Here is a 110,317-nt window from a genome sequence, read left to right on the forward strand (position 1 = left end):
TGGTGGCAATTCACCGCCGTCTCCGTCGTCACAAGGTCCGGGAACGCGTCCCGCAGCACGCCAAGAACCTGGTCCATCATCACTTCACGATTGGCGAGCGCGTACTTCTGCGCCCAGCTGACCGCGCAGATGTAGGAGACAAAGCCCTCCGACCCCTCGGGGAAGTAGGCCAGGTCCTTGTCCGGCAGGTTGATGAACCAGCGGGCCATATCCTTCTTCGCCTTTTCGATGAAATAGGACCCGAAACGGTTGCCGACCCCCCGCGAGCCTGAGTGGAGCATCACCCAGACGTCGCCGGCTTCATCGAGGCAGAGCTCGATGAAGTGGTTGCCGGTCCCGAGCGTTCCCAGATGGCCAAGGCCACGCGGATGCGCCGTCTTTGGATCGCGCTCGACGATGGCGTCGTAGCCATCCTTGAGCGCAGCCCACTTTTCGGAAGCCATCGCCGGCGGATCAGCCTGGTGGGCGCCGACATCGTTGCGACCGCCGTTGTCGGTCCGTCCGTGAGGAACAACCGCTTCGATGGCGCTACGGATGACGGCCAGATTGTCCGGCAGGTGTTCGGCGCGGATCGAGGTCTTCACCGCCATCATGCCACACCCGATGTCGACCCCAACCGCCGCAGGAATGATCGCGCCCACGGTCGGGATCACCGAGCCGACGGTCGCGCCCATGCCCCAGTGGACATCCGGCATGACGGCCACGTGGCTATGGATGAACGGCAAGCCGGCGACGTTTCGCAGCTGTTCGCGCGCGCTGTCCTCAAGCTGGACGCCCCGGGTCCAGCCCTTGATCATCCCCTTGTCGCTCGCAATGACGTCATATCCGCTCATTGGCTTATCCTTTCATGGCCAATTCCCTCCCGGGCCTCCGCAGCGGTGAAACGTCCTTCCGAAACGAAGAACCCCTCCGCGGCCGGGCCGGGAGGGGTTCTTTCGAGACATCTCAAGATAGATTGAGACTAGTTCGAACCACACTCCCATGCACGCGACAGCTCGCCCCCGACCTGGAGGCCGGTGGTGCTGGGGCGCGGATAGTTGGCGAATGGCTTCGACATTGATCTCATCCTTGAGGCGCAACCGGGTAGCACGGCCAGGCGACGCGTCCACAGAGTTGTTTCATCTGCAACGATCCAAATTCCCTGACTGTGGCCTGGCGGTCACGGCCACGCCCCCTCACCCCCCATAGAAGAACCGCTCCTCGGCGATCAGGCCGTTCTTCAGGGTATAAAGCCCCACCTCGTCCATGGTGATACGCTCGGCGCCCTTGGGGGTCAGGTCCATCTTGAAACGCACGATGAACTGATCGCCATTGACGTACGGCCCCTCGACCAAGACCCCATGAATCTCGTGGTTCGCCGCCCACCATTCCCCCTTGCCGCGTACGCTGTCCTTGCCGACAGTCCGGGCCATGTCGTCTTCGCCGGGTTCAAGGCTGACGACATCGTCGGCCCAGTACTTCTCACCGGACTCCTCGAATTTCCCCTCGCGGCAGAGGGCGACCAGATCTTCTGCGATTTCCTGGGTAGTGGGCATGGTGAGCTCCTTTGGCTGATGCGACACGATAGGCCCGCCTCGTGACAGCGTCCTGTCAGCATGACGAAAGGCTCAACACCTTGCGGGCGGCGCTGGCCTGTGACACCTCACAGCAACATCCCAGGAACCCGAACCAATGCCTGATCCCGCCCAGCCCGCCTCTGTCTATGATCTCGCCCACGCCGAGCAGGAGGAGAGCCGCGCCACCTTCGCCGTGCTGGTGGACAATGAGCCGGGCGTGCTTCACCGCGTGGTCGGCCTGTTTGCGGCGCGGGGCTACAATATCGACAGCCTGACGGTGGCCGAAACCGACGACAACGCCCACACCAGCCGCATCACCATCGTCACCCGCGGCACCCCCCAGGTTCTCTCACAGATCGAGGCCCAGCTGCAGAAGATGGTCTCGACCCGCCATGTGCAGGACGTGACGAAGGATCCGAACGGCCTGGAGCGCGAGCTGGCGCTGATCAAGGTGCGAGGCTCGGGCACGGAGCGGGTCGAGGCGCTCCGCGTCGCCGATATCTTCCGGGCCAAGGTGGTGGACACTACGCACGAGAGCTTTGTCTTCGAACTCACCGGGGCGCCCACAAAGATCGACAAGTTCGTGGACCTGATGCGCGGCCTCGGCCTGGTGGAGGTGTCACGCACCGGGGTGCTGTCTCTTCAGCGGGGCGTCGAGAGACTCTGACTTCAGGCCAGAACCGGCGCGTCGGCGCGGGGGTTTGTCCGCACCGCAAACCACCGGACGCCGTAAGTTCTTCATTTTTCAACCCGGACACCCTATATGTGAGGTGTCGGGTTCGCCCGACTATGGAGATAAACGCGCACGTAATAAGCGGACTGGACCCGGGTGCGATTCCCGGCGGCTCCACCAATCTTTCCCCCGGGTATCGCCGGGACAGTGCGGGGCCGATCAGCATCGACAGACGTCTAAAGGTGTTGCTTTCTCTCGGCGTGACTCACCGTCCCGGGTCTTTAAACTAAATGCGAACGATAACTTCGCTGAGGAAGTCCGCCTCGCCGCGTAATGCGGTTCGGTGACATCCGACCTAAGTCCTAGGGGTTCAGATCCTTAGGCGGGGCCCGGAGGGAGCCTGCCAACAGAATCCCTCCACCTTTTCTCTGAGCGGCCCTCAATAGAGATGATGGGATTGCGCTGGCAACAGCCCTGCAACGCCTTGATTGCAAGCCCGTGCAGGCTCGATACCGGCGGGGATTGCCGGCGTCCGGCGCTTCAAACCCTTGCGCCAAGAGCGCCAGGCGCTAGGGTCTGGATACGTTGTCGTCTGGAGTACGCATGGCCCAGGATCCGCCGGTTCAGGATCTGATGAACTACGAAGCCCTGGCGCAGGATGCGTTGCGGGGCGTGGCGAAGGCTGCGCTGAAGCGGGCGGCTTCACCCGAAGGGCTGCCGGGCGCGCATCATCTTTATGTGACCTTCAAGACCGATGCGGTCGGGGTGTCGGGGCCGAACGACCTGCTGTCACGCTATCCGGATGAGATGACCATAGTGCTGCAGCACCAGTACTGGGACCTTGCGCCGGGCGAGACCTTCTTCTCCGTCACCCTGCAGTTCGGGGGCCAGCCCAAGCGCCTGTCTGTGCCCTATGCGGCGATCACCCGTTTCTATGATCCGTCGGTGCAGTTCCTGTTGCAGTTCGAAGCGCCGCCGTCGGCGCCGCAGGAGGTCAATGCTACGGTCGCAGAGGCTGTCGAGGCCAAGCCTGAAGCGCCCGCGAAATCTGGAGACGCCACTGTCGTCTCGCTGGATCAGTTCCGGAAAAAGTAAATCCGTATGACCGACGTCGTGAGCGCCGAACCCAAACCTCTCACGGACGAGGAAATCCTGGCCCGCTTCCTGCGGACCAAGAACCAGCCCACCGGCTCACAGACGCTGGGCTTCCGGATGGTGGCGGTCCATCAGGCGACGAATTCGGTGGAGGTGGAGTTCGACGCCCGGGCCGAGCTGTTGCTCAATCCGATGAAGCAGATCCAGGGCGGATACCTCTGCGCCATGCTGGACGAGTGCATGAGCGTGGCCTGCATGGTGGCGTCCGGCATGACGGCGGTAGCGCCAACTCTGGAGATGAAGACCAGCTTCCTGCGTCCCGGTGCGCCGGGCAAGATCAAGGGGATCGGGCGCGTGCTGAAGTGGGGTCGTCAGGTGGCCTTCACCGAAGGCGAACTGTTCGATCCAGAAGGTCGGATACTCGCCAAGGCCACCGGGACGGCGATCCCGACGCCCTTCACCAAGTACAAGTCCTGAGGGTCCCGGGATGGCCCGGCTTCTGGTCGCCCTCGCCCTGCTGTTTCTCCTCGGCTCAGGCCCTGCGCGGGCCCAGGCGCTGGCGGACTGGTCGGCGGTGGTCGTGGCCGGGGACTGGCATGCGCACGACGGCGGACCCACTGAGGCCTTCGACAATGCGCGTCGCGATGTGACCCTGGCGCTGGGCCGCATCGGCTTCAAGCCGGACAACATTCGCCAGTTTTCGGTGCGCCCGGAACGCTACACGGACACCCGTCCGGAGAAGACAGACCCGCGCGGCATCTATGCGGCTCTGGTCGACCTCTCCGGCAAGGCGCCTGGCGGGTGTCTGTTCTACCTGACCTCGCATGGTATCCCGCAGGGCGCACAGGTGGACCAGGGCATCCTGCAACCCGGCGTTCTAGCCACCATGCTGGACCAGAGCTGCGGCGCGCGCCCCACCGTGGTGGTGATCTCGGCATGTTTCTCCGGCGTCTATGTGCGCACTCTGGCGAAGCCCAACCGGATGGTGCTGACGGCCGCCCGCCCCGACCGCACGTCGTTCGGCTGTGGGCAGGACAACAAGTACCCCTATTTCGACGACTGCTTCCTGTCGTCCATGGGCGGCGCGCGCGACTTTGGCGGACTGGCCGGAACTGTCCGCGAGTGCGTGCGCGTTCGGGAGATTGCGGAGAAGGCCAGCCCGCCGTCGGAGCCTCAGTTCTGGGTTGGCGGCGCGCTGCGTCCGATGTTGCCGCTCTATACATTCGATAATCCGGCCAGAACCGACTAAAGCCCCGGCGATCCTGCGGGAACCTCCGACTCATTCCGGGTGCTATCCTTTGGACTGCGAGGGACGATTGAACGATCTGAAGACACGTTGGCCGGGTCTGGCGATGGCCGCTGCAGTGGCGTTTTGCCTGTCCGTCGCCCCGGCGCTGGCCCAGACGGCAGCAGCGCCTGCGCCTGCGCCTTCTCCCGTTCAGCCCGGCATCGACCCTGTGCGTCTCGAATCCTTCGTCGATGGCTGGATGACCGACGCCATGGCGCGCGAGCATGTGCCCGGCGCTGCGGTTTCCATCGTCCAGAATGGTCAGGTGATTTTCAAGAAGGGCTACGGTTTCGCCGATCTGACGCCGCGTCGTCGGGTGGATCCGGATCGCACCCTCTTTCGCATCGGCTCGATCTCCAAGACCTTCACCTGGGTGCTGCTGATGAAGGAGGTGGAAGCGCGGCGGATCCGCCTGGATCGCCCTATCAACCTCTACCTGCCCGAAAAGGTCCGCCTGCCCGGCGAGTCGCGAGAGGTGATGGTCCGCCACCTGATGGACCACAGCGCGGGTTTTGAGGACCGCGCCCTCGGCCAACTTTTCGAGAACGAGGCCGGGCGGGTGCGCCCGCTGGACCTCTACCTTCGCCAGGAGCGCCCCGATCAGGTGCGGCCCGCCGGTCAGGTCGCCAGCTACTCCAACTATGGCGCGTCACTGGCCGGTGAGGCGGTGGCGTTTGTATCGGGCAAGACCTTCGAGCGCCGGGTCGACGACGAAATCACCGGGCCGCTGGGCATGACGCGCACAACCTTCCGCGAGCCCCGGGCAGAACGGCGCGGCCTGCCGGCGCCCATGCCCGGATATATGGTCGCGGACGCTGCGCGTGGCTACGGCTGGCGCAACAGCGGCTTTGCGCCCAACGCCTGGGAGTTCATCGGGCAGACGGCGCCCGCGGGCTCAGCCTCCTCAACGGCGGGCGACATGTCGCGCTACATGCTGATGTTGCTGGGCGACGGCGCCTGGAACGGCGTCTCGATCTTCGGCCCACAGGCCGCAAGGGCATTCCGTACGCCGCTTCGGCGTGAGCCACCTGGTGTCAATGGCTGGGCTCACGGCTTCATGATCTTTGATCTGCCTGGCGGGCTGAAGGGCTATGGCCACCTGGGCGACACCCTGGCGTTTCACTCGAACATGACGCTAGCGCCCGCCCTGGGTCTGGGCGTGTTTGTCACAACCAATGGCGAAAGCGGTGGGTCGCTGGCCGGAGCCCTGCCGTCGGCGGTGTTGCAGCACTTCCATGGCGCGGCTCAGGTATTTCCCCGCCCGGGCACAACCGATCTCGCGGGCGCGCGCGCCGTGTTCAGCGGGAACTACCTTACCACCCGCCGCGCGTTCAGCGGCCTTGAGGGGTTCGTCACGCGCCTGGGCGGCGGGGCGGATGTGGAGGTGACCGCCGACGGGCGTCTGTTGCTGAAACGCCTGGGCGGTGTCGAGGCCTATGTGCCGGATGGGCCTGCAAAGGCGGGTCGGTTCATTTCCGCCAATGGCGACGAGCGGCTGGTGTTCCGGATTCAGGACGGGCGGGCGACCGGGTTTCAAACCGCCTTCAATACCGAGACCCTGCAACGAACAGCCTTCTTGGACCGACCGTTTCTACTGATCGTGATGTCGGTCCTGACGGCGCTGGCCGCTTTAGCGACCTTTGCCGGGCTGGCATTGCGCAACACACGCGACCTTCGCCAGAACCAGGCCCAGGCCCGCGCCTCGATTGTGCAGGCGATGCAGGCGGGCCTGTGGGTCTCGGCGATGTTGCTCTTTGGGATCTGGGCCGCCGGTACATCTGACCAACAGGCTCTGGTGTATGACTGGCCCGGCGTATTGGTGGTGACCGCTTCGGCGTGCGCGCTGGTCGCCGCCGTGCTGACATTCATCACGCTGGCCGCCCTGCCCGCCATCTGGCAGGGCGGGCGGCGCGTGGAATCCTGGACAGGTCTGCGCAAGACCTTTTTCACGGTCACAGTGCTGGTTTACGCAGGGTTCTCGATCCTGCTTGCGATGGGCGGTGCCCTGGAGCCGTGGAGCCGATAGCCCGCACCCGAACCTCCCGCCCCTTAAACCTGCCTTAACCAACCACTGGGTAAATCCTGCCTACCACGGGGCGGAACGGCAATCGCGCGCCCCGGTTGATCGGACTGGAAGGGGCGCCCTGAAGTGAATCCGTTGATGGGCCTGCTTCAGCGGTTCGGCATCGGACGCGTGGCTGCCATGATCGGCATCGCCGCGGGCTTCACGGCGGTTATGGCCGCCATCTTCCTGAACCTTGGCCAGCCCAAGTCGCTGCTCTACTCCAATCTGGACCTGAAGGAAGCCGGCTCGATCACGGCGGCTCTCGATCAGGCCGGGGTCAAGTACGAGGTCAAGGGCGACGGGTCGACCATCATGGTCCCGCGCGATGTGGTGGCTTCCACCCGCCTGATGTTGTCCGGCAAGGGACTGCCCACCGCAGGGTCCGTGGGCTACGAAATTTTCGACGACGCCAGTGCCCTGGGTCAGACCGATTTTGTGCAACAATTGAACCGCCAGCGTGCGCTGGAAGGCGAGTTGGCCCGCACCATCGGGGCGCTGGACGGCATCACCTCGGCCCGGGTCCATCTGGTCCTGCCCAAGCGTCAGTTGTTCGAGGAAGAAGCCGAGCAACCCGCATCGTCAGTGAGCATCGGTGTGGGCGGCCGCGAACCGACCGCCGAGCAGGTCCGCGCCATCCAGAACCTTGTCGCCGGCGCAGTGCCCAACATGCGGCCGGATCGCGTGACCGTCGTCGACCAGCACGCCAAAACCCTCTCAGGCGGTGAGACCGGCATGGCTGCCGAGGCCGATGGCCGCAAGTCCGAGGTCGAACAGCGCATCGCCAAGCAGGTGAAGACGCTGGTCGAGGGCCTGGTGGGTGCCGGAAAGTCCCGGGTAAATGTCACTGCCGACCTCGATCTGGCCCGCGTTACGACGCAGGAGGAAAAGTACGACCCTGACGGTCAGGTGATCCGTTCTGAAACCACGACAGAAGAGAACAGCCGCGAAAACTCGGCGGACGCATCTGGCCAGGCCTCGGTCGCCGCCAACATTCCGGGCGGTGCGCAGGGAGAAGAGACCGCGACGAACACCAACACGGCTGGCCGTCAGGATTCCACGACCAACTATGAGATTTCCAAGACCATCCGCACCGAGGTGAAGGAGCCTGGCACGGTCAAGCGTCTTTCGGTGGCGGTCGCTGTTGACGGGATCACCGCTGTCGGTGCGGGGGGCAAGCCCGGCGCCTACACCCCAAGGTCCGCCGAGGAGATGCAGCGGATCGAGCAGTTGGTGCGGGCCTCCGTGGGCTTTGATCAGGAGCGCGGCGACCAGATCAGCGTGATCAATGTGAAGTTCCCTGTGGCCGCCGAGACGGGTGGCGTCGAAGCGGCTAACCCGCTCAAGGACTTCGACAAGAACGACATCATGCGCGCCGTGGAACTGGCAGTGCTGGCGATCGTCGGCATCCTGATGATCTTCTTCGTCGCCCGGCCGCTACTGGGCGCCGGCGGACGCAAAAAGGGCAAGGGCGCGGCCGCTGGTGGCGGCGCAGACGGCGGCCCGCCCCAAGCTACCCGCATCATGATAATGCCCGACGGTCAGCAGGTACAGGTGGCGGCCGACGGCAGCATGTCCCAGCTGGCCCTGCCCGGTCCCGGTGACGATGGGTCGCGGATGGGCCTAGTCAATGGCGATGGTGAGGCCCGGGCCAACAGGGTCAAGCAGGTTTCCGAATTCATGACCGCCCACCCCGATCAGTCGGTCTCGATTCTTCGCTCCTGGCTGCATGAAACGGCCTGATGGCAAAATCTCCCGGCAAGAATATCGTCGACATCACCCGCCTCTCGGGCGCGGAGAAGTGCGCCGTTATACTGCTGGCTCTGGGCGAAGAGCATGCGGCGGTATGGAAGGCGCTCGACGAAGAGGAGATCAAGGAGATCTCCCAGGCCATGGCCGGACTGGGCAATGTGACCGCCAGCGTGGTCGAGCAATTGCTGATAGAGTTCATCGCCGGGATAGCCGGCAGCGGCGCCATCATGGGGACATTCGACCAGACCCAAAGACTGCTCGCCAGCATCATGCCCGGCGACAAGGTCGAGTCCCTGATGGAGGAAATCCGGGGTCCGGCCGGGCGGACCATGTGGGACAAGCTGGGCAATGTGAATGAGGCTGTCCTCGCCAACTATCTGAAGAACGAATACCCTCAGACCGTCGCGGTCGTACTGTCGAAGGTCAAACCCGATCACGCCTCGCGGGTGCTTTCGTCCCTGCCCGAAGACTTCGCACTGGAATGCGTGATGCGCATGCTGCGCATGGAGCCGGTACAGCGTGAGATACTCGACAAGATCGAGCAGACGCTGCGTACCGAATTCATGTCGAACCTGGCGCGGACCACTAAGCGCGACAGCCACGAAATGATGGCCGACATCTTCAATGCCTTTGACCGCCAGACCGAGGCGCGCTTCATCACGGCTCTGGAAGAGCGCAATCGCGAGGCGGCCGAGCGCATCCGCGCCCTGATGTTCGTGTTCGAGGATCTGTCGAAACTCGATCCTGGCGGCGTTCAGACGCTGCTGCGGACCGTGGAGAAGGACCGGCTGGCGCTGAGTCTCAAGGGCGCCTCCGGCGCGCTCACGGAGATGTTCTTCTCCAACATGTCCGAACGCGCTTCGAAGATCATGCGCGAGGACATGGAGTCCATGGGCCCTGTGCGCCTCAAGGATGTGGATCAGGCCCAGATGGCCATCGTGCAGATCGCAAAGGACCTCGCCAACAAGGGCGAGATCATGCTGGCCGGCTCGGGCAGCGGCGATGATGAGTTGATCTACTGATGTCCGAAGCGCTCACCCGATTTCACTTTGATACCGAGTTTAGCGCTGCGGGTGACGCCACTGTGCTTTCGCCCCGGCCCAAGCGACTCTTCCCTGCCGATGAAGTCGAGCAGATCCGCGCGGCTGCCCATGCCGCCGGCGAGCGCGCCGCCATGGCCAGTGTGGCCGCGCAGCAAGCCCAGGCGCTTGGCGAGATCGCGGCAGCCTGCAACCAGGCCCTGCCACGCCTGGCCGAGGTGGCGCACGAACATCGGATCGCATCGGCGGGCCTGGCGCTGGCCTGCGCACGCGCGATCGCTTACGCCGCGCTGGAGCGGTTCCCCGTAGCTCCGACCCTGGCGGCGCTGGAGTCCCTGGCCCGCGAGATCGACGCCCAGCCCCGTCTGGTTCTCACCGCCGATCCGGCGCTGGCAGACGCCCTTCGAACCACGCTGGAGGACGCCGCGAGGAACCTCGGGTTTGAAGGTGCTGTCGTTGTGAAGCCGGACGGCGCTTTCGGTCCACATGCCTTCTCCCTCGACTTCGGAGACGGTCAGGCGACCTACGATCCTGCGGTCGCCGCCGAACGTGTCGCCGAAGCCCTTCATGCAGCTCTCGCGTCGGAAGGGCTGCATGCCGAACCCCTGATTCCCGGCAGTGAAAGCTGAAGCCATGGCCGATGACGACCTGAAACTTGACGAGTTCGGCGCCGATGAGGGCGGGCTGCCTGAAGACACGGGTGAGGACGGCAGAAGCGCGGCCGATCTGGTCACAGTCTTCGATGTACCGGTGGCCATTTCCGCCGTTCTGGGCAAGTCGACCATGACCGTGGCCCAGCTGCTGCAGCTCAGCCAGGGCAGTATCCTGGAGCTGGATCGCAAGGTCGGCGAAGCCATCGACATCTATGTGAACAACCGGCTGGTGGCGCGCGGCGAGGTCGTCATCGTCGACGAGCGGCTGGGTGTGACCATGACTGAAATCATCAAGGACGGCGACACGGCGGCCTGATGCCGGCCTCGCGTGTGAAGGAGTAGATTCAAATGCGGCTTCTGGTCGTCGGAAAACTGAGCGGGCAACTCGCCACTGCTGTGAAAATGGCGATGAGCGCGGGCGCCAAGGTGAGCCACGTGGAAACCATCGAGGCGGCCACCCATGCCCTGCGATCGGGTCAGGGCGCGGATCTGCTGATGGTCGACTACGATCTCGACATCGCAGGCCTGATCGCGGCGAACGAGGACGAGCGGATCCGGGTGCCGGTGGTGGCGTGCGGCATCGCGGCAGACCCGCAGCGGGCGGCAGCCGCGATCCGCGCGGGCGCCAAGGAATTCATCCCGCTGCCGCCGGAGGCCGAGCTGATCGCCGCCGTGCTGGCCGCCGTGTCCGACGACAATCGCCCGATGGTGGTGCGCGATCCCAACATGCAGGTGGTGATCTCGCTGGCCGATCAGGTTGCAGGCTCTGACGCGTCGATCCTGATCACCGGCGAAAGCGGCGTGGGCAAGGAAGTGGTCGCGCGCTATGTGCACCAGAAGTCTCGGCGCGCCAGCCGGCCGTTCATCTCGGTGAACTGTGCGGCGATCCCCGAGAATCTGTTGGAGAGCGAACTCTTCGGACACGAGAAGGGCGCCTTTACCGGCGCACTGGCTCGCCGGATCGGCAAGTTCGAGGAAGCGACCGGCGGCACCCTGCTGCTCGATGAAATCTCCGAGATGGACACACGGCTGCAGGCCAAGTTGCTGCGCGCCATCCAGGAGCGTGAAATCGACCGGGTTGGTGGGACCAAGCCCGTGAAAGTGGATATCCGCATTCTGGCCACCTCCAACCGCGACCTGGCGATGGCCGTGAAGGACGGCACGTTCCGCGAAGATCTGCTCTACCGCCTCAACGTCGTGAACCTGCGGCTACCGCCGCTTCGCGAGCGCCCGGGCGACGTGGTGGCGATGGCCGAATTCTTCGTCAAAAAATACGCCGCAGCCAATAGCCTCCCGGAGAAGCCCCTGTCCCAGGAAGCGCGGCGTCGGTTGGTCGGTCACCGCTGGCCGGGCAATGTGCGCGAACTGGAAAACGCCATGCACCGTGCGGTGCTGTTGGCCCCCGGCCCCGAGATCGACGAAATGGCCATTCGGCTGCCGGATGGTCAGCCCCTGGCGGCGCCAGACGCCCACACCCGCACCGCGCTGGCCGCCGTCACAGCTGCCGAAACCATCAGCCGCGCATTCGTCGGCCAGACCGTGGCCGAGATGGAGCAGCACCTGATCATCGAGACTCTGGAGCATTGTTTCGGCAACCGCACCCACGCGGCCAACATCCTGGGCATCTCGATCCGGACGCTGCGCAACAAGCTGAAGGAGTACGGCGAAGCCGGCGTCTCCGTGCCCGCCCCGCAAATGGGCCAGAGCGCGGCATAACGGACAACCTGAATGACTGAAGCCGCCTACCGTTACGATACTGCGCCCTCCGCCGGTCGGGTCTGGAGTTGGGTGGCGCGTGGCGAGGTGCTGCTCGCACTTGGCGTGGTGGGCGTCGTCGTTCTGCTCATTGTGCCGATCCCGGCATGGCTGCTGGATGGCTTGCTCTCACTCTCTATCGCATCGTCGATCCTGATCCTGATGACGTCGCTGCTGATCAAGAAGCCGCTGGAGTTCACGGCTTTTCCCACCGTGCTGCTGGGCGTGACCCTTTTCCGGCTGGCGCTCAACATTGCGACGACCCGACTGATCCTCAGCCACGGCCATGAGGGCGTCCATGGGGCCGGCCACGTCATCGAGACCTTCGGCAAGCTGATGATGGGCGGCAACTTCGCCATCGGCGTCATCGTCTTCATCATCCTGGTGGTGGTGAACTTCGTGGTGATCACCAAGGGCTCGGGGCGGATCGCAGAAGTGGCCGCAAGGTTCACCCTGGACTCCATGCCCGGCAAGCAGATGGCCATCGACGCCGACCTTTCGTCGGGCCTGATCGACACTGACGAGGCCAAGCTTCGGCGGAAGGAACTGGAGCAGGAATCCACCTTCTTCGGCGCCATGGACGGCGCGTCCAAGTTTGTCCGTGGCGACGCCGTGGCGGGTCTGGTGATCCTCGCGGTCAATGTGATCGGCGGGATCCTGATTGGCGTGTTGCAACACGATGTGCCGATCGGCGAGGCGTTTTCGACCTACACCATCATGAGCATCGGCGACGGTCTGGTCAGCCAGATCCCGGCCCTGATCGTGTCAATCGCTGCAGGTTTCCTGGTCTCGAAGGCCGGCGTCGAGGGCTCAGCTGACAAGGCGCTGGTCACCCAGCTGGCCACAAATCCCATAAGCCTGGGCATGGTCTCGGCGGCAGCCGGCGTTTTGGCCGTGATTCCGGGCATGCCGGTGATCCCTTTCGCGCTGGTGTCCATCGGCGCAGGCGTTCTGGCCTGGAACCGCTCCAAGGCGGCCTCGCAGCCAGAGCCTGTCAAGATCGTCGACGCGCCGTCCGAGGCCGAGGACGAGCCCATTGCCCAGACCCTGGCCATCGACGAGATCAAGATCGAGCTGGGCTACGGCCTGCTGCCGCTGATCAACGACCTGGAGGGTCGCCGGCTGACCGACCAGATCAAGGCGCTGCGCCGTACGCTGGCCGCCGACTTCGGCTTTGTCATGCCCAGCGTGCGCATCCTCGACAACATGCGCCTGCCCTCCATGGGCTACTGCCTGCGCATCAAGGAGATGGAGGCCGGGTCCGGCGAGGTAAGGATCGGCCAGCTGATGGCGATGGACCCGCGCGGCGGCCAGATCGAGCTGCCGGGCGAGCACATGAAGGAGCCTGCCTTCGGCCTGCCTGCCACCTGGATCGACGACAGCCTGCGCGAGGAAGCCACGTTCCGCGGCTACACCATCGTCGACCCGGCCACGGTGATGACCACCCACCTGACCGAGATCCTCAAGGAGAACATGCCGGATCTGCTCACCTATGCCGAAGTCCAGAAGCTGCTGAGGGACCTTCCGGCAGAGCAGAAGAAACTGTCCGAAGACCTGATCCCCACGGTGGTCACGGCGACAACCGTTCAGCGCGTGCTGCAGGCCCTGTTGCGCGAGCGGGTTTCGATACGCGATCTGGGCGCCATCCTTGAAGGCATCGGCGAGGCGGCGCCGCACACCACATCCATCACCCTGCTGGTCGAACAGGTTCGCGGCCGACTGGCGCGGCAGCTTTGCTACGCCCATCGCGGCGAAGACGGCGCCTTGCCCATCGTCACCCTTTCGGCCGAGTGGGAGAACGCCTTCGCCGACGCCCTGGTGGGAACCGGTGACGACAAGCAACTGGCCCTGGCTCCCTCGCGCCTTCAGGACTTCATCCGCGGCATCCGCGAGACCTTTGAACGCGCCGCCCTGGCAGGTGACAGCCCGGTGCTGCTGACCAGCCCGGGGGTTCGGCCCTACGTCCGCTCCATCATCGAACGCTTCCGCGGCCAGACCCCGGTGATGAGCCAGAACGAGATACATCCCCGGGCGCGACTGAAGACGGTGGGCGCGCTGTAGCTGTAGCGCCGCGAGTTGCAATCCGCAGGGGCATGGCCTATGGTTGACCCAGCGGGATAAAGCGGTGTCCCGGACAGGCTCAGGCCCAACTACCGCGCATCTCCATATGGAGAAAGCGCATGCGTCGTCCGACATTGTCTCACACCCTCCCTTCCCTCAGCCGGCGTGCCGTAGCTCTTGGCATGATAGCCGCGCCCACGGTGGCCTTGGCCAATCCCCCGGCTTGCGGTCCGGCGCCGCAGATCCTGTTCGTCTGTGAGGCCGGTACAGTGAACAGCGCCATCGCCCGGGAGCTGTTCAGGGCAAGAGCCGCGGACGCAGGGCTGGATGTTCGGATCGCATCGCGCGGGCTGCATCCGGAAGATCATCTGACTCCGGTGGTGGCCGAAAAGCTTCGCAACGACGGCGTTGACGCTGCACGCGAGCCAACCATCGCTCTGACGACAGCCGATATCGCCACGGCCAAGATCGTGATCGCCTTCAACGCGGCGGCAGAGAATCCGCTGTTACGCGCCGCCCGTCGGTGGAACGTCCCGTCCTGGGGTGCGGACTATACGGCCTCCAAAGCGATCATGGACACCCACATCGGCAAGCTCGTCGCCGAACTGGGCGCCCACCCGCAAGCCGGTTGCGCGACCCCGCCGAATTGACAGGGACAGTCTCGCTCGGCGAGGCGTTCAAGGTCTGGGCGCGGATTGCAGCGCTCAGCTTTGGCGGTCCCGCCGGCCAGATCGCGGTGATGCACCGCATTCTGGTGGAGGAGAAGCGCTGGCTGGGCGAGCGGCGGTTCCTGCACGCGCTCAACTACTGCATGCTGCTGCCGGGACCTGAGGCACAGCAGCTTGCCATCTATATCGGCTGGTTGATGCACCGCACTGCCGGTGGCCTGATGGCCGGGGTGCTGTTCGTGTTGCCGGGCTTCGTGGCGATTATGGCGCTCAGCATCCTCTACGCCCTTTTCGGTTCCGTGGGGCCCGTGGCCGCCGTGTTCTTCGGGCTGAAGGCCGCCGTTCTGGTGGTGGTGGTGGTGCAGGCGGTGATCCGCGTCGGCGCCCGGTCATTGAAGAACACCACCATGAAGGCCCTGGCAGCCACGGCGTTTGTCAGCATCTACGCCCTCCATGTTCCCTTCCCTCTGATCATCCTGGCCGCGGGCGTCATCGGGTTCATCGGCGGCCGCGCAGGCCTTCAGGCCTTCCTGGTCGGCGGCGGTCATGGTCCCAAGGGCGTCAACGAGGTCGCCGACGCCGACACCCTGCTGGGCGAAGGCACGCCCGATCATGCCCGGCCAAACCTGCGCTGGGCCCTGACCACCAGCGGCATCCTGCTGGGACTGTGGCTCATGCCGGTATTGGCGCTGGGCATGACCCTGGGTTGGGACAACACGTTCTCGCAGATCGCGGTGTTCTTCTCACGGATGGCTGTGGTGACCTTTGGCGGCGCCTATGCGGTCCTGGCCTATGTGACGCAGGAGGCCGTCCAGAACTATCAGTGGCTTCGGCCTGGCGAGATGCTGGACGGGCTGGCCATGGCCGAGACAACGCCCGGGCCGCTGATCATAGTCACCCAGTTTGTGGGCTTCATGGGCGCGTTCCGGAATGCCTCCGGGATGGATCCGCTGCTGGCCGGAGCGCTGGGCGGGATCGTGACCACCTGGGTGACGTTTACGCCGTGCTTCCTGTGGATCTTCCTGGGCGCGCCGTTCGTCGAGGCGCTGCGCGGCGCACGCGCGCTGAACGCGGCGCTGGCGGCGATCACGGCGGCGGTGGTAGGGGTAATTCTGAACCTTGCGCTCTGGTTCGGGCTGCATGTGGTGTTCGCTCGGGTGCTGACCGTTCAGGCTGGGCCGTTGCGCCTTGACCTGCCGGTGCTGGCGTCAGTGAATGTGGCCAGCCTGTTGCTGACCCTGGTCGCCATCGTTGCGGCTTTCCGGCTCAAGGTTGGCGTGATCCCTTTGCTGGTCGGCTGCGCCGCAGCGGGTCTCGGCGTCCATGTGGCCGGGTGGGTATAGGGTGTCAGGCCGCCCGACGCCCGCCGGGCGGGTGCAGTCCGACGGGGACGCCACGCTCTCCGCCGTTGCAGGCGCGCTCCCCTGCTGATAGCGGTGCGAACCACGGGGCCGCGTCCCCGATGCTTCGAGTCTCGGGATACGGATGCGTCGACCTCTCCAAAGACCGCACGGCCAGGGCGCAGGCTTCCTCTGGGACCTGCTGACCTTTGAAAAGATGCTGACCGGCAGCGTGGTCCACCTGGTCTACTGGGCGGGGCTCGGCATCATTGGCATCGTCGCTTTCGGCGTGCTGGGCGCCTCGGTGGGCGTGGCCGTGCGCGAGAGCAACATCCTCCTTGGCCTGCTGCTGGCGATGGGTATCCTGGGCGTGGGCATGCTGGGCGTAGGCGTGGGCGTGCTGCTCTGGCGCGCCTTCTGCGAATTCTACGTGACCATCTTCAAGATCAGCGAGGACCTGCACGTTCTGCGCGCCGACGTCGAGGCCGAGCGCGCACGTCAGGTTGGCGGCCCGCCAACAGCCTAACGGACGGAAAAAGCCCTGCGCAGCCCCAGCTCATCCAGCGCCGCCGCTTCACGCCGGCCCAGCTCCTTGCGCTCGCCTACCCTGATGTTGTCGGCGATCTGTTCGTACTTCTTCTGGGCCTCAAACGCCTCGGCCAGGGCGTCACGGGCGCCTTGCTCTTCCATGAAAATGAGGTCGATGGCTGTCTGGACCCGGGCCTTGCGCAGCTTAAGTCCATCCATGAACCCTGCCCGATAAAGGGCGGTCGCCGCCTCCTCCGCAGTGAAGGCAAGTTCCGCCTCGCCCTCGGCCTCCAGTATGGCCAGCTTCAACTCGGCGGCGACGCGGCGGTCGACAATCTCCGACAGGCGCTTCTGCAGCACCTCGGCCTCATAGCTCGACAGCTTGATCAGCGACTGTGCCCAACTCACGCGGCGGCTCCATTCAGGATCTGGTCAAGGCCGTCGAATGAGGCCTCAAGACTGGTGGCGTCGTCCTTGCCCTGCCCGAGGAACGCCTCGATCGCCGGGTTCAGGGCGATGGCGCGGTCGATCAGCGGGTCGGCGCCGGCGCGATAGGCGCCGATGCGGATCAACTCCTCCATATTGGCGTAGGCCGACATCGTCTGGCGGGCCTGACTGACGATCTCGCGTTCGTGCGGTTCAAGGCAGCCGGGCATTGTGCGACTGATCGACTTCAGCACATTGATCGCCGGGAAGCGTCCGCGCTCCGCAATGGTTCGCTCCATGACGATGTGCCCGTCCAGAATCCCGCGTACAGCGTCAGCGATGGGCTCATTGTGGTCGTCGCCGTCCACAAGCACAGTGAACAGACCGGTGATCGGGCCCGCCCTGGTGCCATCGGGTCGGATCGGGCCAGGACCGGCGCGCTCCAGCAGCTTGGGCAGTTCGGTAAAGACCGTCGGGGTATAACCTTTAGTGGTGGGCGGTTCGCCTGCGGCCAGGCCGATCTCGCGCTGGGCCATGGCGAAGCGTGTGACGCTGTCCATGAGGCACAGCACTTCCATGTCCTGATCCCGCAGGAATTCGGCGATGGCCATGGTCATGTAGGCAGCCTGGCGGCGCTTGAGCGCCGGTTCATCGGATGTTGCGACCACGACGATGGCGCGCTTCAGGCCATCTTCGCCCAAGGTCTCCTCGATGAACTCCCGAACCTCCCGGCCCCGCTCACCGATCAGGCCCACGACCACGGCGTCGCAGTCGGCGTTTTTGGCCAGCATAGACAGCAGCACAGATTTCCCGACGCCGGAGCCTGCAAACACACCGAGGCGCTGGCCACGGCAGCAGGTAGTGAAGACGTTCATCGCCCGGACGCCGAGGTCCAGCCGCGGCCCTACCCGGTCGCGGGCGTGGGCCGAAGGCGGCGCCGCGCGCAGTGGATAGGCGGCTAGCCCCTGTGGCAACGGCCCCTTGCCATCGATGGGCTGGCCGAAGCTGTCGACGATGCGGCCCAGCCAGGCCTTGGTGGGGCGTACGGCGGAGCCCAACGGCTGTATCTGGATTTCGGCGCCAGGCGCCACGCCCTCCACCGGTCCAAACGGCATCAGCAGCGCGCGGTTCTCGCGGAAGCCTACCACCTCGGCGGCGACGGACTTGTCATTGAAGCGCGCGATTTCGGCGCGAGCGCCAACGGCCAATCTGGACAGGCCGCCACGCGCCTCGATCAACAGGCCGTTTACCGCCGCAACGCGACCGGAAACCGTCAGGGGATCCAGCCGTTCGACAGCGGCCACCAGGTTCTTCACGCGCGCTCCCCAAGGTCCAGAGCAGACCTTCGTCGAGTCGCGCTTAAGGGGTGGTGAAGATCAGGACCTAGTAGACATTTGAAACCGAGCTACGGCCCGCATCTCCGCGGCGAAGGCGCGCGGCCCTGGCGCCTAGCGCCAGGGATGACGCTCGCGCCTCGTCCATCAAGGCATGCCCCTTGACCAGGGCTTCAGCGGCCAACGCCTGTCCCCTGACCTTTACGTCTTCAAGGATCGGGCTGGCAGCTTCTGTGATGCGCTCGCGGTTGCGCCAGGCCAGGATGCCAGCCACGCCCAGGAGGAGCGCACCGGCCAGCAGCAGCGGGTTTCGTGGCGCATAGCGCAGCGCCGGAGCGATCAGCGCACGCGCATGCTTCAGCTGGCCGCGTGCAAGCGGCAAGCGATAACGCTCGAGGGTGTGTGGGTTGTCGGTCATGGGTTAACTCCGGCCTGAAATGCCATTCCAGAACCCGTCGCAACGCAACAGGTTCCGCCCTCCCGTTCGACGCGCGTGTCCAATCACAAAAGATTCAACACCGGCAATCGCCAGCGTCCCGTTAATCCGCCTTGTTCCCGAATCCGAAATCAGATTAACGATTCGAGACGAGGGGCCTTCACCATTAACCAGTCTTAAAGAACGACCGGGGCAGGTTAACGGAATAGGCGTGGGCGGATTCAGCAGAATTCGTCAGGATTGCGGGACGCGGTAGGAGAGCCGGATGCGCGTATTGTTGATTGAGGATGACAGCGCCACAGCGCAGAGCATTGAGTTGATGCTGAAGTCTGAAGGTTTCAATGTCTATACGACGGACCTCGGTGAGGAAGGCGTCGATCTGGGCAAGATTTATGACTATGATCTGATCCTGCTGGACCTGAACCTGCCCGATATGAGCGGCATGGATGTTCTGCGCACGCTGCGCGTCGGCAAGATCAATACGCCGATCATGATCCTGTCGGGTACAGCCGAGATTGAGACCAAGGTAAAGACGTTCTCCGGCGGCGCAGACGACTACATGACCAAGCCGTTCCACAAGGACGAGCTGGTGGCCCGTATTCACGCGGTGGTGCGTCGCTCCAAGGGCCATGCCCAGTCGGTCATCAAGACCGGCGACATCCTGGTTAATCTCGACGCCAAAACGGTGGAAGTGAGCGGCCTGCGTGTCCACCTCACCGGCAAGGAATACCAGATGCTGGAGCTGCTTTCGCTCCGCAAGGGCACGACCTTGACCAAGGAAATGTTCCTGAACCACCTCTATGGCGGCATGGACGAGCCCGAACTGAAGATCATCGACGTGTTCATCTGCAAGCTTCGCAAGAAGCTGGCAGCCGCCGCCGAGGGCAAGCATCACATCGAGACGGTCTGGGGTCGCGGCTATGTACTGCGCGACCCGCAAGAGGCCATCGAGACCGTCGCCGCCTGATCCGCAGCGACCCTGCCTGGATTGAGACGCCCGCCCTACAGGCGGGCGTTTTCGTTTGGGACGGGGCAGTCTAGCCTGTCGTTCTGGAACGTTTGGGGGGCGCGAGACAATGAGAGCGATTCTGGCCCTGATGCTGGCGTTGATCGCCGGCGCTTGGATCACCTACTCCAGCCAGAAGTTACCGGACACGGTCCCGGCGAGCGCGGCGGCAACGGACTTCTCAGCGGACCGTGCCTTTGTGGATATTCAGCGGTTAGCCGAAGCGCCGCATCAGGTCGGCACAGCCGCGAACGCCCGGGTTCGCGACGAGCTCTTGCAGCGGATGGCGCAGATGGGTCTCTCGCCGCAGGTCCGCCCGGGCATTGGAGCCAGGAGCTTGCGCCAGGCGCCGCAACTGGTCGCCTCGGGGTACGTCGAGAACGTCGTGGGCGTGTTGCCGGGGCGAGACCGCACCGCGCCGGCGCTGGCGCTGATGGCGCACTACGACAGCGTTCCAGCCTCGCCGGGCGCGGCCGATGACATCATGGGCGTGGCGACCATCCTGGAGACAGTGCGCGCCATAAAGGCCAAGGGTGTTCCGGCCCGTGACGTTGTGGTGCTGATCACCGACGGCGAGGAAGCCGGACTGCTGGGCGCCAATCATTTCTTCCGACGAGATCCGCTCGCCCGGCGACTTGGGCTGGTCATCAATGTGGAAGCGCGCGGCAGCAGCGGCCGGGTCCAGATGTTCCAGACCAGTCCGGAAAACGGCGGCCTGATCGAGCTCTACCAGCGCACGGCTGTTCGCCCGGCGTCGTCCTCCCTGGCCGTGCTTGTCTATGAAAATCTGCCCAACGACACAGACCTGACAGAGACCCTCGGGGTAAACATCCCCGGTTTGAACTACGCAATCATCGGCAGCCAGTTCGATTACCACAGCCCCACCGCCACGCCGCGTAATCTGGACCGTGGATCCCTCCAGGATATGGGAACCCAGGTGCTGGTCGCTGCCGCAGAGGCGGCCTTCGCCAACCGTCTGCCGGACAAGGCTCCCTCGGTGATTTACGCCAATCTGTTTGGCGACATTGTCCTGGCCTATCCCATCTGGTTCGGCTGGATCCTGATCGGCGCCATCGTCGTCTTGATGGCGTTTGCCGTGCGGTGGGCGCGCCATGACGGAGCCTTTCCGGTCACCGATATTCTGCGAGGCGCAGGCGGATTGCTCTTTGCGACGCTGTCAACGGTGGCGGTGCTGCAGTTTGCGCGACGGCTGACCGGAGCCGGTTTTGGCTATCTGGAACAACGCGTGCTGCTGGCGCAGGAGGTGCGTTGGGAGTGGGCCGTCGCGCTTATCGTGCTGGGGACGGTATTGCTGGCGGTGGCCGCCATGAATTCGTCCCGTCGCTGGCTGGCGGTTCTGCCTTTGCTGGCCGGGGTGGGCGGCTCGGCCCTTGGTGGGTTCGACATCGTCGGTGCGGTCAGTGGCGGTCTCGCGGCCCTGATCGGCCTGATCAGCTATAGCCGACCTGTCTCGCGCAAGGGCGCATGGGCGGGCGCTTTGCTGGTCGGCCTGCTGCTGGCGGTGGCGGTCCAGGCCTTTGCGCCCGGAGCTTCCTTTCTGCTGGTGTGGCCGTTGCTGGTGGCCGCTTTCGCGGCCGCTGTCACGGCGCTGGGTTCAAGGCGCAGCAGCCTGGGGCTGGCGATATTGGCGGGCCTCGCTGCCGTAGGCCTCGGCTGGCTCGGCGGATTCGCCCACTTCATCTTTGTAGGCATGGACATGGTGGCCGTGTTCGCCCTGCCCGCCATGCTGCTCGCCATCCTGATCTGGCCAGTGGCCCAGCCTGAGGAAGGCGCACGTCTGGGCCTCTTGCCGGGCGCCGTTTTGCTGATCTCAGGACTGGCGGTCACGCTGTCTGTGCGGTCGAATGACCCCTGGACCCCGCGCTATCCCGATATCGCCTACGTCGGCTACCAGATGGATCAGGACACCGGCCGCGCCTGGCGGTTCAGCCCGGCGCGAGATCATGGGAGCTGGGTCCAGAGCGTCCTTGGCGCCGACGGCGGGACGGTCGCTCGCCTGGACCATTGGGCGTGGCCGCAGACGATGCTGGCGGCCCCGGCGCCGCCTGTGCCCGAGCCCCCGCCCCTGATCGCTCTGCAGCGTGGTCCAGGCGAGGTCCTGAACCTGGGCGCCATCGCACCCTCTGGCGCCCGGACGCTGGTGCTGCGGATACGCTCGACCGTCCCTGGCGCCATCGTGGCGATTGGTGACGTACCGGTCTCGATCCCCCTCACGCCCGGAAAATGGTCACGTGTTTCCTGGGCCACAGCCGCACGACCACTGGACCTGACGATCAAGGCCGCGGGTTCCGGGCGCATGGAGGTGCGCTATGCGGTGACCCTGCCGCGCTGGCCCGCCGGGGTTGCGCCGCTGCCTGCGCGCCCGACCGACCTCATGGTCTGGGACAACTCCGACTCGACCTTCCTGGCGGGAACCCGCGCCTTTACTTGGTGAAGTCCGTGCAAGCGGCTATTCAAAACGACATGAGCGACGTCACCATCTATCACAATCCGGGCTGCGGAACCTCGCGCAACACCCTGGCGCTGCTGCGCGAGCATGGCGTGGAGCCTGTCGTGGTTGAGTACCTGAAGACCGGTTGGACCAAGCCGCAGCTTCGGGACCTGCTGGCCCGCATGGGCGTCTCCGCACGGGATATCCTGCGCGTTCGGGGCACCGAGGCCGAAACCCTGGGCCTGACCCGACCTGGCGTGAGCGATGAGGTCCTGATCGCCGCCATGGTGGCCGACCCGAAGCTGGTCGAACGGCCGATCGTGGTATCGCCGAGGGGCGTCGCCCTCTGCCGGCCTGCGGATCGCGCCCTGGACCTGCTCCCGGCGGCGCAATGACGAGCCGGCCGTGAGCAACCCGCCCGGCGAGACGCCCCGCGAACGGGCCGCCCGGATGATCCGCGATCGCGTCGCCGGCTGGGACGGCGTGACGACCATTGAACAGCTGAACGGGATCCTGCGGCTTACCGCCATGTGGCGGTCCATTGCGCTGGCCCAGACCTTCATTGCCCACTCCGGCGGAACCACGGTGTCCGGCGGCCCATTCAAGGGGATGAAATATGTCGACACGGCCACCGAAGGGGCGCTGATCGCGCGCCTGCTGGGGATTTATGAATCAGAGCTGCATCCTCACTTCGAAGACTTCATCGCAGAGGGCCTCGACTGCGTGATCGATGTGGGGTGCGCCGAGGGCTACTACGCGGTGGGCCTGGCCCGGAGGATGCCCGAGACGATCATCTAGGCCTTCGACATTCTGGAAACGGCCCGCGCCGCGTGCGCGGGCATGGCCGCCAAAAATGGCGTCGCGGAACGTGTGGTCATTGGCGGCGAATTGCGGCCCGAGGACTTCCAGCAATTTGCCGGCCGGCGCGCGCTGGTGCTGGTGGATGCCGAGGGCGCCGAGGTTGACATACTCGACCCGGCGCGGGGACCCGCGCTGGCGGGCATGAACATCATCGTCGAAACCCACGACGTCTACCGGCCTGGTACGCTGGCAACCCTGACGACGCGGTTTTCGCCGACCCACGAGATCCTGCGCGTTGACCAGGACTTCAAGGCCTACGCGCCGCCGGAATGGGTCAAGGACCTGAACCACCTTGACCAGTTGCTGACCGTCTGGGAATGGCGGCAGCGGCCGACGCCGTGGCTGGTGATGCGGCCGAAATCCCGTTGAGCACCAACGGTTTGACCTAGCTCAAGGCGTCGAACCTTGCGCCAGGGTTCATTCAGGTCATGTCGTATTCGCCGAAACTCATGGGCCTGGTTCTGGGCGGCCTGCTTGGGGCCACGTCAGCATCTGTTTCGGCAGCGACACCGGATCGGGGGGAAACCCTGCTCCGTCGCCATTGCGGTGGCTGTCACGCGGTTTCGAACACGGGAGATAGCCATCTGCCGGCCGCGCCCAGATTTCGTGAGTTGCACAAGCGATATGACCCGGAAGTCCTGGCGGAAGCGCTGGCCGAGGGCATCCTGACCGGCCACCCGTTGATGCCTGAGTTTCGCTTCGAGCCTGCCGACGTGCAGGCGATCATTCTCTATCTCAAATCACTGCAGACGAAGCAGGCAGGGTAGGCGCCAAAAAGAAACGCCCGACCTGCGGCCGGGCGTTCCAGAAACTCGATCAGGCCGTCGGATCAGTCGAACACGATCACCGAGCGCGCTACCGCGCCGGTTTTCATTTCCTCGAAGGCCTCATTCACCTGGTCCAGTCGGATGCGCCGCGAGATCATGTCGTCCAGGTGCAGCTTGCCGGCCATGTAGGAATCCACCAGGCGCGGCATGTCGACCGGGAAGCGGTTTGAGCCCATCAGCGAGCCCTGGATGCGCTTTTCGCCCAGGAAGGCGGCGCCCATCAGGCTGATCATCTGGCCGACCGGGATCATGCCGATGATGTTGGCCGTGCCGCCGCGGCGCAGCATGTTGAAGGACTGCTCAGCGGTGACAGACAGACCAATGGCCTCGAAGGAGTGCTGCACGCCACCGCCGGTGAGGTCCATGACCTCCTTGACCGCGTCCGGACCTCCCATGACGAAATCGGTGGCGCCCATGGACTTGGCCAGATTTTCTTTACCCGGCGACATGTCGATGGCGATGATCCGGCCCGCGCCAGCGATCGCCGCACCATTGATGGCGGCAAGACCCACGCCGCCGCAACCGATAACCGCGACCGTGTCGCCGGGACGAACGTTGGAGGTGTGAATCACCGCGCCAACCCCGGTCATGACGCCGCAGCCAATCAGCGCGGCGCGGTCCAGCGGCATATCCTTGCGGATCGCGACGCAGGCGTGCTCGTGGATCAGCATCTGTTCGGCGAAGGACGACAGGTTCAGGTACTGGAGCATCGGGCCGGTCGGGGTGGACAGGCGCGGCTCGTCTTCCTTGCCGCGCTTGGTGTCGGACGACACACAAAGGCTCATGCGACCGGTCAGGCAGCTCTCGCAGTGGCCGCAGAAGGCCGAGAGGCAGGTGATCACATGGTCGCCCACCTTGACGGTGCGCACTTCCGACCCGATCGCCTCGACCACGCCCGCGCTCTCGTGACCCAGCACGGCGGGCAGCGGATGGGGATACTTGCCCTCGATGAAATGCAGGTCCGAGTGGCAGACGCCGGCAGCCTTTGTGCGGATCAGCACTTCGTGCGGGCCGGGCTTGTTGATCTGGACGTCTTCGATCTGGAGCGGCTTGCCGACTTCGCGCAGGACAGCAGCTTTCATGGCGTTTCCCCTTGGTCTTCGTGAGTTGTGCCGAATTCTTATCGCCGTTCAGATGGCGCTGGAAAGCCCTTATCCGAGAAACGGGTCGACATCGTCGCTGAGCACTTTCATCTAGGGGTCATGGAAGCCCCGCCCCCCACGAAGACCGCCACGGCCTTTGAGGTCTTTCTGGCGTTTCTGATCCAGGGTCTGACGGCATTTGGCGGCCCGTCAGCGTACCTGGCTTACTTTCACCGTGCGTTTGTCCAGAAGCGGGGATGGATCTCCGAAGCTGGATTCGCCGACCTCGTGGCGCTCTGCCATGTGTTGCCGGGTCCCGCGTCCAGCCAGGTCGGCATGGCGATCGGCCTTCGACAGGCTGGCGTCGCCGGAGCGCTGGCCGCGATGGCGGGCTTCACCCTGCCGGGGGCCAGCCTGATGATCGCGCTGGCGGTGTTTCTGCCTGACATTACCCGACATATTGGCGACGGCTGGATGTACGGGCTGATGGTAGCCGTGGCGGCCGTCGTGATTCAGGCCGTGGCGCAGATGGCCCGGACCCTGGCTGTGGGTCCGGTGCGTGCAGGCCTGGCCATCGGTGCGTGTCTGGGCCTGATCGTCGCCACCGGTCCCCTTGCCCAGATTTGCGTTCTGCTCGGGGGCGGGCTGGCGGGACTGTGGCTATTGAGAGAACCCACCGATGCCGGCGCCGGAGACTCCGATAAGCCCGGGTCCGAGGCCGGCGGCAGCGCTATCGCGCTGGGCCTTTTCGCCGTTTTGCTGATCGGATTGCCTGTCCTGGCCAGCGTCCTGGCCAATCCCGGACTTGGGCTGGCGAGCGTATTCTACCGGGTGGGCTCGCTGACGTTCGGCGGCGATCACCTCATACTGCCGCTGCTGGAGCGGGAGGCTGTGGGGCGTGGCTGGCTGAACCTGGACGCGTTCCTGTCCGGGTATGGCGTGATGCAGGCCTTGCCTGGGCCTCTCTTCAGCTTTGCGGGCTTTGTCGGCGCTGCCCAGGGCTACGGGCCGGGCGGCGCTGTGGGCGGCGTGATCGCCCTGTTCGCCACGTTCCTGCCTGGCCTGCTGCTGGTGGCGGGCGTACTCCCGTACTGGGAGCGGATTCGCACGGAGGCCTGGGCGCGGGCGCTGTCGGCAGGGGTGGGCGCTACAGTCGTCGGCGTGCTGGCCGCGACGCTCTGGGATCCGGTTCTGATGACGGCTGTCAGACGCCCCGCCGACTGGGCGCTGGTCGCTGCGGCCTATGTGTTTCTGGCCGTCGCGAAGCTGCCGCCCTGGCTGGTCGTGATCGGGTTCGCTGCGGCCACGGCGTTCTTCCTTCCGTAGTTCGGCCGAGATGCGCCAGCCATGATGACCGCCGGAAACAAAGCTCGTGCGGCGAACCAGGTGCTCGGGATAGTCCGCCGAGGTAGGGGCATGTTCGGCGCGACCGCGAGCGGCTGCATCGATGGCGGCACATCCCATCACCAGCAAACCCTTGGGTCGTCTCCCGGCCACCGAGATATCCTGTTGTGGGCAGTCCGAACTGCGGTCAGTAACGCACGGTTCTGGGCAAACGTTCGTTGGCGATTGGTCATGGTTTCGACAGATGGGCAGATTGTGTCGTCGCCGCCGCACCGGACCGTAACTGGGGATCAAAAGGCATGGAGCCGCTGAAGGGTTACGACGCCGCCTACGCCCTGCGCGGCTGGCGTGACAGGGGCAAACCTGATGCCCCGCGGGAGGTTACGGCCCATGACCCCGAGACGTTGCGAACGCAGGTCGAGGCCTTCATGACAGAAGGCGGCCATGGCTACGTCGAACTGGCGGCGTGGAGCTTCGAACTCAACGACTGGGTGCGGATGGAGGCGTTCGACAGGTCCTGAACCGGACAGTGTCCAGCCGGGTGAGAATCATGGACCGCAAAGGATTGTTCCTCGGTCTGAAGGATTTGGCTGGCGCGACGGACGCCAGCGCCGCCAAACGCAGGACGGCGCCTACATTTCCCCGAGAAACCCCCGCACCGCCGCCAGATAGTCCGAAAAATTCTCCCGCCGCGTGTTGTGGCCGGCGTTCGGGATCTGGACCGTACGGATGCTCGGGTTGAGCCCACGGGCCTCCTCCGCGAGTTCGGGCGTGACGAGGCCGCCCAGAGCCGGATCGGCGTGGATCAACAAGGTGGGCGCCGTGATCGCTGCAAATGTCTCTTGCCAGGGCGTGCGGTAGTCCGGCATGGCCTCGGGGTCGACCTGCTGCTTTGACAGCGTCCAGGCGGGGAACTCGTCGGCGTGCCAGCCGGGCGACTGGGCCTTGCCCATGGCCGTGATTTCATCAGGCGACATTGTGCGAAACTTCCCCACCTGCTCGCGAAAGCGCTTGCGGCGTCGTTCGGCGGCGGCAGGGTCGACAAGCGGCGCCAACGGCGGATCCTCGAGGATCACCCGGGCGGCCCGGCCAGGATAGGCGGCGGCGAACATGGCCGTGGCGCGGGCGCCGACAGAATGCCCCATGACAATGGGCGACCTCAGAGCCAGCAGGTCGATCGCTGCGGCTATGTCTTCGCCTGGCTCACCCGGATCGCCCGGAGGGATTCTCGAACTCTGCCCGTGCCCGCGGGCATCCAGCATGATCACGTCGAAATTCGGCGCCAGTGCGCGCGCCAACCGGGTCCAGCAAAGCCCGTTGTCAGTCAGGCCATGCGACAGCACCAGCGCAGGGCCGCCCCCGCCCGTTCGGTGATAGGTCAGGTAGCCGCCAGTGATCGACAGGGTCCCGGACGCCCAGGCGGTCATTCAAAGCCTCCATTGCAGGACGGCCAGATAACATCAGTTTGAGGCGCCGGGGTATCACGTCTAGGGTCCGCGGTGGAAACGCCTCCGGGTCAACCGGGCGCATCACTTCACCCGCCGCGCAGGGGAGCGCCTGACCATGATGAAGCTCTATTCCGGGGACCTGAGCCCCTATTCCGCCCGCGTGCGCCTGCAGATCTACGCCAAGGGCATTACCGACATCACACTGGAGCGGCCGGCGGATTTCGGGATGCCGAAATTTCGAGAGACCAACCCCATTGGTCGCATCCCGGTGCTGGATATAGACGGCGACCTGATGCCGGAGTCTGACGTCATCGCGGAGTATCTGGAGGAGATCTATCCCGAACCCTCGATGCTGGGCGCCACGCCGCGCGAGACGGCGCATATCCGCACCCTGGCCCGGATCGGCGACATCTATCTGATGAACAACATGTTCATGCTGTCCGCCCAGGGCCGGGCTGCCACCCGCAACCAGGGCATCGTCGACCTGCTGGGCGGCCAGGTGGTGCGCAACATCAAGGCCCTGGACCGGATGATCGGCAAGGATGGCTTCGCCTGCTCGGGCCGCCTGACCATGGCCGACTGCGCGATCGTGCCCGGCCTGTTCATGGTCGAGAACGTGCTGCAGACCACGGGCATGGACAATCCCATCCCGGCCAACGCCAACGTCGCCGCCTACTGGGCGGCGATCCAGACCAATGATCACGCCGCCAGGGTGCTGGTGGAACTGCACCGGGGTCTTGAAGAGCGCCGCGAGCTTATCCGCAGCGGCGCCTTCGAGAAGATGATGGCGGCCGCAGCCGCGGCGCATGCGGCCGCCGAGGCCAAGGCCTGAAGACCAGGCGGGCGGCTTTCGGGCCGCCCTACCCCGTCGGCAGTTGTCCCGCGATCGTCGCGTAGTCGAAATAGTCGCGCCAGTAGGTGATCACGCCGTTGTGGACCTCGTAAGCGCCGGTGACGGGCAACTCCACCCACTTGTCGCCGAACAGGTGCCGGTCAAGCCGCTCCAGAAGAACAACCGGGCCAGACGCGGCGGAGCGAAGGACGCGGAACTCGTTCTCGGTGGTCGGTCCAAAAAACGGCTCAAGCACGGCGCGAATGCCGGTCGGTCCGCGAACCGTGCCGATGGGCGGCGGATTGACGTACTCACAATCGGCCGAGACGAGTTTCAGGGCCTCGTCATAGTTCAGGGGCTCCATGAGTTTCATGAACTGGCGGACAATCTCGATGGGGGAAGAGTCAGCGGCCACAGGTTGTCTCCTTGGGTGTCTTGAGTTTGACAGTCAGGCCGATACGAGAGCCGTGCAATTACCTTGCAAGTCATCGGTGAGTTTCTGCCGATCAGCGCAGTCCGGGCTCAGGCCGACGCCGTTCGCCTGAGAGCGCCGCTTCCGATGAGGCCGACGAGGTACATGCCGGCCAGCAAGGTGTTGGGCGCCACATTCATGGCGAAACCGGTGGCGACCGAGAGGATGTTGTCGATGACAAACCACGCCGCCATCCCGGCTGAAACCGCATTCCAGAGCGGCCGGCCCGCCTCTCCTGCCGCAATCGCCGCGCGCACCACCAGGGTCAACATCACCGCCCAGCCGATCGAGACGCCGCCCATCACCCCGAGGCTGAACCGCATGGGCGCGTTCCAGACGATCTCGCTGGGCCCTTGGAGCAGAGAGAACAGGAGACTGACCGGCGCACCTGTGGCTTCGAAGGCCCCGCCGGCCAGTACGACACCGAAAATCCCGATGGAGAGGCACCAGCTCATGAACCAGGCGCGCCAGAAACCGGACATGTCGTTCTCCTTTGTTGGCGAGAAACCTAGTTCAGCTGGCAGAGGCGTGGCCATTACCCGCGAGGTCATGACTGCAAGGCAGCAGGACTCTCAATCCGGCACGTCGAGTAGAAACTGCGCCCGTTGCTCTGCCGTTGGCGTCATGCAGCTGTCCCGCTTGCCCATCAGGCGATAGCGGTTTCGGGCCAGCAGATGATAGGCGGCGTCCCGCCAGCGTCGGGGCAGGACGTGGCAAACGGTGACAAAGGACCAGGGGCGTCCAAGGCGACGCGCCAGTGCAATTAACGCATCAGACCCCTGAAGCGCCTGGCCGTTGTCGAAGAAGATGAAGCTGTCCGGGTTTTCGAGACTTAGCCCGTAGCGAACCGCCAGCATGTTCCCGAACGGCGACTGGAGGGGCGTAAACCTCAACGCCTGCTTCTTGTCCATCCGGATCGCCAGCGCGACGGATCCGGAACAAAGGTTGCAAACCCCGTCGAAGAGCATCAGCCCGTCGAGGTCGTCGCCGTTCACGACGCCATCCGCGCCTTGAACACGCCATCAGGCAGCCGCGCTGCGCGCGACGGGTGGATGAAGAAGTAGTCCTTCCATGGCAGGTCCGCGACCAGGGTGGTGCGCTCCTCGAGCCGGACGCCGTCAAGCGCGAACATGCGGTAGCCGCGCTTGAGGAACAGATCGACCACCGCTTCGCCGGATCCGCCGAACCGGGCCTGGAGCATCGGCGGATGGATTTCCAGCAGGACATGGGGGTGATCGCGATCGAGGATCATGGCGGCGCCTTCCAGCGCCCTTTGCTCGGCTCCCTCGATGTCCATGCGAATGAAATCGACGCGGTCAATGCCGTGGTCGGCGCAGAAAGCGTCCAGCGTGACCACCGGAGTCATCTGGGTTTCCATGCCGGTATCTTCGAGGTCGGGCCTGGCCGGGCCATTCGGCTTCGTCTCGGCGACATAGGCGTAGGCCCGACCCATGCGCCCCGACGACTTCTTGGGCGTGACCAGCATCAGTTCGCCCGGCTTGTCCGCCACAGCGGCGTGGACGGCGGTGACCTGTTTGCCCATGCGGTGCCAGGCGATGCCGAGCTTGAGCACCTCGAAAGCAAAGGCCGAGGGCTCGAAGGCATAGATGACAGCCTCGGGAGCCACCTGCGTCATCACATAGGAGTGGCGACCATCGCTGGCGCCCACGTGCAGGCAAGTCGGCGCGCCCGACAAGAGGTCAGCGAGAAAAGGGGTTTCAGGCTCATGCTTGGCCCAGGCGCGATTGCGCCGCCAGGCTCGGAAAGCGTGATTGAGCACGCGTAGAGATGGCATCGAAACTCCTCGTCGGACACAGACTTAGGCCGCGTCGCGCACCACCGTCATCATGTAGTTCACGCCGACATCACTGGATTCCGTCCATTTCCCGGTGAACGGGCTGAAGACCACACCGTACGGGCCGTCGACGGTCACCGGCTCCGTGGCCAGGAAACCACGCAGCTCGTCAGGCGTCAGAAACTTGTTCCAGTCATGGGTGCCGATGGGCAGCCAGCGCAGGATGTACTCCGCCCCCACCTTGGCCAGAGCCATCGCCTTGAGCGTACGGTTCAGTGTGGCCACAATCATCAGGCCGCCGGGCTTCAACAGACTGGCGCAGGACCGCAGGTATTCGCCCGGATCGGCCACATGCTCGATCACCTCCATATTGAGGATCACGTCGAAGAGCGGCTCACCGGCCGCAACCAAGGCCTCAGCTGTGGAGGCGCGGTAGTCGATGGATAGCCCCTGCTCCGCCGCATGAGCCGAGGCCGTACCAATATTGCGCTCGGAGGCGTCCACGCCCGTCACCTGAAAACCCAGGCGGGTCATCGGCTCCGACAACAGGCCACCGCCACAGCCGATGTCCAGCAGGCGCAGGCCCTCAAACGGTCGGCGTGCGTTGGCGTCGCGCCGGAAGCGATACAGCGCCTGATCACGGATGAAGGCCAGGCGAACCGGGTTGAACCTGTGCAGGGGCGCAAATTTACCGCGCGGGTCCCACCATTCGGCGGCGATGCGCGAGAAGCGCTCGACCTCGGCAGGATCGATGCTGGAACGGGCGGCGTCGGGCGAACTCATGCCCCCTTCTAGCAACCGCGCGGCGCATGTCCAAAGGCCGGAGACATTGCAGCGCGGCCTCACCGTCGCTAGAAGGCTCCGCCCTTCGGGGGCGACGCAATGAGGGTACGTAGCCAGAGCCCATGTCCAGGCTGGTCATGAAATTCGGCGGCACTTCGGTGGCCGACCTGGAACGCATCCGCCGCGTAGCGCGACTGGTGAACGCCGAAGTGCAGGCCGGCCACCAGGTCGCCGTCGTGGTTTCGGCCATGTCGGGCAAGACCAATGAGCTGGTGGCCTGGACCGATGGCGCCGGCGCCGCGGCCCCCGGCCTGCCGTCATCCGATGATGAATACGATGTGGTGGTGGCCTCCGGCGAGCAGGTGACCGCTGGCCTGCTGGCCATGACCCTGCGCAACATGGGCGTTCCCGCCCGCTCCTGGATGGGCTGGCAGATTCCGATCATCGCGGACGACGCCCATGGCCGCTCGCGCATCGACGACATTCCGCCCGAAAAGCTGGGCGCGGCTTTGGACGCCGGTCAGGTCGCGGTGATCGCGGGCTTCCAGGGCGTCACGCGCGACGGGCGCATCGCGACGCTGGGCCGGGGTGGCTCTGACACCAGCGCCGTGGCGATTGCGGCGGCGCTTGGCGCGCCCTGCGACATCTATACCGACGTGGACGGGGTCTACACGACCGACCCACGGATCGAATCCAAGGCCCGCCGGCTTGCGCGGATCTCGTACGAAGAGATGCTGGAGATGGCGTCGCTGGGCGCCAAGGTGCTGCAGACCCGCTCGGTCGAGCTGGCCATGGCCTACAAGGTGCCCGTGAGGGTGCTGTCGAGTTTTGTCGAGCCGGGCGAAGCGCCGGGCCAGGGCACCATCGTGTGCGACGAGGAGGACATCGTGGAGAAGCGGATCGTGAGCGGCGTGGCCTATAGCCGCGACGAGGCGAAGATCAGCCTCTTTGGCCTGCCGGATCATCCGGGCGTGTCGTCAACGATCTTCGGCGCCCTGGCCGACGCCAATGTGAACGTGGACATGATCGTCCAGTCCAAGGCCCGCACCGCCGACACGGCCAATATGGAGTTCACCGTCGGCAAGCGCGACGCCCAGCGCGCTGTCGAGATTGTCCGCGCCGCCCAGCCGCAGATCGGCTTTGAGGACGTGCAGGTGAACGATGACGTCGCCAAGGTCTCGGTGATCGGGGTCGGCATGCGCAGCCACACTGGCGTCGCCAAATCGATGTTCCAGGCCCTGGCCGAAAAAGGCGTCAACATCCAGGTGATCTCGACGTCGGAGATCAAGATCAGCGTCCTGATCGACGCAGCCTATACCGAGCTGGCGGTTCGCGCCCTGCACGCTGCTTACGGGCTGGATCAGCTCTAGCTGTGAGCTCTCAATAGGTTGTCCATCCGACCCAGACCGGGGAAACTGTGGTTGTGAAGCTACAGGGTCTCAGGAGAGGGTCGGATGAACGTGCACAAGAATGCCCGGCCAGGACCTGGGTCCCGACGTCGTAGCGGCTGACTGGCGCCTGCCCGAGGCGGAAGCACTTCGCCAAACCCTACCGCAGGTGCTGCACCAGCATGCTCTGGAGCTTGTTCATGTTGGGCAGGATGCCGTGGAGCGCGGCTACGGCATCGAGCAGCTTGTCCTTGAGTTCCAGCGGCCCGAAATCCTTGTTGGAGAGGATGACGGTGTCGGCTTCCTGCAGGAAGTTGGGGAGCGCGCCTTCATAGGGAACTGTGCCGTCGCCTGTGCGCCAGCCGCGGGTCGGTTTCTTGTCTATCATGCCCGGCGCGTCCAGGACGAACCTGGGCGCGCCCTTATCGAGCTTGATGTCCATGGCGACCTGGGTCTTGGCCCCGATGCCGATGATGCAGAGCCAGTCGTCTGTCGTGAGCCCGCAATTCGCCAGATTGAGCCCGTCGACCGAGGCGCGGTGAGCCTTGGCCTGGGCCAGCATGTCCCGGAGAATCTCCGCCGCGTCGGCTGGCGCGCCCGAGCCCCGCAGCCGCAGCGCCTCGCCGATGGTGTCCACCACGCTGGCCTGCCACAGGCGCTCATCAAACATGTCGGTCTGAGGCAGCGCCGCATCAATCGTGACGCCCCGGGTAAAGCTGGGCAGCAGGTGGTAGAGCGCGGGCGTCAGTCTGGAAGCCTCCCGCTCGCGACGGTTCATCGTACCCTTGACGATCTTCTCGACGGCCTGAAATGACCCCTTGAAGGGTGTTGCGATCGTGGCGACGCGCTCTACTCCCGATTGCCTGCCTGTCGAAGCCAGATAGCCGGCGATCACCAGACCGCCCATGGAATGTCCGACGAGGTTGACCTTGCTCTGCGGCGTGTAACCGTCCGCGAAATAGTGGCGGGTAAGGGCGGTCTTGTTGACGACTTCCTCGATAAAGGCCCGCAGCTGAACCTGGGAAGTCGCCAGCGGCTGACGCCAATCGTATCCGAAGATATAGACCGGCACGGGCTGATCGGCGTGTTCCGTCAGATCGTGGCGCAGATCCAGCACCATCTCCTTGTAAGCGATGTCAAAGACCTGATCGGGCCTCACCTGGGCCGGCAGTTCGCCCTCGTAGCGCCTGTCCTGTGGATGCAGGCCCGCGCGATTGTATTCATTGCGGGTAAGCGACCAGATCAACTGCGGCGGGAACTCATAGAGATCGCGCAGGTCGGTCGCGGTTATGCCGGGCACCAGGATCACGGGATTTGGCAGTGGCATTGCTCGGCCCTCCGGGAGATCGGCAGAAAGCCTGCCATGTCAGCTTCCTGAAGACAACTTTGCACGCGCTATTTCGACGTTCACACGCTGGCCGGTAACCGCGCCGGTCTCAGGGCGAGATGGGTGTGCGCAAGACCGTTCTGACGGGAGTAGTGGCCTGGTTTCTCCTGGATAGCGCGGGCTCCATTGCCTCCGGCACCGCATCGAATGCGCTGTTCAATGTCGCTGTCCTGCGGATCGCTATCGGACCGCTCTGGCGGCCAGCGAGGGATTAGTCCCGGGCCGTCACCGCCGTCATCCGGAACGCCGCCCAGGCGCCGATCAGGGCGATCGGGATCACCGAGGCGAAGACCCATAGCGAGGCCGATCGCGCACTGGCTTCTGTCAGTCCCTGCGAAAAGCCCGCCATGTTGGCGGCCACGCCCGAAATCGCAGCTCCCGCCGCCGCGCCGGTCTGTCGGACGGCGGAGACAGCAGACGAACCGATGGCCCGGTCCTCGTCTGACAGCGCCGCCATGATACGACGCGTCATGAAGGCGTAGGAAAACCCGAAGGCCACGCCCATCAACGATCCGCCCACCAGCACCCAGGCGAGCGGGCCATCGGCCATGCTCCAGGTCAGCACGGCGAGGCTGGCGATCAGGCAGGCTGCGCCGATACGGATCCAGCGGCCGTCCCAGACCCCGGTGACCCCGGCGACCGCGATCCCGGCGATGGTCCAGGCCATGGCCTCGGCCCCGATGGCGTAACCGGCCCAGAGCGGCGAGAATCCGCGAAGCTCCTGCAGGATCGGCGGGCCATAAATGCCGAAACCCATGGTGGCCGCGGTCATGGCGAACATGGCCAGATAGCCTGCGCCGACCACAGTCCGGACATCACCGGCGCCCTGCGGCAGAAGCCGAACCCTGGCCCGGCCGTCTAGCCAGATCACCAGCGCCAGAACTCCAAAACCCGCCAGCACCAGCCCAACGGCGGCGGCCGGTTCCGTCAGGATATTGGCCACGGCAATCGCGCCGACGCCCACGGCCAGGACATTCAGTTGCATCCAGGGGATCCCCGGCCCGCCCTGCCCTTTGGCGGATCCGGCCAGCAGGAACGGCGCCGCAACGGCGAAGACGGCCGCCTGAATTGCAAACAGCCAGAACACATCACGCCAGTCGCGAGTTTCCACCACCAGACCGCCGACCAGCGGCCCCAGCACTGTCGCCACACCCCAGACAAACGTCACCGCCGCGAACACCCGGGCCAGATGACGCTCCGGGAACAGCAGCGCGATGGCGACCATGGCGAACCCCGAGATCCAGCCACTGCCAAGCCCCTGGATCACACGTCCGGCCAGGAAGGTGGTGATGTCCGGCGCCAGAGCGCTCATGACGCAACCCACCGCCATGATGACGCCCGCCAGCGCGGTCGCCAGACGCAGGCCAAACAGTTCCGACAAGCGTCCGGCGCTGGCTCCGGCCATGATCGCGCCCACCAGAAACCCCGCCGTTGCCCAGGCGAAGTAGGCGTACCCCCCCAGGTCAGCGCCCACATTGGGCATGATGGTGGCTGTCACCAGGCTGTCAGCGGCGTTCAGCCAGACACCCAGACAGATCAGCAGGAACCGCGGCGCGCGCCCCTCGGCCAGCAGATCGGCCCAGCTGTTGGCGGGATCCTTCGGTTTGACAACATCACTCATGTCAAATTCGACTAGACCCGCCCGACTGGATTTGCAACAATCTCATTGTCAAATGAACACACCCACCGACCGAATCCTGTTCCAGCTCAAGACCCGCGGACCGGCGGAGACCCTGGCGCTGGCCGGCGCGCTGGCGATCAGCCGCCAGGCCACCCTGCAACATCTGGAACGCCTTGTCGCCGAAGGCCTGGTCGAACATGCCGATGAGCGGCGTGGCGTGGGCCGGCCCCGGCGGATCTGGTCGCTGACGGCCACGGCGCAGGCGCGTTTCCCCGACACTCACGCCCAGCTGACTCTCGAGATGCTGGACGCAGTGCGCGCCGAATTCGGCGAAGCCGGTATTGACCGGCTGATCACCCGGCGTGAGGCCGTGACCACGCAATCCTATATCCAGGCGCTGGCGCCACTGCGGAGCCTCGGCGCCCGCGTCGCCCGCCTGGCCGAGCTTCGGACGGCGGAAGGCTACATGGCCGACTGGTCGCCCGACCCTGGCGGCGGCTTCCACCTCGTGGAGAACCACTGCCCCATCTGCGCGGCGGCGGCCGCCTGCCAGGGATTTTGCCGCGCCGAGCTGGAGACATTCCGCAAGGCCCTGGGGCCGGATGTGAGCGTCGAACGCACGGATCACATCCTGGCCGGCGCCCGCAGGTGTGCCTACCGGATCACCGCCGCGCGCTAGCCCCCGGCAGCTGCGGCTCGAACCCCGGCTGCCAGTGGTTGGCGGTGCCGGACGTGACATACCAGCTGATCAGCAGCGCACAGATGAAAGCGCCCGGCACATAGGAGTTCGTTCGCCGGTACGTGAAGGCCGCGATCAGACCCACGATCGCCAGCAGCGGAATGAACTGGATCGCCACGATCACATTGAGCGGTTCCTTCGGCGTCGCCAGCAGGCCGGTGGAGAACAAGGTCGCGTACTGCCAGACCACCAGCGCCACAAACCCGCCGGCCATGGCGACCTTGGCCCAGCCCAGGGCGGCGACAACCCCCTCGCCCTTCACAGCCAGGTCGGTAGCCAGTGCGCGCAAGGACACCAGAAAGAACAGCGTCCACAGCACCAGGTAGGCCGGCAACTGGAAAGCCCGCGTCGCGTCCAGCGGCTTCAATGCCAGCACCCAGATCCGGTAGTCCACCTTGAACACCGCATCGACGATCACCAGCGACAGATAGGCGACCGCTACGGTGGCCAGCGCCGCCCCCGCCGACAACGCCCAACGGTTGGAAAAGGCAGGCTTGCCACGCTTCAGCAGCAAACCGACCAGCCAACCGATCAACGCGGTTCCCAGGGCCCAGACCAGCAGCTGGTTCTGGATCCATTGGGGGAACGGCGGCATCGGGAAGAACACCTGCCCCACCTTCATCAGCGGGAAATAGGTCAGCGCCGGCAGGGCGGCGGTAATCAACAGGTTCAACCACCAGCGTCCGTTGCGGCGTTCGGCGAGAGGTTGCGCCGCCTCGTTCAGCTTCGCGAAGGCCCCAAAGCCCAATAACAGGTCGAAGGTCGCCAGGATCAGCCAAACCATGCCGACGAAAGCGATCAGGGTGCCGATCTCCTTCCAGATCCAGACCTGGTTGTTGGACGCCATGGCCCGGGGCGCCGGGAGGGTTTTCTGGAACCACTCCACCGCCCCGCTGACCCCGGCCTCGGAAAAATGCTCGCCGGGATGGGTGATAGGCGGGTTGAGTAGCACCCGCGCCGTCCCGTCGGCCACCGAACCATAGATACGGCCCACCTCGATCGGTCCGGCGACACCGAACACCTTGGCCAGCTTGGGCGAGGCAGCCACCAGCGAGCCTTTGGGCACGCCCCACATCAGGCCCGCGAACTCATCGTACTGGCCGAACACCACCGCCAGGTTTCTCGGACTGGCCGGCGCCTTGGCGCCCAGCAGGCCCGGGGTCGACCCCTCCAGCACAATGGAACGGTAGCCATCGGGAACCTCGACCGCGGCCGCCATCACCGGCCCGCTGCCCATGGAGTGCCCCTCCATGCCGATGTTGGCCTTGTCGACAATGGGCAGGCTCCGCAGCCAGCGTAGCGCAGCCGGACCGCCGAAATCGGCCGTGCCCACAATGCCGCCCGAATAGCCATGACCGGTCATGTCCATGGCCAGCACCACAAAGCCGCGCCGCGCCAGCTCAATGGCGAACGGGCTCTGCATCTCGCGGGTGTTGATATAGCCGTGGGAGACCAGAACCGCCGGCGCCGGCGTCCGCGCTGTCGCGTTCGACGGCGTGTAGAGCAGACCCGAGACCGCCACGCCTTGCCCGGCGGGTATCCGCACCTCGGTGACCGTGGTTCCGCCTGCCGTCTGGACGGAGTGCGCGAGATACGCCCCTGCAAAAATGACAGCCCACGCCAGGCCAAACACCAGCCACTTCCGCATCACCCCGCCCCCCGGTGTTTCTTGTTGTTGGAGGGACGATGCGCCGGACGGGGGCGAAGCTCAACCCCGCCTGCGCGCCCTAACGCAGCCGCAAAGTCATCGGCATTCCACCCTGGGGCCGCATCGACACGCGCATCAGCGGCCGAACCCTGTGGCCGGGATCGGGTTCAAGCACCGCGCCGCGCATCAGGGTGGCCAGGATGGCGACGGTTTCGGTCTGGGCGAAGGCCTGGCCGATACAGACCCTGGGGCCGGCGCCGAAGGGCAGATAAGAGAAGCGGTGGCGCCCGGCGCTGCGTTCCGGACTGAAACGGTCAGGGTCGAAGACGTCCGGCTGATCCCACAAAAGGCGGTGGCGATGGATGGCGTAGATCGGAATGAACACGAACGTGCCCTTTGTCACCTTCAAGCCGCCCGCCTCTACATCCTGCGCGCACATCCGGCTCATCAGTGGCAGCGAAGGGTAGAGGCGCATGGCCTCCAGCACCACTTGGCGGGTGAAGGTCAGGCGCTCGACATGGGCGTCTGTGATGCGGTCCTCGCCGGCCACCTCGGCGATCTCGGCGCGAACCCGGGCCGCCGTGGGCGGGTGGGCGCCCAAGAGGTATAGCGACCAGGTCAGCGCCAGCGCCGTGGTCTCGTGGCCCGCGCCGATGAAGGTGAGCAGATTGTCGCGCAGCAGCACGTCGTCCATCTGGCGTCCCGTCTCCGGATCCTTCGCCTGCATCAGCATCTCGACCAGGTCATCGCGCGTTGCGCCTGCCCGACGGGCGGCCACCATGCGGTCGACCATGGCCTTCAGCGACACCATGGCCCGATAGCCGCGCGGGGCCAGGGCGACACGCGTCCAGGTGGGCCACTGCATCAGGTCGGCGGGCGTGATCTTGCCCAGGGTTTCAAGATAGTCGGTGATCATGCGTGCGGCGGCGGGGACGTCGATGCCGTCGCCGCCCGAAAGCATGGTGTCGAGGATCACTTGAAAGGTGATGCCGGTCATTTCGGTGGCGATGTCGAGGCGGGCGCCCTCGCACCGGTCGCGCCAGCGCTGCAGGGTGGCTTCCGCTGCAGCGACCATCACCGGCGTCATGGCCGCCACGGTGTCGGGCCGGAAGCCGGGCGCGGCAGCCCGCCGCTGCCAGCGCCAGTGTTCGCCTTGCGCGGTGAGCAGACCCTCACCCAGAGCTGGCTTGGTCACCCGGTCGAACATCCAGTCCTTGGGAAAGGCCTCGGCCTTGTCGAGCAGGATATCCTTCAGCATGGAAGGGTCAGCTGCATAGAGGAACATCTGCCGGTCATCGCCGCGCAGGAAATACGGCTCCTCGTAGACCGCCCGGGGCCAGGTCTCGATCGGGTTGTCCATCAACTTCCACAGGGCGTGGAAGAAGGGCAGCGGCTCTTCCGGCGGGATCACGCCGGGCGGGATAAAGGGCGGAACAGTTTCGGCTTCGTCTTTCACATACGCGATTTAGGCCGGACTGTTGGGCTCCGCCATGCCTGATCGACGTACAGGCTCGCCGCGAAGAGGCAAATCCTCGCAATCCATCTCTATTCTGAAAGATTGATCTGCTAAGGAAGGCCGGAAAGACGGGAGGACGTTTCGCCAAGTACGGCCACACAGGTCGCCCTAAGGGGGCAGCGGAGCCTGCTGAAGCAGATCCGGGAGGCGCTGGCCGGCGGCGGGCCTGCGCAGCAGCGCCTGGACATGGTCGTGCGCATCATCGCGCTGTCGATGGTGGCCGAGGTCTGCTCGATCTACCTGCGGCGCGCCAATGGCGAGATGGAGTTCTTCGCAACCGAAGGCCTCGACGACAAGGCGGTCCACGTCACCCGGATGAAGCCAGGCGAGGGCCTGGTCGGCGAGATCATGAAGCAGGGGCGGCCGCTCAACCTGGCCGATGCGCCCGCGCACCCGGCCTTCTCCTATCGCCCTGAGACCGGCGAAGATCCCTACCACGCGTTCCTGGGCGTGCCGTTGCTGCGCGGCGGACGCGCGATCGGCGTGCTGGTGGTCCAGAACCGCACGGAGCGCATTTATACCGAGGATGAGGTCGAGGACCTGCAGATCGTCGCCATGGTGCTGGCCGAGATGGTGGCGTCTGGCGAGCTGATCAGCGTCGAGGATCTCGACGGCGTGGAGCTGTCGCCCAAGCGGCCCGAGCGACTGATCGGATCAAAGTTCGCCGAGGGCCTGGCCTACGGCGTGGTCGTGCTGCACGAACCCCCGGTGGCTTCGTCACAATTGCTTTCGGACGATGTCGCCGCCGAAGAGCAGCGCCTGGCCAATGCACTGGCCGCACTGAAGGCGCAGATCGATCAGATGCTGGAGGGTCAGCACGGTCTCGTCGACGCCTCCTACGATGTTCTCGAATCCTACCGGATGTTCGCTCATTCAACAGGTTGGAACCGAAACCTGGAAGATGCGGTGAAGAATGGCCTGACCGCCGAGGCCGCGGTCGAACGGGTGAGATCCGAGCACCGGGCGCGTCTTGGTCAGGCGCGTGACCCCTACCTGCGTGAACGGTTGCACGATCTGGAAGACCTGAACGACCGGCTGCTGCGGCATCTGGCAGGAGCCGGCAGCGTGGCGCGGGAACTCCCGGCCAATGCCGTCCTGATCGCCCGGAACCTGGGGCCCGCCGACCTGCTGGAATACGATCGCACCAAACTGCGCGGGTTGTTGCTGGAAGAAGGGTCGTCCGCCAGCCACGCCGCCATTGTGGCCCGGGCGCTGGACATCCCTTGCGTTGGCCGCCTGCAAGGCCTGCGCGATCGCGTCAATGAGGGCGATCCCGTGATCGTCGACGCCGAGACAGGCGAAGCCTACCTTCGCCCCCGGCCCGACGTGGTGAAAGCCATCCAGGCGCGCATCGATGTGCGCCGCCAGCGGCAGGCCGAGTTCGCCAAGTTGAAGGACACACCGGCGTTCACCCGCGACGGGGTGAAGGTCACGCTGCTGATGAACGCGGGCCTCGACGTAGATCTCGAAAGCCTGGCCGACACCGGCGCGGAGGGTATTGGCCTGTTCCGCACCGAGTTTCAGTTCATGGTCTCCGAGGAGATGCCGCGGTTCAATGCCCAGACGGCCCTTTATGCCCGGGTGATGGATGCGGCGGCCGGTTTGCCGGTAACCTTCCGCACCCTGGACCTCGGCGGCGACAAGGTGCTGCCGTACATGGAGGCCGAACGCGAGGATAACCCGGCCCTGGGCTGGCGAGCCATTCGCATGGGCCTCGACCGTCCGGCCCTTTTGCGCCTGCAACTGCGGGCGTTGATTGCCGCGTCCCTCGGGCGCCCCTTGCGGATCATGTTCCCGCTGGTGGCCAATGTGGATGAGTTCCGCGCCGCGCGCGCCCTGGTCGAAACCGAAGTGGCCTGGGCCCAGCGACGCGGCCGCCCTGCCCCGTCACGGCTCGACGTCGGTGCCATGATCGAGGCGCCGTCGCTGATCTGGCACCTGGACGCCCTGTTGCCGATGACAGACTTCGTCAGCGTCGGGACGAATGACCTGATGCAATATCTGTTCGCCGCAGACCGGGGAAACCCCCGGGTGGCCGACCGGTACGATCCTTTGTCGCCCCCTGCGCTGCGGGCGCTGGAAGCGATCCAGCGGGCCTGCGCGGAAACCGGCACTCCGGTCAGCGTTTGCGGCGAGATGGCCGGACGACCATTGGAGGCCTTCGCGCTTGTGGCCCTTGGCTTTGAACGGCTGTCGATGCCTCCGGCCGGTATCGGGCCGGTCAAGCAGATGGTTCTGGGCTGTGACCGCGAGGCGGCCCGCCGTGGCGTATCGGCCCTCCTGAAATCCGGCGCCGGTTCCGTGCGCAATGAAATTGAAACCCTGGCGCGCCGACTCTACGTCGCGGTCTGACTCACGCCATACTCAGGGCGTTGGGTCGATCCCCGTCCATCTGGAGCTCTCAAGACCCGCGTGCCCGGCAAACGCACCTTCACACTGTCGCCCGGACGATCAGACCGGGAGCGGGCGCGCAGCTTGTTCAACCGTCCTGCGCCGGAGCCCGCCGACGCGCCGGCCGCCCATGAGGCGCCGGGCGCCGCAGGGCCGTCGGCGCCGATAGACCCCTTGCTGCAGCATGCCACGCTCGGGCAGGCGCTGAGGGCGGCGCGGGAGGAACGCGGCCTGACCCTGCAACAGATCGCCGACGATACGCGGGTGCGACGGGTCTATCTGGAAGCGATAGAGGAGATGCGCCTCGACGCCCTGCCATCCCGCCCCTTCGTCATCGGCTATATTCGCGCGTTTGCAACGAGCCTTGGCCTTGACCCGGAACTGGCTGTTGAACTTTTCAAGACTGATGACCCGGTCCTTGACCAGCCGCTCCAGGCGCCGGTGGGCGTGCTGGATGAACGTGACCCACGGGTGGCGGCCTTTCTGATCGGGGGTCTGGTGATCGTCGCCGCGATTGTGCTCTGGAACGTTGCCCAGCGCGCCATGGTCGCCAGCGCGCCGCCCTCGTCCCTGACTCCTGAAGCGGTTACCGCCAGGGCGCTGGGCTTGGTGAAGACCGGCGTTATCCAGTTGGGGGCGCCGCTGCCGGCGCCGGTGGAGTCGACCACACCGCCGGCCTATGAAACCCCCGGTCTGGCGGCCGCCATGGGCCTGAGGTCCGAGACCGCGGCGGCCGGCCCCGCGCCCGCGGCGAGCGAAACATCAGGGGTGGACCTGACGACACTGCCGCCGGTCTTCGCCCCACAGGGCAAGGTCTATGATTCCGGCGCGCCCGGACAGGCCTCGATCATCACGGTCCAGGCGCTCAAGCCCGCGTCTTTGATCCTGCGAGGGGCCGATGGATCGGTTTACTTCGCCCGCCAGCTTGCAAAGGGCGAGGCGTTCCGCGTCCCGCAGGTCGATGGCCTGACCCTGGATGTCTCGAAGGCCGACGACATCCAGGTCTTCGTCTATGGCCGGTCCACCGGCGTCCTTCCGGCCCAGCAGGTTCTGGCTTCCAAGCTGGCGACACCGCCGCCTGTTGTTGCGACGCCCCGGCCCGCTGTGGTGAAACCGCCGATCCCCTGACGCGCCGCTTGGGAAATCGGGTGAAATCCCCTATTTCCACCAGATCATGACCGCCGAAGCTCACACATCCGTCCGCCCCTGGCGCGCGATCCATCGCAGGCCCAGCCGCAAGATCCGCGTAGGCAATGTGGAGGTGGGCGGCGATGCGCCAATCACCGTGCAGTCGATGACCAACACCCTGACGGCAGACGCCCAGGCCACGATCAATCAGGTGCGCGAGCTGGCGGACGCCGGCTGCGACATCGTGCGCGTGTCCTGCCCGGACGAGGACTCCACGGCGGCCTTCAAGGCCATCGTCAAGGCGGCCACGGTGCCGCTCGTGGCGGACATCCATTTTCACTACAAGCGCGGCATCGAAGCGGCCCAGGCCGGAGCCGCCTGCCTGCGGATCAACCCGGGAAACATTGGATCATCGGCGCGCGTGAAGGATGTGATCCAGGCCGCGCGTGACCACGGGTGCTCCATACGGATCGGGGTCAATGCGGGGTCGCTGGAGCGCGATCTGCTGGAACAGTATGGCGAACCCTGCCCCGAGGCCATGGTCGAAAGCGCCCTGCGCCACGCCCGCATCCTGCAGGATCACGATTTTCACGAGTTCAAGATCAGCGTGAAGGCCTCCGATCCCTTCATGACCGTAGCGGCCTATCAGCAGCTGGCGGATGCCATCGACTGCCCACTGCACCTTGGGGTCACCGAGGCGGGTGCGTTGCGGACAGGCACAGTCAAATCCTCCATCGGCATAGGCTCGCTGCTTTGGGCCGGCATCGGTGACACCATCCGCGTCAGCCTCGCTGCCGATCCGGTCGAGGAGGTGAAGGTCGGCTTCGACATCCTGAAATCTCTCGGCCTGCGTCACCGGGGCGTCAACATCATCGCCTGCCCCTCGTGCGCCCGTCAGGGCTTCAACGTGATCAAGACGGTCGAGACTCTGGAGACGCGACTGGCCCACATTTCAACCTCGCTCAGCCTGTCGATCATCGGTTGCGTCGTGAACGGGCCCGGCGAGGCCCTGATGACGGACATCGGCTTCACCGGCGGCGGCAAGGGCGCGGGGATGGTCTATCTGGCCGGGAAGGCCGCCCACAAGATGGACAACGATCAGATGGTCGACCACATCGTGGAACTGGTCGAGGCCAGAGCGGCAGAGATCCGGGCCGCCGAGCTGAACGCGATCTCCTGAAGCAAGTCAAAATCACAAAAGTGACGCCAGCGTCACTCTTGCAAACCGGCCGCTTCCGGTCTTAGGTGGCGAACCATTCCCCCGGAGTTAGAAAATGTCTGCAGACGGCAACTGGAAGATCACAATCAACACGCCGATGGGCGCGCGCACGATGGATGTCACCATCGCCACCAGCGGCGCCACCTTCACGGGCAAGGTCGACAGCGACATGGGCTCGCAGGAAGTCACGGGCGCCGTCGACGGCGACACCCTGACCTGGAACACCGAAATCACCAGCCCGATGCCGATGAAGCTCGACTTCTCGGCCAAGGTCGAGGGTGACAACATGAGCGGCAACGTGAAGCTCGGCATGTTCGGCAACGCCGCCCTGACCGGCGTCCGCGCCTAGAGCCTGTCCGGTTCAGATGGAACCATCTGAACCGGATAAACAGGCTCGTTATCATATGTTTAGAGCACGACGGGCGCTTGAACCGGTATCCACTTCAAGCTGTCGCGCTCTAGGAAACAGTCGCGCTTAAGCGCGGTGAGGCCCCCTCCGGCGACGGAGGGGGCCTTTTCTATGGCCGACGGCGTGGCGGGGTCACGTCCGCGAAGTCCGGATAGGTTTTCCAACGCGGCTCGTCAGCCGTTACGCCTGCCTGAGGCGTATCCGACGACGCACGGCCTGTAGAGACATCGGGGATGTATCTCGGGCAGTTGGGAAAGATGTCGGTTGGCGTCACCCTGACCAGTAACTGCGCGCCCGGGATCTCCGCCATCAGGGGATCGTCCGAGACGACGTCAGCCCGGCCGTTCACCCTCAGCCGGGCCGGGCGCTCGGTCATGGAGATGAACAGCAGTCCTACATGCGGATTGGCCAGGATGTTGCCGTGGCTTTTGAACATGCCGTTGCCATCGTAGTCGGGAAACACCAGCAGGTCTGGGGCGACGACGCGTGCGAACCCCGGCGCGCCACCCTTGAAGGAGCAGTCCGGTCGCCCGTCGGCATCTGCTGTGGCCAGGAAGAAGAAGGGCTGCGCGGCGATGAATGTCGCATCAGCCTCGCTGAACACGTTGCGTCCGAGTTTTTCCGCCAACCGATCGGCCAGGGCCCGACTGCCGAACGCGTCCTGCAGTGCGCGGTTGCCTGGGTGATAGTCTGGCATGTCAGATCTCCCGGTCTGGTCGGATCATGATAACCTAAATTGTCGTGGCGGCATTGCTGAGCTAGAGACACGCCCCGCCCTCAGGACAACCCCCTTGCGACTTCCCCAGGCCCGACTCGATCAGGTGCTCGACCGTTTCCGCGAGATCGAGGCGCGCATGGGCGCGGCCAAGGACGGCGCCGAGATCGTCCGCCTGTCCAAGGAGCACGCCGAGCTGAAGCCGGTGGCCGACGCGGTGATGGCGCTGGAACGCGTGAAGGCCGAGGCCCCCGAACTTGAGGAGATGGCCGCCGCCGGCGATCCCGAGATGGCCCAGATGGCGCGCGACGAGCTGGAGGCGCTGAAGGAAAAGCTGCCCGCGCTGGAGCGCGAGGTCGCCCTTCTGCTAGCCCCGAAAGACCGGGACGAGAACGCCTCGGCTATTCTGGAAGTCAGGGCCGGCACGGGTGGCGACGAAGCGGCGCTGTTCGCCGGCGACCTGTTCCGGATGTACCAGCGCTATGCCCAGTCCCAGGGCTGGCGGGTGGAGATCGACAGCCTCTCCGAGGGCGAGATGGGCGGCTTCAAGGAAATCGTGGCCGCCGTCACCGGCGACGGCGTTTTCGGTCGGTTGAAGTTCGAAAGCGGTGTTCACAGGGTCCAGCGGGTGCCGGCCACCGAAGCCCAGGGCCGCATCCATACCTCTGCGGCCACGGTCGCCGTTCTGCCCGAGCCGGAGGAAGTGGAGATCGAGATCCGCGATCAGGACCTGCGCATCGACACCTATCGCTCGTCAGGAGCCGGCGGACAGCACGTCAACAAGACCGATTCCGCCGTTCGCATCACTCACCTGCCCAGTGGGATCGTGGTGACGTCGTCGGAAAAGTCGCAGCACCAGAACCGCGCCCGCGCCATGAAGGCGCTGAAGGTGAAGCTGTACGACCAGCAACGCGAAGCCCTGGATACCGCGCGCTCGGATGCCCGGAAGAGCCAGGTCGGGTCCGGCGACCGTTCGGAGCGCATCCGTACCTACAACTTCCCCCAGGGACGCGTCACCGACCACCGGATCAACCTGACGCTCTACAATCTTGCCAAGGTGATGGAAGGCGACGCTCTGGACGACGTGATCAAACCGCTGATCGCCGAGGATCAGGCCGCGCGACTGGCCGCGCTCGAGGACGAGTTTGGCTAGAGCCCGACAGCTTGAAGCAGATACCGGTTCAAGCGCCCGTCGCGCTCCAAATGTATGAAAGCGAGCCCGTCCCGGGCTTGCCCAAACGTCCGCAGTCCCCGATTGTGACTCTTGGTCAACCCTCGAACCGAGACTTGGAAATGCGCTTGGCAGTAACGCTCGCCATTGTTTCCCTGTTCGCCACGACAGCCTTGGCGGCTGATCCCCAGCAGACTGCGACGCCCAGAAGGCGACAGGGGTTTCAGGCGTCACGGTAACCGGCGCCCCCGCGGCTCCGAAGGCCGAAGACCCGCTGGTCTGCCGCTCATCGCCCACCAGCGGCTCACGGGTTCGGGCGACCAAGATCTGTAAGAAGCGCAGTGAGTGGACCGCCGACGCAAAGGCGCGGGGACGTGGAAATCAGGACATCAGGATCGAAGGGTGCGACAGCGGCGGAAGCAACTGCGGCATCAGCGACAGACCACCCGGCTGACCGCTCACCGGGCCAGCTTGCAGAGACCCCGGAATTCCGTCAGAAGCGCCGCCATGAACGGTCATGTTGCAGCGATCTTTCGCCACCCTATCAAGGGCTTCACACCCGAGGGCCTGAATCAGATCGCCCTGGCCCCCGATGAGGGGCTCGCGATGGACCGGGTGTGGGCGGTTGAGAACGGACCATCGGGGTATAACCCGGACGCGCCAAGCTTCACACCCAAGCAGAAGTTCACGGTGTTGGCGGCCATCCCCCGCGTTGCAGCCGTCCGGACCCGCCTGGATGACTTGACCGGCGCCCTGACCGCCCAGGCTCCTGGGACGGAAACCTTTTCGGGCCGTCTGGCCGAAGCCGCTGACCGGGAAGCTTTTGCGATCTGGCTGACCGGCGTCCTGGGCGACGAGGCGCGCGGACCTCTGAAAGTGGTGGATGCACGCGGGACCTTCCGGTTCACCGACCATCCGAAGGGCCAGGTCTCCATCGTCAATATGGCCAGCGTCCGCGATCTGTCGGCGAAGATGGGTGTGGAGCTGGACCCGATGCGCTTTCGCGCCAACCTCTACGTCGAAGGTTGGCCCGCCTGGGTGGAGAATGACTGGGAGGATCGCGACCTGATGCTGGGCTGGGCCCGGGCCCGGGTGTTCAAGCCGATCGTTCGCTGTGCGGCGACCCATGTGGACCCCACCACGGCGGTCGCCGATCTGGATGTCGTGAAGGCGTTGTTCGACAGTTACGGTCACATGTTTTGCGGAATCTACGTCCACGTCACGGCGGCGGGAACTGTGGGTCTGGGCGATGCCGTCACCGAACCCGAGGTCCGATCGTGAGCCTGACGCTGGTCAAGGCGTGGGGCCAGGCCAAGGCACGGCTTCAGGCCGCCGGCCTGAATGGACCCGTCATCGACGCCCGGCTTCTGGTCGAGGCCGCCGCCGACGCCACCAGGGTCGATATTGTCACCGATCCCCATCGGCTGCTGACCGCGGAGCAGGAAGCAACGCTAGACAGCTATCTGTCTCGCCGGGAACACCGCGAACCGGCCAGCCATATTCTAGGTCGCAAGGGCTTCTGGAAGATCATGCTCAACGTCACTTCCGACGTACTGACGCCGAGGCCCGACACCGAAACCGTCGTCGAGTTTTCGCTGCGCGAGTTTCCGGAGCATGCCGCCTGGTCGATTCTCGATCTGGGGATCGGATCTGGCGCCATCTTGCTTGCGCTGCTGGCAGAACGTCCGGCCGCACGCGGTTTGGGTATCGACATCTCCGAGGACGCTCTGGCCGTCGCCCGCGACAACGCTGCCGCCCTTGGCCTGGCAAGCCGCATCGCCCTTCTGCGCAGCGACTGGACGGCAGGTCTCGGTGAGAACCTGTTCGATCTGGTGGTGTCCAATCCGCCCTACATCGCCAATCACGTCATCGATACCCTGGAGCCGGAGGTACGCGATCACGAGCCCCGGATCGCCCTTGAAGGCGGCCCTGACGGGCTCGATCACTACCGCGTGCTTGCGCCGGAGATCCTGCGTGTACTCAAGCCCGGCGGTCGCTTCGCCGTGGAGATCGGCTACGACCAGAAGGCCGAGGTCGAAGCACTGTTCCGGGCCGCCGGCGCCGAAGGCGTCCAGACCATCCGTGATCTCGCGGACCGGGACAGGGTGGTGGCCGGAATGAAAAAGGCCTTGGAAACAGCCGTCTGACTCGCTACACGTCTCCTCGTCTCCACCCAAATTCGTCAGTGTTGCCGGTAGATGCGTCCCCATGAAGGACGCCCGCCCGACCCGACAGGCGCGACGCTTCCTCAAAAAGGCCTCTCGCTGACGAGCTCCAGGGCGGAAGACGGGGAACACAAACGTCTTCAACAATCTGATCGGGCAAGATGCTCGCCAAGCTGAAGGCAAGGCCGCCGAACTGGCGCTCAGGAAAGAGCCTAACGGTTTTCAAAATATGAGAGATTTCAAGGGTATGAAGCGCCAACGTGGGCGCAATCGGGGCGGCGGCGGCGGCGGGGGCAATATGAAGCCCACGCAGAACGCCAACCGGGCCTTCGATTCCAACGGCCCCGAGGGCGTGAAGGTGCGGGGCAACCCGCAGCACGTCTTCGAAAAATACCAGCAGCTGGCGCGGGACGCCAACGCCGCCGGCGACCGGGTTCTGGGGGAAAACTACCTCCAGCACGCCGAACACTATTTCCGCCTTCTGCGCGCAATCCAGCCCAACCGGCCGGCCAGTGAGATTCTGGGGCGCGACCACTTCTCGTCCGGCTACGATATCGATTTCGAAGACGAGACCGGTCAGGCCCAGGCTCTGGCCGCTGATGAGGCCGCCACAGCCGCCGGCGAACCCGTTGAAGATGGCGAGATCCGCGATCAGAACCGCCCTCGCGACCGCAGCGACTGGCAACCCCGTGAGGATCGCCCAAGGGATGATCGCCCCCGCGAGGACCGCAACCGCGATGACCGTCCGCGTGACGACCGACCGCGCAACGACGGGCCCGGCAACGGCAACCGTGAGCGCTTTGGCCGCGACAACAACCGTGATCGGGATCGCAACAGAAATCGTGATGATCGCCCCCGTGAGGATCGTCCCAGGGATGATCGGCCGCGCGATGACAGACCCCGCGCAGAAGGTGACGAGGTGCGTCGCGAGGAGCCCCGCCGCGAACGCTATGACCGCCAGGATCGTGGCGACCGTCCGGATCGTACCGAGCGCGAGCCGGCCCCGGTTGTCACAGCACAGGCCGTTGATGCGCCGGAGCCGCGCGGCGCCATGCTGCGGGATTCCGACGGCGGGGCCAGCCATGCGCCAGCCTTCCTGCAGGCTCGGCCAGCGCCAGCTCCAAGCATCGAGGCAGATGTCGAAAAGCCCGTGCGCGTTCGTCGGCGCAAGCCCAAGACCTTTGAGGGCGGCGAGAGCCCCGGTGCGCCTGAGACCAAAGACGCCTGAGCTTGGATGGCGCTAGGTATCCGGGTTGCGGATGACGGCTGAACTGAGGTAGCTGAGGGTCATGACGGACACCTGCGACCATCACGGCCAGCACGTGCATCACGGGCTCAAGGACGTCGCGCTCAGCCATGCCCTCGACGCCGCCAGCGACCGCTGCGCGGCGGCGCAGGAGCGCTTCACGCCGCCGCGTCGGCGCGCGCTCGAATTGTTGCTGCAGGCAGACGCCCCGCTCAAGGCCTACGACCTGATCGCCGCATTCGGCGCTGGGGGCCAGGCGGCAAAGCCGCCTACAGTCTATCGCGCACTTGAGTTCCTGGAACGACTGGGGTTCGTTCACCGGATCGAGAGCCTGAACGCCTATGTGCCCTGCCGCCTGGAGGGCGGGCACGCGGCAGCGTTCCTGATCTGCGACTGCTGCGGCGAGGCCGAGGAATTCGCCCCCGACTTCGCCGCCCAGCTTTCGGCCGCCGAGGCCGCCGGCTATGCTGTTCGTCGGGTGACGCTTGAAGCCAGAGGCCTTTGCGCCGCCTGCCAACAGAGCGTGACAGCCTGAAACGGACAGGCTTGAGGGCTGACTACCAGAAGATGTTACGAACCACCTGCACGACGCGACCGGTGTACTCATCCACCAGCAGGGCGTCGTAGCCTAGCCGCACCCACTCATAGCCTGGCGGCGACCAGGGAAGATCGTACCGCCAGGGATCCGAAAGCCAGGAGCCGGACCCGTACCAGTTCCGCGGCAGAAAATCGCCGAAGGACCAGTTGTGGGCGTAGTAGCCGCTGGGCGGCCGCCAGGCGTATCGATAGCGATAGGGACTGAAGTAGACCGACGGATACCGTCCCCGCTCCCAGCGCTGGCCGCGGTCGTAGCGATCACCGCGATGGCGGCCATTGTCGCTCCGGTCCCAGCTTCGGCGGTCATCCCCGCGACCGCTGTAGTCGCCGCTGCGGCCACGGTGATCGTCGCCGCGATCGGATCCGCGTCCGCGCCTGTCATCCTCGCGCGCCTCGTCCAGGCGGTCATTGCCCAGCGTCCAGGGGCCAGGACGTCCCACCGAGTCGCCGTAGATGCTTCCACCTTGCCGCCCGCCGTCACCTCGCGCACGGACCTGCGGCGCAGCTGGCGCCTGAGCGGGTTCCCCGGCCGTTGGCGGCGTGGGAGCTTCTCGCGCGCCACGGCCACGCCAATCGGATGAGGGGTTGTCGCCGCCCGGTCTGTCCGGACCGAAACGATCCCCGCGAGCGGGCATATCCTGATGATGCTCCCGGTCCTGGCGCTCATAGCTGCGCTCCGTGCGCGGGGCCTTCGCACGTTCGGGGCTGTCCGGCTCGTCGCGCTGTAGGGCCAGCACAGGCGAGGCCTGGGCCAGCAGCACGATCGCCAGAGCGGTCATCGCCGACTTCATGTCATTCAACATCCAACTTGGACCGCAACCTGCGGCCCGGTTGTCCCCTTGCGCACAGGATGCGCACCGTGCGGGTGAACCTTGCTTGAACGAACCCGCCCTTCAGTTCTAGTCAGGACCGACAAAACAAGGAGCCGGTCTTGGCCGCAACACCCAATGACGTGCTGGGATTCTGGCGCAATGCCGGGCCTCAGAAGTGGTTCGTCAAGAACGAGCGTTTCGACGGCGCCATCCGGCTGAAGTTCGAGCCGGTGCATTATCGCGCCGCCTGCGGCGAGTACGACAGCTGGATGCTGACGCCGGAGGGATCACTGGCCCTGCTCATCCTGCTCGACCAGTTCCCCCGCAACCTCTATCGCGGCTCGGCTCACAGCTACGCCACCGATCCGAAAGCGCTGACCATCGCGCGGACGGCCACCGACCGGGGCTGGCACAAGGTTGTGGAGGAGGATATGCGCCAGTTCTTCATCCTGCCCTTCGAACATTCCGAAACCCTCGCCGACCAGGATCGCGGTGTCCGACTTGCAGAGGAGCTGGGCGACTCGGAGCTCGTGAAGTGGGCGAAAATCCACCGCGACATTATCGCCCGCTTCGGCCGCTTTCCCCATCGCAATCCCTGCCTCGGGCGGACCAATACCGCAGAGGAGCAAGTATTCCTCGATGGTGGCGGGTTCCCGGGCTGAGCCGCTGACCTCTGTGGGTATCCCGGAAGCGGCTGTGGATGCGAGGCCCTCAGGCCATTTCGCCTGAACCCGAATCGGCGCTCAACTGATTCGGCATGAACGCGCCCGTCACTCCTGCCAGTCTGGGTCTTGCCCCTGCCGATCATCCCGAGCGGCAGTACCTCGACCTGCTGGCCGATATCCTTGCCAATGGTGTTAAGCGCGGCGACCGGACGGGCACCGGCACCTTGGGCGTCTTTGGCCGCCAGATGCGGTTTGACCTGGCCAAGGGCTTCCCACTCCTCACCACCAAGAAACTGCATCGCAAGTCGATCATCCTCGAACTGCTGTGGTTCCTGCGCGGCGACACCAATGTGCGTTGGCTGCAGGAACGCGGCGTGTCCATCTGGAATGAATGGGCCGACGCAGAGGGTGAACTCGGCCCTGTCTACGGCAAGCAGTGGCGCTCATGGGCGGCGCCCGACGGTCGGGTCATCGACCAGATCGCTGCGGTCGTTCAGAGCCTGAGGAGTAACCCCAACAGCCGCCGCCATATAGTCTCGGCCTGGAACCCCGCCGATGTGGACGACATGGCCCTTCCGCCCTGCCATTGCCTGTTCCAGTTCTTCGTGGCCGAAGGGAAACTCAGCTGCCAGCTCTACCAGCGCTCGGCCGACGTCTTTCTGGGCGTGCCGTTCAACATTGCCAGCTACGCCCTGCTGACGCTGATGATGGCGAAGGTGACCGGCTATGAACCAGGCGAGTTCGTCCATACGCTGGGCGATGCGCACCTCTATCTGAACCACCTGGATCAGGCGAAGCTACAACTCAGCCGCGAGCCCTTGCCGCTTCCGACCCTGCTTGTGGCCGACAAGGAAGACCTGCTGGCCTTCGACTACGAAGACTTCCGGCTGGAGGGCTACACGGCCCACCCGTCCATCGCCGCACCGATTGCGGTCTAGTGGTGACTGCGGCTCTGACCCTGACCGGCGTGTCGGACGCCGCCGAACAGATCTCCGACATCTATGCGGGAAAGTACGACATCAACCGCGATGACGACTGGTTCCTGCTCAAGCTGCAGGAAGAGCTGGGTGAACTGTCGCAGGCGCATCTGCGGCTCTCCGGTCGCGGTCGCGGGACCGCCACGGAACAGGATCGGGGCGATGAAGCCGCCGACGTCCTGTGCATGCTGCTGCTCTACTGCCGCCGCTTCGGCATCGACCCGGAGGAGGCCGTGCGTCGCAAGTGGTTGTCCTGGCTGGAGCCGACGGCCTAAGACGATCCCATGTCACCCGCCCTCCTCTCCGCCGGCCCCATCGCCCGCGCCCGCAACGGCGTCATCGGCAGGGGCGGCAAGCTGCCCTGGCGACTGAAGTCCGACATGGCGATCTTCCGGGCCACAACCATGGGCAAGCCGGTGATCATGGGCCGCAAGACCTGGACGAGCCTGCCCAAGAAGCCGCTGATCGGACGCACCAACATCGTGCTCAGCCGCGACGGGTCTTTTGAACCGGTGGGCGCTGTGGTTTGCGAAGATTTCTCGGATGCGCTGTCCATCGCCCGTGAGCAGGCCGAGGAAGACGGGGTCAATGAGGTCTGTGTGATCGGCGGCGCCTCGATCTTCGAGATCGCCCTGACCAAGGCCCGGCGACTGTACCTCACCGAGGTCGACGCCGACGTCGAGGGTGACGTCTTCCTCCCCCCCATCGACGAAAGCCGCTGGACCGAGGTTCGCTCTCAGCGCTACGAGGCCGGCGAAGACGACGAGTATGCGTTTACCTTCCGGGTGCTGGAACGCCGCTGATCTGGCGCTAAGGTCGCCCTCAAGTACAAATCGGAGGAGCGCCCCATGGATTTCGAACTGGTCTGCGAAGGTCTGGAGTTTCCAGAGGGGCCGATCGCCATGAACGATGGCTCGGTGATCCTCACCGAGATCAAGGGTCAGCGGTTGACGCGGGTGAGGCCAGACGGATCAAAAGAGCTGGTTGTCGAGACCGGCGGCGGCCCCAACGGCGCAGCCATCGGCCCGGATGGCGCCATCTACATCACCAACAACGGCGGCGCGTTCCAGTGGCTGGACAATGCCGGCATGACGATCCCGGGACCCACCCCGGCGTCGCACACCGGTGGATCGATCCAGCGCTACGACCTGGCGACCGGGGCGCTGACCACCGTCTACGACAGCTGCGACGGGCGCCGCCTGATCGGCCCCAACGACCTGGTTTTCGACAAGGCCGGCGGCATGTGGTTCTCCGACCACGGCTGTTCGACGCCCGAGGGGCGCAAGTTCGGCGGCATCTACCACGCCAGGGTCGACGGCAGCCACATCAGCCGCCAGCGCGACTACATCATCAGCCCGAACGGCATCGGCCTGTCACCGGACGAGAAGACCGTCTACCTCGCCGACACCCAGTTGGGCCGACTATGGTCGTTCGACGTCGCGGCGCCGGGGGAACTGGCGCCCGCCGCCGGGTTCGCAACCGGGAATGTCGTCTGCAACCTGCCGGGCTACCAACTGCTGGACAGCCTGGCGGTAGAGGCCGGCGGCAAGGTCTGTGTGGCCACCATCATCAACGGCGGGATCACAGCCTTTGACCCGTCCGGTACGACCGAGCACTACGCCTTCCCGGACCTGATCATCACCAACATCTGCTTCGGCGGGCCGGACATGATGACAGCCTGGATCACCGCCTCGGCGACTGGAAAGCTGTTCAGGGCGAAGTGGCCAAGGCCGGGGCTGAAGCTGAACTTCAACGGGTGAAGCCATGGATGGCGTCAGTCTTGTCGTCCTGGGTGTCGGTGCTGGCATCATCCTGGTGGTGATATTGCTGGCGAGCCGTGCCCGCCCTTTCCGTGGAACTCGCCGCAGTGGCGCGGATCATGAAGCCGGCGCCTGGACATGGATCGGCGCTGACCACCGGCACTCAGGCAAAACCGACCATGGCGGGAATGATAGTGGCAGTGATGGGGGCGGCAGCGGCAGCGACTGATCTACGCCGCGCCACGCCGCCAAGGCCTGGCGGCGTTTTCTGGATCGCGCTGAATACTCACTTGAACTGAAATCCTGAACTTGCTCAAACCCCCCCGACAGACGCGCCAAGCGTCGGGGGATATTGGGGGAATTCAAACATCATGGTCATGACGTCGCGCGGTCGAGCCGCATTGCTTGCCACGAGCGCCTTGTGCGCCTTCGCCAGTTCGTCGGCGCCTGCCCTGGCGCAGACCGGCTCCGAACAGAATACAGTCGACGAGATCGTCGTCGTTGGCTCGCAGATCCAGGGGTCTAAGGTCACCGCCGCGCTGCCGGTGACCCTGTTGACCGCCGAGCAGATCCAGGGCGCAGCCGCTGGTTCCGGCGACGAACTTTTCCGCACCATCCCGCAAGCGGGCAATGTGACCTTCAACTCCAGCTTCCTGCCAGGGTCCTCGAACTCTGCCCGGGGCGATGTCAACTCGATCAGCCTGCGAAATCTCGGCGCGGGCAACACCCTGGTGCTGATCAATGGGCGGCGGACGGTCTACCACCCGACGACCCAGGCTGAATCGCTGGTTCCGACCTTCACCTACAACACCAACGCCATTCCGGTTGCGGGCCTGAAGAGCATCGAAGTTCTGCGCGATGGCGCCGCGGCGATCTATGGCACCGATGCGGTAGCCGGGGTCATCAATACAGTCCTGCGGGATGATCTCGACGGCGGGCAAGTCGAGGCGCAGTACGGCACGGCCCCCGGCGCCAACCTGCGCGAAGGCCGCCTGACCGGCGTCTATGGCAAGAATTTCAGTGAAGGCCGCGGCAACATCACGGTCTTCGGGTCTCTGGAGAAACGCTCCGCCCTGCTGGCGTCTGACCAGGACTACACGGCCTCATCCAACCGCCAGTCGCTGTTCGCCGGCACCGAATTCGCCACCACGGTCGGCCTCGACAACCGCGCGGCGACCTCGGGCTTCGGCGCCTTCCAGGCCGTCGGCGTGACAAGCGCGATCCGCCAGGGCACGACAGCGATCACTGGTTCCACTGGCATCTTCCACACCTCGCCGCAGTCAGTGACCTGCACGGTGGCGATCGGCCCCGCACTCTGCGTTGTGCCGGGCGCATTCAACACCACGACCGACCGCGCCTTCCGCCCTGATACTATCGCCCAGACCAAGTCCTCGGTGATCCCCCAGGCCGACCGGGCCAACCTGTTTGTGACCGGCCACTACGACATCAACGACGACGTCACGGTCTTCGGCGAGGCCGGCTACTACCGTGCTCGCACCGAGGGGAATGTCTCCGGCTTCAACGCTGTCACGACATCGCCGGTAATCTCCATCGGGCCGAACGCCTTCTTCAACCCGTTCGGCGCCACGACGCTGGCCAATGGCCAGCCGAACCCGAACCGGCTCGCGAACCTGGTGGGCGTGCCGACCACAGGGTTGCGGTTGACCTTCAACTCCTACGGCCTTCTGGACCTGGGCGCTTCGCAGGTGGTCGTGACCAACGACCAGTATCGGGTCCTGGGCGGGCTGAAGGGCAAGAAGTTCGGCTTCAGATGGGAAAGCGCCGCCCTCTATTCCGAGGCGACGGTGGACGACCTGTCGTACGCCCTCAACGGCACGGCCTTCTCCGCGGCGGTCAATCGTACAACATCCGACGCCTACAATCCGTTCAACGGCATCGGCGCAGGGGCGGACCTTGTCACCGGCGGAGACCAGACGCCGTCCAGTGCTGCGGCCATCGCCGGTCTGGTCACCCCGATCACGCGCTCGAACAAGACCACGCTCGCCTTGTGGGACCTCAAGGTGAGCCGGCCGGACCTGTTGACCATATGGGCCGGTGATATCGGACTCGCTGCCGGCATCGAAGTGCGTCGCGAAACCTATAGCGACAACCGCGACGACAACGTCGACGGGACCATCCCGTACATCGATGCGATCACTGGCCCGATCGTCGGCGCTACGGTGGCGCTCAGCAACATTCCAGGCACCTCGGTATCGCCGGACGTGAGCGGCCGCCGGACCGTGAAGTCCGCCTACGCCGAACTGGCCATACCGCTGGTCTCTCCCGAGATGAACATCCCGCTGGTCAACCGCGTAGAGGTCCAGCTGGCCGGCCGCGCGGAAGACTACAGCGACGTGGGCAGCGTGGCGAAGCCGAAGGTGGCCGCCGCCTGGGACATCGTCCCGGGGTTCCGTCTGCGTGGTTCGTGGTCGCAGGGCTTCAAGGCGCCCAACCTGGAACAGATCAACGTCACCCAGGTCAGCCGCACCAACAACCGCCAGGACTTCTACTTCTGCGAGGCCGACCTGCGCGCCCGGCGGATCACCAGCTTTACCCAGTGCGCCCAGTCCCGGACCACCCGCGCCGTGCGGGCCGGTAACCCCGACCTGAAGCCGGAGACGTCTGAATCTCTGTCGTACGGCATTGTCTTCCAGCCGGAATTCCTGCCGCCGGAATTTGGTCGCCTGATCCTGACCGCTGACATCTGGAAGATCCGCCAGAAAGGCATCGTCGGCCTGTTCGGTGAAGGCAACGCGGTGATCCTCGACTACCTGCTGCGCCTGCAGGGTTCCTCGAACCCGGCAGTGCGTCGCCTGGCGCCGACGCCGGACAACATCGCCGTCTTCGCAGGAACCGGCCTGGCCCCCGTCGGCTTCGTGGACTTCGCCGACGACAAGTACATGAACCAGCTCCCGCAGGTCGCCCAGGGTATCGACCTCGGCGTCAACTATCGGGTCTCCACGGACAGCTTCGGCGATTTCACCCTCGACGTGAACGCCGCACGACTGGACAAGCTCTATCAGTCGCCGACAGACGGCCTTGCGACCCTGATCGCCGCGCGCGCGGCAGGCCAGATCAACGCGGGGACCATAATCACCGGCGGTCAGGACATCGTTGGCCAGAACGGGACGCCGGAATGGCGCGGCACAGGATCGTTCACCTGGCGCAAGGACAGCGTCACGGTGAACTGGTTCTCGACCTACACCGGCAAATACTATGATACCGGGCTGACGTATGCGGCGGGTGGCTTCTACCGGGTGCCCTCGACGTTGGTGCACAACGTGTCGCTGGCCTACGCCGTAGAGGACGGCAAGTACCTGCAGGGCACACGCTTGCTCGTCGGCGCACGCAATGTCTTCGACAAGAACCCGCCGCTCGTGCCCGGTGGCTTTTCGGCCACCGTCTACAATCCCTATGGCCGCTACCTCTACTTCAACGTGAAGAAGTCCTTCTAGCCGCCCTCAATGCGGCGTCTGGCCTCAGGGCTGGACGCCCTTCCGGGAGACATCCATGAGCCACCGCACGCCGGTCCGTTACGCAGGGATTCGTTCCGCCCTTGCGGGCGCTCTCGTACTTTCGCTGGCTGTCGGGCCTCCGGTTCTAGCGCAGGACGAGGCCGCGCCGTCGGCTATCTCAAGAACCGGCGGCGACCTGATTGGCTACCGTTCGATCCACCACCCGGTGATTGGTCGCGACGGCATGGTGGTGGCGCAGAGTCGCACCGCGGCGAGAATCGGCGTGGACATCCTGGCCAAGGGAGGCAATGCGGTCGATGCGGCTGTGGCCGTCGGTCTGGCCGAGACCATGACGCTTCCAAGGGCGGGCAACATCGGCGGGGGGGGCTATATGCTCGTCTACGACGCCGCCTCGAAGAAGACGGTCGCCATCGAATACTACGGCCAGGCGCCGCTGGGTGTGACCCCGGACTTCCTGCTGGGCGCCGACCAGAAGGTCTCCGAGGCCAAGGTCATGTCCTTCAAGGGCGTGACCGTGCCCGGCACTGTGGCCGGCCTCTACGAGGCGCACCGCCGCTTCGGCCGGCTACCATGGGCCCGTCTCGTCCAGCCGGCCATCGACCTGGCCGCGAAGGGCGTGGTCATGACCGACGACGAGGCCGCCGCGCTCGCTCAACGCAGGACAAAGATGGCCCAGGACGCGGCCGGCGCAGCGAAGATCTACCTGCGCAGGGATGGCTCGGCCTACGAGCCCGGCGATGTGATGCGGAATCCGGACCTGGCGTGGACCCTGAAGCAGGTCCAGACGCGCGGCGCCGATGGCTTCTACAAGGGCCCTGTTGCGGATCGGCTGGTCGCCGGGATCAAGGCCGGCGGCGGGATCATCACCCTGCAGGATCTGGCGGCCTACCGCGTCAATGTTCTTGAGCCTGTCTGGTCTGACTATCGGGGCCATCGCATCGCCTACATGCCGCCGACGTCTGCCGCATCCAGCGTGGCGGAGGCCATGAACATCCTGGAGCAATTCCCGGTGGCCGACATGGGACAGGGCAATGTCGCCACCATGCACCTCCTCGCCGAAACGCTGAAGATCGTGAACGTCGACCGCCGCTATTCCGGCGGCGGACCGCAGTGGACCACCCCGGCCCGGGGCATCGCCAGCAAAGCCTTCGCCGCCGAGCGGGCCAAACTGATATCGATGTACAAGTCGCTCGACAGCAAGTCGCTGCCCGGCCTTGACCCGGGGCCCTACGAGAGCCCTGACACCACCCACTTCTCGATAGCGGACCGGGACGGCAACGTTGTGGCCAACACCTACACGCTGACCGCCTCGTTTGGGGCGCACGTGGTCGCGCCCGGAACCGGCTTCCTGCTGAACAATTCACTTGGGAACTTCGACTGGAGCCTGAAGCCGACAAGCCTCGGCAATCGCATCGAGCCGGGCAAGCGAGCTATTTCCACGATCTCGCCGATCATCGTGTTCAAGGACGGCAAACCCTGGGTGGCCACCGGTACGCCCGGCGGCGGCACGATCATCGCCACGATGACCCAGATGCTGAGCAATCTCATCGACTTCAGACTGAACGTCGCAGAGGCCGCGCAGCGCCCGCGGATCTATCAGGCAGGCGTCGACGGACCACTACAGGTGGAGGAGTCCATTCCCCAGGATCTGGTCGCCGGCCTCCAGGCCAAGGGCCATCGGGTTGAACGCTCCCAGATCCTGGGCAGTACCCAGTCGATCATGATCGGGCCGGATGGCGTCATGTACGGCGCGGCCGACACGCGCCGTCCGGACGCCGGCGCAGTAGCGGTGAAGCAGTACTGACCAGGTCTGCCAGTCAGTACAGCGTGGCCATCGCCGACCGGTCGAACGCGGACAGTTCGGCATGGCGACCCTCGCGGATCTTCACCACCCACTCCGGGTCCTGCAGCAGGGCGCGGCCCACGGCGACCATGTCGAAATCGCCGCGGTCCAGCATCTCCTCCAGTCGGTCCAGCGAGGCGGGCTCGGACTTCTCACCCGCATAGCCGCCGATGAAGTCGCCGCTCAGACCCACCGAGCCCACGGTGATCGTGGGAACGCCGGTGATCTTCTTGGTCCAGCCGGCGAAATTCAGGTCCGAACCGTCGAACTCCGGCTCCCAGAAGCGGCGCTGCGAGCAATGGATGACGTCGGCGCCGGCGTCGACCAAGGGGCCGAGCCAGGCTTCCAGCGCCTTGGGATCGTGGGCCAGCTTGACCGTGAAGTCCTGCTGCTTCCACTGGCTGACGCGGATGATCACAGGATAATCCGGTCCTACGGCCTTGCGGACAGCGCGCAGGATGTCGGCGGCGAAGCGGGCGCGACCGGGCAGCTCTTTCGATCCATAGGCGTCTGCGCGGACATTGGTGCCGTCCCAGAAGAACTGATCGATCAGATAGCCGTGGGCGCCGTGGAGCTCGATAGCATCGAAGCCCAGCGCCTTGGCGTTGGCGGCGGCGTCAGCGAAGGCGCGGATCGCGTCGGCGACCTCCTCCTCGCTCATGGGTTCGCCAAACTGCTTGCCCGGGCTGGAATAGCCGGACGGACTGTCATAGGGGCCGGGAGGCTGCCAGGTCTCACTGCGGCTGCGCACCGCGCCGACGTGCCAGAGCTGGGGTGCGATCAGGCCGCCGCCTGCGTGGACTTCATCCACGACACGCTTCCAGGCCGCCAGCTCCGCCTCCCCATGGAACCGCGGGATGTTTGGGTCGTTGAGCGACGCCGGGCGATCCACGCCAGTGCCTTCGGTGATGATCAGACCAACCTGGTTTTCGGCGCGTCGACGATAGTAAGCCGCCACCTCTTCAGTCGCCACGCCGCCCGGAGAGAACGAGCGGGTCATCGGCGCCATGACGACGCGGTTCGGAAGCGTCAGTCCCTTGAATGTGAACGGGGTGAAGAGGACGTCGGAGGCCATGAAAAATTCCCGTGAGTGTGAAGAGCCCAATGTCGTTGGACTGACGTCGCTGCACCAGTGCAGAAATTCTGACGCCAAAGGTGACGCAGGCGTCACTTTTGATTGACATGGCCGGGCCCAGGGATCAACCTCACCGTAGAACAACTGCGGGCGCTTCCGACCCGCGACCTTGGAGGATGAGCCATGGACGACGGCGCCATCGACCTGAAGCGCGCGGCCCGCGAGGCCGCCTACAATATGCCCCTCGCGGACATTGATCCCAGCGATCCCGAGTTGTTCCGTAACGATACCATGTGGCCCTATTTCGAGCGCCTGCGGAAGGAAGACCCCGTCCACTGGTCGACCTCGCCGGAGGCGGAGATCGGCGGTTACTGGTCGATCACCAAGTACAACGACATCATGGCCGTGGATACGAACCACGAGGCCTTCTCGTCGGAACCGACGATCGTCCTGCCGGACCCCGATGCAGACTTCACACTGCCCATGTTCATCGCCATGGACCAGCCGAAGCACGATGAACAACGCAAGACGGTGAGCCCGGCGGTTTCACCGGTCCAGTTGATGAACCTGGAGCCCGTGATTCGCGAGCGCTCCGGGGCCATTCTCGACAGCCTGCCGATCGGCGAAGAGTTCAACTGGGTGGACAAGGTCTCCATCGAACTCACCACCATGACACTGGCCACCCTGTTCGATTTTCCGTGGGAAGATCGACGCAAACTGACCCGTTGGTCCGATGTCGCGACGGCGGCGCCGAACAGCGGCCTGTTCAGCTCGGACGATCCGGAGATCGCCAAGGCCGAAGGCCGTGCCGAACTCTTTGAATGCGTCGACTATTTCCTGCGGCTGTGGAACGAGCGGGTGAACGCTCCGCCGCAGCCCGACCTGATCTCGATGCTGGCTCACGGCGAGTCCACCCGCAATATGGATCGGATGGAGTACCTCGGAAACCTGATCCTGCTGATCGTCGGGGGCAACGACACGACCCGCAATTCGATCACCGGCTCGATCCTGGCGCTTAGCCAGAACCCGGAGCAGGAGCGCCTGCTTCGCGCCGATCACAGCCTGATCCCGGCCATGGTCTCCGAAACCATCCGGTGGCAGACGCCTCTGGCCTATATGCGCCGCACGGCGCTGAAGGACGTGGAACTGGGCGGCAAGACCATCAAGAAGGGCGACAAGGTCGCCATGTGGTACGTCTCGGGCAATCGGGACGAAGAGGTCATCGAACGGCCCAACGACTTCTGGATTCAGCGCCCGCGGGTGCGCCAGCACCTCTCGTTCGGGTTCGGTATTCACCGCTGCGTCGGCAATCGCCTGGCAGAGCTGCAACTCAAGATCATCTGGGAAGAGATCCTGAAGCGCTTCCCGAAGATCGAGGTGATGGGGCCGCCGCGCCGCGTGCCGTCGTCCTTCGTGAAGGGCTATGAGCACCTGCCGGTGGTAATCCCAAGCAAGACCTGATTTTCGAGGTTTGATTGACGCAAGGCCTCGCGACTGCGCTTCCGTACCCAGACCGGGCCGGAGGCTTGAAGGAGAGTGCCATGACGACGTTCATCACAAGGGCAGCCGCGCTTGCGTTCGCTGCAACAGCCGTGTTCACCGCGCCCGCTTTCGCCGAAGAAGTCGCGCTGTCCGCGCATCTGATGGGTTCAGCAGAGAAGCCCAGCGTCGGCGATGCCGATGGCATGGGCCACGCCACGCTGAAGGTCGACGTCGCCAAGTCTCAGGTTTGCTACACCCTGATGGTGGAGGGGATCGCATCGGCCACCATGGCACACATCCACAAGGGACCGGGCGGTTCGGCTGGGCCGGTGGCCGTACCGTTGACGGCGCCTGATGCCTCAGGAAAGAGCGCTGGCTGTGCGACCGCCGATCCTGCCGTGGTCACGGATCTGCTGGCCAATCCCACCGGCTACTACGTGAACGTCCACAACGCCGAGTTCCGCGCGGGCGCCATTCGCGGTCAGTTGTCAAAATAGTTGCTGCCTGACACCAGGGCGAGGCGGGAGGAATAGTCCCTAGCTCTCGAAAAGCAGCCTAGCGGGTCGCAGGTTTCAGGTTGCTGACCGTAGCCTTGGGCGGAATTGTCTTCTTCGCCGCCGCCCCGCCCGGTGGCGCAGCCTTGGCTCGTGCTGGCCGTCGCGTGTCGCCTCCAGCCGCAAGGGTCGGGGGTGGCGGGTCCCACGCCGCCATCAAGCTGATCACGACCTTGGCGACGCTTTCGGCCGAGACGACCGAGCTACCGCCGCCGCTTCTGCGACACACCAGCCTGAATGCATTGTAGATGTCGCTCGCATTGGTCGGCGGGTTCCATTCGGAATTGGGATTTCGCTGGCTGACCAGGGTCGCGCCGGTCCGGGAGAAGGCCGTAAACTCGGTCCACCGCACAAGGTTGGCGCCGCAGTCATATTCGGACAGGGTCCGAACGTAGCCCGGCACAGGGACCTCTCCCGTAATTATATTTCGCTGCACTCTCACTGCCCAGGCGCGGCGAACCGGACCTTCGTTGGACAGTGTCTCGACGCCTTGGGGATCGATGACAGTCCAGGCATCAGAGCCCGACTGAACGACGTAGTACGACCCTCCAAGGGCGGCGGTGCCAAGGGCGACCGTGGCCAGGCCGGCGAGTGCGGCGACAATCCGGGCGGCACGCGACATTCTGTGACTTTCGCTCAGAGCAAACCGTTGACCCGCCCAGAATCCCTCAGAGCCCCAGCACCATCTTGGCCATGATGTTGTGCTGGATCTCATTGGATCCCGCATAGATAGAGGTCTTGCGATAGTTGAAGTAGTGCGGCGCCACAGTCGCGGCGTAGTCAGGTCCGGCGCGGAAGGTATTGCCGCCGGGCTGAAGCATCTCCCAGGTATCGCGCACGAAGGGCTGAGCATAGAGGCCGGCTGCCTCGAGGGCCAGTTCGGTGACGGCCTGCTGCATCTGGCTGCCTTCCAGCTTAAACATGGACGAGACCGCCCCCATGGCCTCGCCGCTGGCGCGTCCGGCAAAGGCGCGCAGTTCGGTGGCGTTCAAGGCCTCGATCTTTATCTCGGCCTCGCACAGCTTCTTGCGGAAGTCCGGATCGTCCATCATCGTCCCGCCGCGATCCGACCGCTCAACGCTGGCGATCTTGCGCACCTTGCGCATCTGCATGGATAGTCCCGCGGCGTAGGGATTGCCGCGCTCAAATTGCAGGAGATACTTGGCGTAGGTCCAACCCTCGCCCTCCTTGCCGATCCGGTTGGCGACCGGCACTCGCACGTTGTCGAAGAAGGTTTCGTTGATCTCCTGCTCGCCCTCGGCCGGCCCATCAAGCGTCGGGATCGGCCGGATGGTGATGCCCGGGGTCTTCATGTCAATCAGCAGGAAGCTGATGCCCTTCTGGCGGATCTCTTCATTGGAGGTTCGCACCAGGCAGAACATCCAGTCCGCCCACTGGGCCAGCGTCGTCCAGGTTTTCGAACCATTGAGCACATAGTGGTCGCCATCGCGTACCGCCTTCATGGACAGCGAGGCGAGATCGGAGCCCGAGCCTGGCTCGGAGTAGCCCTGGCACCACCAAACGTCCGTAGACAGGATCTTCGGCAAGTGCTGAGCCTTCTGTTCCTCGGTCCCGAACGCCATGACGACCGGCGCGCACATCGTCGTTCCCATGTTCGAGGTCGAAGGCGCACCGGCCAGCGCCATCTCCATGTCGAAGATGTACTTCTTGCTGAGGTTCCAGCCCGTGCCGCCATGCTCAACCGGCCAGTCAGGCGCCATCCAGCCGCGGGCGCCCAGGCGCTTCAGCCAACGCACCTGGCTGGCCTTGTCCAGATGATGGTTCTTGGACTGCTCCAGCTTGGCGCGCATCTCGTCGTCAAACGCCTCGGCGATAAATGACCGAACCTCGTCGCCGAACGCCAGATCTTCAGGAGAGAAATTCAGGTCCATGTCAGCTCACCCCACGCCGTCCAGGTATTCGACCTCAGGCCGCCCCGCCAGCACGGCGGCGAATTTGGGCCCTGCAGCCTTGAAGTAGTCCGTGCCGCCGTGAAGCGTCAGCGCATCCTGGTCAACGTAGAGTTCCAGGAACTTGTAGGTATTGGGTTCGGTGCGGCTCTTGGTCAGCTCATAGGCCAGATTGCCCGGCTCGTTCGCCCGCACTTGCCGGGCCAGTTCAGACGCAAAGGCCTCGAACTCCGCCCCTTTTCCGTCCTGGATCCGGATTGTCGCAATCACGCCAATGGACATTTCTCACTCCAAACACCTGTTTGAAAGGACGGTAGTGCCGGGCGGCAGAGGCGGCAAGCGTCACCTGGCGGCAACGGGACCTTGCGGCAGTCTAGCGGCGCTCGTTCCAGCCATAGGCGACCCAGTGATGGCCGCCCTGATGACGGGCTTCGATGATGTCGCTGTCGGTGCGCCGCGCGCGCACTGTACGCCGGGCCCGCATCGCAAAACCGGCAAAGGCCAGAAGCGCGGACGCCATCACCGCGATCACGGCCACGGTGGCGGCGGCGAACACGGCCAGGATCGCACCGACGATGACCGCCGCGATGGTCGCAAGTCCCCCGGCGAGCGACGCTAGGCTACGGAAGGCAGATTCTTGTCTCGCGGCGAAATCCTGAACCATCGGTTCTCCTCAGCGGACGGCTGTGTCGATCACTGACACACCAATGTCATTACTCGATGGCCGAACGTCAAGTCGGCAACCATCGACGCGTGCACAGGCCAAACTCACGAAGCGCCGACAAGAGCATGGGCGCGACGGTCACGGACAATCTCGTCATAGGCGGCGTTGATGGCCGCAGACTTGGCCTCGGCGACTTCTACAAACTCATCGGGTAGCCCGCGCGATCGCGCCCGATCAGGATGCGATTCGGTCAGCATGGCCCGCCATGCCGCGCGAACGTCTGCATCCGGGGCGTCCGGGGCGACACCAATGACCAGATAGGGATCGTCCCGCTCGCCGCCCAGATGAGTAGCCTTGATCCGCCGGAAAGTGAGGGGCGAGAGCCCAAAGAGCAAACTGACACGCTCAAGATACTCAAGCTCATCCCCGGTCACGACACCGTCTGAACGCGCGATGTGGAAAAGACCGTCCAGTACATCTTCCAGTATTTGTGGACAGGAGCCGTAGCGCTTCTTCAGTCTCCGGGCATAGCTCTCGAAACCGCGGGTGGTCTGTCGGGCGAGCTGATAGAGCCGGCGGATGTTGCCTTCGCTGCCATCGTCAGAGCGGAATACAACTGAAAAGGTGTCGTACTCAGCCGATTGGGCGTTGCCGTCCGCCTTGGCCAGTTTCGCGCCAAGCGCAGTAACGGCCGTGGAGAACGCGGGGTCCTCCCCGGGCAGACCCGGTGGGCATTGGTCGCATTCCGCCTCATCGAGATTGCGGACTGCGAGACCAGCAATTTTGCGCCAGAAGCTCATTTCGCTATGGGCATGCCTTACGACTAGGGCGAGCCCGTGACAATCACACCGAGAGGTTAAGTTTTGGACAGGCGCTTCAGCTTCTGGATTGATCGCGGAGGGACATTCACCGATGTGATTGGTCGTGCAGACGACGGTGTCGAAACCTCGCTGAAGCTGCTTTCGACGTCGGCGGCCTATCCCGACGCAGCCGTTGAGGCGATGAGGCGTCTCATGGGTGTGGCGACGGGTGACCGTTTCCCGGCATCGCGGGTTGACGCCATAAAAATGGGGACCACGGTCGCAACCAACGCTTTGCTGGAGCGCCGCGGGGCCAGGACCCTGTTTGTGACCACGGCGGGCTTTGGCGACGCCCTCGTCATTGGAGATCAGTCGCGACCAGACCTGTTCGTTCTGAACACCCGAAAGCCAGAGCCGCTTTACGCCGGTGTGTTGGAAGTGATCGAGCGGCTGGCAGCGGACGGGTCCACGGTCCTGCCGCTAGCCGGGGATGATCTGCGCAATCAGCTCGAGGCCGCTGTGGGGGCGGGCTTCACCTCGGTAGCAATCGCCTTCCTGCATGCTGACCTGAACCCGGATCATGAGCGGTTGGCGGGCGATATCGCACGCGCAGCCGGATTTGAGTTTGTGGCCCTGAGCCATGAGGTCTCGCCGCTGCCGCGCTTTGTTCCACGCGCCGAGACCACCGTCGCCGACGCCTATCTGACACCCGTGCTGCAGGCCTATGTTCGACAGGTCGCCGACGCCGTCGCGGGCGCGCCGCTGTACTTCATGACCTCGGCCGGCGGTCTGGTTCGAGCAGAGGCGTTCAGGGGCCGTGACGCGGTCGTTTCCGGACCCGCCGGTGGCGTGGTCGGGGTCGCGAGGATCGCGGAAGCCGCCGGGTCCGCCGCTGTACTGGGCTTCGACATGGGCGGCACATCGACCGACGTCTGCCGCTACGCCGGCCGACTGGAACGGCGCGACACGGTGAAGGTGGCGGGGGTGAAGGTGCGGGCGCCGATGCTGGATGTCGAGACGGTAGCGGCCGGGGGTGGCTCGATCCTTACCTTCGACGGGATGCGCGCCAGGGCCGGCCCTGCCAGCGCCGGCGCCGACCCCGGTCCCGCCTGCTACGGTCGAGGCGGCCCGGCAACGGTCACCGACGCCAACCTTGTGCTGGGACGACTGGACCCGATGGCCTTTCCGGCAGTTTTCGGAGCCCACGGTGACGCGCCGCTCGATCTCCAGGCCAGTCGTACCGCTTTGGCCAAACTCGCTGCCGCCATGGGAACAACCGTGGAGGTCGCCGCCGAGGGGTTCATCTCTGTCGCCGTTGAACAGATGGCCCAGGCGGTACGTCGCATCTCTACGGAACGCGGCTTCGACCCGCGCGATCACGCCTTGGTGGCGTTTGGCGGCGCAGCCGGACAGGTTGCATGCCAGACGGCCGAAGCTCTGGGCGTGAGCGAGGTGCTTTGTCCGCGATACGGCAGCGTCCTTTCGGCCTGGGGCATTGGTCAGGCCCAGATGACCGCTCTACGGCAGGCGGGAATCGAAGCGCCGCTGGATGCTGACGGTTTGGCAGGGGCGGTGACCCTTGTGTCGCAGCTGGAAGCCTTGACCCGATCCGACCTGATTGCCCAGGACGCGCAGGTTGGCGACGTCCGCCGCACCTTGCGTCTGCGCTACGAAGGGGCCGACGCGGAGCTGCCTGTCGAGTTCTCTGCCCTATCGACGATAAGGGCGGCGTTCGAGGCCGGGCACACGCGCCTTTTCGGGTTTGTGGAACCCGACCGTCAGATCGTGATTGCGGCCGTAGAGGTAGAGTCCGTGGAGCTACCCTCCCGCTTGCGCGACAGGGGCGTGGGAACCGCGAGTCCGGCGCAATCAATCCCGGCCGTCCGCTGGCAAGGGGAAGAGGCCATCCAGATGTTCGCCCAGGCCGCCTGGCTCCCGGCAATCGCTGCATCGGGAGAGACCCTGACGCTGGTCGATGGCCCGGCGCTGATCCGGCGTCCTGACACACAGATCGCTGTACTGCCCGGCTGGAGCGCGAATACGGAGGCCGGAGGACAGATCCGATTGGTTCGCACGCGCGCGACTGCCCGTCAGGCCATCTCTCTCAGCGCACCCGACCCGGTCACCCTGGAACTCTTCAATCGCCGCTTCATGGGCGTTGCCGAGGCTATGGGCGCGGCGCTGGAGCGGACGGCACATTCCGTCAACATCAAGGAGCGTCTGGATTTCTCCTGCGCCCTGTTCGACGCCGACGGCGGGCTTGTGGCCAATGCGCCGCATATGCCCGTTCATCTGGGTAGTATGGGCGCAAGCGTGCTTGCGGTGCGCGACCGTCATCCCGACCTGAAATCTGGCCAGGCCTTCGCCCTGAACAACCCTTATGCGGGCGGCACGCACCTGCCCGACATCACCGTCGTAATGCCTGTGTTTATGAAAGACGCTGACCCGAAACCCGCCTTCTATGTCGCGGCGCGCGGCCACCACGCAGACGTAGGCGGCGTCCAGCCAGGCTCAATGCCGCCCTTCTCGACGCGCATCGACCAGGAGGGCGTACTGCTCGACGCTCTGCCGATCGTGGAAGACGGCCGTTTCCTGGATGGACCGGTCCGCGCAGCGCTGCTGGCCGGAGACTGGCCATCCAGGGCGCCTGATCGCAACATCGCCGACCTCAAGGCTCAGGTCGCGTCTTGCCAGGCCGGCGCCGTTGCCGTGGCGACCATGATCGAAACACACGGCGCTGATGTCGTGGCCCGCTACATGGGCTTTGTGCAGGACAATGCCGCCGAGGCAGTCCGACGGGCGATCGGCCGACTGTCAGATGGCGAAGCCAGGGTTCCGCTGGATGGTGGCGGCGAGATCGTTGTGCGCACTACCGTCGATACGGAAGCGCGTCGGGCTATCCTCGACTTCACCGGCTCCGCGGACCAGCTGAACACGAATTTCAACGCACCCTCCGCGATCGTCGACGCCGCCGCGCTGTACGTGTTCCGCACCCTGATCGATGATGACATCCCGCTGAATGCCGGCTGCCTGAAACCCCTGAAGATCCTGACGCGACCAGGCTCGATGCTGGCGCCGCACCCGCCGGCTGCCGTTGTGGCGGGCAATGTCGAGACCAGCCAGCATGTGGTCGACGCCCTTTATGCCGCGCTGGGGGTGATGGCCAACAGCCAGGGCACCATGAACAATTTCACCTTCGGCGACGAGACGCGTCAGTACTATGAGACCATTTGCGGCGGTGCGGGCGCCACTGCCAGCGCGCCGGGCGCCAGCGCGCTTCAGACCCACATGACCAACTCGCGCCTGACCGATCCCGAGATTCTTGAACGCCGCTTTCCTATCCGGGTGGAAAGTTTCAGCGTGCGCGGCGGCTCCGGCGGGACCGGCCTGCACGCCGGCGGCGATGGATCGCGACGCTGTATCCGTTTCCTGGCGCCGATGGAGGCTGCTCTGCTGGCATCGCGCCGCGACAACGCCCCACAGGGCCTGGCTGGCGGCGGAGCGGGCATGGCGGGCTGCCAGCGATTGATCGCGGCGTCCGGTGCGGCGACGGAACTTTCTGCGTGCTTCTCAGTAAGGGTTTCGGTCGGCGATGTGATCGAGATCGAAACGCCCGGCGGCGGCGGTTTCGGTCGGGCGTGATCCTGACAAGATTTCCCGGCATAAGGACCTGAATGACACCCCTTCTGATCGCCCTCGCCCTGCTTGCTCAGGCCCCTGAATCTCCGGCGCCGATCGAGGCCGCGCCCCCGCCGGTTGCAGAAGACCGGATCCCTAACGGCGCACCGCGGGAGGACTACCCGTTTGTCGCCTGGTGTTACGGCGCGCTTCGGGGCTATCTCGACATGAAGGCCGAGGTGATGCCGGAGGTCACCCGTATCGAGAACCAGTTCCGCAGGCCCGGAAGTAGCCTGGCGGACGATCTGAAGGTCTATGCCGATATGGAGCGTGATGGCCGCGCGCAGCTCATAGTGTTCCAGGAAGCTCTGACTTCAGCCGAAAAAGCCTCCGTGCGTCCTATCAACGCCCAGGGCGCCATGGCCGTCCGTCAGGGTCGCCAGACGTGGAGCGCCGGTCCGGAGGTCACCAAGGCCCGCAAGGCCCAAGAGTGGATGAGCTGGACGCTGCCCGCCCGTTGCGAGACGGTAGCGGCCTCGCTGGAGGCGCGATCACAACTGATGGGCGCGACCCTGAGGTCGAATACACAGCCCGAGCAGCCTGCGTCGCCGGAATAGACGCCCAGCGACCGTGAGCACCTTGCTGGCGTTCTATCTTCTGGCCATCAACGCCGTGACCTTTGGCGCCTTCGCCCTGGACAAGCAGGCTGCCCGACGAGAAGCCCGGCGGATCCCGGAGCGCCACCTCCTGACCCTGGCCATGATCGGCGGATCGGGAGGCGCCATCGCCGCCCAGCAGTTGTTGCGCCACAAGTCCCGCAAGGAACCGTTCCGTACCGCGCTCTGGAGCATTGCGGCGCTGCACCTGATCCTGATTGCAGTGATCGTCTATCGGGCGAGGTAGGTCGCAAGGCGTTCCAGGCCGGCAGCGTTCTTCTCCGGGCGCGCCGCGAAGCACCAGCGAAACCAGCCCTCCCCCTCCGGTCCGAAGGCCGAACCTGGCGCAAGACCAAGCCCGACCTCCTGGATCAGCGACTTGCAGGTCGCCATGGAGTCTCCGTGGCCAGCCATCCGGAAGAAGGCATAGAAGCCACCATCCGGCGTCGGCGCCTCGACGCCGGGCATGCCGCTGAGGGCTCCGATCACCTGATCTCTTGCGGCTGTAAGGTCGCGGCGGACGTCCGCCGTGATCGCGTCGCCATGGTCCAGCGCGGCTTTTGCGCCTTCCTGCACGAAATCCGGCGCACACGACGTGTTGTACTCGATGAGCACCCCCAGCCCTTCAAGCAGGGCCCGCGGGACCACCATCCAGCCAAGACGCCAACCGGTCATCCGCCACGCCTTTGAGAAGCTGTTGGTGGAAATCACCCGGTCGTCATCGGTGGCCATTGGTAGAAACGACGGCGCGGTCTGCCGCTCGAAGGTCAGGCGTTCATAGACATCGTCGCCAATCAGCCAGATCCCGTACCGACGACACCGCTCCAGGATCGCGGCGCGATCTTCCTCAGGCAGCATCCAGCCGCTTGGATTGTTCGGCGAATTCAGGATCAGGGCGCGGGTATCCGGCGTCAGAGCCCGCATCAGACGATCAATGTCCAGGCGCCAGCGACCTTGCGCTGCCTCGAGAGGCACGACCTCGACATGGCTCGACAGGATCCGCGGAATCTCGACCACGTTGGGCCAGATCGGCCCGACAACCACCGTCCGGTCACCGGGAGACAGCACAAGCTGGGCGGCCAGCATGATCGCGTTCACCCCGGCGCTGGTGATCGCCAGACGTTCGGTTCCGACCGGGACGCCATGGAGACGCGTCAGATAATCCGATAGCGACTGCCGCAGGTCGGCGCGGCCCAGGTTATGCGTATAAAAGGTTCGACCATCCAGCAGCGCCTTCGAGGCAGCTTCGCGAATGAACGCCGGCGTCGCCTGATCACCCTCACCGAACCAGAACGGCAGAATATCGCGGCGCCCCAGTCCGGCGTTGGCGATCTCACGTATCCTGGACAGTCGGAGATCCTGGACCTCCTGGCGCGGCGTTGGGGCGAACATCCGCCCGACCTATAACTTCCGCTTTTGGGCCAGCGCCGTGCAACTGGCCGAGCCGATGAAGCCCTGCTCATCATGCAAAAGACAGTCCCCCACCGCCACGCCGTCGGTCGCGCCATGGGTCAGCGTCTCGAAACCAATCCACTCCCCCACCGGCTCACGGTGCAGATAGACGCTGACGTCGGTGTTGATGTAGCCCAGTCCCTGATCACCGGCATGGGCGAAGGGGCTGGCGAAATCGGCCGCCACGGCCACGCGCACGAACGGGGTCAGGGGGTCACCGTCCACCACCTCGCGAACCTCGGCCATCCAGGTGCGGCGAGGTTCCAGACCGCGCATCGTGCCCGAGATCGGCCGCATCTTCCACATGCCGCCCATGGGACTTTGCGGCGCCTGTTCGCACTCCGCCGGCGGCGGCGCCCCCCAGGGTTCGCGCTTCCAGACGGCGCCGGGGGCATTTTCGGTCTTGCGCAGCAACTGGCAGGTGGCCCGACCGGCGCTGACGCCGCCCGAGATGAACTCGGCATCGATCACCTTGATCCGATATCCATCCTTCACGATCCGGGTCACCACCTCCACCGGGGACAGGTCGGGCAGTTTGTACATATCGACCGTCAAACGCGCAGGCATGTACTCGGGGCTGCCGTGACGGCGCTCGATCTCGGCGCCCAGCAGGCCGATGATGACCCGCCCATGCAGGGAGTTCGCATTCCAGGGCCCGACACCGGCGCGCGTGGGGATGAAGGTCTCGCCGTCTTTTCGAAAGAAAGGTTCGTTGCTCATGACGCGGCGGACCCTGCCGGAGTCGCTTACGCTTGGCTAGTCGGATGGTCGTCGGGCTCGTCCCGGGCCACGATGGCGGTGACCGCCATGTCGCCGGTGACATTGCCAAGGGTGCGGAAGATGTCGGGAACGACCTCGACGGCCAGCAGGATCGGCAGGAGATCCAGCGGCAGGCCCAGGGCGACGCAGATGGGCGCGACGCTGACGATGAAGGATACCTGTCCTGGCAGGCTGACGGAGCCCACGCTGACAGCCAGCGCCACGAACACAGCGCCTGTGTACTGCAGCGCTGAAGGCTCCAGCCCATAGACCTTGGCCACGAAGATACAGACCGCGAGGTTGACCGCAGGACTGGTCATCCGGAACACCGCCACCGCCAGCGGCAACACCAGATTGGTCACCCGGGCAGGCACGCCCAGATCGTCGCGCGCGCGTTCGATCATGGCCGGCAGGCAGGCCAGCGACGACTGGGTGGCGAAGGCCGCCGCCAGAACCGGAGCAGTCGCCTGGGCCCAGCGCCTCACCGGAACACGGCCCACGGTCACCGCCAGCACGTAGCCGATGATCCCCACCGCCAGACCGGCGAGGGAGGCCGTCACCACATAGTGGCCCAGAATGCCCGCCGCCCCGACGCCGGCCCGCAGACCGACGCCCAGAGCCAGGGCGAATACGCCGAGCGGCGCCGCCATCAGCACCCAGCGAACGATGACGATCATGGCTTCGCCCAAGGCGTTGAACACCTCCAGCAGAGTGCGGCCGCGTCCCTCAGGCAGGCGGGTCAGCGCAAAGCCCGTGAAGATCGCGAAGACGACGACCGGCAGGATGGCGTCCTCAGCCGCGGCCTTGATCGGATTTGAGGGCGCCAGGCTCTTCACCCAGGCTGCGAAGTCCGGCGCAATGGGCGTACCCGCCGGAGGCGCCTGGGCGCCGGCCCTGAGCGCAGCGGAGGTCGCCTCGCCCACCGGCCATGCCGCCAATATGCCGTTCACCAGCAGCACCGCGGTAACCGCCGACACCAGCAACAGCGCCAGAAACCAGACCACAGCCTTCATGGCCAGCCGCCCGGTGGCCGCCGCGTCTGCGACCTGGGCGATGCCGGTCACCAGTACCGCGAAGATGAGCGGCACCACCGTCATCCGGAGCGCGTTGAGCCAGAGCCCGCCCAGGGCCTCGACGCCTTCGATCATCGGCGTCGCCGCCGCCCCGCCGTAGGCCGCCGCGAGCGCACCAAGGCCAAGCCCGGCCAGAAGGGCGACAAGCACCTGTACGCTCAGGGACTTCAGAAAGGTCAAGGACGGCAAACTCCGGACGAGAGGCCACTGATCAGGCCCCGCAGGGCCCACGAGCGCAAGGTAGAACCGCTAGAGATCACAGATTGAGAACGCAGCGCCCATCGCCTGCTTCATGACCGCCGCCCGCGCCTGAAAAGCAGGCCCGCGGGGATCAGGAACCTTGAGGTCAGGCCGCTCCGCGGCGGGAATGTCGTTGGCGACGCGCACTCTCAGCATCAGGTCCGGCGTCTTCGGCGGCTCGCCCACGGCCACTGAACGGATCACATCCAGGCCCGCCACGGCGCGGCCAACAACGGTGTACTCGTGGTCCAGCCGGCGCGCCGCCTCGCGCATGAAGAAGATCTCACTGTTGGCGCTGCCGGGGTCGGCCTGACGCCCCATACCCATCACGCCTGGGCAGTAGGCGCCCCAGGCGCGCATCGGCCGGTCCGGCGCCAGGGCCTGCTCCCGGGATGATACGGCCGCGAAGGGAACGGAACCGACAAGCCCCTCGCGAGCGTCACTGCGTTCGACCACCACGGTTGCAGCTTCGGCGGCAAGGCGGAAGCTGAACTCCGGCACAAGATCCGGGTGCGCCGAGACGCCGCCATCACGGTTGTTGGGGTTTCCGGTCTGGGCCACGAAGCCGTCTATCACGCGGTGAAACTGCAGCCCGTCATAGACCCGTTCCCGCGCCAGCAGCTTGATGCGCGCCACGCCCAGCGGCGCGATATCGGGGCGCAACTCCACCACGATGCGGCCCCGGGTGGAATCTATGACCAGGGTGTTCTCGGGATCCAGCATCCGCCAATCCGCAGGCGCCGCGCCGACCAGAACGCCAGCCGCTAGAACTACCGCCAGAACCTTCAACATCCACCCGCCCCCATCATCCGCAGATGAGGGCAGGCGGCGACGGCGGGGTCAATACTTGCGGCACAGCAGATCGCGCAGCACCGTGGAGCGACCAACGTACTGTCCCTCCGGGCCAATCGCCTGGGCCGCACGCTCGCTGGAGTCGAACCAGGCGGCCCGCCCCAGACCCTGACTGCGGCAGAAGACATCCGCGCCGCGGTCGCCGGCGGCCACATCCACGCCGTCCACCGTCGGCCGGGGGAAGAACACGGTTCGCGCGCCCACGATCCCGCGTTCGTCGCGTCCTGGACGGCCCTGGCCAGCGCCGGGCGGGCGCCCGACCGGCTGCAATGAGGAAATCTGCGCCATCAAACCGTAGGTGTGCAGGTTGGGAACATCCCCCCTCACCTCCTGGCAGCGACCGCGATAGTCGCCGTGTTCGCAGATCAGCCATCGGCCTTCAAACCGCGCGCTCTGGGCCCGGTCATTGAAGCGCCACTTGCCGAGGTCCGCCACGGGCTGGGTGATTGTCACCGAGTCCCCCTGGAAATTCGGCTGGTCGTAGAGGATGACAGATCCGGCCCGATAGGGCTGCGCCTGGGCGGCGGCGGCGGCCAGACCCAGGGCCATAACGGTCGCTGCCACTGAAAACCATCTTCTGATCATTTCAAGTCGCCCTGTGCAAATCACGGAAGAAGATTGGGGCGCCCATCGTGAACCGGACCTGAAAGCCCCGGCCTGCTGATTGACAGCTTCCGATCATTGTTTCCGATGTGGACATAAGCTGATCCCATTGTCGCTGTTTATCCCCGGAATTGAGCCGCCATCTTGGTTGCAAGCCCGCGCGACGATCCGCGCCAAGGAGACATGAACCATGATCGAGCATCGTCCTTTCGAGCGCCTCGGCGGCGCCAACCACGGCTGGCTCAACGCAAAGCATCACTTCTCGTTCGGCAGTTACTACGACCCAAGCAACATGGGCTGGGGCCCGATCCGCGTTTGGAACGATGACGAGATCGCGCCCAACACCGGTTTCCCGACGCACGCGCATGCGGACATGGAGATCATCACCTATGTCCGCACCGGCGCGATCACCCACAAGGACAGCCTGGGCAACCAGGGGCGCACCGAGGCCGGTGATGTTCAGGTGATGAGTGCGGGCGTCGGCATACGTCATTCTGAGTACAACCTGGAACCGGAGACCACCACGATCTTCCAGATCTGGATCGAGCCCAGGACCCGCGGCGGCGCGCCGGCCTGGGGCGCGCGGCCGTTTCCGAAGGAAGACCGGGCGGGACGCTTCATTACGCTGGCCAGCGGTCTTGAAGCAGATATCGATGCGCTGCCGATCCGCACGGACGCCCGTGTTGCGGGCGCGACGATCAAGGCGGGCGAGCGTGTGGACTATGCGCTGGGGGCCGGGCGATACGCCTATCTCGTGGCGGCGGCCGGCACGGTCGAGGTAAATGGCGTTCGGCTGGATGCGCGCGACGGGGCGGCGATCCGGGATGTCGAGGTTCTGAGCATCAAGGCTCGGGAGGATGCCGAGGTCATTCTGGTGGATGCGGCCTGACGCCGTGGCGGCCAGATGTGCGATTGGGCCCGCGGTGGAGAGACCACGGGCCCGTTCGCACGTCCGCTCTGGGGCCTGGGCGTTAGCGGGCGGCGAGCGTGGTCGGCAGGCGCTCAGCCTGGGCGGTGCGCATGGCGACCATCTTTTCATTCAGTTCGACCTGAACGCCCTTGTGGCAGTTCGCGCGGGCGGAGAGCGACAGTTCGGCGCTGCAGAACCGACGGGCGGCGAAGTCGGCGCGCTGCTGAAAGGTGGCGATACCCTCGACCGTCGACAGGTTCAGGTCGGCGACCTTGACAGTGGCGGGCGCGGCGAAGGCCGTCGTCGACAGCGCGGCGATCGGCAGAACGGCCAGTGCAAGCATGGCGGCGCTGGAAATGGTGTTGGTCAGGTTGTTCATGATCTTGTCCCTCTAGGCGGTTGTGCTGCGCCGGCGCTGTACGTCGACAAGGGATTGAATACTGGATCGAGAATCTGAACACTCGTGAATATGACGTCATGAAGCAAATGTAAGAACATTACGCGAGATTAATACTTAAAATAACTGCAATGATTGCAAGAGTTCGCGTCCACAGGGCGACTCAAACAGGCGAGCCAGGCGCGCCGATGTCGCGATATGATTGCAGCAAAGCGCAACCCGTGATCAGGTCGCCGATGGTGCAGCCTGACGTTATGGATCCGACCAACTTCTCCCCGGCAGACGGAACTACGGCATGACAAAAGTCCTGCGACTGAAGGACCTGCGCGTTCTCATCGTCGAAGACGACGTCGTGATCTCGATGCTGGTTCGCGACATGCTGGGCGACTTCGGCTGCGTGGTGGCGGGTGCGGCCCTCGATCTGGACGAAGCCCTGGACATGATCGACCGGCTCAGCTTCGACTGCGCCATCCTCGACATTGACCTGGGCGGCGCGCCCAGCTTCCCGGCGGCGGACCGGCTCCGGGATCGGGATATTCCCTTTGCCTACGCCACAGGCCACGGCCGCGGTGTTCTGAGGCCGATGGACCGCGCGACTCTGGTCCTGCACAAGCCCTTCCGCGAGCAGGACGTTATCGACGTGCTGGACCAGCTCGGCGCCCGGGTCTCCGGCTGATCTGTCACATGCCTCGCGCGATCATGCCCGCAAGCAGCTTGTCGGGCGTGATCGGATAGTCGCGAACGCGCACGCCGCAGGCGTTGTAGATCGCATTGGCCACCGCCGCGCCCGCGCCGGAGTTGCCGAGTTCGCCGACACCCTTGATCCCCATGGGGTTGGCTTTGTCATCCACCTCGTCCAGCATGATGGCTTCCAGGTCGCCGATATCGGCCTGCACCGGCGCCAGGTACTGGGCCAGATCCTGGTTCAGCAGGGATCCGTAGCGCACATCCACCGGATTGCCCTCCGTCAGGGCCGAGCCGATGCCCCAGATCATGCCGCCGGTCAGCTGGCTGCGCGCCGTCTTGGCGTTGAGAATCCGCCCCGCCGCGAACACGCCCAGCATCCGGCGGACCCGCACCTCGCCGGTGACAGGATCGACGCCCACCTCGCAATAGTGGCCGCCATAGGTCTGCTGGCTCCACTCGCGGGCGTCCTGAGCGGGTTTGATCTCGCCCTCGACGGTCAGGCCCTCGGGCGCGGCGCGACGGATCAGACTGCCCAGAGTTTCCGACCGGTTGGCGATCGCCACCACCCCATCCTGGAAGGTCACATCCGCCGGTCGCCCACCGAACAGCGGCGAGGCCTCATCGCCTGTGGCCAGTTCCGCGATCGCCGTCCGAAGATTCTGGCCGGCAGCCAGCGCCGCCGAGCCGGCCGTCGCCGCGCCGAACTGGCCGCCCGAGCCCGGCGCGGGGGGCAGTTCGGAATCGCCAATCTCCACCTTCACCTGGCCCAGCGGTACGCCCATGGTCTCGGCGGCGATCTGGGCCAGCACGGTGTAGGTGCCGGTGCCAATGTCGGTCATGCCCTGCCTGACCGTGATCACGCCGTCGGCGTCGACGGAAAAGCTGCATTTCGCCGGCAGCAGGAAGTTGCCGCGTATGGCAGCGGCCATGCCCATGCCCACCAGCCAGCGGCCATCGCGCACCAGCCCCGGGGTGGGCAGGCGGCGATCCCAGCCAAACTGCTGCGCGCCCTCTCGCAGACAGCGCACCAGCTGGCGCATCGAGAACGGCCGGCCATTCTCGGGATCGGTCGGCGGCTCGTTGCGGATGCGAAGTTCGACCGGGTCGATCCCCAGCTGCTCGGCCAACTCATCCATGGCGCACTCCAGCGCCAGCGTGCCCGACGCCTCCCCTGGCGCCCGCATGGGCCCCGCGCCCGGCAGGTCCAGCTTGACCAGCCGGTGCCCGGTCAGGCGGTTCGGCGCCGCATAGAGGGCGCGGCCGAAGTTGGAGGCGTGCTCCGTGAAATTGCCCTCCCGATGGCAGTGGGTCCAGGTCATCATCGAGAACGCGTTGAGGCGACCGTCCTTTTCCGCCCCCAGCTGCACCTGCATCACCGTGGCGGGGCGATGGATGGTGCCGTGCATCATCTGCTGGCGCGTGTAGGCCACCTTGACGGGGCGCCCCAGCGCCCTGGCGGCCAGCGCGGCCAGGATCAGGTCGTCATAGGTCTGGCCCTTGCCGCCAAAACCGCCGCCGATGTAGCGGGTCAACAGATGCACGTCGTCGCGCGGGATACCCAGGGTCTCGGCCAACCCATGCTGGGCCGGCTTGACCATCTGGATCGAGGTGTGGGCGATGCACTTCTCGCCCTCAAACCAGACCGTCGAGGCGCAAGGCTCCATCTGGCAATGGTTCTGGATCGGCGTCGACCAGGTGGCGTCGATCTGGACCGGCGAGGCGGCGAAGCCGCGTGGAAAATCGCCGACTTCCATGTCTTCCTCGCCAACGGGCGAAACAGCCCGATCCAGGCTGGCCGGGAAGTCCACGTCCGGCGCATCCTCGGCATAGGTCAGCTTGACGCGATGGGCGCCAGCCGTCGCAGCCTCCAGGGTTTCGCCCACGACCAGGGCCACGGGCTGGCCGAAGAACAGCACCCGATCGTTCTCAAGAGCGGGTTTTGATCCGGCGCTGCTGCGCGGATGAGCCTTGGTCCCCTTCGGCGCCTGGAACGGCGCGTTCAGGTGCGTCCAGACCACCAGCACGCCAGGCGTCGCCTGGGCCTCGGCGATGTCAACGCCGCTGATGCGGCCGGTGGCGATGGCTGCGCCAACCATTACGCCATAGGCGGGCGGCGACGGTGGCTGAACCTCGTAGGCGTAGGGCGCAGTCCCCGTGACCTTCAGTGGCCCCTCGTAACGATCGACCGGCTTGCCGATCAGGCCCGAGCGGTTTTCCTTGACGGGGTTGTTGGGCGTCCAGTCGTGAACCGAGGTCATGCGCCCCTCCCGTTGGCTTCGTGAATGGCGGCGGCCGACAGGCGCGCCACCAGCGGCAGCTTGAAGTCATTGCGACCCAGAGGGCTCGCGCCCTCCAGTTCACGGGCGATGGCCTCGGCGGGCGAGGCGCCAGCCGTCAGGGCCGCCTCCGCCGTATGGGCGCGCCAGGGCTTGAGCGCCACCATCCCCAGCGCGACCTGACCGCCGGCTACCGCCACGCTGGCGAGGCCGCCGGCATAGGACGCCCGATCACGGGCCTTGCGATAGATCTGCCCGCCCGCGGGCGGTGGCGGCAGGACGACGGCGGTGATCAGATCACCCGCCGCAAGCGACGTCTCGATCTGGGGCGTGTCGCCTGGCAGCTGGTACAGATCGAGGACCGCGGTGGTCCGCGTCTCACCAGAAGCCGCAAGGGTTTCCACCTGCGCCCCAAGCGCCGCCAACGCCACGGCCATGTCGGAGGTGTGGGTGGCGATGCAGGCCGTACTCGCCCCGAAGATCGCAGCGTTACGGTTCAACCCCTCCAGCGCACTGCAGCCGGAGCCGGGCGCGCGTTTGTTGCAGGGTTTGGTGGTATCGTAGAAATAGGCGCAACGGGTCCGCTGCAGCAGGTTGCCGCCGACGCTGGCCTTGTTGCGAAGTTGCGGGGAACCGCCGGCGACAATCGCCTGGGACAGCACCGGATACCGGGCCAGAACCTGCGGATCGGCCGCGACCGTGCTGTTCGAGGTTGAAGCCCCGATCCGCAAGCCGCCGTCAGGCGTCGGGGCGATCCCGGCCAGATCCAGCCTGCCCACGTCGATCAGGTGTTGCGGCTGCTCGATTTCCAGCTTCATCAGGTCCAGCAGGTTCGTGCCGCCGGCGATGAACCTCGCGCCGGGCGTCGCAGCGGCGGATTTCACGGCCCCCAGGGCATCGACGGCCCGCTCATAGGTGAATGGCCTCATGCCGCCACCCCGGCGACGTCCTTGATGGCGGCCACAATCTGCGGATAGGCCGAACAGCGACAGATGTTGCCGCTCATGCGCTCGCGGATCTCATCGTCGCTCAGCACCGGTCTGGCGCCGGCCGGCGTTTCCTGGCTGGGAACGCCCGCTTCCATTTCCTTCAGCATGCCCAGGGTCGAGCAGATCTGGCCGGGCGTGCAGTAGCCGCACTGATAGGCGTCGTAGGTCAGGAAGGCCTTCTGGACCGGATGAAGATTGTCCGGCGTGCCGACCCCCTCGATGGTGGTCACCGCATCGCCGTCATGCATGACGGCCAGCGACAGACAGCTGTTGATCCGCACCCCGTTGACCAGGACTGTGCACGCCCCGCACTGACCGTGGTCACAACCCTTCTTCGAACCCGTCAGCTTAAGATGCTCTCGCAATGCGTCCAGCAGGGTGGTGCGGGTGTCGACGTCGAGGGCGCGCGGCTCTCCATTGACGGTGATGGTGGTCTTCAAGCGGACGTCCCCCATAGTCGGCCGCTCACGGCGGCCCGTTGTTCAAATTCCAGTCGGCCCTCAGTCTTCGCCCGGGGCCCGGGCCTTCACCGACAGGGCATGGACCGGCCCGGCCAGCTCTTCCGCCAGCGCATGATAGACCATTCGTTGCCGGGCGACCCTGGCGATCCCGGAGAATGCCTGGGCCTCGATCGTCACGTTGAAGTGGCTCTCGCCGCCCGCCCGTGCGCCCGAGTGACCGGCATGTCGATTCGAGTCGTCGTCGACCACCAGCACGCTGGGCTGGAAGGCCGCCTCAAGCTTGACCCGGATACTTTCAGATATGGCGCCCATTGGATTCATCTTCAATTCTTGCAGGGAAGTTTCTCGGCCTCATACTCGGGCCATGGCCGCGTCGTTTCAATACAAGCCGAAATTCGTTGACATCCGTGTGCGCCCGCCTTCCGAGCAGGACGCCTCAGAACACGACGTCAACGCCCTGAAGCCGGGCGAGCGGCCCTGCGATCATCCCGAGTGCGGCAAGGCCGCCACCGCGCGCGCACCCAAAGCTCGCGACATGTTGAACGAGCATTACTGGTTCTGCCAGCCCCATGCGGCCGAGTACAATCGCAACTGGAATTTCTTCTCCGGTCTCTCGGATGCGGAGATCCGCCGTCGCCAGACCGAGGAACTGATGACCGGGGGTCGGCCGACCTGGGACATGAAGGCCAGCCGCACCTCCCGCGAGGCCGCCGCCTTCGCCGCCAAGTTCGGCAAGGGCCAGGGCTACCGCGATCCGTTCGGGGTATTCCACGGCGCTGGCCAGAACGCGCCCGCGCCCGAGGCCCGCAAGCTGGGCAAGATCGAACGCAACGCCCTCGCCGACCTCGACCTCGACGAAACCGCCGACGGCCCGAAGATCCGCGCCCGCTACACCGAACTGGTCCGCCGCCTGCACCCTGACGCCAACAAGGGCGACCGTTCCGGCGAACACCGCCTGCAAAGGGTGATCAGGGCCTATCAGGTGCTCAGGAAGATGGGGATGGTCGGAGGCTAGCGCGCCTAGCAGATCGCTGGCCGCGCCTCATCCAGGCGCCCTAGCTGTGAATACGCCGTCACCGCTGACACGATGATGAGCATGCCCACCCCGGGAATCAGGATCGCCGCATGCGGGCCGATGGCGTGGGCCAGCACGCCGTACAGCACGGCTCCGGCGGGTGCGCCGCCCATTGTTCCGAGGGTGAAGATCGAGAGAACGCGGGCAACCTTGTCCGCCGGCGCATACTGCTGAACCAGGCTGCGCCCCAGGGTCATGGCCACACCGCCGCCGAGGCCCCAGACAAAGTTCAGTCCGCAGAGGAGCCAGAACGGCATCGGGATACTGCAAAAGACCAGCACCGTGGCTCCGGTAAACAGGGACGCCAGATAGACCCGGCCCTTGCGGCGGATGTGTCCGAAGCGGATCATGGCGGTCGCCGACAGCATCGAGCCCACCCAGAACGTCAGGCTGAACACACCCAGCGCTGTGGCGATCTGGGCCCGCGCCGGCCCGACCAGGTCCGGGGGAAAATAGCTCTGGACGATCAGCGGCAGCAGCACCGCGAAAGCGCCCATGAAGCACATGCCCATACCGGTGGCGCAGATGACAACGGGGGCGATGACGGGCGAGGCCATGGCCGCGCGGAAGCCCCCGCCGATTTCGCTGGCCATGAATCCCAGCACACTGCCATCCCGGATTCGCGGCGGACCCGCGGGACGGGGTTTGATCCGGGTGGCCGCGCCGGCCGCGGCGGCCATCAGCGCCGCCTGTCCGAACAAGAGGGCCGGCAGACCCAGGATCGGCGCGGCCGTCGCTACCGCCATGCCCAGGATCTGACCGCCAAACTGGGCCAGCGAAGCGAACCCCACAGCCTGGTGCACACCTCCCGGCGCCACGCGGCTGAGCAGGGCGTCGCGCGCCGGCGTGGCAAACGCACCGATCGTTCCGATCACCAGGGCGTATATGATCAGGGTGGCGTAGGTCAGGTGGCCGCCGGCGACAAAGACGCCCAGGCCAAGGAAGCTCAGAGCGCAGAGCCCGCAGCCGATCAAAACCGTGCGCCGCGTGTCGGTGCGATCGGCGACAAAACCCCCCAGCAGGATCAGCAACACCGTCGGCAACTGCATCGACATCTGCGCCAGCCCGAAGCGGATCTCGTCTTCCTGCAGCAGCACCCGAACAAGATAGGGAAACAGCACCATCTGCAGGCCGAAGGCCAGGAACCAGGCGCCTTGCGTGAAGAGATAGGCCGCGAAGCCTGTCGGCGGGACGGACAGTTCGTCGGTCGATCCCGGGTCGTTGGCCTCTACGACCGACATGGCGTTGCGTCTCCCCGCGACGACAGCGCCCAGCCAAGGCGAGCGCCGGATCGTCTGACGTCATTGTAACCCGATCCTGTCACATCGCAGGAGTCTCTTCCGCGGTCACGCCTCAGGTCATCGCGCGCCAGGCGACGTAGGCGGCCGTCGCGATCACCATCAGCGCGAATACCCGCCGGGCCAGATCTGCGTGTCCCGCCAGGGCCCGCGCCAGGGGCGCGCCGGCCAGGGCGCCGCCCGCGCCGCCGACCACGAGCGCGGCAAACAGGCCCCAGTCGATCAGGCCCGAGATAGCGTAGCTCGCGCTGGTCGCGGCGCCGAACAGCGCCACCGAGACGAGTGAGGAGGCAGCCGCATGGGCCAGGGTCATGCCGGTCGCCGCCATCAGGCCCGGAACAATCAGGAATCCGCCTCCGATCCCGAAGAAGCCTGCGGCGAGGCCGGTGGCCAGACCCAGCGGGGCCAGTTTGAGGGTAAGGGCCGGCGTGAGGTGTACGGACGGATCGCCAGCATCCTTCTTGGGAAGCAGCATCGAGGCGCCGATCAGCGCCATGACGACGGCAAACCACAGGATCAGCACCGCCCCGTCCACCTTCTGGGCCAGGTGGGCCCCGACCAGCGAGCCAGCCAGACCAGCCCCACCGAACACCAGGGCGCAAGGCCACTTGACCCGTCCCGCCCGGGCCTGGGCGCCCAGGCCCATGGCGGCGTTCACGGCGACGGCGGCGGCCGAGGTGCCGATCGCCACATGCGGGTCCTGTACGCCGACAAAGTACAGCAACAGCGGGGTTGCCAACACCGAGCCGCCGCCGCCGAACACCGTCAGCAGCAGTCCGATCAACGCGCCGCTGAGACCGGCGGCCGCATAGGCCAGGACAGGATCCATGGCATCACCCAACCACTCGACGGTTCCAGGGCGCCAGCATCAATAGCCGGGCCATGCCGCAAGAGCCGGTCGCGCCGGCGAAGGTCAGCCCGGCGCCGACGAACCCGGAGATCGCGAAGAAGCCAGGATGAAACCCGAAGCCCAGGCCAACGCCCGCCAGCACCAGCAGGCCGGCTGCGATCTGGACCTGGCGCATCATTTCCAGCGGCGCCTTGCGGTCCTCTTCGACCGGCAATCCGGCTGCTTCCCAGCCATCAACACCACCCTCGAGCACAAATGCCGGGCCCTCCACGGCCTTGGCGAGCCGGTCGCAGTTCGCACCGGTCCGCATGCCAGTACGGCAGGTGAAGATCACATCGCGCCCGGGCTCGATCTTCAGGTGCGCCTGTTCGAAGGCCGATAGCGGACGCGACAGGGCGCCGCGGACGTGGCGGCGTGCGAACTCGTCCGGCTCGCGGATATCCACGAGCACGGCGCGGTGCTGCATCAGGCGGTTCCTGGCGTCAGCCGGCGTCAGAGATGTGAGAACGGTTGTCATTGGGGGACCTCATGTCAGGGGGACAAAAGATCTCTGCGAGCGTCGCCACTACCTTCAGTGCTGCGGGGTCGGCGATCCGGTAGCGCACGCTCTGGGCTTCGCGGCGGGTGGCCACGACGGCCTCTTCCCTCAGCACCGCAAGGTGCTGCGACAAGGCGGACTGCGAAAGGCCGACGAGGGGAACCAGTTCGCCCACCGATCGTTCGCCCTCCACGAGCTGGCACAGGATCATCAACCGCCGCTCATTGGCGAGCGCGCGCAGAAGCCTTGCGGCCTCCCCGGCGCTGGCCTCAAACTGGGCGATGTCGAAGTTCGCGAGATCGAACATGAGTTCCATATATGCGCTATTGCTAATTTAGCAAGATCTAATATCTTCGTGGTCACACCCAGGAGGCTCCGAACATGCAACCGCATATTCAAGCGTTTTTCGACCCTGCCACATCTACTGCCAGCTACCTGGTCTCCGATCCGGCCACAGGCGCGGCGGCGATCATCGACCCGGTCCTCGACTTCGAGCCCAGAAGCGCACGGCTATCGACCGATTCGGCGGAGGCGATCCTGCAAGCCGTACGCGAGCAGGACCTGCATCTCGCCTATGTACTGGAGACTCACGCACACGCCGACCATCTGTCGGCCGCCGATCACATACGCCGCGCCACCGGGGCCGAGGTGGTCATCGGGGCGCGGATCACCGAAGTACAGGCGCAGTTCGCACCGCTGTTCGAGGTCGAAAATGTTCAGCCCGATGGCGGCGACTTTGATCGACTGGTTCGGGAAGGTGACACCCTTCCGCTCGGCGACCTGTCCATCGGCGTGCTGCATACGCCTGGTCATACGCCAGCCTGTGTCACCTACACCCTGGGCGACACGGCCTTTGTCGGCGACACACTGTTCATGCCGGACTACGGCACCGCCCGCGCCGACTTCCCGGGCGGCGACGCGACGGCTCTCTACCGATCCATCCGGAAGGTCTTGGCCTTGCCGCCGGAAACCCGCCTCTTCGTCGGCCACGACTACCTGCCCGCAGGCCGCACCGAGGCCCGCTGGGAAACCACCGTGGCCGAAGAGCGGGCCCACAACATTCACGTCCACGAGGGCGTCGCCGAGGCCGCCTTCGTCACCATGCGCCAAACACGCGACGCGACCCTGGCGCCGCCGACGCTGATCCTGCCGTCTCTGCAGGTTAACATCCGGGCCGGCGCCCTGCCCCCCGCCAGCCCCGGCGGTCATGTCTATCTGAGGTTGCCCGTCACACTGGCCTGACCTAACGGCGCCCTCTCGCATGAAAGTCCTGCACAGGTCGGCAAGTCGGGTATGGTTGGAAAACAACGGGTGAGGAAATGTGGTCATGGCAATGGGCGCAGCAGACGATTCATTCGATGCGGTGATCGTGGGCGCCGGGTTCTCCGGCCTCTACATGCTGCACAAGCTGCGGGGCATGGGGCTCAGTGCGCGGATTTATGAGGCCGGTACCGGCGTGGGCGGTACCTGGTACTGGAACCGCTATCCCGGCGCCCGGGTCGATATTGAAAGCCAGGAATATTCCTATTCCTTCTCGCCGGAGCTCGATGACGAGTGGGTCTGGAGCGAGCGGTACGCCACCCAGCCGGAACTGCTGCGCTACCTCAATCATGTCGCCGACCGGTTCGACCTGCGACCGGACATCCAGCTCGAGACCCGGGTCACCACCGCCCACTTTGACGAAGGTTCCAACCGCTGGACGGTGACAACCGACCGGGGGGAGCGCATCAGCGCACGCTACTGTGTCATGGCCACCGGTTGCCTCTCTGTGCCCAACGACGCGACGTTCCCCGGTATGGAAACTTTCCAGGGCAAGAGCTGGCACACGAACAACTGGCCCCGTGACGGCGTGGATTTCAAAGGCCAGCGCGTAGCGGTCATCGGCACAGGATCGTCTGCCATCCAGTCGATCCCGATCATCGCCGCCGAGGCGGACCATGTGACGGTGTTCCAGCGCACGCCCAATTTCAGCGTGCCTGCGCACAATGGCCCTGTGGACCCGGTGATCGCCGCCGACTGGAAGGCCAACCGCGCGCAGCGCCGCAAGGAAGCCCGCGAAACCGGCTTCGGCATCCTGATGGTGGGGAACAACGCGACCCTGGCGCTGGAGGACAGCTCGGAAGCCAGGCAGGCCAACTATCAGGCCCGCTGGGAGATTGGCGGCTTCGCACTGCTGGGCGGGTATGGCGACCTGGTCGTCGACACCCAGGCCAACGATACGGCCGCCGAGTTCGTCCGGGGCAAGATCCGCGAGATCGTCAAGGACCCTGCCGTAGCCGAAAAGCTGGCGCCCAAGTCCTTCCCGATCGGCTCCAAGCGCCTTTGCGTGGACACCGGCTACTACGACACGTTCAACCGCGACAACGTCACCTTGGTTGACCTTCGCGAAGAGGCGCTGGAGGCGATCACACCCAGCGGCGTGCGCACCACGGGCGGAAGCTATGACGTGGACACCATCGTCTACGCCATCGGCTTCGACGCCATGACGGGCGCGCTGGGCAAGGTGGACATCCGCGGCCGCGGCGGCGAGACCCTGAAGGACGAGTGGGCGGACGGCCCGCGCACCTACCTGGGCCTGATGGTGGCGGGATTCCCCAATCTGTTCATTGTGACCGGGCCCGGCAGCCCCTCTGTGCTCTGCAACATGGCCGTGGCCATAGAGCAGCATGTGGAGTGGATTTCCGACTGCATCGGCTGGATGGGCGAACGGCAGATGGGCGCCATCGAGGCGACGACAGCCGCCCAGGACGCCTGGGTCGAACACGTCAACGAGGTGGCCGCGCCCACCATATTCCCGCTGGCGAACTCTTGGTACATGGGCGCCAACGTGCCGGGAAAACCCCAGGTGTTCATGCCCTACATCGGCGGTTTCCCAGTCTATCGTGACAAGTGCAACGAGGTGGCCGCCAACGGCTACGAGGGCTTCACGGTCTCGTCTGACGCGCGGTGACCTGGGCTGCACTGCCGCTGCCGGACCTCAGATCGCGGATTACGGCCAACCTATCGGGGTTCCCGCGTCGCGAGATTGCGGCGGATGGATTGCGGCTGGCGGCCGTGGCGGTGGTGGTCTCGCCACATAAGGGCAGGCCTACCTTCCTGCTCACCCGTCGCGCACTGACCATGCGGCGCAACGCCGGTAACTACGCTCTTCCCGGCGGCAATATCGAACCCGGTGAGGATGTGATCGACGCCGCCCGGCGCGAGACCTCTGAGGAACTTGGCGTGTCGCTGGATCGGGACGCCGCGCTGGGCCGACTGGATGACTTCAAGACCCTGGGCGGGCATCGGGTGACGCCTGTGGTCTTCTGGTCCGATACCGAACTCACCGTGATCCCTGACCCCGTCGAAGTCCATGTCGCCTGGCGGATCCCGCTCGCCGAGCTGGACCATCCAAAGTCCCCACGCCGTCAGGCTCACCCTCATGGCGACGACCTGATCCTGCAGATGCGGCTCCGCGGCCAATGGGTCAACGCCCCGACCGCGGCCTGGCTATACCAGTTCCGCGAGGTGGCCCTGCACGGCCGCCCCACTCGCCTGGACGATGTGGGTCAGCCGGAGTGGACGCGGGGGTGACAGCAGCCGCGAGGCGGCGCCTGAATCGCCGAACCCAATGCCTTGTGACAGGGAGAACCCTCAGCCTTCCGTGGGCATCAGCTCGGTATCCACCGAGGCCTGCATGGCGGGCGCGTAGCGTGATCCCGTGACGGTCTCGCCGTTCACAATCTGATCAACCCGGGCCATCACGGCCTCTGACAGCGTCACACCGGCGGCGGCGGCATCCTCGCGCATGTGATCGGGGCTGGTGGTGCCAGGGATCGGAATGATGATCTCATCTTTCTGCAGAAGCCAGGCGAGGCAGAGCTGGGCCGTCGTGCAGCCGGCTTCGCTCGCCAGCGCCTCGAACCGGCGATAGAGCGCCATGTTGGCCTCGAACGCGGCGCCCTGAAATCTGGGCATGCTGCGCCGGAAGTCGCCTTCCTCCAGCTTCGCCGGGTCGGTGACGCCACCCGCCAGAAACCCGCGTCCGACCGGCGAGAAGGCCACGAAGGCCACGCCCAGTTCGCGGCAGGCGTCCAGCACGGCGATCTCGGGGTTCCGGGTCCAGGGCGAGTACTCGGTCTGCAGCGCCGCAATGGGGTGGACGGCGTGGGCCTTGCGCAGGGTCGGTGCGGAAACCTCCGACAGGCCGATGGAACGGATTTTTCCTGCCGCCACCAGGTCGGCCAGGGCGCCGACGCTGTCCTCGATCGGCACCTGACGGTCCATCCGGTGCAGGTAGTAGAGGTCGATAACGTCGGTCTTCAGGCGTTTCAGGCTGACCTCGCAAAGTGCCTTGATCGTCTCGGGCCGGCCGTCGATCCCGCGTTGCGTGCCGGTGGCGTCGGTAATCCCGCATTTGGACGCGAGCACGAACCTGTCGCGATGCGGGCTCAACACCTCGCCCACCAGGGTCTCATTGTGCCCCAGGCCATAGACCGCCGCCGTGTCGAAGAAGGTGTAGCCGGCGTCCAGCGCGCCCAGCAGCACCTGTTCGGCCTGCTCACGGGGCGGAGGGGCGCCATAGGCGTGGCTCAGGCTCATGCAGCCCAGACCAATGGCCGAAACCTCGAGCGAACCGATGCGGCGTGTCTGCATGTGCCTGTCTCCCTTTTGCGAGGTGAAAGGCGGCCTCACGACCCGTGTGTCAAGTGCGCCCGACGTGCAGCTCGAGGGTTTCACCGTCCTGGATCAACACGTCGCCATCGCGCAAAGTCCGGTGGGGAATCCGATTTTCAGCCATCCAGCTGGCGGTTCGCTCCGCCGCCCCGGCTTCGGCATGTTCGGAGCGGAAATGGGGTACGATCGCCGCGTCGATCAATCCAAGCCCCTCCCAGACCGGATCAGGTTGATAGCCTTCGGCCAGGACCGCCGGATCATCCATGAGCTCCAGACCCCGCAACGACGGCGCAGCGACACAGGCCCCGGCGCTCCAGCCGCCATAGATCAGCTGTTCTGCCCAGACGAGGCCCGGCGCTATGGCGTCGAACCCGCTCTGCCGCATGGCTCTTCGCAGCAGAAACGCATTGCCGCCGACCGCCCAGACCATCGTCGTGCGCGAGAGTTCGGCCAGCAAAGCCTCGGGTCGTCGAAAGTAGGCCCGGAGATCAAGATCATAGGCGTCCAGGCCCTGGTCCCGGAATTCGGCGATCGGATCGTAGACATGGCGCGCATAGGCCTGTCGCGACGCCATCGGAAGGTCGTCCACCGCGTTGGCGATCACGCCGACGCGGGCGCCCGGCCCTGCCATCCGGAGCAGGTGAGCATGGCTGTCACGGGTTCGATTTGAAGCAGGATGCAGGCGCATGGATTGCTCTACTGTCCCGGGACCAGCCCGTCACCCGCCGGAAGATCAACATTGCCGAGGCGCATCTAGCGAATGCCAGATTGGCATTGGATCAGCCGACCGCAATGCGTCATCAACCGGGCGAACGCCACTCTTCCAAGGATCCCTTACCATGATGAACCTGCGTATCAGCCTGATCGCGCTGGCCGGCCTTGCCCTGGCCTCCTGCGACAACGCGGGGTCGGCGCTGAAGACCAGCGCCGGCGACTTCGCCAAGGAAGCGACCCGTACGGCCTCCGGCATGGTGAGTCTCAAGACCGCCTGCACCGTCGCCGGTCAGAGCGAGGCCTTTTGCGGGTGCGTCGAGGAACGTCTCGGCGCCAGGCTTGATCCCGCCCAACTCAAGGGCGTCACCGACGTGATCATCGAGGCCGTCAAGACAGGGACTCTGGAGGGCGCGGCGCAGAACGCCACCGCCCTGCCGCCGGAGACCCGCACGGCGCTGGCCCAGTGTGCAGCGCGCGCTACGGTGGCCGGAGTGGTTGGCGAGGCCAGCGGGCAGTAGTCGATCAGCCCAGTCCCTGTTGTGCGCGTTTCTGGTCGAACCAGGGCTTCAACCTGCTGATCGCGTCCTCGACTTCAGGCGTGGAAACCGCGAAGCTCAGCCGGATGAACCGGTGGCCATCAACCGGGTCAAAATCGATTCCGGGCGCCGTGGCAACCCCGGTATCCTGCAGCAGCTGGCGACAAAACCCCAGACTGTCGTTGGTCAGCTCGCCAACGTCGGCCCAGATGTAGAAGGCCCCGTCGGGTGGGGCGATCCGATCCAGCCCCAGACTCGGCAACGCCTCGAGCAACAGCTCACGATTGCGCCGGTAGGTGGAGAGGTGTCCCTCCAACTCGTCGCGGCAATCCATGGCGACCAGCGCGGCATGCTGGGCCAGAGCCGGCGGCGTCAAGAACATGGCGCCCATATAGGCCACCGCGCGGGACGCCTCGCTGCGCGGCACGACCAGCCAGCCCAGCCGCCAGCCGGCCATGCTGAAATACTTCGAGTAGCTGTTCACGACGATGGCCTCGGGCGAGAACTCCAGCATCGAGCGGGTCGGCTCCGCGTAGCTGAGGCCGTGATAGATCTCGTCGGAGATGATCCGGATGCCGCGCGTGCGGCAGACCTCGGCGATCGCCGCCAGTTCCCGGGCCGAGATGACCGTGCCGGTGGGGTTTGCGGGGCTGGCCAGGATCACTCCCGCAGGCGCCGGATCCAGCCCGGCCAGCGTCGCCGCCGTCAGCTGAAACCGGGTTTCCGCACCGCAGGCGATCTCCAGCGGGACCATGTGCAACGCCTTGACGGTATTGCGATAGGCGACGTAGCCCGGCCGGGCCATGGCGATCACATCGCCCGGCTTGAAGGTGGACGACAGCGCCAGCACCAGCGCCGGCGAGGCGCCGCAGGTGAGTGTGATCTGCGCAGGTTCCAGCGTCACGCCGTAGAATTCGGCGTAGTGGCGAACGATGCGGGCCTTGAGCGGCGCGCTTTCCCAATAGCCCATGGCCTCGGCGTCGAGTACGGCATGTGCAGCCGCAATCGCGGCTTTCGGCGCGCCGGTGGACGGCTGGCCGAACTCCATATGGATGATCGAGCGGCCCTCGGACTTCAGCCGCTGGGCCAGTCCGCTGATGGAGATGGCGTAGAAGGGGTCGACCTGAGCGTTCATCGCATCGCCCTAGCCGCAAAGGCGGCAGGGCGCCAAGCGGCTTGACCCCGAACGCTGCGGAGGCGAAGCCGTGGGTAAACGGGGGAACATCTGTGACAATGAACACATCCGGTGCTGTGAAGGCGTCCAACCGCCGCGTGCTGGGCGCCAGCCTGGTGGGCACAGCGGTAGAGTTCTACGATTTCTACATCTACGCCACGGCGGCGGCGCTGGTGTTCCCGGCGCTGTTCTTCCCCAAATCGTCGGATTCCGCCCAGCTGCTGCAGAGCTATGCGACCTTTGCAGTGGCCTTCTTCGCCCGGCCTGTGGGCGCCGCCGTCTTCGGCCATTTCGGCGACCGGATCGGCCGGAAGTCGACGCTGGTGGCGTCGCTGATGATGATGGGGGTGTCGACATTCCTGATCGCCTTCCTGCCGACCTACGCCATGGTGGGTTGGGTGGCGCCGTTCCTGCTGTGCCTGCTGCGGTTCGGCCAGGGGTTCGGACTGGGCGGCGAGTGGGGGGGCGCGGCCTTGCTGGCGGTGGAGAATGCGCCGCCGGGCTGGCGGGCGCGGTTCGGCATGTTCCCTCAACTCGGCGCGCCGTCGGGATTCATCGCCGCCAATGGTCTGTTCCTGATCCTGGGCCTGGTCCTGACGTCAGAGGACTTCCTGGCCTGGGGCTGGAGGTTGCCGTTCCTGGCCAGCGCGATCCTGGTGGGCGTGGGGCTGTGGGTGCGCCTGCGGATCGGTGAGACGCCGGCTTTCCAGAAGGTGCTCGCCGATGAAGCGCCCAGCCACGTGCCCATGGCCGAGGTCTTCAAACGCCATCCCGGAGCCCTGGTGGGGGGTACGTTTGCGGCGGTGGCCTGCTTTGCGATCTTCTATCTGTCGACCGCATTTGCCCTGGGCTATGGCACGACGACGCTGGGTTACAGTCGCGAGACTTTCCTGCAGGTGCAACTGGGCGCGATCGTGTTCCTGGCGGCGGGGATCATCGCGGCAGGCTATGCAGCCGACGCCTCCAGCGCACGGCGCGTCTTGATGGCCGGCTGCCTGGGAACCCTGGCCGTGGGCGCCGCAATGGCGGCCCTGATGGGTTCCGGCTCACTGCTGCTGATCTGGGCGTGGCTGTCACTGGCGCTGTTTGTCATGGGGTTCGTCTACGGGCCGCTGGGCGCATTTCTGCCCAGCCTGTTCCCGGCGCGGGTGCGCTACACCGGCGCCTCGATGGTGTTCAACGTGGGCGGCATCATCGGCGGGGGCCTGACCCCGGTAATTGCCCAGACCCTCGCCAATGGCGGCGGCCTTGCGCCGGTGGGCGGCTATCTGGCGGCGGCGGGGGCGGTCAGTTTTGTCGGACTGCTGATACTGCGCAAAACTTTCTCCGACTGAGGCCGGTCAGATCGGCGCCTCGCCGGCCACAGTCGTGCGGTGCATGACCCGCCGATGGCCATCGTAGCCGCCCAGGGCATTGTGCATGGTGCAGCGGTTGTCCCAGATCACCACCATCCCGGGCCGCCAGCGGTGGCGGTAGATGAACTGGTCCTGGACCAGGTGCTTGTAGAGCTCGGCCAGCAATGGATCGGCCGCGTTGGGCGCCATCCCCTCGATACCCACCGTGTAGACCGGCGAGATGAAGAGCGCCTTGCGACCCGTCACCGGGTGGGTGCGCACCAGCGGGTGCGCACAGGTCTTTTCGGCCTCCGGGCTGACGATGATCGGCATGGCCCGCAGGTGGAGCTCGCGCGAATAGGCGCTGTCCGGACCATAGGCCTTGCTGGCGGAATGGATGGCGCGCAGCGGGGCCAGTTTGTCCTTTGTGGCCTCCGGCAGCGCGTCATAGGCGCTGGCCGCGTCGCAATAGAGGGTGTCGCCGCCCACCGGGGGGATGGTCTCGGAGCGCAGGATGGTGGCGGCAGGCGGCCGGGCCTGGAAGCTCCAGTCGGAGTGCCAGTTACCACCGAAGGGCGTGACCTTCTCGTCAGGCTCGCGGCGCACTTCCAGGACGTTGGGATGACCTTCCATGGGCTTGACGTAGGGGTCATGGCCGAACGGCCCGATCTGCAGGGTGAAGGCTTCGAGTTGCTCAAGGGTCAGAGGCTGATCCGGGAACACCACCACCCCGTGACGCGCCCATGCGGCCTTGATCTCCGCCAAGGCCGCCGGCTCCAGCGGCCGGGACAGATCTGCACCCGTGATCTCGGCGCCGAAGCCTGTTGGCTGCGGCGTCACCGTGATCTCGAGCCCTGCGCTTTTTGCGTCCTTTGGCATCGTTCGTTCCTCCTTCATGGCTCTGCTATCAAACACCTGTTTGCGTCCGCCACGGCAAGCCTGTAATCGATCCCGCCATGGCTGCATTTGACTCATCTGACGACAAACTCCTCGCTCTGGCGCCTGACCGGGAGGTCGATGTGCGCGTCACCTTCGGTGTGGACATCGACATGAAGGCCCCGGCGTTCACCGAGCGGGACAGTCATGTTCCGGACGTGGACCCGGCCTACAAGTTCGATCCCGAGACGACGCGGGCGATCCTTGCGGGCTTCGCCTTTGATCGTCGCGTGATGGTGCAGGGCTACCACGGCACCGGAAAGTCCACCCACATCGAGCAGGTGGCCGCGCGCCTCAACTGGCCGCTGATCCGGGTGAACCTGGACAGCCATGTCAGCCGGATCGACCTGGTCGGCAAGGACGCCATCGTCCTGAAGGACGGCAAGCAGATCACCGAATTCCGCGAGGGCATGCTGCCCTGGGCGATCCAGCGGCCCATTGCCCTGGTGTTCGACGAATATGACGCCGGTCGGCCCGATGTGATGTTCGTGATCCAGCGCGTGCTGGAAGCGCAGGGCAAGCTGACCCTGCTGGACCAGAACCGCGTGATCCAGCCCAACAAGTGGTTCCGGCTGTTCTCGACCACCAACACCATCGGTCTGGGCGACACGACCGGGCTCTATCACGGCACCCAGCAGATCAATCAGGGCCAGATGGACCGCTGGTCGATCGTGACCACGCTGAACTATCTGGCCCACGACGTGGAGGCCGAGATCGTGCTGTCCAAGTCGCCGGCCTACCAGACGGCGGAAGGCAAGCGGACGATCAACGCTATGGTGCGGGTCGCCGACATGACCCGCAACGCCTTCATGAACGGCGACATCTCCACCGTCATGAGCCCGCGGACGGTGATCACCTGGGCCCAGAACGCCGAGATCTTCGGCGGCGACATCGGCCTGGCGTTCCGGATGACCTTCCTCAACAAGTGCGACGAGCTTGAGCGCGGTACCGTGGCCGAGTTCTACCAGCGCGCGTTCGGGACGGAACTGCCGGAGAGCACGGCGCGGGTGCGGGTGGCGTAGGGAGTGGACGGGTGCGCGGATACGACGCCCTTGCTGCACTCGTACCGGAAGATCGGCGCCCCGATGTTGATTTCGCCCTAGAAGCCGTACTGGGAACGAGACGTCCCGAGCACGCAGAAGTGCTTTCCGGCGGGGTATCTGGAGCCCTAATTCTGAGACTGACGGCCGCCGGGCGTGAAAGTGTCCTACGCATAGAGCCGGAGCGTATCGCTCTGGAGGACCGAGCGCGACACTTTGCGGCGATGGCAATGGCGGCAGCGGTCGGGGCGGCGCCGGCGCTGCACTTCGCGGATCCGAAGAGCGGTGTCTGCGTCATGGACTATCTGGCGCCGCGCCCCCTCGTAGACCATCCTGGCGGCGCAGTGGGTCTTGCTCGGGGGATGGGCGACCTTCTGGCCAAGGTGCGAGCCGCCGCCCCATTCGCAGATTTTGGCCCCTACCCTGAACTGATCAGCGTGCTGCTGGCACGTCTTGGCGCGAGCGGACGGTTTTCGACGTTGGACCTCGCGCCATGTCGGGAGGGGCTGACGCGGATCGCCGAGGCGCTTGTCTGGGATGGACCGATTGCGTCGACACACAACGACGTCAGCCCGCGCAATCTCATATTCGATGGTGCGCGGCTCTGGCTGGTTGACTGGGAGTTGGCCTGGCTGAGCGATCCGCTTGTTGACCTGGCGATCGCTTCAACCGAGCTGGCGGTCGGCGACGAACTGGAACACGAGCTGTTGGCATCGAGTTTCGGACGTGCGCCCGACGCGGCCCTTCTGGCACGGCTGGCAGTAACCCGGCTGCTGACACGACTGGCCTATGGGGTGATCGTGTTCGACTCGCTCCCGCCAGAACCGGACAGCCTCGCCCTGGCGCTGACGCCGGAAGATTTCCGCGCGGCCATCGCTGAGGGCCGACTGGCTCCAGGTTCACGGGACATTACGGCGGCATTCGCGCGCATGTCGCTGACGTCATTCGTTCGCGGCGTCGAGGCGCCCGGATTTGGCGAACTCTTGGCGCGCGCGGGACAGGCGACGGTTTGAGGTCCGGGAACGAGAGACACAGACGACTCTCGCAGGAAGATCACGATGTTGCTCACAAAAGTGGCGTCAATCCTTGGTTTCCGGTGCGGTTTGACTGAGCCTTTCGTCATGCAAACGCCGCCTGCCCTCGCAAGCTTGGGGCTAGAAAATATACCATTTCCGCACTATCTTCGCTGATGTTCGAATTCGATCCTACCAAAAGCGCGGCGAACCTCGCCAAGCATGGGATCGATTTCGAGGCGGCTCAGGCACTATGGACAGATGACCTGCGATTGGTGGTCGATACGCAGTTCCTGAGTGAACCGCGCCAGTTGGTGATCGGATGGATCGACGGGAATGTCTGGACAGCGGTCGTCACGATGCGCGGCGAGGCGACCCGGATCATCTCGGTCCGGCGGTCGCGGGAGGAAGAGGTGAGGCGCTATGAGCACCAGGACGATTGACGCCGCCGCGTTCGACGCCGCGTTCGACGACGGCGAAGACGTCAGCGCGCATGTGGACTGGTCCACCGCCCGCCGGCCCGGGCTGGCCAAACGCCGGGTCAACATCGACTTCACCGATCAAATGGTCCGCCGCCTCGACATCGAGGCCCAGAGGCGCGGCGTCACCCGTCAGGCGCTGATCAAGATGTGGATCGCCGACCGGCTGGACCGGGTGGCGTAGGGAGGCCGTTGCGAGCCGCCGCAGCGCGCGCCATCCTGAACGCGCTTCAAGCCGCCCGAGGCGTGATACGTTCCAGGACGTCGCCCAGTTCGCGGCGGCGCTGCATCAGGTCGTAGTCCATCTGCAGGCCCAGCCAGAAACCTTCACTCATGCCCCAGTAGCGGGCAAGGCGCAGATCGGTGTCGGCAGTGATGGCGCGCTTGCCGAGCACGATCTCGTTGATACGCCGCGGCGAGACGCCAAGGGCGCGGGCGAGCGCAGTCTGGCTCAGGGCCAGAGGCGCAAGGAATTCCTTCATCAGGATTTCACCCGGCGTCGGGTTGATCAGCTGATCCGAAATGTCAGTGGTAGTCGCAGATTTCGACATCGTCGCAGTGTCCATCATTCCAGCGGAAGCAGATCCGCCATTGCTGATTGATCCGTATCGAATACTGGCCCCGACGGTCGCCGCGCAGCGCCTCGAGGCGGTTACCCGGCGGGGCCAACAGGTCTTCCAGACGTCCCGCCCTGTTCAGCAGACGGAGTTTTCGAAGCGCAGCATCCTGAATATCAGGCGGCAGACGTCGCGAACGTAGGCCGGCCCATATCCGCTCGGCTTCTGAATCCCGGAAGCTACGCAGCATCGATCAAAATTCTAACGCATAACGTTATGAGGGTCAAACCTCTTGATCGAGCGCTGACTGCCTACGAATACCGCACCTCGCCGCCCGCCACACCAACACCCCCTTGCACCTCACCCAACGCCCACGCCAGGTCCGTCAGGTATGTATCCGCCACTTCCAGGTGGAACGGCGACAGCATCAGGTGCAGGCTCTTGGGCTCGGTGGCCAGGCTGGTGAACCAGCCTCGCTCGCGTAGTTTGGACCAGACGGCCACGCTGTCCGCCTCGGGATGGTTGAAGGCCAGGATGCCCAGCTTGGGTTGGCCCAGGACCTTGAAGCCCAGGGCTTCGGCGCCCGCCGCGATCTTCGCCCGCGCGGCCGTGACCTGGCCCTGCTTTTCACGATAGCCGGCCACGCCCAGAAAGTTCATCACCGCCCAGGCCGCAGAGATGGCGCCGCCAGGTCGGGTGCCGGCCAGGGTGGGGGTGATCATCCGTCCGCCCGGCCAGTCCCTGAAATCGAAGATCATGAACTTCTGCAGGGCCGCATCGCGGAAGAGGACGGTCGAGGCGCCCTTGGCGCAATAGCCATACTTGTGAAGGTCGGCGGACATGGACCGCACGCCAGGGACCTCGAAATCAAAAGGCGCGAGGTCCACGCCATTCATGCGAACGAAGGGGGCGATGTAGCCGCCGACGCAGGCGTCCACATGCAGCCAGAGGCCGCGCGCCAGGGCCAGGTCCGAAAGCGCCTCAATCGGGTCGATCAGGCCATAGGGGAATGAGGGCGCCGAACCCACGATCATCATGGTCGATGCGTCGCACGCCGCCGCCATGGCCGCCGGATCGGCGAGGAAGTCGATTAGCGGGGTACGGCGGACCTCGATCTCCATGACCGCCGCAGCCTTGTCGAAGGCCGGATGTGCAGAGCGGGGCAGGACGATGTTGAGGGGGCCGGCGACGCCCTTTTCCTTGCGCGCATAGTCGCGGGCCGCCTTCACCGCCATGGTGATGGAGTCCGTGCCGCCCGAGGTGATCGCGCCGGACGCGCCCTCTGGCCCGTTCAGGAGGGACAGGCCGAAGCCCACCACCTCGTCTTCCATGCGCTTGAGGCTGGGAAAGGCAGCAGGCCCAAGGCCGTTCTCAGACATGAAGAGGGCGTAGGCCTCCTTCTGCACCTGCTCGACCTCGGGGCCGGCGTTGAACACATAGACGGCGGTTTTTCCGTCGCGCCAGGCGACGTCGCCGGTGGCGTAGTCGGCCATGCGGGCCTTGAGGGTCGGCCAGTCGGTTCCGGCGTCGGGGAGCGTACTTGTCATGGAGGCATACTCACCCGGCGGGCGCCGCGCGCGAAGCCCCATTCCTTCGGATCAGCAGCCATACCGCCGCCAGGGCCAGCACGGCGAACACCACGCCGCCGGGCGCCGGGAACAGCGGCCAGGCCTCGGGCTTCTGCAGGACCACAAGACCGGAGAATGCCACAAAGGCCGTCAGCAGCACATTGGGCGCCGCGTGGCCCGCCGCTGCGCCAAGCCAGGACCCGCTGCGCTCGACAAACCGGGTCAGCAGTTCGCGGTAGATGAGGCAGGCGATCACGAAGACCACCAGCATCAGGGGCGGCGCGGCCTCCAGGTCCGGGAACAGGCCGACCTTCAGGAACGTCGGGATCAGGTGCCAGGCGGCCCAGACCAGACCCAGGATCAGCACGCCGATACGCCGGCCAAACGCCTTCAGGGCCAAGGCTAGTCCGCCGCCGGCCCAGCCGAGTTCCTCTAGCACGCTGGTCAGCAACGTGGCTCCGATCAGGGTCGCCGCGTCCGGCGTTGTCCGGATCTGGCCGCTGAACCCCGCAGCGCCGGCCAGCAACGCAACAGCAAGCGCCAGCCCCGCGACGGAAAGCGTGATCAAGCCCGCCAGCCCGACTTCGCGCCACCGGATCGGGCCGTCCCGTTTGCCCAGACCCCAGTTCAGGACAAGGCCAGCCAGAGCCGGGCTGAGGATCATCACCAGCTTGCCCAGATCTCCTACCCGGGGATCATCCAGCGCCATCAGTCCGCCCGGCAGCGCCAGAACGATAAGGCAAAACAACAGGAACCTTGCTTTTGCGGCCATCATCTTCCCCCTGGGGCGCTCTACGGCAAGGCGTAGGCTATCACGTAGTCGCCCCTGGCAGGTCGCAGTCGTGCGCCGCCAGCAGAGACCACCACATACTGCTTACCGGTCTTGGGCGAGACATAGCTCATCGGCGTGCCGCCCGCGCCCACCGGCAACCGGCCTTGCCACAGCACCTTGCCGGTGGCGTTGTCGTAGGCCCGCAAATAGGGGTCCATGGTGGCGGCGTGGAAGGTGACGCCCCCCGCCGTGGTCATCGGCCCGCCCAGCCCGATGGAGCCGATCGGAATCGGCAGGCGCGAGCCCATGCCCAGTGGTCCCTCATCCTCGGCGGTGCCGACGGGGACCTGCCACACGAGCTTGCGGGTCTTGACGTCGACGGCGCTCAGCGTCCCGTGCGGCGGCTGCAGGCAGGGCGTGAAGATCGGACTGACCAGCCAGTCGTTCTGGCTCTTGTAGGCGACGGCCTTCATGCTGGGCGGCGGTCGGTCCTTCGCCAGTTTGAGCTGCAGGCCGGCATCCTTGGTGGCGACGAGACGCACGGACTGAGGAATACGGACATCGGTCACCAGCAGCAGACCGCGCCGGACGTCATAGGCGCCGGATCCCCAGTTCATGCCGCCGGCGTTTCCCGGATACTGCAGCGACGCCTGTTTCGGCCCGCCCGGCGGGGTGAAGTCGCCGTCGTAACGCAACTGCTTGAAGGTGATCCGGCAGGCCATCTGGTCCAGCGGGGTCGCGCCCCACATCATCGCCTCGGTCAGCCGCTCCACACCGATGGTGGGCATCTCCACCGAATAGGGCTGGGTGGCCCTCAGCCATTCACCCGGTTGGGCGCCGCGTGGGACATGCACCTCGACGACCTTGGTCAGCGGCTTGCCGGTGCGCCGGTCGAGCACGAAGATCTGGCCGCGCTTGGTGAACTGTACCAGGGCCGGCGCCGTCCCCCCCGCCACCGGGAAGTCGATCAGCATCGGCTGGGACGGCACATCATAGTCCCAGACATCGTGGTGGACCGTCTGGAACACCCAGCGCTCCTTGCCGGTGGCCGCGTCAAGCGCCACCAACGAGGAGGAATAGAACTCGCTCATCAACGAGCGGTGCGAGCCCCAGTAGTCGGGCGTAGAATTGCCGGTGGGCAGGTAGATCAGTCCCAGATCCGGATCGAAGGCGGGCGTCGACCAGACATTGGGCGTGCCCCGGGTATAGGTCTGGCCCTCAGGCGGCAGTTTGGTGATGGCGGGATTGCCCAGGTCCCAGGCCCAGACCAGTTCTCCGGAGACCACGTCGAAGGCCCGGACCACGCCAGCGGGTTCGGCGATCTCCCTGTTGTCCATGACCCAGCCGCCGACCACCACCCGGTTGCCGATGACGGTGGGCGTGGAGGTCTGGAAGTAGAAGCCCGTCTTCACCTCACCCATGCCGGTGGAGAGGTCCACCTTGCCGTCCACGCCAAAGCCCGGACACGGTGCGCCTGTTGCGGCATCCAGCGCGATCAGCTGGGCGTTGATGGTCGAGACCAGAATGCGACGACGGCACAGCGGAGCCGCCGGGGCGACTGCCTGCGATGCGAGGCGAGGCGCCGGCTTGGCCACCACTGCCTTGGTGACGACCGGCGCGGCTGGAACGGCGCCTGATACGGCGACCCGGGGCTGGGTTCCATCCCAGTACCCTACGCCGCGGCAGCGGTTCCAGAAGCCCTTCTTCACCTTGGGATCATGCCGCCAGATCTCCTTGCCGGTGTCGGCGTCCAGCGCGATCACCACGTTGCCAGGCGTGCAGACATAGACACGATCACCCACCTGCATCGGGGTGTTCTGATCCTCGGAGCCGCGGTGATTTGGTTCGCCGGTGCGAAAGGTCCAGGCCACCTTCAGTTCATCCACGTTCTCGCGGTTGATCTGGTCCACCGGCGCATAGCGGGCGCCGCCGGGATCGCGGCCGTAGTAGCGCCAGTCAGAGCTGGCCTGCGCCGCAGGCGCGCCGCTGACCACCTGGGCCGGGATCAGGGCCTGCCCCGTCCGGAAGGTCTCCGGGATCGCGGCGCCCAGTACAACCAGACAGGCCAGGGCGCCCACGCCCGTCGCCAGGCCGGAGCGGTTGCGCCAGACGCTGCGGCGGGCCGAGGGTATGACCAGCAGCAGGAAAAGCCCCAGCACCGCCGGAGCAAACAGGCGCGGCAACAGGGGCCAGAAGGAGAAGCCCGCCTCCCAGATCGCCCAGGCGAGCGTGGCCGCCAGAACAGCGCCATAGACGAGGCCCGAGAAAGGATCGCGCCGCACCAGCATCACGCTGGTCGCCAGAATGGCAGCCCCCGCGAGCAGGTAGTAGGGCGTGCCGCCCAGGAAGATCAGCCAGCCACCGCCGCCCAGCAGGACAAGGCCCACCAGCCCGATCAGCCCCCCTGCGACCGCAGCCCAGACCCGCGTCGGCCAGCTGGCAGGCTTCTCGGTGGCCATGTGCGTCTCCCGGATGTCGCGCCAGCTTAGCGCGTCGAATCAGTCGCGTCATGAACGAGGCTGGACCTCTTTTCCTGACCTTGCGATGATCGTACCCGGAATTCGAAAAACAATAGCGTTTGGGGAGACGACATGATTACCAGAACACTGGCTCTGGCCCTGGCCATCGGGCTGACCGGCACGGCGGCTCTGGCCCAGCCGACTGCCCCCGCCCGCAACGACTACGCCAGGGCCGAGACCTGGCTCTGCAAGCCCGGCAAGGCGGGCGACGCCTGCGCGGTCGACATGACGGCGACGGTGATCAAGGCCAATGGCGCGATGTCGGTCGAAGCCTTCCAGGCCGACCCCAGAGCGGCGGTGGATTGCTTCTACGTCTATCCGACGGTCTCGAACGACAAGGGCGTCGTCTCGGACATGGTCGCAGGTCCCGAGGAGTTGAACGTCGTCCGCGCCCAGCTGGCGCGGCTTGGTTCGAAATGCCGGATCTTTGCGCCGCTCTATCGTCAGTTCACGCTGACCGCCTTGCGCGCGGCCAGCGCCGGGACGCCGATGCCGGGGTCAGCCGACCCGGCGGTTCGCCAGGTGGGGTACAACGACGTGCTGGACGCCTGGAACCACTACCTTGCACATGACAACAAGGGGCGCGGCGTTGTGCTGGTGGGCCACTCCCAGGGCTCGGGCGTTCTGGCCCGGATGATCGCCGCCGAGATCGACGGCAAACCCGTTCAGAAGCAGATCATCTCAGCGATGCTGCTGGGCACAAGCCTGGGCGTCGACAAGGGCAAGGATACGGGAACCTTCAAATCGATCCCGACGTGCAAGAGCGCCGGCCAGACCAGCTGCGTGATCGCCTATGCGACCTTCCGCGACACCGTGCCGCCGCCCGCCAACACCCGCTTCGGGCGCGTCGCGAACCCGGCCATGGAGGCTGTCTGCACCAACCCCGCGGCGCTGGGCGGCGGAAAGGGCGAGCTGAAGGCCTATCTGTCCAACACCGCAGCCGAAATCGCCGACTCATCCGCCGCGCCGCCTGCCTGGGTGAAGGGCCAACCAAACCCGAAGACGCCCTTCGTGGCCCTGCCCGGCCTCCTGACCGGCGAATGCGTGTCAAAAGGCGGCTACAACTACCTCGAAGCCCATGTGAACGCCGATCCGGCCGACCCGCGCACAGACACCATCGCCGGCGACGTTGTGGGTCCGGGCGGACAGATCGCGGCCGACTGGGGCCTGCACCTGATCGACGCCAACATCGCCATGGGCAATCTGGTGGACCTGGTGGGTTCGCAGGGCAAGGCCTGGCTGGCGAGACAGTAGACCCAGGCCCCTACTCCATTGCCCAGGCCATGGGGCGCGAACTATCCGCCCGAGAGCTTCCTGCCCGCAAACACGCCCAGCACGACGAAGACCACGAACACGACGAGGGCGACCAGGAACAGCAGCTTGGCGATGCCGGCGGCGGCGCCAGCGATGCCGCCGAAACCCAGCACGCCGGCGATGATGGCGATCACCGCGAAGATCAGAGCCCACTTCAACATTTTTGTTCTCCTTGAACAGGCAGCTTTCGCCCTCAGTCTGGAGAACCCCGCCGGAGCGTGAGTGTTCCCTGCCCTGCAATTCCCTGTTTCACGCGCCGCCCCGGGTGATCTATTGATCGACCTGCATGGCCAAGAATCCGGAAAGCCCCCTGGAACCCTTCAAGCGCGCGCTCGCTCACGCGGCGCGATCCCTGGCGGAGTCCGATGATCTCGAGATTGTCTTCTCCGGTGAAGGTCCGCTGCTCACCGGCAATCGGGCGGTTCTGCCGCATCCGCCCCGCGACCTGACCCCGGCCGACGCCGCGCGTATCCGGGGTATGGCCGACCAGATGGCGCTGCGCGTCGCCCACCATGATCCCGTCGCCCACGCCAGGAGCCGCCCGCAAACGGGCGCCGGGCAGCCGATCTATGACGGGCTGGAACAGGTGCGCATCGAGGCCATCGGCGCCAACGCCATGGGCGGGGTGAAACAGAACCTCACCGCCGTGATGGACCACAACTGGTCGCGCCGGGTGTTCAACGACGTCGAGGCCATGGCCAATCCGCCACTGGCGGAGGTGATCTCGCTGATGGTGCGCGAGCGCCTGACCGGCGAGCCGCCGCCCGCCAACGCACGCGCGCTGGTCGACATGTTCCGGGCCGAGGTGGAGGCCAAGGCCGGCGCGGATCTGGATCGCCTGACCGGCGCCGTCGAGGATCAGAAGGCCTTCGCCCGGATCGCCCGCACCATCATCCGCGACCTGGAAATGGGCGATGATCTGTCGGACGCGCCCGATCAACCTGACGACAGCGAAGACGGCGAAGAGGGTGAACCGGAAGCCTCCGAGGATCAGGACGAGGGCGACGGCGAGAGCCAGTCCCCCCAGCAGTCCTCGATGGACGATGATGAGGCCAGCTCGCGCGAAGCCGACGACGCCGACAGTCAGATGATGGAGTCTGAAGCCGATCCTGACGCCGATGACAGCGAAGAGCCTCCGGAAATGGGCGACGGCGAACAGCCGGCTCGTCCCGATCCTTCCGGCGACAACCGCGCCATCACCTACAAGGTCTTCACCACCGCCCATGACGAGGTGGTGGCCGCCGAAGAGCTTTGCGATCCCGAGGAGCTGACGCGCCTGCGCGCCTACCTCGACCAGCAACTGGCCAGCGTGTCCAACGTGGTCTCGCGCCTGGCCAACAGGCTGCAGCGCAAGCTGCTGGCCCAGCAGAACCGGTCCTGGACCTTCGATCTCGAGGAGGGCCTGCTGGATGTGGCCCGCCTGACCCGGGTGATCGTCGACCCCACCGCCTCCCTGGCCTTCAAGGAGGAGGAGGACACCGAGTTCCGCGATACGGTGGTGACCATCCTGATCGACAATTCAGGCTCGATGCGGGGCCGCCCGATCATGGTGGCGGCGGTGTGCGCCGATATTCTGGCGCGCACGCTGGAGCGGTGCAGCGTCAAGACCGAGATCCTTGGGTTCACGACGCGCGCCTGGAAAGGCGGATCGTCGCGGGAAGACTGGCTGAAGGCCGGAAAGCCCGCCCAGCCTGGCCGCCTGAACGACCTGCGTCACATCATCTACAAGGCCGCAGATGCGCCCTGGCGGCGCGCACGACGCAACCTGGGCCTGATGATGCGCGAGGGGCTGCTCAAGGAGAACATCGACGGCGAGGGCCTGATGTGGGCTCACCAGCGCCTGATGGGCCGCCCAGAGGCGCGCCGCATCCTGCTGGTGATTTCCGATGGTGCCCCGGTCGACGACAGCACGCTCTCGGTCAACTCCGGCCACTATCTGGAACGGCACCTGCGCGAGGTGATCACCGAGATCGAGGGCAAGAGCCCGGTGCAGTTGATCGCTATCGGCATCGGCCACGACGTGACCCGCTACTACAAGAACGCCGTCACCATCGTGGATGTCGAGCAACTGGCCGGCGCCATGGTCGAGCAACTGGCCGACCTGTTCGACGAGGATGTGCGCCGCGTGACCCGCAAGAACGCGAACCTGCTGGCGCCGCCGCCCAACACCCAGGGGCCGCAAGGTTCGTCGCGTCGGACTTCGACGTTCAAGGAAGTGCGAAGGGCCAAAGCGTGAGACGGCTGGCGGGCCTGTGCTTCGCGCTTATGCTGGCGGCTTGCGCCCCGCAGAGCGCGCAGCTTCAAAAGGGCTCCATGGCTGCTGGCCCGGCAATCCGCGTGGTCGCCGAGCCCGTTTCCGAGGGTCCTACGCCCGGTACCGGCAGGTTCCGATTTGCCGGAGGCCTTGTCCTGACCTCGCCCGACACCTCGCGGCTACACGGCCTGTCAGACCTGGAAATCACGACAGATGGCCGGCTGGTCGCCATCAGCGACGACGGGGACCTGGTGACCGGACGTATCGTGCTGGACCCGGCCGGCCGCCTTGCCGGCGTGACCCGGACGACGCTGACGCCGCTCACCGATCTGGCCGGAAAACCGCTGGGCGGCGACAAGGCGCGATCCGACGCCGAGGGTCTGGCGATCTTTCCGAACGGTGACCGGATGGTCAGCTTCGAGCGCGATCACCGGATCTGGCTCTATCCGGCGAAGGGGGGGGGGCCGCGCACGGTTCCCTCGCCGAACGCGCCGTTCCCGGACAACCTCGGTATGGAAGCCCTGGCCCTGGACCCGATGGCCGGGCCTGGCGCCTACCTCGTCGGCCGCGAGGATACCCGTGAGACGTGGGTATGCCGCCTCGCCAGCGGCTGCGTGCCGGGTGTCCGACCCGGCAACGATAGCATGGGCATGCTGGTGGCGGCCCGGCCCCTGCCCGGTGGGCGCTGGGCGTTCCTGCTGCGGGATTTCAACGTCGCCTCGGGCGCGACCATCCGGATCCTGATCACCGACGCTACCGGCCGGACGCTGGATCTGCACACCATCATCCGCCCGGCCACGGTGGACAATTTCGAAGGCGTAACCGCCCTGCCCCGCGCCGACGGATCGGTGCGCTTCTATTTGATCTCGGACGACAATTTCTCGGCCGCCCAGCGCACGCTGTTGCTGGCGTTTGACTGGACCCCACGCAAATAGAAGGGGCCGCTCTTTCGAGCGGCCCCTTCAGGATTTCAAGGCTTTGATCAGGCCGCGGCGGTCTCGGCGATCTTGGCTTTCACGGCGCGCTTGATCTTCAGCGCCTTGGCCGAGAGGACCTCGTCCCGCGAGTTGAGTAGAACAGGGTCGAGGCCGCCCCGGAAATCGACCGTGCGCAGCGCCGCGTTGGTGATGCGCAGGCTGAACGCCTGGCCCAGCGAGTCTGACTGAAGCTTCACAGCCGCCAGGTTCGGCATGAACCGGCGCTTGGTCTTGATGTTCGAGTGGCTCACGTTGTGGCCGACCATAGGACCGACACCCGTGATTTCGCAGCGGCGCGACATAAGCGAATACCTTCGCGTGGAAATGAGTGTGCAACGGACGAGGGTCCGCGCAAGGAGCGGGCGATATAGAGGAAGGGGGCCTTGTGCGTCAAGGCAGGGCGAGACCTGAAACCTTCGAAGTCGCCCTTCAACGAAACTTCGTTGTGCATCGAAGCGATTCAGACACAACATATCGTAGGGAACGAAAACTGAATCGTTGGGTGTCAGTGATTCGGTCGCGGTTTGTTGCGCCCTCGTTCCGCCATCCCCGACCAACTTATCAAGATTGGCTTCAAGGGGTCATCCCGTGACATTCGCAGCCGAAAAGCGCGCGAAACTGCGCCCGGCATCCCGTAGGACCTGATTGAAATCAGCTTCAAGGAGACGACCCATGGCTTCCGTAGCTGACGCCGGGGGCCTGAGAGGCAGGCGGCCCTACTTGCCCTTCAGCACCATCGTTGAGACCGCCGCCCTCCGGATCGCCGCAGGGGTGAAATTCAGGTCGTCCCAGCCCTTCTGTGAGTAGAGCCGCGTCTGGTCTGCGGCGTTGGGCGAGGTGGGATTGGTGGACTGGGAATAGCTCAGGACGCCCTGGCTGATAGGCCCCTTGGGGGTGAACTCCACCGCCATGATCCAGCTGGAGCCGTGGCGGATCTTGGTCCAGCCCAGCTCCGGCTTCAGTTCGACCGGGGTGATCACATTGAAGATCCCCTCCGGACCCGGGCCACCATGGATCGGGATGCGTTCGCCGCCGGCGCGGGGCTCTGTCTGGACCTGGGCCAGGGTCGCGTTCATCGGGATTTTCAGGGTGCGCAGTTGCTTCACACTGTCCAGAAGGGCGGCCAACACCTTGGGATTTTCCACGTCGAGGGTGTTGGGCGTATTGACCGGGTCGGACGGGTCGAAGGGGACCTTGAAGGCCAGCCCGCCCTTGTCGGCAAACAGGCGGAAGATGTGCGCGCCGCGACTGTCGAGGTTCACCTTCAGGTCCCACGCCGCCAGGGCGTCACAGGCTTCGGCCAGGTCCGGCTGGGGTCCGGCGGCGGCCCGGCGACAGAGCGCCACCAGAGGGTCGCGGGCCATCTCTGCCCCGAGATTGCGGTTCCCGAACAGCACGGCCTGCACGCCGGCCAGATCGAACTTCGGCGCGCCCAGGCCATCGGTTCCGGCAACCCGATCCTCGATCTGCTTGAGGCTGAGCCGGGTGCGCAGTGAGCGGGCGGTGGCTTCCTCGCCGAATATCCGCCCGAAACCGGCCAAGGGCTGTTTCGTATTGGTCAGCCAGTAGCTGTCGTTGGAATTACTGGCGTAGTCGTTGCGAAAGATCTGCGGCAGGGCCGATGCGGGATAGATTCCGGCCGTCGCCGCCCTGGGGTCGCTGTCCCACTCGCAGGCTGATCGTGATCCGTCCAGCACGGGAACCCGGGTGGTCTTCCACGCCGTGCGCGCGACATCCGAGACCGAACAGGCCTCGGCCTTGGCGTCGGTGACAAAGGGCAACGGGCCGATATCGCCGTAGAAGGCCTCACCTCCGGCATCGACCGCCGTCGTATTGAAGCCAGCCGCCTGGAACCTGCTGAGCGCTGCCGCAAGCTGCCGGACGTTCCTGGCCTGGTACATGGTCAGGTACTGGTCGACGCTGCGAAGATCGACCGGCGCGTCGCGGACAGCAAACGCCCGCTCGGCCGTCCAGGGGTTGGTCGGCGCCTCGACCACCGGCCCGAAGCGGGTGTCGTAGAGGGTGCGGGTGAGGGGTTCGAGACCGGCCGAGGTCTTCACCTGGATGGTGACGGCGGTCTTCTCCATCGGAACAGACTTGCCGTCATGGATGTAGGCGGTGGGATCCTTCGGATCGAGTTTCAGCTCGAACAGGCCAAAGCGCCGGGCGGTGGAAACGGTGTGTGTCCAGGCGACCCATTGATTGTGGCCGATGCCGATGGTGGGACTGTTCTGCAGGCCTGCGCCTACGATATTGAGCTTACCCGGAATGATCAGATGCATCCGGGTGAACCGGTTGATCCCGTCCCAGGGGTAGTGCGGATTGCCCAGCAGCACGCCACGGCCGGTTTTCGTAACCTCGCGCCCCAGCGCATAGGCATTGCTGCCCTGCCCTTCGGGAACCGGCGAGCGTTCGGCCGGGCCGTGGGGCGCCACGATGTCGGCGACCCCGGGCGGGGCGGCGGTGGCCACGCCAGCCATCATGGTGGGCTGCTGGCCAGCGACGATCGCGCGCCAGTAGTCGGTCTCCGTGTAGGCGCGGATCCAGGCGGCGCCCTTGCATCGCGCGTCAGGCAGGTTGGCCGCGCCGGTGTCGCGCACATAGCGGTTGATCCCGGCGATGAAGCCCCTGCCCAGGGCCCGGGCGTCGGCGGAGGGTTTGAAGCCACCGGGCACCTCGCCGGCCAGCTTGGCCTCAAGGCGGCCGGTTCTGATCAGCCGCTGATGATAGAGGTCGCTGACGATATTGGCGTCGCGCTCGCCGGCGCCGAGGTAGCGGGATCGCTCACCACTGACGGTCATTGTCCGTTCTGC

General features: G+C 65.5%; 112 protein-coding genes and 1 other RNA gene (1 of these 113 cut by a window edge). 62 read left to right on the forward strand and 51 right to left on the reverse strand.

The features are described from left to right. Both ACIQ3B_RS00735 and ACIQ3B_RS00740 read right to left on the reverse strand, forming a co-directional pair. Window positions 1–833 (reverse strand): RtcB family protein (locus tag ACIQ3B_RS00735; RefSeq protein WP_397399161.1); only part of this gene is annotated, 833 nt, incomplete at its 3' end. A 342-nt stretch (window positions 834–1,175) separates the two neighbouring features. Further along, the gene (locus tag ACIQ3B_RS00740) at window positions 1,176–1,535 is read right to left on the reverse strand and encodes a SnoaL-like domain-containing protein (RefSeq protein ID WP_397399163.1); all 360 of its coding nucleotides are present in this window, start codon (window positions 1,533–1,535) and stop codon (window positions 1,176–1,178) included. A 136-nt stretch (window positions 1,536–1,671) separates the two neighbouring features. On the opposite strand from ACIQ3B_RS00740, the gene ilvN reads away from it, so the two are divergent. The 15 genes from ilvN to ACIQ3B_RS00815 all read left to right on the forward strand — a co-directional run bounded on the left by ilvN (window position 1,672) and on the right by ACIQ3B_RS00815 (window position 16,469). Then, the gene (gene ilvN, locus ACIQ3B_RS00745) at window positions 1,672–2,223 is read left to right on the forward strand and encodes an acetolactate synthase small subunit (protein ID WP_397399165.1); all 552 of its coding nucleotides are present in this window, start codon (window positions 1,672–1,674) and stop codon (window positions 2,221–2,223) included. Between the two features lie 66 nt (window positions 2,224–2,289). Continuing rightward, window positions 2,290–2,651, forward strand: a transfer-messenger RNA (tmRNA) gene (gene ssrA / locus ACIQ3B_RS00750). Window positions 2,652–2,832: 181 nt separating this feature from the next. Then, a complete protein-coding gene (locus ACIQ3B_RS00755; RefSeq protein WP_397399167.1) occupies window positions 2,833–3,324 on the forward strand; it encodes an SspB family protein in 492 nt (163 codons plus the stop codon). Window positions 3,325–3,330: 6 nt separating this feature from the next. Beyond that, window positions 3,331–3,801: a PaaI family thioesterase gene (locus ACIQ3B_RS00760; RefSeq protein ID WP_397399169.1), complete on the forward strand. Its 471-nt coding sequence runs from the start codon at window positions 3,331–3,333 to the stop codon at window positions 3,799–3,801. Between the two features lie 10 nt (window positions 3,802–3,811). Continuing rightward, window positions 3,812–4,573 carry a C13 family peptidase gene (locus ACIQ3B_RS00765; protein ID WP_397399171.1) on the forward strand — a complete coding sequence of 254 codons (762 nt, stop codon included), beginning with the start codon at window positions 3,812–3,814 and terminating at the stop codon, window positions 4,571–4,573. A 67-nt stretch (window positions 4,574–4,640) separates the two neighbouring features. Further along, window positions 4,641–6,638 carry a serine hydrolase domain-containing protein gene (locus ACIQ3B_RS00770; RefSeq protein ID WP_397399173.1) on the forward strand — a complete coding sequence of 666 codons (1,998 nt, stop codon included), beginning with the start codon at window positions 4,641–4,643 and terminating at the stop codon, window positions 6,636–6,638. 135 nt (window positions 6,639–6,773) lie between these two features. Continuing rightward, on the forward strand, window positions 6,774–8,417 hold the full coding sequence (fliF, locus tag ACIQ3B_RS00775; protein ID WP_397399175.1) for a flagellar basal-body MS-ring/collar protein FliF: 1,644 nt from the start codon (window positions 6,774–6,776) through the stop codon (window positions 8,415–8,417). Continuing rightward, window positions 8,417–9,448 (forward strand): flagellar motor switch protein FliG, encoded by a 1,032-nt coding sequence (fliG, locus tag ACIQ3B_RS00780; protein ID WP_397399177.1) that lies wholly within the window; start codon window positions 8,417–8,419, stop codon window positions 9,446–9,448. Before fliF ends, fliG begins: the two co-directional genes overlap by 1 nt. Next, window positions 9,448–10,095, forward strand: coding sequence for a flagellar assembly protein FliH (locus ACIQ3B_RS00785; RefSeq protein WP_397399179.1), 648 nt, complete (start codon window positions 9,448–9,450; stop codon window positions 10,093–10,095). Before fliG ends, ACIQ3B_RS00785 begins: the two co-directional genes overlap by 1 nt. Window positions 10,096–10,099: 4 nt before the next feature. Beyond that, window positions 10,100–10,435 carry a flagellar motor switch protein FliN gene (gene fliN / locus ACIQ3B_RS00790; RefSeq protein WP_397399181.1) on the forward strand — a complete coding sequence of 112 codons (336 nt, stop codon included), beginning with the start codon at window positions 10,100–10,102 and terminating at the stop codon, window positions 10,433–10,435. A 32-nt stretch (window positions 10,436–10,467) separates the two neighbouring features. Beyond that, entirely contained in the window at window positions 10,468–11,835 is a 1,368-nt protein-coding gene (locus tag ACIQ3B_RS00795) for a sigma-54 interaction domain-containing protein (protein ID WP_397399183.1), read from the forward strand. A 12-nt stretch (window positions 11,836–11,847) separates the two neighbouring features. Further along, on the forward strand, window positions 11,848–13,935 hold the full coding sequence (gene flhA / locus ACIQ3B_RS00800) for a flagellar biosynthesis protein FlhA (protein ID WP_397399185.1): 2,088 nt from the start codon (window positions 11,848–11,850) through the stop codon (window positions 13,933–13,935). A gap of 182 nt (window positions 13,936–14,117) precedes the next feature. Further along, a complete protein-coding gene (locus ACIQ3B_RS00805) occupies window positions 14,118–14,585 on the forward strand; it encodes a hypothetical protein (protein WP_397399187.1) in 468 nt (155 codons plus the stop codon). Next, entirely contained in the window at window positions 14,582–15,946 is a 1,365-nt protein-coding gene (gene chrA / locus ACIQ3B_RS00810; protein ID WP_397399189.1) for a chromate efflux transporter, read from the forward strand. The genes ACIQ3B_RS00805 and chrA (ACIQ3B_RS00810) overlap by 4 nt, the downstream gene beginning before the upstream one ends. Window positions 15,947–16,088: 142 nt before the next feature. After that, a complete protein-coding gene (locus ACIQ3B_RS00815) occupies window positions 16,089–16,469 on the forward strand; it encodes a DUF4282 domain-containing protein (RefSeq protein ID WP_397399191.1) in 381 nt (126 codons plus the stop codon). Here the strand turns inward: ACIQ3B_RS00815 and ACIQ3B_RS00820 are convergent. From ACIQ3B_RS00820 to ACIQ3B_RS00830, 3 genes are all read right to left on the reverse strand, one after another. Then, complete coding sequence (locus ACIQ3B_RS00820; protein ID WP_397399193.1) at window positions 16,466–16,879, reverse strand: flagellar export protein FliJ; 414 nt, start codon at window positions 16,877–16,879, stop codon at window positions 16,466–16,468. The genes ACIQ3B_RS00815 and ACIQ3B_RS00820 overlap by 4 nt on opposite strands. Continuing rightward, window positions 16,876–18,213, reverse strand: a complete 1,338-nt coding sequence (fliI, locus tag ACIQ3B_RS00825; protein WP_397399195.1) for a flagellar protein export ATPase FliI — start codon at window positions 18,211–18,213, stop codon at window positions 16,876–16,878. Before fliI ends, ACIQ3B_RS00820 begins: the two co-directional genes overlap by 4 nt. 67 nt (window positions 18,214–18,280) lie before the next feature. Next, the gene (locus ACIQ3B_RS00830; RefSeq protein WP_397399197.1) at window positions 18,281–18,649 is read right to left on the reverse strand and encodes a hypothetical protein; all 369 of its coding nucleotides are present in this window, start codon (window positions 18,647–18,649) and stop codon (window positions 18,281–18,283) included. 283 nt (window positions 18,650–18,932) lie between these two features. On the opposite strand from ACIQ3B_RS00830, the gene ctrA reads away from it, so the two are divergent. From ctrA to ACIQ3B_RS00860, 6 genes are all read left to right on the forward strand, one after another. Then, window positions 18,933–19,634 carry a response regulator transcription factor CtrA gene (gene ctrA, locus ACIQ3B_RS00835; protein ID WP_397399199.1) on the forward strand — a complete coding sequence of 234 codons (702 nt, stop codon included), beginning with the start codon at window positions 18,933–18,935 and terminating at the stop codon, window positions 19,632–19,634. A gap of 109 nt (window positions 19,635–19,743) precedes the next feature. Continuing rightward, window positions 19,744–22,128 carry a M20/M25/M40 family metallo-hydrolase gene (locus ACIQ3B_RS00840; protein WP_397399201.1) on the forward strand — a complete coding sequence of 795 codons (2,385 nt, stop codon included), beginning with the start codon at window positions 19,744–19,746 and terminating at the stop codon, window positions 22,126–22,128. Between the two features lie 29 nt (window positions 22,129–22,157). Beyond that, window positions 22,158–22,520 carry an arsenate reductase (glutaredoxin) gene (gene arsC / locus ACIQ3B_RS00845; protein ID WP_397399203.1) on the forward strand — a complete coding sequence of 121 codons (363 nt, stop codon included), beginning with the start codon at window positions 22,158–22,160 and terminating at the stop codon, window positions 22,518–22,520. Window positions 22,521–22,530: 10 nt separating this feature from the next. Beyond that, complete coding sequence (locus ACIQ3B_RS00850; protein WP_397399205.1) at window positions 22,531–22,923, forward strand: hypothetical protein; 393 nt, start codon at window positions 22,531–22,533, stop codon at window positions 22,921–22,923. A gap of 42 nt (window positions 22,924–22,965) precedes the next feature. Then, the gene (locus ACIQ3B_RS00855) at window positions 22,966–23,355 is read left to right on the forward strand and encodes a hypothetical protein (protein ID WP_397399207.1); all 390 of its coding nucleotides are present in this window, start codon (window positions 22,966–22,968) and stop codon (window positions 23,353–23,355) included. A 59-nt stretch (window positions 23,356–23,414) separates the two neighbouring features. Next, the gene (locus tag ACIQ3B_RS00860; RefSeq protein WP_397399209.1) at window positions 23,415–23,753 is read left to right on the forward strand and encodes a c-type cytochrome; all 339 of its coding nucleotides are present in this window, start codon (window positions 23,415–23,417) and stop codon (window positions 23,751–23,753) included. Window positions 23,754–23,815: 62 nt separating this feature from the next. Here the strand turns inward: ACIQ3B_RS00860 and ACIQ3B_RS00865 are convergent, their stop codons facing one another. Further along, window positions 23,816–24,895, reverse strand: coding sequence for a Zn-dependent alcohol dehydrogenase (locus ACIQ3B_RS00865; RefSeq protein WP_397399211.1), 1,080 nt, complete (start codon window positions 24,893–24,895; stop codon window positions 23,816–23,818). A 120-nt stretch (window positions 24,896–25,015) separates the two neighbouring features. On the opposite strand from ACIQ3B_RS00865, the gene chrA (ACIQ3B_RS00870) reads away from it, so the two are divergent. Together chrA (ACIQ3B_RS00870) and ACIQ3B_RS00875 are read left to right on the forward strand one after the other, a co-directional pair. Continuing rightward, window positions 25,016–26,221, forward strand: a complete 1,206-nt coding sequence (gene chrA / locus ACIQ3B_RS00870; RefSeq protein WP_397399214.1) for a chromate efflux transporter — start codon at window positions 25,016–25,018, stop codon at window positions 26,219–26,221. A gap of 317 nt (window positions 26,222–26,538) precedes the next feature. After that, window positions 26,539–26,760, forward strand: a complete 222-nt coding sequence (locus tag ACIQ3B_RS00875; protein ID WP_397399216.1) for a hypothetical protein — start codon at window positions 26,539–26,541, stop codon at window positions 26,758–26,760. 111 nt (window positions 26,761–26,871) lie between these two features. Here the strand turns inward: ACIQ3B_RS00875 and ACIQ3B_RS00880 are convergent, their stop codons facing one another. Continuing rightward, window positions 26,872–27,666: an alpha/beta fold hydrolase gene (locus tag ACIQ3B_RS00880; RefSeq protein ID WP_397399218.1), complete on the reverse strand. Its 795-nt coding sequence runs from the start codon at window positions 27,664–27,666 to the stop codon at window positions 26,872–26,874. 136 nt (window positions 27,667–27,802) lie between these two features. On the opposite strand from ACIQ3B_RS00880, the gene ACIQ3B_RS00885 reads away from it, so the two are divergent. After that, window positions 27,803–28,519, forward strand: a complete 717-nt coding sequence (locus ACIQ3B_RS00885; RefSeq protein WP_397399220.1) for a glutathione S-transferase family protein — start codon at window positions 27,803–27,805, stop codon at window positions 28,517–28,519. A 28-nt stretch (window positions 28,520–28,547) separates the two neighbouring features. Here ACIQ3B_RS00885 and ACIQ3B_RS00890 read toward each other — a convergent pair whose 3' ends face one another. From ACIQ3B_RS00890 to ubiG, 5 genes are all read right to left on the reverse strand, one after another. After that, on the reverse strand, window positions 28,548–28,934 hold the full coding sequence (locus tag ACIQ3B_RS00890; RefSeq protein ID WP_397399222.1) for a limonene-1,2-epoxide hydrolase family protein: 387 nt from the start codon (window positions 28,932–28,934) through the stop codon (window positions 28,548–28,550). Between the two features lie 107 nt (window positions 28,935–29,041). Next, window positions 29,042–29,473, reverse strand: a complete 432-nt coding sequence (locus ACIQ3B_RS00895; protein WP_397399224.1) for a hypothetical protein — start codon at window positions 29,471–29,473, stop codon at window positions 29,042–29,044. A 90-nt stretch (window positions 29,474–29,563) separates the two neighbouring features. Continuing rightward, window positions 29,564–29,986 (reverse strand): thiol-disulfide oxidoreductase DCC family protein, encoded by a 423-nt coding sequence (locus ACIQ3B_RS00900; protein WP_397399226.1) that lies wholly within the window; start codon window positions 29,984–29,986, stop codon window positions 29,564–29,566. Then, window positions 29,983–30,786 carry an FkbM family methyltransferase gene (locus tag ACIQ3B_RS00905; protein WP_397399228.1) on the reverse strand — a complete coding sequence of 268 codons (804 nt, stop codon included), beginning with the start codon at window positions 30,784–30,786 and terminating at the stop codon, window positions 29,983–29,985. Before ACIQ3B_RS00905 ends, ACIQ3B_RS00900 begins: the two co-directional genes overlap by 4 nt. Window positions 30,787–30,810: 24 nt before the next feature. After that, window positions 30,811–31,569 carry a bifunctional 2-polyprenyl-6-hydroxyphenol methylase/3-demethylubiquinol 3-O-methyltransferase UbiG gene (gene ubiG / locus ACIQ3B_RS00910; protein WP_397399230.1) on the reverse strand — a complete coding sequence of 253 codons (759 nt, stop codon included), beginning with the start codon at window positions 31,567–31,569 and terminating at the stop codon, window positions 30,811–30,813. Between the two features lie 122 nt (window positions 31,570–31,691). On the opposite strand from ubiG, the gene ACIQ3B_RS00915 reads away from it, so the two are divergent. Next, window positions 31,692–32,939 carry an aspartate kinase gene (locus ACIQ3B_RS00915; protein ID WP_397399232.1) on the forward strand — a complete coding sequence of 416 codons (1,248 nt, stop codon included), beginning with the start codon at window positions 31,692–31,694 and terminating at the stop codon, window positions 32,937–32,939. A gap of 178 nt (window positions 32,940–33,117) precedes the next feature. Here ACIQ3B_RS00915 and ACIQ3B_RS00920 read toward each other — a convergent pair whose 3' ends face one another. Next, window positions 33,118–34,284 carry a lipase family alpha/beta hydrolase gene (locus tag ACIQ3B_RS00920; protein WP_397399234.1) on the reverse strand — a complete coding sequence of 389 codons (1,167 nt, stop codon included), beginning with the start codon at window positions 34,282–34,284 and terminating at the stop codon, window positions 33,118–33,120. 271 nt (window positions 34,285–34,555) lie between these two features. Beyond that, complete coding sequence (locus ACIQ3B_RS00925; protein ID WP_397399236.1) at window positions 34,556–35,965, reverse strand: MFS transporter; 1,410 nt, start codon at window positions 35,963–35,965, stop codon at window positions 34,556–34,558. Between the two features lie 52 nt (window positions 35,966–36,017). Between ACIQ3B_RS00925 and ACIQ3B_RS00930 the strand changes: the two genes are divergently transcribed. After that, complete coding sequence (locus ACIQ3B_RS00930) at window positions 36,018–36,644, forward strand: helix-turn-helix transcriptional regulator (RefSeq protein ID WP_397399238.1); 627 nt, start codon at window positions 36,018–36,020, stop codon at window positions 36,642–36,644. Here the strand turns inward: ACIQ3B_RS00930 and ACIQ3B_RS00935 are convergent. Both ACIQ3B_RS00935 and ACIQ3B_RS00940 read right to left on the reverse strand, forming a co-directional pair. Continuing rightward, window positions 36,628–38,352 (reverse strand): alpha/beta hydrolase, encoded by a 1,725-nt coding sequence (locus tag ACIQ3B_RS00935; protein WP_397399240.1) that lies wholly within the window; start codon window positions 38,350–38,352, stop codon window positions 36,628–36,630. The genes ACIQ3B_RS00930 and ACIQ3B_RS00935 overlap by 17 nt on opposite strands. Window positions 38,353–38,431: 79 nt before the next feature. Next, window positions 38,432–39,808, reverse strand: a complete 1,377-nt coding sequence (locus tag ACIQ3B_RS00940; protein WP_397399242.1) for a cytochrome P450 — start codon at window positions 39,806–39,808, stop codon at window positions 38,432–38,434. Between the two features lie 186 nt (window positions 39,809–39,994). Between ACIQ3B_RS00940 and ptsP the strand changes: the two genes are divergently transcribed. From ptsP to ACIQ3B_RS00960, 4 genes are all read left to right on the forward strand, one after another. After that, window positions 39,995–42,220 carry a phosphoenolpyruvate--protein phosphotransferase gene (gene ptsP, locus ACIQ3B_RS00945; RefSeq protein ID WP_397399433.1) on the forward strand — a complete coding sequence of 742 codons (2,226 nt, stop codon included), beginning with the start codon at window positions 39,995–39,997 and terminating at the stop codon, window positions 42,218–42,220. A 60-nt stretch (window positions 42,221–42,280) separates the two neighbouring features. After that, window positions 42,281–43,387, forward strand: a complete 1,107-nt coding sequence (locus ACIQ3B_RS00950; protein WP_397399244.1) for a helix-turn-helix domain-containing protein — start codon at window positions 42,281–42,283, stop codon at window positions 43,385–43,387. A 46-nt stretch (window positions 43,388–43,433) separates the two neighbouring features. Continuing rightward, window positions 43,434–44,567, forward strand: a complete 1,134-nt coding sequence (gene ispG, locus ACIQ3B_RS00955; RefSeq protein WP_397399246.1) for a flavodoxin-dependent (E)-4-hydroxy-3-methylbut-2-enyl-diphosphate synthase — start codon at window positions 43,434–43,436, stop codon at window positions 44,565–44,567. Between the two features lie 94 nt (window positions 44,568–44,661). Beyond that, complete coding sequence (locus tag ACIQ3B_RS00960; protein ID WP_397399248.1) at window positions 44,662–44,955, forward strand: hypothetical protein; 294 nt, start codon at window positions 44,662–44,664, stop codon at window positions 44,953–44,955. 169 nt (window positions 44,956–45,124) lie between these two features. Here the strand turns inward: ACIQ3B_RS00960 and ACIQ3B_RS00965 are convergent, their stop codons facing one another. Beyond that, complete coding sequence (locus ACIQ3B_RS00965) at window positions 45,125–45,712, reverse strand: pyridoxamine 5'-phosphate oxidase family protein (protein WP_397399250.1); 588 nt, start codon at window positions 45,710–45,712, stop codon at window positions 45,125–45,127. A gap of 94 nt (window positions 45,713–45,806) precedes the next feature. Between ACIQ3B_RS00965 and prfA the strand changes: the two genes are divergently transcribed. The 5 genes from prfA (at window position 45,807) to ACIQ3B_RS00990 (ending at window position 50,847) form a co-directional block, all read left to right on the forward strand. Next, window positions 45,807–46,883, forward strand: a complete 1,077-nt coding sequence (prfA, locus tag ACIQ3B_RS00970) for a peptide chain release factor 1 (RefSeq protein WP_397399252.1) — start codon at window positions 45,807–45,809, stop codon at window positions 46,881–46,883. A gap of 525 nt (window positions 46,884–47,408) precedes the next feature. Further along, entirely contained in the window at window positions 47,409–48,182 is a 774-nt protein-coding gene (locus tag ACIQ3B_RS00975; protein ID WP_397399254.1) for an MOSC domain-containing protein, read from the forward strand. Further along, complete coding sequence (gene prmC, locus ACIQ3B_RS00980; RefSeq protein ID WP_397399256.1) at window positions 48,179–49,048, forward strand: peptide chain release factor N(5)-glutamine methyltransferase; 870 nt, start codon at window positions 48,179–48,181, stop codon at window positions 49,046–49,048. Before ACIQ3B_RS00975 ends, prmC begins: the two co-directional genes overlap by 4 nt. 265 nt (window positions 49,049–49,313) lie before the next feature. Continuing rightward, window positions 49,314–50,294 carry a DUF4167 domain-containing protein gene (locus tag ACIQ3B_RS00985; RefSeq protein WP_397399258.1) on the forward strand — a complete coding sequence of 327 codons (981 nt, stop codon included), beginning with the start codon at window positions 49,314–49,316 and terminating at the stop codon, window positions 50,292–50,294. A 61-nt stretch (window positions 50,295–50,355) separates the two neighbouring features. Beyond that, entirely contained in the window at window positions 50,356–50,847 is a 492-nt protein-coding gene (locus ACIQ3B_RS00990; protein WP_397399260.1) for a Fur family transcriptional regulator, read from the forward strand. A gap of 22 nt (window positions 50,848–50,869) precedes the next feature. On the opposite strand, the gene ACIQ3B_RS00995 is transcribed toward ACIQ3B_RS00990, so the two are convergent. Further along, a complete protein-coding gene (locus tag ACIQ3B_RS00995; protein ID WP_397399262.1) occupies window positions 50,870–51,700 on the reverse strand; it encodes an RcnB family protein in 831 nt (276 codons plus the stop codon). Window positions 51,701–51,840: 140 nt separating this feature from the next. Between ACIQ3B_RS00995 and ACIQ3B_RS01000 the strand changes: the two genes are divergently transcribed. From ACIQ3B_RS01000 to ACIQ3B_RS01020, 5 genes are all read left to right on the forward strand, one after another. Beyond that, window positions 51,841–52,383 carry a DUF924 family protein gene (locus ACIQ3B_RS01000; RefSeq protein ID WP_397399264.1) on the forward strand — a complete coding sequence of 181 codons (543 nt, stop codon included), beginning with the start codon at window positions 51,841–51,843 and terminating at the stop codon, window positions 52,381–52,383. A gap of 95 nt (window positions 52,384–52,478) precedes the next feature. Continuing rightward, a complete protein-coding gene (locus ACIQ3B_RS01005; RefSeq protein WP_397399266.1) occupies window positions 52,479–53,324 on the forward strand; it encodes a thymidylate synthase in 846 nt (281 codons plus the stop codon). Between the two features lie 2 nt (window positions 53,325–53,326). Next, entirely contained in the window at window positions 53,327–53,638 is a 312-nt protein-coding gene (locus tag ACIQ3B_RS01010) for a phosphoribosyl-ATP pyrophosphohydrolase (RefSeq protein ID WP_397399268.1), read from the forward strand. Window positions 53,639–53,647: 9 nt separating this feature from the next. After that, on the forward strand, window positions 53,648–54,166 hold the full coding sequence (locus ACIQ3B_RS01015) for a dihydrofolate reductase (protein WP_397399270.1): 519 nt from the start codon (window positions 53,648–53,650) through the stop codon (window positions 54,164–54,166). Between the two features lie 45 nt (window positions 54,167–54,211). Continuing rightward, window positions 54,212–55,123, forward strand: coding sequence for an SMP-30/gluconolactonase/LRE family protein (locus tag ACIQ3B_RS01020; protein ID WP_397399272.1), 912 nt, complete (start codon window positions 54,212–54,214; stop codon window positions 55,121–55,123). Here ACIQ3B_RS01020 and ACIQ3B_RS01025 read toward each other — a convergent pair. Next, the gene (locus tag ACIQ3B_RS01025; RefSeq protein WP_397399274.1) at window positions 55,113–55,244 is read right to left on the reverse strand and encodes a hypothetical protein; all 132 of its coding nucleotides are present in this window, start codon (window positions 55,242–55,244) and stop codon (window positions 55,113–55,115) included. The two genes, ACIQ3B_RS01020 and ACIQ3B_RS01025, sit on opposite strands and share 11 nt — an antisense overlap. 250 nt (window positions 55,245–55,494) lie before the next feature. On the opposite strand from ACIQ3B_RS01025, the gene ACIQ3B_RS01030 reads away from it, so the two are divergent. Both ACIQ3B_RS01030 and ggt read left to right on the forward strand, forming a co-directional pair. Next, on the forward strand, window positions 55,495–58,578 hold the full coding sequence (locus ACIQ3B_RS01030; protein WP_397399276.1) for a TonB-dependent receptor domain-containing protein: 3,084 nt from the start codon (window positions 55,495–55,497) through the stop codon (window positions 58,576–58,578). Between the two features lie 55 nt (window positions 58,579–58,633). Continuing rightward, the gene (ggt, locus tag ACIQ3B_RS01035) at window positions 58,634–60,403 is read left to right on the forward strand and encodes a gamma-glutamyltransferase (protein ID WP_397399278.1); all 1,770 of its coding nucleotides are present in this window, start codon (window positions 58,634–58,636) and stop codon (window positions 60,401–60,403) included. A gap of 13 nt (window positions 60,404–60,416) precedes the next feature. Here the strand turns inward: ggt and ACIQ3B_RS01040 are convergent, their stop codons facing one another. After that, window positions 60,417–61,517, reverse strand: a complete 1,101-nt coding sequence (locus tag ACIQ3B_RS01040) for an NADH:flavin oxidoreductase (RefSeq protein WP_397399280.1) — start codon at window positions 61,515–61,517, stop codon at window positions 60,417–60,419. A gap of 183 nt (window positions 61,518–61,700) precedes the next feature. Here ACIQ3B_RS01040 and ACIQ3B_RS01045 point away from each other — a divergent pair, with 183 nt between their 5' ends. Beyond that, complete coding sequence (locus ACIQ3B_RS01045) at window positions 61,701–62,978, forward strand: cytochrome P450 (RefSeq protein ID WP_397399282.1); 1,278 nt, start codon at window positions 61,701–61,703, stop codon at window positions 62,976–62,978. Between the two features lie 80 nt (window positions 62,979–63,058). Further along, window positions 63,059–63,496: a CHRD domain-containing protein gene (locus ACIQ3B_RS01050; protein WP_397399284.1), complete on the forward strand. Its 438-nt coding sequence runs from the start codon at window positions 63,059–63,061 to the stop codon at window positions 63,494–63,496. Window positions 63,497–63,554: 58 nt separating this feature from the next. Here the strand turns inward: ACIQ3B_RS01050 and ACIQ3B_RS01055 are convergent, their stop codons facing one another. The 5 genes from ACIQ3B_RS01055 to ACIQ3B_RS01075 form a co-directional block, all read right to left on the reverse strand. Continuing rightward, window positions 63,555–64,175 carry a surface-adhesin E family protein gene (locus ACIQ3B_RS01055; protein ID WP_397399286.1) on the reverse strand — a complete coding sequence of 207 codons (621 nt, stop codon included), beginning with the start codon at window positions 64,173–64,175 and terminating at the stop codon, window positions 63,555–63,557. A 46-nt stretch (window positions 64,176–64,221) separates the two neighbouring features. Further along, window positions 64,222–65,445: an acyl-CoA dehydrogenase family protein gene (locus ACIQ3B_RS01060; RefSeq protein ID WP_397399288.1), complete on the reverse strand. Its 1,224-nt coding sequence runs from the start codon at window positions 65,443–65,445 to the stop codon at window positions 64,222–64,224. Between the two features lie 6 nt (window positions 65,446–65,451). Then, on the reverse strand, window positions 65,452–65,745 hold the full coding sequence (locus ACIQ3B_RS01065) for a putative quinol monooxygenase (RefSeq protein ID WP_397399290.1): 294 nt from the start codon (window positions 65,743–65,745) through the stop codon (window positions 65,452–65,454). Window positions 65,746–65,836: 91 nt separating this feature from the next. After that, window positions 65,837–66,127, reverse strand: coding sequence for a hypothetical protein (locus tag ACIQ3B_RS01070; RefSeq protein WP_397399292.1), 291 nt, complete (start codon window positions 66,125–66,127; stop codon window positions 65,837–65,839). Window positions 66,128–66,231: 104 nt separating this feature from the next. Beyond that, the gene (locus ACIQ3B_RS01075) at window positions 66,232–66,927 is read right to left on the reverse strand and encodes a TerB family tellurite resistance protein (RefSeq protein WP_397399294.1); all 696 of its coding nucleotides are present in this window, start codon (window positions 66,925–66,927) and stop codon (window positions 66,232–66,234) included. A gap of 63 nt (window positions 66,928–66,990) precedes the next feature. On the opposite strand from ACIQ3B_RS01075, the gene ACIQ3B_RS01080 reads away from it, so the two are divergent. From ACIQ3B_RS01080 to ACIQ3B_RS01090, 3 genes are read left to right on the forward strand one after another with little or no spacing between them, the layout of a single operon-like run. Further along, window positions 66,991–70,569, forward strand: a complete 3,579-nt coding sequence (locus tag ACIQ3B_RS01080; RefSeq protein WP_397399296.1) for a hydantoinase B/oxoprolinase family protein — start codon at window positions 66,991–66,993, stop codon at window positions 70,567–70,569. 32 nt (window positions 70,570–70,601) lie between these two features. Next, window positions 70,602–71,162, forward strand: coding sequence for a hypothetical protein (locus ACIQ3B_RS01085; protein ID WP_397399298.1), 561 nt, complete (start codon window positions 70,602–70,604; stop codon window positions 71,160–71,162). Between the two features lie 13 nt (window positions 71,163–71,175). Further along, window positions 71,176–71,448: a DUF1294 domain-containing protein gene (locus ACIQ3B_RS01090; protein ID WP_397399300.1), complete on the forward strand. Its 273-nt coding sequence runs from the start codon at window positions 71,176–71,178 to the stop codon at window positions 71,446–71,448. Here ACIQ3B_RS01090 and ACIQ3B_RS01095 read toward each other — a convergent pair. The 5 genes from ACIQ3B_RS01095 to ACIQ3B_RS01115 all read right to left on the reverse strand — a co-directional run bounded on the left by ACIQ3B_RS01095 (window position 71,433) and on the right by ACIQ3B_RS01115 (window position 76,141). Further along, window positions 71,433–72,593, reverse strand: a complete 1,161-nt coding sequence (locus ACIQ3B_RS01095; protein ID WP_397399302.1) for a pyridoxal phosphate-dependent aminotransferase — start codon at window positions 72,591–72,593, stop codon at window positions 71,433–71,435. The two genes, ACIQ3B_RS01090 and ACIQ3B_RS01095, sit on opposite strands and share 16 nt — an antisense overlap. Before the next feature lie 9 nt (window positions 72,594–72,602). Continuing rightward, window positions 72,603–73,373 (reverse strand): acyl-CoA thioesterase domain-containing protein, encoded by a 771-nt coding sequence (locus ACIQ3B_RS01100; RefSeq protein WP_397399304.1) that lies wholly within the window; start codon window positions 73,371–73,373, stop codon window positions 72,603–72,605. A gap of 26 nt (window positions 73,374–73,399) precedes the next feature. Beyond that, complete coding sequence (locus ACIQ3B_RS01105; protein WP_397399306.1) at window positions 73,400–74,665, reverse strand: dicarboxylate/amino acid:cation symporter; 1,266 nt, start codon at window positions 74,663–74,665, stop codon at window positions 73,400–73,402. 69 nt (window positions 74,666–74,734) lie between these two features. Then, window positions 74,735–75,517 (reverse strand): peptidylprolyl isomerase, encoded by a 783-nt coding sequence (locus ACIQ3B_RS01110; protein WP_397399308.1) that lies wholly within the window; start codon window positions 75,515–75,517, stop codon window positions 74,735–74,737. A gap of 48 nt (window positions 75,518–75,565) precedes the next feature. Further along, the gene (locus ACIQ3B_RS01115; protein WP_397399310.1) at window positions 75,566–76,141 is read right to left on the reverse strand and encodes a beta/gamma crystallin-related protein; all 576 of its coding nucleotides are present in this window, start codon (window positions 76,139–76,141) and stop codon (window positions 75,566–75,568) included. Window positions 76,142–76,370: 229 nt separating this feature from the next. On the opposite strand from ACIQ3B_RS01115, the gene ACIQ3B_RS01120 reads away from it, so the two are divergent. Beyond that, entirely contained in the window at window positions 76,371–77,069 is a 699-nt protein-coding gene (locus tag ACIQ3B_RS01120) for a pirin family protein (RefSeq protein WP_397399312.1), read from the forward strand. Between the two features lie 82 nt (window positions 77,070–77,151). Here ACIQ3B_RS01120 and ACIQ3B_RS01125 read toward each other — a convergent pair whose 3' ends face one another. Then, window positions 77,152–77,469 (reverse strand): UrcA family protein, encoded by a 318-nt coding sequence (locus ACIQ3B_RS01125; RefSeq protein WP_397399314.1) that lies wholly within the window; start codon window positions 77,467–77,469, stop codon window positions 77,152–77,154. A gap of 313 nt (window positions 77,470–77,782) precedes the next feature. On the opposite strand from ACIQ3B_RS01125, the gene ACIQ3B_RS01130 reads away from it, so the two are divergent. Next, window positions 77,783–78,163: a response regulator gene (locus ACIQ3B_RS01130; protein WP_397399316.1), complete on the forward strand. Its 381-nt coding sequence runs from the start codon at window positions 77,783–77,785 to the stop codon at window positions 78,161–78,163. 4 nt (window positions 78,164–78,167) lie between these two features. Here the strand turns inward: ACIQ3B_RS01130 and ACIQ3B_RS01135 are convergent, their stop codons facing one another. The 4 genes from ACIQ3B_RS01135 to ACIQ3B_RS01150 are packed head-to-tail and all read right to left on the reverse strand — an operon-like array spanning window position 78,168 to window position 82,212. Continuing rightward, the gene (locus tag ACIQ3B_RS01135) at window positions 78,168–80,432 is read right to left on the reverse strand and encodes a molybdopterin cofactor-binding domain-containing protein (protein WP_397399318.1); all 2,265 of its coding nucleotides are present in this window, start codon (window positions 80,430–80,432) and stop codon (window positions 78,168–78,170) included. Then, a complete protein-coding gene (locus ACIQ3B_RS01140) occupies window positions 80,429–81,379 on the reverse strand; it encodes an FAD binding domain-containing protein (protein WP_397399320.1) in 951 nt (316 codons plus the stop codon). The genes ACIQ3B_RS01135 and ACIQ3B_RS01140 overlap by 4 nt, the downstream gene beginning before the upstream one ends. Beyond that, window positions 81,376–81,879, reverse strand: a complete 504-nt coding sequence (locus tag ACIQ3B_RS01145) for a 2Fe-2S iron-sulfur cluster-binding protein (protein WP_397399322.1) — start codon at window positions 81,877–81,879, stop codon at window positions 81,376–81,378. The genes ACIQ3B_RS01140 and ACIQ3B_RS01145 overlap by 4 nt, the downstream gene beginning before the upstream one ends. Window positions 81,880–81,939: 60 nt before the next feature. Further along, window positions 81,940–82,212: a BolA family protein gene (locus tag ACIQ3B_RS01150; RefSeq protein WP_397399324.1), complete on the reverse strand. Its 273-nt coding sequence runs from the start codon at window positions 82,210–82,212 to the stop codon at window positions 81,940–81,942. Between the two features lie 52 nt (window positions 82,213–82,264). Here ACIQ3B_RS01150 and ACIQ3B_RS01155 point away from each other — a divergent pair, with 52 nt between their 5' ends. After that, window positions 82,265–82,915: a J domain-containing protein gene (locus tag ACIQ3B_RS01155; protein WP_397399326.1), complete on the forward strand. Its 651-nt coding sequence runs from the start codon at window positions 82,265–82,267 to the stop codon at window positions 82,913–82,915. Between the two features lie 5 nt (window positions 82,916–82,920). On the opposite strand, the gene ACIQ3B_RS01160 is transcribed toward ACIQ3B_RS01155, so the two are convergent. The 4 genes from ACIQ3B_RS01160 to ACIQ3B_RS01175 all read right to left on the reverse strand — a co-directional run bounded on the left by ACIQ3B_RS01160 (window position 82,921) and on the right by ACIQ3B_RS01175 (window position 85,968). Then, complete coding sequence (locus tag ACIQ3B_RS01160; protein WP_397399328.1) at window positions 82,921–84,216, reverse strand: MFS transporter; 1,296 nt, start codon at window positions 84,214–84,216, stop codon at window positions 82,921–82,923. A gap of 112 nt (window positions 84,217–84,328) precedes the next feature. Then, on the reverse strand, window positions 84,329–85,102 hold the full coding sequence (locus ACIQ3B_RS01165; RefSeq protein WP_397399330.1) for a sulfite exporter TauE/SafE family protein: 774 nt from the start codon (window positions 85,100–85,102) through the stop codon (window positions 84,329–84,331). Window positions 85,103–85,106: 4 nt separating this feature from the next. Continuing rightward, a complete protein-coding gene (locus ACIQ3B_RS01170; RefSeq protein ID WP_397399332.1) occupies window positions 85,107–85,640 on the reverse strand; it encodes a rhodanese family protein in 534 nt (177 codons plus the stop codon). Continuing rightward, a complete protein-coding gene (locus ACIQ3B_RS01175) occupies window positions 85,606–85,968 on the reverse strand; it encodes an ArsR/SmtB family transcription factor (protein ID WP_397399334.1) in 363 nt (120 codons plus the stop codon). The genes ACIQ3B_RS01170 and ACIQ3B_RS01175 overlap by 35 nt, the downstream gene beginning before the upstream one ends. A 74-nt stretch (window positions 85,969–86,042) precedes the next feature. Between ACIQ3B_RS01175 and ACIQ3B_RS01180 the strand changes: the two genes are divergently transcribed. From ACIQ3B_RS01180 to ACIQ3B_RS01190, 3 genes are all read left to right on the forward strand, one after another. Further along, a complete protein-coding gene (locus ACIQ3B_RS01180; RefSeq protein WP_397399336.1) occupies window positions 86,043–86,903 on the forward strand; it encodes an MBL fold metallo-hydrolase in 861 nt (286 codons plus the stop codon). Between the two features lie 85 nt (window positions 86,904–86,988). After that, on the forward strand, window positions 86,989–88,611 hold the full coding sequence (locus ACIQ3B_RS01185) for a flavin-containing monooxygenase (protein WP_397399338.1): 1,623 nt from the start codon (window positions 86,989–86,991) through the stop codon (window positions 88,609–88,611). After that, window positions 88,608–89,234: an NUDIX hydrolase gene (locus ACIQ3B_RS01190; RefSeq protein ID WP_397399340.1), complete on the forward strand. Its 627-nt coding sequence runs from the start codon at window positions 88,608–88,610 to the stop codon at window positions 89,232–89,234. Before ACIQ3B_RS01185 ends, ACIQ3B_RS01190 begins: the two co-directional genes overlap by 4 nt. Window positions 89,235–89,294: 60 nt before the next feature. Here ACIQ3B_RS01190 and ACIQ3B_RS01195 read toward each other — a convergent pair whose 3' ends face one another. Continuing rightward, window positions 89,295–90,296: an aldo/keto reductase gene (locus ACIQ3B_RS01195; protein WP_397399342.1), complete on the reverse strand. Its 1,002-nt coding sequence runs from the start codon at window positions 90,294–90,296 to the stop codon at window positions 89,295–89,297. Window positions 90,297–90,345: 49 nt separating this feature from the next. After that, on the reverse strand, window positions 90,346–91,005 hold the full coding sequence (locus ACIQ3B_RS01200; protein ID WP_397399344.1) for a Type 1 glutamine amidotransferase-like domain-containing protein: 660 nt from the start codon (window positions 91,003–91,005) through the stop codon (window positions 90,346–90,348). A gap of 151 nt (window positions 91,006–91,156) precedes the next feature. On the opposite strand from ACIQ3B_RS01200, the gene ACIQ3B_RS01205 reads away from it, so the two are divergent. Then, window positions 91,157–91,549, forward strand: coding sequence for a hypothetical protein (locus tag ACIQ3B_RS01205; RefSeq protein ID WP_397399346.1), 393 nt, complete (start codon window positions 91,157–91,159; stop codon window positions 91,547–91,549). Between the two features lie 4 nt (window positions 91,550–91,553). Here ACIQ3B_RS01205 and ACIQ3B_RS01210 read toward each other — a convergent pair whose 3' ends face one another. Then, window positions 91,554–92,702: a pyridoxal phosphate-dependent aminotransferase gene (locus ACIQ3B_RS01210; protein ID WP_397399348.1), complete on the reverse strand. Its 1,149-nt coding sequence runs from the start codon at window positions 92,700–92,702 to the stop codon at window positions 91,554–91,556. 98 nt (window positions 92,703–92,800) lie between these two features. Here ACIQ3B_RS01210 and ACIQ3B_RS01215 point away from each other — a divergent pair, with 98 nt between their 5' ends. Next, window positions 92,801–94,075 (forward strand): MFS transporter, encoded by a 1,275-nt coding sequence (locus ACIQ3B_RS01215; protein ID WP_397399350.1) that lies wholly within the window; start codon window positions 92,801–92,803, stop codon window positions 94,073–94,075. 6 nt (window positions 94,076–94,081) lie between these two features. Here the strand turns inward: ACIQ3B_RS01215 and ACIQ3B_RS01220 are convergent, their stop codons facing one another. Beyond that, complete coding sequence (locus ACIQ3B_RS01220; RefSeq protein ID WP_397399352.1) at window positions 94,082–94,954, reverse strand: TauD/TfdA dioxygenase family protein; 873 nt, start codon at window positions 94,952–94,954, stop codon at window positions 94,082–94,084. Between the two features lie 77 nt (window positions 94,955–95,031). Between ACIQ3B_RS01220 and cobS the strand changes: the two genes are divergently transcribed. From cobS to brnA, 4 genes are all read left to right on the forward strand, one after another. After that, window positions 95,032–96,033: a cobaltochelatase subunit CobS gene (cobS, locus tag ACIQ3B_RS01225; RefSeq protein WP_397399354.1), complete on the forward strand. Its 1,002-nt coding sequence runs from the start codon at window positions 95,032–95,034 to the stop codon at window positions 96,031–96,033. A gap of 119 nt (window positions 96,034–96,152) precedes the next feature. Next, entirely contained in the window at window positions 96,153–97,064 is a 912-nt protein-coding gene (locus ACIQ3B_RS01230) for a phosphotransferase (RefSeq protein WP_397399435.1), read from the forward strand. A 176-nt stretch (window positions 97,065–97,240) separates the two neighbouring features. Continuing rightward, a complete protein-coding gene (locus tag ACIQ3B_RS01235) occupies window positions 97,241–97,507 on the forward strand; it encodes a BrnT family toxin (RefSeq protein WP_397399356.1) in 267 nt (88 codons plus the stop codon). Then, on the forward strand, window positions 97,488–97,727 hold the full coding sequence (brnA, locus tag ACIQ3B_RS01240) for a type II toxin-antitoxin system BrnA family antitoxin (protein WP_397399358.1): 240 nt from the start codon (window positions 97,488–97,490) through the stop codon (window positions 97,725–97,727). Before ACIQ3B_RS01235 ends, brnA begins: the two co-directional genes overlap by 20 nt. Before the next feature lie 46 nt (window positions 97,728–97,773). Here brnA and ACIQ3B_RS01245 read toward each other — a convergent pair whose 3' ends face one another. The 5 genes from ACIQ3B_RS01245 to ACIQ3B_RS01265 form a co-directional block, all read right to left on the reverse strand. Then, on the reverse strand, window positions 97,774–98,094 hold the full coding sequence (locus ACIQ3B_RS01245) for a HigA family addiction module antitoxin (protein ID WP_397399360.1): 321 nt from the start codon (window positions 98,092–98,094) through the stop codon (window positions 97,774–97,776). Continuing rightward, entirely contained in the window at window positions 98,069–98,350 is a 282-nt protein-coding gene (locus tag ACIQ3B_RS01250; protein WP_397399362.1) for a type II toxin-antitoxin system RelE/ParE family toxin, read from the reverse strand. The genes ACIQ3B_RS01245 and ACIQ3B_RS01250 overlap by 26 nt, the downstream gene beginning before the upstream one ends. A gap of 61 nt (window positions 98,351–98,411) precedes the next feature. Beyond that, entirely contained in the window at window positions 98,412–99,647 is a 1,236-nt protein-coding gene (locus ACIQ3B_RS01255; protein ID WP_397399364.1) for a pyridoxal-dependent decarboxylase, read from the reverse strand. Between the two features lie 10 nt (window positions 99,648–99,657). Continuing rightward, the gene (locus tag ACIQ3B_RS01260; protein WP_397399366.1) at window positions 99,658–100,443 is read right to left on the reverse strand and encodes a type II CAAX prenyl endopeptidase Rce1 family protein; all 786 of its coding nucleotides are present in this window, start codon (window positions 100,441–100,443) and stop codon (window positions 99,658–99,660) included. 17 nt (window positions 100,444–100,460) lie between these two features. Next, window positions 100,461–102,899: a membrane-bound PQQ-dependent dehydrogenase, glucose/quinate/shikimate family gene (locus tag ACIQ3B_RS01265; RefSeq protein ID WP_397399368.1), complete on the reverse strand. Its 2,439-nt coding sequence runs from the start codon at window positions 102,897–102,899 to the stop codon at window positions 100,461–100,463. 132 nt (window positions 102,900–103,031) lie between these two features. Between ACIQ3B_RS01265 and ACIQ3B_RS01270 the strand changes: the two genes are divergently transcribed. Further along, window positions 103,032–104,213: a DUF3089 domain-containing protein gene (locus ACIQ3B_RS01270; protein ID WP_397399370.1), complete on the forward strand. Its 1,182-nt coding sequence runs from the start codon at window positions 103,032–103,034 to the stop codon at window positions 104,211–104,213. Between the two features lie 41 nt (window positions 104,214–104,254). On the opposite strand, the gene ACIQ3B_RS01275 is transcribed toward ACIQ3B_RS01270, so the two are convergent. Continuing rightward, window positions 104,255–104,434 carry a DUF1328 family protein gene (locus ACIQ3B_RS01275; RefSeq protein ID WP_397399372.1) on the reverse strand — a complete coding sequence of 60 codons (180 nt, stop codon included), beginning with the start codon at window positions 104,432–104,434 and terminating at the stop codon, window positions 104,255–104,257. Window positions 104,435–104,559: 125 nt separating this feature from the next. Here ACIQ3B_RS01275 and cobT point away from each other — a divergent pair, with 125 nt between their 5' ends. Further along, window positions 104,560–106,509 carry a cobaltochelatase subunit CobT gene (gene cobT, locus ACIQ3B_RS01280; protein ID WP_397399374.1) on the forward strand — a complete coding sequence of 650 codons (1,950 nt, stop codon included), beginning with the start codon at window positions 104,560–104,562 and terminating at the stop codon, window positions 106,507–106,509. Continuing rightward, window positions 106,506–107,462, forward strand: a complete 957-nt coding sequence (locus tag ACIQ3B_RS01285; RefSeq protein WP_397399376.1) for an esterase-like activity of phytase family protein — start codon at window positions 106,506–106,508, stop codon at window positions 107,460–107,462. Before cobT ends, ACIQ3B_RS01285 begins: the two co-directional genes overlap by 4 nt. Window positions 107,463–107,509: 47 nt before the next feature. Here the strand turns inward: ACIQ3B_RS01285 and rpmB are convergent, their stop codons facing one another. Then, the gene (gene rpmB / locus ACIQ3B_RS01290) at window positions 107,510–107,806 is read right to left on the reverse strand and encodes a 50S ribosomal protein L28 (RefSeq protein ID WP_397399378.1); all 297 of its coding nucleotides are present in this window, start codon (window positions 107,804–107,806) and stop codon (window positions 107,510–107,512) included. Between the two features lie 414 nt (window positions 107,807–108,220). After that, window positions 108,221–110,317, reverse strand: partial view of a penicillin acylase family protein gene (locus ACIQ3B_RS01295; RefSeq protein WP_397399380.1) — the 3' portion only. The gene runs 195 nt beyond the window's last position; only the last 2,097 of its 2,292 coding nucleotides appear in the window; its start codon lies off the right edge, out of view; its stop codon occupies window positions 108,221–108,223.

It is taken from the genome of Phenylobacterium sp. (assembly GCF_044358365.1).
Classification (GTDB): Bacteria; Pseudomonadota; Alphaproteobacteria; order Caulobacterales; family Caulobacteraceae; genus Phenylobacterium.

Bases quoted from the DNA above. Each gene is read 5' to 3' on its own strand.
- ilvN (WP_397399165.1), top strand. From the start codon at position 1,672: ATGCCTGATCCCGCCCAGCCCGCCTCTGTCTATGATCTCGCCCACGCC.
- ACIQ3B_RS01210 (WP_397399348.1), bottom strand. From the start codon at position 92,702: ATGAACGCTCAGGTCGACCCCTTCTACGCCATCTCCATCAGCGGACTG.
- ACIQ3B_RS01125 (WP_397399314.1), bottom strand. From the start codon at position 77,469: ATGAACAACCTGACCAACACCATTTCCAGCGCCGCCATGCTTGCACTG.
- ACIQ3B_RS01205 (WP_397399346.1), top strand. From the start codon at position 91,157: ATGATGAACCTGCGTATCAGCCTGATCGCGCTGGCCGGCCTTGCCCTG.
- ACIQ3B_RS01025 (WP_397399274.1), bottom strand. From the start codon at position 55,244: ATGATCCGCGCCACTGCGGCGAGTTCCACGGAAAGGGCGGGCACGGCT.
- ACIQ3B_RS00795 (WP_397399183.1), top strand. From the start codon at position 10,468: ATGCGGCTTCTGGTCGTCGGAAAACTGAGCGGGCAACTCGCCACTGCT.
- ACIQ3B_RS01135 (WP_397399318.1), bottom strand. From the start codon at position 80,432: ATGACCTCGGTTCACGACTGGACGCCCAACAACCCCGTCAAGGAAAAC.
- ACIQ3B_RS00995 (WP_397399262.1), bottom strand. From the start codon at position 51,700: ATGAAGTCGGCGATGACCGCTCTGGCGATCGTGCTGCTGGCCCAGGCC.
- ACIQ3B_RS01040 (WP_397399280.1), bottom strand. From the start codon at position 61,517: ATGGCCTCCGACGTCCTCTTCACCCCGTTCACATTCAAGGGACTGACG.
- ACIQ3B_RS01120 (WP_397399312.1), top strand. From the start codon at position 76,371: ATGATCGAGCATCGTCCTTTCGAGCGCCTCGGCGGCGCCAACCACGGC.
- ACIQ3B_RS00755 (WP_397399167.1), top strand. From the start codon at position 2,833: ATGGCCCAGGATCCGCCGGTTCAGGATCTGATGAACTACGAAGCCCTG.
- ACIQ3B_RS01030 (WP_397399276.1), top strand. From the start codon at position 55,495: ATGGTCATGACGTCGCGCGGTCGAGCCGCATTGCTTGCCACGAGCGCC.
- ACIQ3B_RS00895 (WP_397399224.1), bottom strand. From the start codon at position 29,473: ATGTCCGGTTTCTGGCGCGCCTGGTTCATGAGCTGGTGCCTCTCCATC.
- ACIQ3B_RS00765 (WP_397399171.1), top strand. From the start codon at position 3,812: ATGGCCCGGCTTCTGGTCGCCCTCGCCCTGCTGTTTCTCCTCGGCTCA.
- ACIQ3B_RS01140 (WP_397399320.1), bottom strand. From the start codon at position 81,379: ATGAGGCCATTCACCTATGAGCGGGCCGTCGATGCCCTGGGGGCCGTG.
- ACIQ3B_RS01270 (WP_397399370.1), top strand. From the start codon at position 103,032: ATGATTACCAGAACACTGGCTCTGGCCCTGGCCATCGGGCTGACCGGC.
- ACIQ3B_RS00860 (WP_397399209.1), top strand. From the start codon at position 23,415: ATGTCGTATTCGCCGAAACTCATGGGCCTGGTTCTGGGCGGCCTGCTT.
- ACIQ3B_RS01180 (WP_397399336.1), top strand. From the start codon at position 86,043: ATGCAACCGCATATTCAAGCGTTTTTCGACCCTGCCACATCTACTGCC.
- ACIQ3B_RS00740 (WP_397399163.1), bottom strand. From the start codon at position 1,535: ATGCCCACTACCCAGGAAATCGCAGAAGATCTGGTCGCCCTCTGCCGC.
- ACIQ3B_RS00830 (WP_397399197.1), bottom strand. From the start codon at position 18,649: ATGACCGACAACCCACACACCCTCGAGCGTTATCGCTTGCCGCTTGCA.
- cobS (WP_397399354.1), top strand. From the start codon at position 95,032: ATGGCTGCATTTGACTCATCTGACGACAAACTCCTCGCTCTGGCGCCT.
- ACIQ3B_RS01110 (WP_397399308.1), bottom strand. From the start codon at position 75,517: ATGTTGAAGGTTCTGGCGGTAGTTCTAGCGGCTGGCGTTCTGGTCGGC.
- ACIQ3B_RS01015 (WP_397399270.1), top strand. From the start codon at position 53,648: ATGTCACCCGCCCTCCTCTCCGCCGGCCCCATCGCCCGCGCCCGCAAC.
- ACIQ3B_RS01020 (WP_397399272.1), top strand. From the start codon at position 54,212: ATGGATTTCGAACTGGTCTGCGAAGGTCTGGAGTTTCCAGAGGGGCCG.
- ACIQ3B_RS00815 (WP_397399191.1), top strand. From the start codon at position 16,089: ATGCGTCGACCTCTCCAAAGACCGCACGGCCAGGGCGCAGGCTTCCTC.
- ACIQ3B_RS00935 (WP_397399240.1), bottom strand. From the start codon at position 38,352: ATGCGGAAGTGGCTGGTGTTTGGCCTGGCGTGGGCTGTCATTTTTGCA.
- ACIQ3B_RS00905 (WP_397399228.1), bottom strand. From the start codon at position 30,786: ATGCCATCTCTACGCGTGCTCAATCACGCTTTCCGAGCCTGGCGGCGC.
- ACIQ3B_RS01255 (WP_397399364.1), bottom strand. From the start codon at position 99,647: ATGACAAGTACGCTCCCCGACGCCGGAACCGACTGGCCGACCCTCAAG.
- ACIQ3B_RS00855 (WP_397399207.1), top strand. From the start codon at position 22,966: ATGGCCGCCAAAAATGGCGTCGCGGAACGTGTGGTCATTGGCGGCGAA.
- ACIQ3B_RS01150 (WP_397399324.1), bottom strand. From the start codon at position 82,212: ATGGGCGCCATATCTGAAAGTATCCGGGTCAAGCTTGAGGCGGCCTTC.
- ACIQ3B_RS01075 (WP_397399294.1), bottom strand. From the start codon at position 66,927: ATGAGCTTCTGGCGCAAAATTGCTGGTCTCGCAGTCCGCAATCTCGAT.
- ubiG (WP_397399230.1), bottom strand. From the start codon at position 31,569: ATGAGTTCGCCCGACGCCGCCCGTTCCAGCATCGATCCTGCCGAGGTC.
- ACIQ3B_RS00985 (WP_397399258.1), top strand. From the start codon at position 49,314: ATGAAGCGCCAACGTGGGCGCAATCGGGGCGGCGGCGGCGGCGGGGGC.
- ACIQ3B_RS01265 (WP_397399368.1), bottom strand. From the start codon at position 102,899: ATGGCCACCGAGAAGCCTGCCAGCTGGCCGACGCGGGTCTGGGCTGCG.
- ACIQ3B_RS01045 (WP_397399282.1), top strand. From the start codon at position 61,701: ATGGACGACGGCGCCATCGACCTGAAGCGCGCGGCCCGCGAGGCCGCC.
- brnA (WP_397399358.1), top strand. From the start codon at position 97,488: ATGAGCACCAGGACGATTGACGCCGCCGCGTTCGACGCCGCGTTCGAC.
- ACIQ3B_RS01070 (WP_397399292.1), bottom strand. From the start codon at position 66,127: ATGGTTCAGGATTTCGCCGCGAGACAAGAATCTGCCTTCCGTAGCCTA.
- ACIQ3B_RS00880 (WP_397399218.1), bottom strand. From the start codon at position 27,666: ATGACCGCCTGGGCGTCCGGGACCCTGTCGATCACTGGCGGCTACCTG.
- ACIQ3B_RS00875 (WP_397399216.1), top strand. From the start codon at position 26,539: ATGGAGCCGCTGAAGGGTTACGACGCCGCCTACGCCCTGCGCGGCTGG.
- ACIQ3B_RS01155 (WP_397399326.1), top strand. From the start codon at position 82,265: ATGGCCGCGTCGTTTCAATACAAGCCGAAATTCGTTGACATCCGTGTG.
- ACIQ3B_RS00960 (WP_397399248.1), top strand. From the start codon at position 44,662: ATGTCTGCAGACGGCAACTGGAAGATCACAATCAACACGCCGATGGGC.
- arsC (WP_397399203.1), top strand. From the start codon at position 22,158: ATGAGCGACGTCACCATCTATCACAATCCGGGCTGCGGAACCTCGCGC.
- ACIQ3B_RS01095 (WP_397399302.1), bottom strand. From the start codon at position 72,593: ATGTTCGCCCCAACGCCGCGCCAGGAGGTCCAGGATCTCCGACTGTCC.
- ACIQ3B_RS01165 (WP_397399330.1), bottom strand. From the start codon at position 85,102: ATGGATCCTGTCCTGGCCTATGCGGCCGCCGGTCTCAGCGGCGCGTTG.
- ACIQ3B_RS01065 (WP_397399290.1), bottom strand. From the start codon at position 65,745: ATGTCCATTGGCGTGATTGCGACAATCCGGATCCAGGACGGAAAAGGG.
- ACIQ3B_RS01235 (WP_397399356.1), top strand. From the start codon at position 97,241: ATGTTCGAATTCGATCCTACCAAAAGCGCGGCGAACCTCGCCAAGCAT.
- fliN (WP_397399181.1), top strand. From the start codon at position 10,100: ATGGCCGATGACGACCTGAAACTTGACGAGTTCGGCGCCGATGAGGGC.
- ACIQ3B_RS01200 (WP_397399344.1), bottom strand. From the start codon at position 91,005: ATGCGCCTGCATCCTGCTTCAAATCGAACCCGTGACAGCCATGCTCAC.
- fliF (WP_397399175.1), top strand. From the start codon at position 6,774: ATGGGCCTGCTTCAGCGGTTCGGCATCGGACGCGTGGCTGCCATGATC.
- ACIQ3B_RS01185 (WP_397399338.1), top strand. From the start codon at position 86,989: ATGGCAATGGGCGCAGCAGACGATTCATTCGATGCGGTGATCGTGGGC.
- ACIQ3B_RS00865 (WP_397399211.1), bottom strand. From the start codon at position 24,895: ATGAAAGCTGCTGTCCTGCGCGAAGTCGGCAAGCCGCTCCAGATCGAA.
- ACIQ3B_RS01100 (WP_397399304.1), bottom strand. From the start codon at position 73,373: ATGAGCAACGAACCTTTCTTTCGAAAAGACGGCGAGACCTTCATCCCC.
- ggt (WP_397399278.1), top strand. From the start codon at position 58,634: ATGAGCCACCGCACGCCGGTCCGTTACGCAGGGATTCGTTCCGCCCTT.
- ACIQ3B_RS00975 (WP_397399254.1), top strand. From the start codon at position 47,409: ATGAACGGTCATGTTGCAGCGATCTTTCGCCACCCTATCAAGGGCTTC.
- ACIQ3B_RS01050 (WP_397399284.1), top strand. From the start codon at position 63,059: ATGACGACGTTCATCACAAGGGCAGCCGCGCTTGCGTTCGCTGCAACA.
- ACIQ3B_RS00840 (WP_397399201.1), top strand. From the start codon at position 19,744: ATGAGAGCGATTCTGGCCCTGATGCTGGCGTTGATCGCCGGCGCTTGG.
- ACIQ3B_RS01060 (WP_397399288.1), bottom strand. From the start codon at position 65,445: ATGGACCTGAATTTCTCTCCTGAAGATCTGGCGTTCGGCGACGAGGTT.
- ACIQ3B_RS01160 (WP_397399328.1), bottom strand. From the start codon at position 84,216: ATGTCGGTCGTAGAGGCCAACGACCCGGGATCGACCGACGAACTGTCC.
- ACIQ3B_RS01130 (WP_397399316.1), top strand. From the start codon at position 77,783: ATGACAAAAGTCCTGCGACTGAAGGACCTGCGCGTTCTCATCGTCGAA.
- flhA (WP_397399185.1), top strand. From the start codon at position 11,848: ATGACTGAAGCCGCCTACCGTTACGATACTGCGCCCTCCGCCGGTCGG.
- rpmB (WP_397399378.1), bottom strand. From the start codon at position 107,806: ATGTCGCGCCGCTGCGAAATCACGGGTGTCGGTCCTATGGTCGGCCAC.
- ctrA (WP_397399199.1), top strand. From the start codon at position 18,933: ATGCGCGTATTGTTGATTGAGGATGACAGCGCCACAGCGCAGAGCATT.
- ACIQ3B_RS00925 (WP_397399236.1), bottom strand. From the start codon at position 35,965: ATGAGTGATGTTGTCAAACCGAAGGATCCCGCCAACAGCTGGGCCGAT.
- ACIQ3B_RS01220 (WP_397399352.1), bottom strand. From the start codon at position 94,954: ATGCCAAAGGACGCAAAAAGCGCAGGGCTCGAGATCACGGTGACGCCG.
- ACIQ3B_RS01245 (WP_397399360.1), bottom strand. From the start codon at position 98,094: ATGTCGAAATCTGCGACTACCACTGACATTTCGGATCAGCTGATCAAC.
- ACIQ3B_RS01085 (WP_397399298.1), top strand. From the start codon at position 70,602: ATGACACCCCTTCTGATCGCCCTCGCCCTGCTTGCTCAGGCCCCTGAA.
- ACIQ3B_RS00760 (WP_397399169.1), top strand. From the start codon at position 3,331: ATGACCGACGTCGTGAGCGCCGAACCCAAACCTCTCACGGACGAGGAA.
- ACIQ3B_RS01275 (WP_397399372.1), bottom strand. From the start codon at position 104,434: ATGTTGAAGTGGGCTCTGATCTTCGCGGTGATCGCCATCATCGCCGGC.
- fliG (WP_397399177.1), top strand. From the start codon at position 8,417: ATGGCAAAATCTCCCGGCAAGAATATCGTCGACATCACCCGCCTCTCG.
- ispG (WP_397399246.1), top strand. From the start codon at position 43,434: ATGACCGCCGAAGCTCACACATCCGTCCGCCCCTGGCGCGCGATCCAT.
- cobT (WP_397399374.1), top strand. From the start codon at position 104,560: ATGGCCAAGAATCCGGAAAGCCCCCTGGAACCCTTCAAGCGCGCGCTC.
- ACIQ3B_RS01005 (WP_397399266.1), top strand. From the start codon at position 52,479: ATGAACGCGCCCGTCACTCCTGCCAGTCTGGGTCTTGCCCCTGCCGAT.
- ACIQ3B_RS00805 (WP_397399187.1), top strand. From the start codon at position 14,118: ATGATAGCCGCGCCCACGGTGGCCTTGGCCAATCCCCCGGCTTGCGGT.
- ACIQ3B_RS00930 (WP_397399238.1), top strand. From the start codon at position 36,018: ATGAACACACCCACCGACCGAATCCTGTTCCAGCTCAAGACCCGCGGA.
- ACIQ3B_RS00915 (WP_397399232.1), top strand. From the start codon at position 31,692: ATGTCCAGGCTGGTCATGAAATTCGGCGGCACTTCGGTGGCCGACCTG.
- ACIQ3B_RS01195 (WP_397399342.1), bottom strand. From the start codon at position 90,296: ATGCAGACACGCCGCATCGGTTCGCTCGAGGTTTCGGCCATTGGTCTG.
- ACIQ3B_RS01175 (WP_397399334.1), bottom strand. From the start codon at position 85,968: ATGTTCGATCTCGCGAACTTCGACATCGCCCAGTTTGAGGCCAGCGCC.
- ACIQ3B_RS00965 (WP_397399250.1), bottom strand. From the start codon at position 45,712: ATGCCAGACTATCACCCAGGCAACCGCGCACTGCAGGACGCGTTCGGC.
- ACIQ3B_RS01250 (WP_397399362.1), bottom strand. From the start codon at position 98,350: ATGCTGCGTAGCTTCCGGGATTCAGAAGCCGAGCGGATATGGGCCGGC.
- chrA (WP_397399214.1), top strand. From the start codon at position 25,016: ATGGAAGCCCCGCCCCCCACGAAGACCGCCACGGCCTTTGAGGTCTTT.
- ACIQ3B_RS00885 (WP_397399220.1), top strand. From the start codon at position 27,803: ATGATGAAGCTCTATTCCGGGGACCTGAGCCCCTATTCCGCCCGCGTG.
- ACIQ3B_RS00920 (WP_397399234.1), bottom strand. From the start codon at position 34,284: ATGCCACTGCCAAATCCCGTGATCCTGGTGCCCGGCATAACCGCGACC.
- ACIQ3B_RS01215 (WP_397399350.1), top strand. From the start codon at position 92,801: ATGAACACATCCGGTGCTGTGAAGGCGTCCAACCGCCGCGTGCTGGGC.
- ACIQ3B_RS00785 (WP_397399179.1), top strand. From the start codon at position 9,448: ATGTCCGAAGCGCTCACCCGATTTCACTTTGATACCGAGTTTAGCGCT.
- ACIQ3B_RS01055 (WP_397399286.1), bottom strand. From the start codon at position 64,175: ATGTCGCGTGCCGCCCGGATTGTCGCCGCACTCGCCGGCCTGGCCACG.
- ACIQ3B_RS01170 (WP_397399332.1), bottom strand. From the start codon at position 85,640: ATGACAACCGTTCTCACATCTCTGACGCCGGCTGACGCCAGGAACCGC.
- ACIQ3B_RS00990 (WP_397399260.1), top strand. From the start codon at position 50,356: ATGACGGACACCTGCGACCATCACGGCCAGCACGTGCATCACGGGCTC.
- ACIQ3B_RS01260 (WP_397399366.1), bottom strand. From the start codon at position 100,443: ATGATGGCCGCAAAAGCAAGGTTCCTGTTGTTTTGCCTTATCGTTCTG.